The sequence below is a fragment of the Paraburkholderia sp. GAS42 genome, from assembly GCF_050436565.1.
Classification (GTDB): Bacteria; Pseudomonadota; Gammaproteobacteria; order Burkholderiales; family Burkholderiaceae; genus Paraburkholderia.
In genome coordinates this window covers 1-115,343 of record NZ_JBNDML010000006.1, presented here as the reverse complement: position 1 = coordinate 115,343, position 115,343 = coordinate 1, and the positions used below count along the sequence as shown (strand labels likewise).

Below are 115,343 nucleotides of genomic sequence, written 5' to 3'. Positions count from 1 at the left end.
AGCGATCGCGGCGTTGTAACTGCAACGGCCAGCGTCGGTCAGCTCGTAGAGGGGCGAGCGTTCGTGGCGTGGATTATCCTGCGCCGCAATCAATCCGTCTCGTTGCGCCTGGTTCAGTTGCTTCTGCGCGCCCTGCCTGGTCAATCCCATCGCGGCTGCAATCTGCGGGCATGAAAGTGCCCGGCCGGATAAAGCGATCGCGCCCATGACCTGCCAGCGCGCGCTCGTCATACCCAGGGGCGCCACGAGTTGATCGCCTTTGTCCAGGAGAAGCGAGTTGACCCGAAAAACCGTCGTCATGATCTGGGTCAGGACGTCGCCCGGCGCGATATGTTTGCGATCCAAATTTAGCCTCGACTAGTCGGTACAGAGGTTGGGTACGGCGACCCTGGTGAACAGGTGCGGCCTGGCCGTGACGCTCGACGGGTAAGCGCGAAGCTTGCTGGCAAACTCCGGATTCGTGAATGCAGCGCGAAAGTGCGCGACCGATTCCCAGACGGCGTAGTTCATGAAGACGCTGCTGCCGGCGATGCCGCGATGCAACTGCGTGGAGATATAGCCGGGCTGCTGCTTCATCCAGTTTGCGTCAGCTTCCCATGCGGCGAGCAACGCGTCGGCATCGGACGGATCGACAGTGAATACATTGACCAGGACGGCCGGCGAAACCGACTCGTCGAGTTGCTGGCTGAGCGGCATGCGGGGATCGAGTGGTTCAAACGCGGGCATGATTTTCCCCTGAAGAAAGTAATAGGCGGCAGGTCGTTGAGGACGCTTCACCGAATGACAACCAGTTTCCGTTGATGGTAACTGGTTGTCAATGGCGATTTTTTCCCGAGCTGTCGCTCTACGCGTCGGACCAATTCCGGCAATTGCATCAACCAAAACCGGCGAGCCAGCCAACTTACGAGTGGTGCGCCCGGCGGGGTAAGGTCAGCTCGCCGGAATTGCGAGGATAGGACCTTCGTCGCATGGGACGAACGCCTCAGTTGAAGCGGTCATTGCATAGGTCCAGCGATAAAAGTTGGCCGTGCAACTACTGAGCTACCAGTTTCGTGCTGCGTCGAGAAGAAGTTGACGACTCACATTGACCCGGTCGACTCCAGCGCTCCCTTTGCTGCGAGCTATGTAGAGGGATATTCGAGCCTTGGCTCTGGCATTTCGACCGATCAACTGACCCGTTTGCAGCATGTCGCTGCACAGGCACTCGGGAACGACTGACAGTCCGGTTCCTGCAGCGGCAGCGTCAAGCGCTGCCTGATAGTCCGGGACGGTGACCGAGGGGAGGTCCGGATTCCGCCCGAATGCCACGCGCCAATAGCTGGCGAGCGCAGGTAGCGGACCCTGGACTTCGATCAGCGGCACCCCGCCTGGCGCACCTGTCCGGAGCAATCGCTCACGCCAGCGTGGCGCACAAACCAGTATTAAGGCGCCTTCGTACAGGAGATCGTATTCGACTGCCTTGTGGGGAATTCGTGCCGGTGTCACGGCAAAATCCAGTTCCCCGTCGACTAGAGCCTTCATCAGGACAGGGGGCGGTGCCGAGCGCAAATCGAGACGGATTCCATACTGCGGCAGGGTCGCGAGACCAGAGAAGATCAGTTTTGCGAAGCCGCTGGTTGATCCTGCATGAATGATGCCCTCCAGCGATGCGTTCTTACTGCCTGCTGAATCTACGACTCTTTGCAACGCGTCCAGGTGGGATCCCACCTGGCGCTCCAGTTCGGTGGCAGCCGGTGTCGACGCCAGGCCGCGCGGCAGGCGCTCGAACAGCTTGCACGCCAGGTGATTTTCCAGAACCTTGATGTGTCGCGATACAGCGGGTTGAGTCAGATGGAGTGCGTCGGCAGCTTTCGAAATCGAGTTGTGCCGGTAGACGCTGAGAAAGCTTCGAAGGTAGAGCAGCTGAGACATAAAAATATTTATGCGTAGACCGAAAACACATGATTTGTTTTTAGTCTACATCCGCCTTAGAGTCCGATCAACACTACCAGCAGGCATGCCACCATGGCCACACCACCGTCAGTCATCCCCACGTTTCCCGATCTTCAGGGAAAGGTCGCCGTCGTTACCGGCGGCTCACGTGGAATCGGAGCCGCAACGTGCCTGGCACTTGCGAAGAACGGCGTGAAAGTTGCCGTCAACGGTCGCGACGAAACGGCGATTCTGTCAACCGTGCACGCCGTGCGCGCCGCGGGAGGGAAAGCGATTGCTGCGCCCGCGAACTGTGCCCAACTGTCTTCGGTTGAGGAGATGCGGGTACGCGTCGACGCTGAACTTGGCGCACCTGATTTCGTCGTGGCATTCGCCGGCGGCGGCACCGGTCGGCCGGTGCCGTTTGAGCAGATCACAGAACAAGACTGGCGCTCAAGCATTGACAACAATCTGACGTCCACATTTTTCACCTTGAAATGCTTCCTGCCCGCAATGATTGCGCGCGGTTCCGGATGCATTGTCAACATGGCGTCTGCAGGTGGCAGGATTGCCGCCGGTGCACCCGCCGGCTATGGCGCCGCCAAGGCCGGGGTCATCATGCTCACACGTCATCTGGCGCATGAGGTGGGCCGGCACGGCATCCGGGTCAACTGCGTTTCGCCATCGGCGGTCCTCACGGAGCGAACCCGGCAGGCCATCACGGACGAACAGGAGCGACAGATGATCCCCGCTTTCCCGCTGGGTCGGCTGGGTCGTCCAGAAGATGTCGTCGCTGCGACGCTCTTCCTGCTGTCCATGGCCTCATCCTGGATCACCGGCGTGACCCTGGATGTGGCCGGCGGCCGCGTCATGTCGTGAAAGATCACGTGGCGGCGGATGCCTCGGTGAAATGCTGCTGGCAGATTCAGACCTGGAACGCAATTCGAGGCATAGGTCATCAGGGCACATACGCCGCCCTAAAAACCTTGTGCGCTCCGCCATCGACGTCTTTGGGTCGACGTGCGAAATTCGCGAAGGTCTGTTATCGCGGAGGACGGCCGGCAGCCTCGAGTCCACTTCGGAAGTTCGCGTGGTACAGGTCCGGCCGTCACGTCGGTCGTAGTTGCATTTCACTTGAATGCGATCGGGCTTCGGCTATCTTGTATCCGTAGCGAGACAAGAGTCCTTTCCTGGCCAGAACAGACATTCGGTCACAACCAGTGAGGGTCGCGAAATGAGCGTACAGCTAAACCATACTATCGTCTGGTGCCGCGACAAGCAGAAATCGACACGGTTCCTCATGGACATCCTGCAGGTGCCGAGCCCTATCGAGTTTGGGCAGATGCTGGTCGTTCAGTTCGCAAATGGCGTCTCGCTCGACTTCTTCGAAAGCGACAGCGCGATTTCCATGCAGCACTACGCGTTTCTGGTCAGTGAAGAGGAATTCGACGAGGTCTTCTCTCGTATGCGTGACCGAGGTCTTCAGTACTGGGCAGACCCCGGCAAACAACGTGCCGGCGAAACCTATCAGCACAACGGTGGCCGGGGAGTGTATTTCGACGATCTTGACGGTCATTTGCTTGAAGTCATGACCCGCCCTTATCAAATTGGTGCCTAGCAGATCGGCGTTCAACTGGAATCGGCACCCGCACACGGGAAACGGAGTGTCGGAATTTTTGTGTGCAAGGCAGATAAAAGCCTGCCGTCTGGCAGGTCATCAATTGCATTCTACAAATGAGTCCTGGTGAAGCGGTCCTCGTAGAGGACCGCGAACTGGTTCATCGCGGCTTTCCAGCCTGCGTGACTACGATAGAGACCGTACATTGACGAACCCGTCACCAGCCATTTTGTCAAAGTAACGTGGCTGGAGTTCACCTCATGAAGTCCTTTCGCTCTACCGCCGCCCTTGTCGTGCTCGCTGCCGGCTGCTCCTCGACCTGGCCGCCCGCCAGCAAGCAGACGGCCCGGCATATTCCGGCCGACACGGATACATGCATCCCGTGCGCTAACCACGGTGTGACGCATGCTGACTCCACGTCAAAGCCACCGGTGCTCAGCGTCAGTGCCAGCGATCCCGATACGCAATTAATTTTGCCCTGGTTCCTCACTGACATCATCAACGCCGTTAACGAGCACGAATCTGTCGGCAACTTGCTGAATACGTTAAGAAGCGGCTTCTGACTACCCTCTTTAAGGCGGGCGGCGCGGATTCGAGAGTGTCACAGTGCGGCTGCGGGCATTCGAGCCGGATCTGAAAATGTCCGCCAGCTGGCAGCAGAGATCCACGCCGCGCCCGCTACGCTTCGCGCTCGCGAGCGAATTCACAAAGCCCATATCAGTGAATCTTCGTTTGCTCTCCTGAAGCCTCGAGCACATTTGGGTGGCCTTTGCGATGCCTTCCCGGCGCAAAAACAGCGTGAAGAGTCAGACCGATCGCCGCACCGACCAGTTCGGCAAATACAAAGCCCGGCGAGCTGGCCGGCGCGATGCCGGCAAAGCTGTTGCTGAACATGCGACCGAACACTGCGGCCGGGTTTGCGAACGACGTTGATGCTGTAAACCAGTAGGCCGCACCGATATAGCCCGCCACCATTGAGGATGCACGCCCGGCTGGCGCACGCAGAATGACCAGCAGCAGACCGGCGGTCGCTACTGCTTCGGCAATCCACTGACCGGTGCCGGCGCGCACCCTGGTCGATAGTTGCAGGATCGGCAGGTCGAACATCGCATGGGCGAGCCACGCACCGAGAATCGCACCGATCAGTTGGGCAGCCACGTACGGCACCAGTTCAGACGCGGGCAACTCGCCTCGAATTGCCATCGCGGCGCTGACGGCAGGGTTGAAGTGCGCGCCGCTCAGAGGGCCGAACACCTCGATCAGCACATACAACCCGCCGACCGTGGCCAGCGTATTGGCGAGCAAGGCGATCGCGACATTGCCTCCCGCCAGGCGCCCGGCCATGATGCCGGAACCGATCACGACAGCGAGCAGCAATGCTGTGCCCACGAGCTCTGCGAGAACCTTACGCCGCAGATCGACCATGGTGCTCAACTCCCTGAAATGACGGTCAGGGCTTGCTGAAGGTCCGCATCGCTCATCGTCTCAAAGGGCAGCGCGAGGAGTTGCAGCATGCGGTACCCGATCGCCTGACGGGTCAGTTCGAACGCGATGCGCTTACCGTCATCGCCACCCCGCGCGTCTGACGGATCGGCATACCCCCAATGCACCTTGACGGGACTGCCCGGCCAGTACGGACACGTCTCGGCGGCTGCGTTGTCGCAGACGGTAATGACGACACGCATCGATGGGGCGTCTTTGCCGGCAAACTCGTCCCAGCTCTTGCTGCGATAGCCGCTCACGTCGATGCCCACGTTGGTCAACACTTCAACTGCAAAGGGATTGAGGTCACCACCTGGTGCGCTGCCGGCGCTGAAGGCGCGAACGTTTTTTCCGAGCTTTGCTGCCCAGTGGTTCAGCATCGCCTCGCCGAGCACGCTACGCGCCGAATTGTGCGTGCAAAGGATTAACACATTGGACGTCATCTGTTCCTCGTCAATCAGGTCCGGCCTCAACAGCACGACGAAGAAGGCTTCACCGCGATCACAACTGGCGTGCCTCGCGCCGACGCACAGCATGCGGAAGCATCGTCAGCGGATTTGCTGCCCGGTTCATCGTGCGATTCGCCAAACACCGGGATATCGGTCAGCGTGTGGTACGACTCCCATGCGATGCCCTGCGGGTCGACTGTCCAGTACTTGTCGGAGCGGACGTAGCAACAGGCAGTGCCAATCTGCTCATCGACCGGCAATTGCGCGTCTTGAAGGCGCACGTGCATCTCGGCGAGTTCCGCTTCGCTCTCGACCTGCACACCCAGGTGATCAAGGCCCGGGGCTGCTCCCCGTTGCGAGATAGCGAAATTGATTCGCGGATTATCAAGCATCCACCTGGCGTAATCGCCCTTGACGACAGTCGGCTCAGCCGCGAACAGCGCCGTGTAAAAGCGAATGCTGTCGGCAAGATCGGTGACGGCAACGTGAACGTGAAAACGCTTCATGACTGATTCTCCCCGGCGGGCGAACACACCGATGCCGGCGAGCAGGGGTTGCCGCCGCAGCAGTTTTCGGTGAGGTAGGCCAGCAGGCCGTTCATGGTGGCAAAGTTCGCGCAATAGATAACGAACCGGCCTTCCTGGCGCCCCGTTACGAGCTGCGCGTGCGCCAGCTCCTTCAGGTGGAAGGAAAGGGACGATGGCGCTACGTCCAGCAGCGTGGCGATCTGGCCCGCAGCCATGCCTTGCGGGCCAGCCTGCACGAGGGCGCGAAAGACGGCGAGCCTTGATTCGTGCGCAAGCGCAGCCAGTGCGGTAATGGTTTGGCTTGTTTCCATATTTCAATGATAGTCGAAATGTAGAAATTTGCAAACTGATGTCTGGCTGTCGCGCGCAATGCGCACAATGCCAATCATAAAAGTCCCACAATTTCAAAGCCGGCGGCAACCTGACCCACGGCGCCCTCCGGCCACCCGATTCTCTATGGCTTAGCTCAATCTGGGTTCGATGAGATCCGGCCCGCCGTGATCGACGTGTCGGGACGCGGATTTTGCCGGTCCGCTGTCCTGCGAGGAGTGCCGATCCAGTGGATTGCGGAAGCGATAAGCCCGAGCGCGATACCAAAGGCGACGATGCCCGTCCAGCCGAAGCGGGTCATCAGCCAGCCGCTGACGATCGTACCGAGGGCGCCGCCAAAGAACGTGGCGGTCATATAGAGGCTGTTGATGCGGCCCTGCGCTTTAGGATCGACTGCGAACGCGCGAGTCTGGTTGGACACCAACCCGGCCTGCACGCCGATATCGAGCACGATGACGCCGATCACCAGGAACGTGAGCGAGGTCGCCGCGCCGGAGAGAAGCACGTAGGCAAGCGTGACGATGCCGATACTGGCCGCAATGACAGTGCGGAACCCCAGTTTGTCGGAGGCGCGGCCGCCGAGTGAAGCGGCAAACGCACCGGCTGCGCCGATGATGCCGAAGCCGCCTGCCCACGCGCTGCCGAGGTGCCATGGTCCGCTCGCAAGAAGCGCCGCCAGATTGACCCAGAACGCGTTGAAACAGGCCCACAACAGCGCCTGGATAATCATCGATTCACGGATCGGACGATTGTCCCGCGCCAGTGGCCACAGCGATGCAAGCAGGCGTCCGCAGGAAAGATTCGTGGACGGCACACCCCGCGGCAGGAGCGAAGCGGCGGCAATCCAGACCGGGACCATGAACACTGCTTCGAGCCCGTAGACCGCGCGCCATCCGTAAGCCGAGCCGACCACGCCGGCGATCGTTCGGCCGAGCAGGATACCGACCATGATGCCGCTGACGACCGTCCCGACGTTACGCCCTCGCTCGCTCGGCCGCGACATGACGGCCGCGAAGGGCACGAGTTGCTGGGGCACGCAACTGACGATGCCAAGACCAAAGGAAGCCGCGATCAGCGCCCAGATGCCGGGCGCGAACGCCGCCGCCAGGGCGAAAATGAAGGCGAGCGCGATCTGACCGAGCACGAGCTTGCGCCGATCGAAGCGGTCGCCAAGCGGCAACAGCAACGCCAGCCCGCTCGAGAAACCGAGCAGCGCCGAGCCGGCGACGAGATCGACCGTCGTCAGGTTGACCCGCAGGCCCGCCGCGATCAGCGGCAGGATCGGCTGGGTGCAATAGATGTTGGTGATCACCGCGCCGGCGATGATCGCCATCATTACGATCTTGCCGCGCGACGCTACCGCGGGCGTAGGTGGACTAACGGGTGTGGTGGGCAGGCCGCTCACGGCATTCTCCTTGATATTTCGATCTCTTCAGCATTTGCAGCGACATGCTGCGCTCCAGAGCCTGGTGTCGAACGTTACACACTTGCATTTACAAAGAGAATCCATCACGATTGGGAATCATCCTTCCACTTTTTGATAGGCTCCATGAACCGTCTTGAGTCCATGTCTACCCTCGTCGCTGTCGTTGATTCGGGCAGCCTGTCGGCTGCTGCGCGTCGCCTCGGCATGCCGCTGGCAACGGTCAGCCGCAAGGTTGGGGAACTGGAGTCGCATCTGAAGACGCGTCTGCTTCACCGCACGACGCGACAACTTTCGTTGACGGAAGCCGGGAGTTCATACGTGGCTGCGTGCCGGCGCATTCTTGAAGAAATTGGAGAGGCCGAGCGCGCGGCGACGGGTGAATACGCCTCGCCTAAAGGCGAGCTCGTGGTCACCGCGCCCGTCGTTTTCGGGCGCTTGCACGTCGTGCCGGTGGTTGCGGATTTTCTCGCGCACTATCCGGAGATCAACATTAGCCTCGTGCTCACGGATCGCGTCGTGCATCTGATGGACGAGCACGCCGACGTCGCGATCCGGATTGGCGAATTGCCCGATAGCACGCTGATGGCGACGCGAGTCGGAACGGTCCGCCGGGTCATATGTGCAAGTCCCGGCTATCTGGCAACGCATGGCGTGCCGGCCAGACCACGCGATCTCGCCGGGCATGAGTGCATTAGCTTCGAGGTCCTCGCGTCCATGCGCGCCTGGGTTTTCGGGTCCGGCAAGTCAGAGCTGTCCGTGCCCGTTCATTCACGGCTTGCAGTCAATACGGCGGAGGCAGCTATCGCAGCCGCGATTCGCGGCGTTGGACTGATACGTGTGCTGTCCTACCAGGTTGCAGACGCTATACGTGACAACGCGCTTTGCGTCGTGCTCGACACTTTTGAGTCGGCGCCATTGCCCATCAATCTCGTGCATAAAGGGCAAGCGCCCCTGCCGTTGAAGTTGCGTGCGTTCCTCGACTTCGTGACGCCGCGCCTACGCACTCATACATCGCGCGAACTCGCCGGCGTCACGACGGCTTGATTGCCGGGGAGGGTGCGCCGTCGCCTTGGCGCTCTCGTCTCTTCCACCAGCCGTACGGCCATCGTGTCGAGGCTGGAGCGAAATACTCGCGGCTGCCAGTGGATCAAGGGATTTCCCTGGGGGACGATTGCAAAGAAAATTCGAGGAATCGGGTCGCCGATCGGCCTGTTCGCGAGTGATCGATGTCCAGTTTGACGGCGGCAAGAACCTACAGGTGGAACCCTGTTTTCGATAACCGCTTCTACTACCTCGGCGCGAAGTACACGTTTCACGATTTCTCCGTGTCGACGTCATATGGCATTGGCAAGAACCCGGCGAACGCCAATCACGTCGACTATGAGATGGTTTCCGCAGGACTCGGCTACAGGTTCACACCGGCTTTCCGGGTCACCTCGGGCTTCTACTACCTGAAGGACCGGAACAATTCGGCCACTCACTCGGATGAATTTGCCGTGGGCGCCGAATACAGCCTGTCCAAGAGCACGCTCACCTACGCACAGGTCGGGTACGTCGACAACAAGGGCACCATGAACCAGACGATCGTGTACGGCCAGCCTGTTGCGCCTGGCACGTCGACCACCGCGGCCATGATCGGCATCCGCCACAGCTTCTGATCCCGTGACGCACGACAACTGGAGAACTCAATGAAAACAAGCACGGTACTCAGGATGGCCGGTGGCATATTGATCGCGCTCGCATCCGTTCACACATGGTCTCAGACCAGCGAACAGAGCGCTGCATCTAGCGGTTCCGCCATTGCGGCGTCCGCTGGCGTGACGGCAAACGAGACGCGGCAGGCCAATCGCGCGCTGCGCAGGAAGGTGTACGCCGCCACAAGGAGAAAGCCGCGGGAAACATCAGCGTCGTTGCAAGGGGAGGAGCGGTGACGCCTGACGGGACGGTGGTCGATGCCTCGCAGATCGACAAGGTCGCCGAGATCGCAAAAGGCGTTCCGGGGGTAACGTCCGTCACCAACAGGCTCACCGTCAAGAAGCCGTTTGGCCAGTAAGGGGGCTCGCGCGCCAGGTAGGGTCGCCGCAGCAATCAGACTTTCATTTCGATTGCGGTGAGCCCGGCGACGATACGCGGCTCGATGCCGCTCGAGGCGGCGTTATTCAATGAGGGAGACAGATGAGCATCGCAGAGACATCGTTGCGTAAGTTGATCAAAAAATGATTCGCGCCGAGCGCAACTTCGCAAGTTCGCCTTACGCGAAGCGCTCGGGCGCATCCGCACGGAAGCCGCTGCGTTCGAGTCGAGGCGCTGTACCCAGAAAGTTCAGTAGCGGTCTTCTTTTTTCCAGCACCGCGACGGCGTGTGGCGGGTATTCCCGCCGGAACTCGGGCACGTGTCGATGCGTTGAGCTCAAATGGAACCGACAGTCGTGTCTGATGTCGTCAAACCATGCTTGAGCATCAGGTCTCGAATCTGGTCCACAACGGCCTGGACCTTCTTCGCCGCCAGAGCCTCGGCTTGCGCCTGAAGCTTCTTCATCTTTGCCTGAATCTCTTCCAGTGTTGCCATTCAGACTCCCCTTGGTCGTTGATAAACTGAACGCGCTATGCCATGTGCGTGCATTCGGAGCTATGAGTGCATTGGCGCAGGAGGTCTACCGGACAACCCAATAGCAGAGTGTAAGGGTTATGCATCTCCAAAACCGACTTTGAGTGCAACTGCTCGGCCGGTCCATCTCGCGAGATTGCCCATCAGGCCGCGACCAGGTACCGTCTCGACAGAATCGCGATCGTGCTTGATTTCACGCACCTCAGTTTGCAACAGGCTGCGTGTTCTTCTCCGTCAACGTCTGGGTAACAGCGTAGAGGCTTTTCTTGAGGGAATGAGACACCAGGTCTCAGTTTTTTCTCTGGGAGCACGAAGATTTTCAGCAACCTGCCTACTTTCATAGTTGACGATCCGTCTGGGAAAAACGAAAACATATGCCAGCGGTTGAGCGATGTGCCGGGGCATCGGAGCCGGCGCCGGCGGCATCTATTGACCACCTGTGGGTACGGGCGGCGGCAGGCACTGATGCGCTCTGTTATCCCTTCATTCGCGATGAATATACGCGGTGTGCTGCAATTTCATGTTGCATTCAATGCGAGACGTATCATGGAACAATTCAGAGACTCATGGCAATCGTCTGGAAGCGAAGACTTTTCCATGCGCCCCGGTGCTTCAGCAACTCTGCTGCGACGGGTGCAGCGTGCCGAAGCAGAAATCTGTCGACTGACAAAATGTCTTGCGTCAAGGGAGCTGCAGGTAGCGGAATTGCGAGCGGTGCTGGCCCATTCGGTTGCCTTGCATTATTCCGTCGATGAACGTCTGGAGCGGGAGCTCGAGTCCGTTCGGTGGATGATGCCGGCTCAAGGCGAGAGTGGTCAGCCCCGCCACGACAGGCAGAACGTTTCAGGGAGCGGTGTCGTCATTCGCCTCCCTTACGTCACTTCTGTGCTCTCCGTGCTTTTCGATGCAATGTATGCTTTCTGGGCAGATTGCGATCAGAATATGCCGCCGAAATCGTCTACCGTTGCCAGGGCCATTGACGAGCGCCTCAACCTGAGCGCGCAACCTAATGGCGAGGCATCACGCAGCGGTCAGGCGTATGCGTCAGCGATTCGACCAGACTGGGTGAAAGATGCCGACAACCGGCATCATTCCCGATCCCGGACCAGCTGTTGACAGTCCCGTTTTGCTTGATCGGGTAATCCTTGAATTTGCGACCCGTTGGTGACCCTTCGCACGGGAGCACCTGGCGCGGGCGGTTGTCCGAACCAGGCAATTGAGCGCACCAGATCATCAGGATTGCAATGGAGATTTTCAAAGGTTGTGGGCGATAGTTCGACGGCGCAGGCGATAACACTCGCATCCCTGGGCGGACTGACCGGGAAGATGCGCTGCAGGTCGAGGCCAAAGCGCCTGTAGAGGCGTTCGACGGAGTGCGAAACAACACCGATTACCTGAGTCGCGCCGAACGCCAGGGCGACAGCCATCGCATAGGGAAACAGGTGCATGCCCGGCGCACGGTGATCTCGCGTCCGGCCAGTGCACGATGGGCTTCCTGATCCGGCGAAGCGGGAAAGTTCCCACACGCTCGGCGATGAAGGAAGCGGGTTTGGGCCAATGAGTTCCGGAAACACATCCCTGAGCAGGTAACGGCCAGTCGTTGGCATTAACCTGGCACAACCGCATATATGCTGCTCAGTGGAAAGGGCAACCAGGTGGACCGTGGCACCCTCATCGAACTGGTCCCATTCCGATGCATCGTTTTCCAATACGTCAGGTAACTCCCAACCAAGACGTTCGACGAAAATCCGGTAGCGGTAGGCACCCAGGCCGAGGCGAATATCCGATGGCAGATCATCCAGCCGGCCGGCAACGATGTGTGGCATTTCAGGTCTCCCGCGTTAGCCATTAACGCCGAAGCTACCAGGGCTCCGGCAGCCCCGGAACTGGTAAGTCATGGGGGTTGTATTTAGCGCCCGACGATGCACGGGCGGCAGCCGCCGTCACGGGCGGGCCGGTGAAAATGCAAACAGGATTGGGGAGAGGGCAGGGCCGGTTTTCAGAGCCGGATAAGCCCCTGCACCATGGCGTTGACCGCAGCAGCCGTGCGGCTGCTGACATTCAGGATTTTCATGGCCTCAGCGATATGGAAGTCAACCGTATGGTGAGAGATGCCAAGAATCTTGCCGATGGCCCATGATGATTTTCCGCGTGCTACCCATGTCAGGCATTCGCGCTGGCGCGGCGAAAGATGCTGCGAGGTGGAAAGAGATTGATACCGGGTGAGTCGCTCGAGTTCGAAGTGGAACTGTGTGCTGATCACGTAGGCCAGCCTCGGATTGACCGCGTCGCTTACGGCCGTCGAGGGGCCCGACAGGTTGACCAGGAGAATGCTTCCCCCCGGGTCATGGATCGGGATGCTGATTCCGCCGGGCAGCCCCGCTTCATGCGCTTCATCGAGAACGCGCCGCTCGATCTGGCTCAGATCAGGGATGTCGAGCCATCGATATGGGAGGGCATGTGTAAAAGCGGCGCGATGAACCGGATCAATAGCTGCGTAGCCGCGTTGCTGGTAGTGCTGCACCCAGGGATCGGGGTAGCGTGCGCAGATCATTTCCAGGGTTGTGCCGGGCGGCGAGGCGGAGCGCGTTCGTGAGGTTCTGCTGATCACGTAATGAGGAAACCCGAGCGCATCCGCGGCATCGCCGAACGAATCTACAAGGGAAGCTAGATCACCGGCGCATGCGAACGGCATGATGAGCGCGGACAATAGCGCCCGGACACCTGCGCCCCATTGCAATGTTCGGGGTTGGTTCCCATCGTGGCGGCATCGAAGGGCATGTTTCATCATCGCTTCCTTGGGCCGCCCTCCTGCAGGTCTGAGAGTTGGCGCTGGCAAGAGAGGTTTCCCGCGCCATGTCGCAGGAACCGTAAGCATGCCTGCAGGTATTTCCGGTGGCGAGAAGGCCAGGCAGAGGCCCGGTTTCGCCTGTCGAAAGCGACTTCCGGCAGGCCGGATCCGATTATGGATATTCGGGAACGCCCGGCGCGATGAAAATGCCCACCTGCGACAGCAGTTTGAAACGCATTATAGAATTTTCGAGTCCGCATTGCAGAAACAAAGATCATCGAGGACGAAGCTGTCCTGTCGATGGACATGCCATAGAGCCCCTCGTCATGTCCCCGTGGGGTGCGCGACGCGTCCGTGCGGAGGCCAGTTGATGCCTGCAGGCTGTGAGTATCGATGTGCTGCGATCCGGTATCCGGATCCGGGTTGGCGGCCCTCTCGTGGTGCGAGGCGATTCGCGATGGCGATGATCCTGGCACGGGTGACGCGAGGCATCCGGAGTCAACGGGATAAGGACATGCCGAGCCAGGCAGACCCGGTGCGCGTGTAATCGCCGGTAATGGGTGGTTAGCGCAGAAACAGCGCAGCTGCTGAAAATCCGCCGACGCCATGCGCAAACAGCAGGAATGGTTTGCCTGCCACGAGATCGGCGCAGTCGGTGAGGTTAATGATGGGGTCGCTGACCGTCACGTGCGCGATGCGGGCAAAGTTCTCGCTGAAGAGGCACTCGTGCGACAGACCAAGTGACTCCAGAACACGATGCCATGCGGGCAGGTCCAGGTGATGCGGCAGGACGCGCTGGAGCGCCGGCAGTGTGAAATGCGCGTCGACGACAACTTCTGTGATCAGTCGGCGGGCATCCAGGAAATACTGTGCAGCGAGCCGCGATTCCTCATTTCCCAGTGCACCTCTCCAGCCGTCTCCACTTGCGTGGGTGGCCAGGCCGAGGAACTGGTTAATCGGCGCGTCTCGCTCAATGAGCGCCGCGCAGGCGCCATCGCTCATCAGCCCTGCACTGTCCATCAGTCGCTCCGAGGGCAGCGGCATCACGTCGGCGCCTACCAGCAGCACGCGTTTGAGCGCGGGGCGCGCGATAAACATCGCGTGGATGATGCGCAGCGCGCCGAGTGTGGAGGCGCAATGCTGCTGTGCGAACGAGAATGCATCGGCATGAGCGAAGCCAAATATGTCGCACAGCATTCGCGGCAGCGACATCGGCGGTGGGGCGACGCTGCCCTGCAGGGTAGCGGCGCTGCACGACCTCACCGATGCGTGGCAGCTTGGCGGTTGGGGCATCCCGGAGGAGAGCCACCGTCGCGAAGTGTTCAATGTCCTGCTGTCGATGCCGCCGGGCACGGACCGGCAGGCCGTGCGTGATGCAGCACGCGAGTTCGCGGCGCTCGAGTTTGGCGATGGTCGAGGCTATGTCTTTGCGGCGCACAACGATGAGGCGCATCCGCACGTGCATCTGAGTGTCCAGGTGAGGGGCGTGGATGGCCGGCGTCTGAACCCACGCAAGAAGGATCTGCAGCGCTGGCGCGAGCGCTTCGCCGAACAGTTGCGTGCGCAGGGGGTCGATGCGAACGCGACGTCCAGGCGCACGCGTGGTGCCACACATCGCTATCCGAAGCAGGCGGTCGTGCATATGGTTGCTCGCGGTGAAATGCCCCGGTACTGGCGCGCGTCAGTGAACGGCGTGCAACGGCGTGAGGGTCTCGAGGCGCACGCGGGGGTATTTTCCGCATGGCGTGAACTGGCGCAGGCGATGGCGACCTCGTCTGCGCCGGCCGATCGCAGAATGGCAGTGGGCATAACGGATTTTGTGCGAACGATGCCCGTGCAGCAGGATGGCCGGGACGTCGGTCGCTCGCCGGAACTAGCGCGTGCGCCCGATGATGAGCGTATCCGCGATATCGGTCGCGACCGCGCAGCAGGTCGAGGCACGGCACCTGCCCGCGACCTTGGTGACGCGGGCAGGAAACCGGATGTGGAGCGCTGACGCGCGCAGACGACTGCCTGTCAGGTCCGGTCCAGGCCAATACACCTGATGCACGGTATCCGTTCGCCAGGTGATGTTCACATTTACGACCGGCCCAAACGCGCAGGCAAGCGATGCAAACACGAGATAGCTGTCGGCGAGCTTGTCATATCGAGTGGAGACACGGCGAAAATGCTTGATGCGATTGAAGAAGCGCTCGACCAGGTTGCGCGTACGGTACAGCCCACAGTAGTAGCGCTTTGTCTTGCGATTCGAACGCGGCGCGGTGACAACCTTCGCGCGGGTCGCCCGAATCTCTTGCACGAAGGCGTCGGAGTCGTAGCCCTTGTCAGCGATAACCGCTCCTGTGCGTCCTCACCAGCGCGCATTGGAAGTTTCCCCAAACTCACGTATCGCGATCGATATGGCCCGCTGGGGGTTGTGCATAAAAACATCTGCTGGGGTTCTGCCGTCGAGTAGCGCGTGAGGTGAGTAGAGCCAGAACGCCCGATGCCATCCGCCCGTAATATGCGCGGGTTTGGCTGGCGTTGTCGGGGCTGTCCTTGGCGACAACGCTCTGGTCCAATCTGGCAACCCTGCGGCCGCCTCCTGAAAGCATGAAGGCTGGCAAACACTTCTGGCCACCGATCGGATAGGGGTTTTCCCTGCCAGGACGGTCGCGCATCTTGTGGTGCGCTGATTCTCTGAATGGCCGTCCGCGCCTGCACCGATAACGCCGGGTGGACGTCGGCGCGAAGCGCGTAGGCATATGTTTTAAAAGGAAACTATCTATTGGAGTCGGGTTTTTGCTGCAACGCAAGGTTCAGACTTAAGTGAACAAGGTTCAAAGTTAAGTGAATCTCGACATCTCGACAGGTATTTCGGTGTCGAGATTCATTTAACTTTGAACTAGGCATGACGCCAGGATGAAGCTTTCCGGTCTCGTTGCTCATCCAACTTTGAATCCATGGTTCACTTAACTTTGAACTACCCGGGATTTGGTTCGTTTAACTTTGAACTTATTTTGTCCAGCGGTTTTCGCGTTGCGACAAATTCCAAGTGCCGTCTTCGGGCCCGCGGTCGCCGGCATCTAGATTAAGCCGTAAAGATCAACTCCTGCATAGCGGGCAAGTTCTTGTCAGGGAAGCGCCCGTGAACCTCCGAGAAGGCGTCGCAGAGGTGACTTGGCTCTTGCGCAAGCTCATACCCTTTGACGGGCAATTCCAGGCTTTCGGATTCGTACGCGGCGCGGCCGCGGAATTCGAACTGTACTCAATCCACAAGGATCGGCAGCTTGGAGGCGCACGTTAGGGAGCGCTGGCGGCGTTGGTGGGATCAGGGCGGTAGCTTCGTTATAGGTGCGCAGCGCATACGGTCGGTCCGAGGCGGGAAATCGGAGCAAGCTTGCAATCATCTATTTTGGGATCATATGATCCAGTTGTATGGCGTGCGCCGCAAACATGCGTTGACAAATGGTCATAAAAAATCATATGATTCCAAAATCGTGACAAAAACCGGGTGCTAACGGTGGATCCTGAAAGTTTTCGCCAACTGAGGGCGAACTGCCGTCGTAAAGGCGGTCATTTTGTTGGCTTCCCTTGTGACTGGAATCCGCGGGTCGTCCTGAACCCCCACATACCCGGCTACTATTTCACGGATGCGGGAGCGTGGGACTACATCGCGGACCTTCTCGATGCAGAGCATCCATATGAGGAAATTATTTTGGATTCGCCGAGAGGTGCGACGGCCATTGTGCTATTGGTCCCCCTTCCTGAGCATCCTCAGCCCCTTTACATAAAAGTCCAGCTTGGTGTTTCCAACAAAGCAATCGGACGTAGTTTCCACATCAGCCAACGTTATTGAGGACACTATGCGCGACTTCGACATAGCTAACGATACTCAACCATTGGGATTGGAATGTCCCGCATGCGGGCAACACCGCGTTCGATCGAATTTGGTGCAAGATCGATTTGAGTATGGAGTGGGTCAAGACCGGGTCGAGCTTACGGCTTGGATCACGGTTCATCAGTGCTTAGAATGCGACCTTACGTTCACGGGAGAGGACGCGGAGCAAGCTCGGCACGAAGTTGTGTGCCGTCATTTAGGCCTTCTAACTCCTCGAGAAATCCTTGCAGTTAGAGAGTCGTATGGACTCAGTCAATCCGAATTTGCGGAGCTTTCGAAAATTGGTAAAGCTTCGCTAGCGCGCTGGGAACGAGGTGCTCTTCTTCAAAATGCTTCGAATGACAATCTGGTCTATTTGCTTAGTTTTAAAGACAATATACAGAGAATTAGATCGAGAGTCTCTCTCGAGCAACAGGACGGATATACATATTTTCATCCAAAATTCAGAGAGCTTTCTGAATCTGACCAAAGTTCATTAAAGCCGAGAGCAAGCGAGTTTCGGCTTCATACGTCCATAACGGTGAATTAGATGTACGTTGTCACTTTCTACTCCTTTAAGGGTGGTGTTGGCCGCTCAATGGCGTTAGTGAACGTCGCTGTTCAATTGGCTGAAGCGGGAAAGAAAGTCCTGCTCGTTGATTTCGACTTGGAAGCCCCCGGCTTGGCCACATTCGATCTCACGCGACCGAAAAGCAGCGTTCCCGGCATTGTGGATTACGTCCATGAGTATGTTTCTACGGCAATGGCACCTGACTTTTCGTCGTATGTCTATAAAACTACTGAGCTTGCCGGGAAAGGTGAGATATGGGTGATGCCGGCAGGGTTGCACAGTGAAGATTACGCCCCGAGACTTAATTGTATCGATTGGGCGCATCTGTACGCGGAACAAGAAGGATACTTGATGTTTGAAGATCTTCGACGTCAATGGGAGTCGAAGCTTGATCCCGACTACGTTCTCATTGATTCGAGGACGGGGCACAGCGATATCGAGGGGATCTGTACGCGTCAACTTCCCGATGCTGTCTGTATGTTGTTTTTCCCTAACGAGCAAAACCTCCTAGGGCTAAGACGAGTCGCCGCCAATGTCAGGGCACAGAACGCAACGTCACCCGGTGGAAGGCCTATTGAGATCCATTTCGCCGCGTCGAACGTTCCTGACCTTGATGATGAGGACGGTATATTGGACGTATCATTGGAGCGATTTCGTAGAGAGCTACGTTACGACGACTTGTCCGCGAAAATTCGACATTATCCGAGCCTGTCCCTGCTGAATCAGGAGATTTTTTCACTGAATCGCCCCAAGAGTCGTCTTGCGCGTGAATACTGCGAATTGAAGGAAGCTATTGTTCGAAAGAATCTTAAGGACCGAGATGCCGCGATTTCCCTCCTCAGGCAAGCTCGTAGGGGCTTTTCAGATGCGATGACGCAAGATGGGCCTAGCGTTCTTATGGAGAAGGCACAAACAATAATTAAATATTTTCCTGATGATTTTGAAGTTCGATACGCCGCTGCACTTTTCTATGAAACTATGGGAAAACCTTCAGACGCTTTAGCCTTACTTTCGGTCAGAGACGGTGATTTAACCTCGTTAGACGCATCATCCTACGCGGTGCGCGCGCGTTTAAATTTTGGGTTGGATCGAAAGCCCGATGCCATGGTTGATCTTCAGGGTATGCTTCGTTCAGAAAATGCGGAGCTTAAGTCTTTTTTGCAAGCTGTCGCACTTTTTCCTCAAATTGACTCTGGCTTATATTTATCGCTGGATCGCTCTGTAGCTTTACGCTCTTTGTCGCCGCAGGACCAATTTGCTGTTGCCATTCAAATGGACGCTGATAGGAATCAACTGGCTGCAAAGGCGGAGATTCTCTCGCGACTTCTGAGTGAAAGCCACAGCGAGCTTGGCAAACAACGAGGTTTTATCCGGCACGAAATAGCTCTTGCGGCAATTGGGGTCGGTGATTTTTCAAGGGCAATTCAGATACTTGAAAATATGGATGGCGAATTATCTATTGCTGATAAATTTAATCTTGCCATGGCGACGTGGGGGCGAGACGGTGCTCCGTCGCACGAGCTATTTTCAGAGGTGTTGGACATGGATGGCGGGCACTCTTTTGGTTCAGGTGCTGGAGCGAACTATCTGCAATGCCTCGGCATCACGAATGCTATTTTGGGCAACAGTGATACGGCAGAGATATTGATTCGTAAGGCGCGGGACAAAATCAAAAGAAGCAATAGCCGGGAGTTTTCTGCTTGGGAATATCTTGCAGTGGGGGGCGATGATTTTCTTCGTCATCTAGGGGATATCGAGAGAATGAATAAGGGAGAGCATCGTATGCCGCTATTTATGGAAGGATTTGGCGGCGCTCCGGTTGTCGGATCCAAATTTCATTGATTATTTTATCTGAATAAAACGCAGTACCCGATAGGTTATTGTTAAGCCACAGAGTGCCGACGTGTGCTGGGCTCCACACGTCTCTCGTTTTGTATGTTTGAATTCCCGCGTCTTCGGCTACCGGAAGGCCATTTACATAGCGAGCAACCTGCGCAGTCTCGGGTAGATTCACTATGGCAGCAATGCGTCCCGCGTCTTCCGGTGTGGGACGCGCATCAATGGAATGGGGGGCGCAATTTCTGATGGCGCGAAGGTCGGCTACCCGCTGGCTTCCGTCGGTTGCTGTCCACCGCCGCCCGATTCGCAACGAAGATTTCAGGCGTACCCGGGCGCGATCTCTAGTGTTTCTACGCCGTACAGTGTCTCTCTATTTCTTAGCCACAGTTGATACTCGTTCCCCTCGAGCCGATGGTCGGGAGAGCAGTCAACGTTCCACCGGCGCAAGAAATAGCCCGCTACGGCCGCCCTGACACGCGACCGTAACACCCCATCTTCCATACCGTATTCAAAAGCTGTTGTCTCGGCATGGGGGCGCTTGGGATGCGGCACAAGTTCAAGTTCAACGATGCGGTTCCATTGAATGTCGTACTCCCAATGCTCTTGGGAAAGAGGAACGGAGTTCTCCAACTCTGGGTTGCTGATTCGTGCGATCACGAAATCGGAAAATCGGTTCCTACGGCGATCGAAGGCGCGTATGTGCCATCGAAGCCCGTTGTCCACTAATGCGAACGGAGCGATTTGTCGGCGTGTCTCCCCGCTGCTGTGAGACCTGTAGTCGATCGAGATGATGTGTCGGCGATTTATTGCTTTTGTGATGACGGCGACTACGCGCGGGTCCGGACGGTCCAACTGAATCGGCAGATCACATCTGAGCAGCGGCTTTTTTTCTTGGCGTGGAAGGGCTAAGTGGCCGTGCGCGATTGTCGCCAACGCATCTGCGCTTTCATGTGCGTACAAAGGCGAGAAGCTTTCACTGGGGAGATAGCTGCGTTCCGCGTGGCTGTATTCGAGATTCTCCGGGCGTTGCTCGCGATATTGGGTGAGATCCCGGGTCGCGGCGGGTTCAGAGATGCCAAAGCGATCGGTTAGGTCTTGTCTGCTGACGTCACCAAGAAACATCAGTCGAAAATCGATGAATCTTAGTCGCTCGTCTTGGGCGGTGGTCATTCAAATCTCCTCGGGTACTGGGCAAAGGATCGCGCATTTTGCGGTGATGCGCAACACGCACCACCGCGATCTGTTTACATCATCAAAATGATCTGTTACATTAATCTTGTCGATCAGGTGTCCCGTTCGATAGGCGATCGGCGGCCTTGGTCGATCTTGCGATTGAAATAAAATTGAAAGGTTTCGCTATGGGTACCCATGAAATGGAACACGCCGACGACCATCGCGCCGTCGAGGGAGCGGTGGCGGCTCACAACTTCTCTGTGCCCGTGAAGACTGGCCTCTCAGAGGAACGGATTGTTACGCTCTGCGAGGGCCAGAGCGTAACAACGATTCTTCAGATTATTTCTGTCGAACGTGGTTGCGCCATCGAAGAACTGGCTCTCGTCCGCGAGGGCGAAGACGAACAATTGGTAGAGGCAATCCTGGTTGATGCGGACTATCCGCGTCAACGCCGTCATCACGTCCATCATGCCGGTCAGGTTGCGGTGACGATCTATTACCAGGCTGGCGAACATCGTGGTGAATTCAAGCGACACGAACCTCTCGAAAAGCTTCTCGCTTGGGCTATTGAAGTGTTCAACATTGATCCGAGCATGGCGACTGAATTTGAACTCGCCCGCCACGGTCAGAAAGAAGAGTTGCCCTTGACTGAACATGTGGGCCATCTCGCCGGCCGTCAGCACGAGCTTGCGCTTGATCTTGTCCGCGGTGATATCGCCAACGGGAGCTGCCTGTGATTGCCGACCCGAGCGCGGTTCGCGTCGAGGCCGACTTTCAGGACGGTGACTTTGTGAGCGGATTAGAAACTGGTCGTTGGCGGGTCATCGCTTACACCTTTCCAACGCTCGACTTTGCGATCTCGGCGACCGAGCCGGACGGATCGCACAGCGAGTATGGGTTCAGGGCGGAGCTATCTAATTACCCCGGCCAGTCACCGACCGTCCGGATTTGGGACCATAAAGTCAACCAGCCGCTGGCAATCGAGCGACGTCCGAAAGGCGGTCAGCGTGTCCTTATTACGTTCCAGCAGTGGGGATCTGACACAGTCTATCGACCTTGGGAAAGGATGACGGGTCCACACAACAACAACGCTGCTAACTATCCCCACTTGGCATGGCGCCCTGAGCGGCGCCTGACGTTCATCTTCGAGGACCTGTATGGCATCCTTAATAGCAACGCTCGCGCGCGCTGCGTTCGGACCGCGGCCTGAAATCTTCTGTGACGCGGCGGTCTGGGATGCGGGTGTCGCAGAACTTCGTCGGCGCGCGGCGGGCCGTCGCGAGAGTGGCGCGTTCCTTTTGGGCACGAAGACAAAGGCGCGGCGCATTGAAGAATTCGTTTTCTATGACGACATCGATCCGAACGCGTTGCGAACTGGCATCGTCGAGATCGACGGCCGCCGGCTTGGGGACCTTTGGAATCATTGCCGGAAGACGGGCAAGAATGTCGTCGCCGATGTACACGTACATCCAGCCGGCTTTCAGCAAAGCCAATCTGATCAGGCGAATCCGATCGTGGCGGAAGTCGGCCACGTCGCTTTCATCCTTCCTCACTACGCGGCCAAGGAAACGCGCCCAGGCGCAATTGGTGTCCACGAATATCTGGGAGCACGGCATTGGCGCGATCGTAGCCACGAACGTCCGTCCCCGGTTCATATCGGATGGTGGCCAAAATGGCATTAGATCGTCATGTCTCGCGCCTTGCAAAGATTCTCGTCGATAGTGAACAGATAACGTTCGATGAAGCACAGAGAAGATTGCGAGGGCTAACCCTTGAGATAGTAGTTGGCCCCGATGCAGTGTCTCCTGCCGCCCATGCCGCTGTGCTGACCGCCGTATCGGTAGGCCGCCGAACTTTTGTCGGTGGTGTCCGGGTGATTGGCGCCGTTGACCAACTGCATAATTCTGCGTTTCCTTTGTCCTCGGCCACCCTTGGCGGCGCCGCGACGGAAGTCGGGGCTCATGACTTCGAAGGCGTGCCTTCGCGCAGAATCGTTATCGGAACTGCGCCGATGCCGGAGGACGACTGGTCTGTAGGGGTCTGGTGGAACGGATGGCGGGCCGGTACGGCGCACCCTCAGGCGTGCGTTTGCGAGCATAGTGGCAATCCGCTCGTGGGAATCGCTGCCGCCGCGCTGGCCGTTGGTATGGCCTTTCAGGCCGAACGAGGACAGTGCTTCGATTTGCGGTCGGAAGTCGAACTCTGGACGACGATCGAGGGAAAAGAGGATGCCCCAGGCTTTTCGGAGGTTTTTCTGCCCGGAGCCCTGTGGCTGATTGGGCTAGGAAACCTTGGTCAAGCATTCCTCTGGGCGCTGGCCGCGCTGCCATATGAAAATCCCAGCGAAATCTCTCTTGTCCTCCAGGACCGAGACAAGATCAGCGAAGAAAATTGGGCCACCTCCGTGCTTGTTGGAGACGATACCTACGGGGTTCTTAAGACGCGGATTGCGGAGCAATGGGCGTTGCGCAAAGGATTCGACGTAAGACGCATTGACAGGATGCTTGCCGCCACAGACCGACTCGATGACGCTGACCCACGCATTGCGCTTTGTGGTGTCGACAAAATCGAGGCGCGCAAGCGTTTGGCCGGTATCGGGTTCGACTGTATCGTCGATGCGGGGCTGGGCCGGAGTGCGAGCGACTTCGATCGCTACCGCGTAACCATATTCGACAGTGCGCGGCCAATCGACAAACACTTTGCGAACCAAACGGATGCGAAGACTGACGATGAAATTCCTCACGTGCACGCTTATCAACATCTTTTGGGGGAAATCGGTCGCTGTGGAACGGCGGAGGTGGTCGGGGCGAGCGTCGCTGCGCCATATGTGAGCGCGCTGGCCGCGGTAGTTGCTGTTTCTCGGCTGATCGCAATAACGTCTGGGTGCAAGTGCCCGTCAAGCGAGGTTGGCCGACTTTCTTCATTGAACATGCGTCGCGTTGCTCCGATCGTCGACGTCGATGCCAGAGGCGTGCGTCACGCCGGTAATCCGAAGGGATACGAGCGATAAAAGCGGGCCGTGTGGCGCGGTACGCGTACCTCAGCCCTTTGCCTTCACGAGCGGACGTTTAATCCGAGCGGCGTCGTTCAAAGAGCATCAACCGAAAATTCATCATCTCGCAGCGCACCTTGCTCCACGAATCAACATATAACGCTTTTACTCAAAACTATGAACGAGCGTACAAACAGACGCATCTTGGCAATTCGACTGTCAAGGAAGAAAAGAAACGAATCCGTAACTAAACGATTCGGTCTCGTCGACGTCGCAGCGATTGTGGCCGTCTTGGCGTTAGTTATGTGCGAATTCATGTTTCCACTTGCCGACAAGGACTTTACTGAGCAGGCTGCCCAACCTTTGGTCACCCTGAAATTGTTAGCAGCTCCTGCTGAAAATGCGATGGAGCGATTCGACAAGGCTCGCAACGATTTTTTTGAGAACACCATGGGACACACTCGAGATATTGGTGCCGTAGGTGCGGACGCGGACCAACTCCTCGGTTTGGAGCTTCAATATCTCTCCTACTATCGCGTCGCCAGCATAGTCCTACTCGATGAGCTAAGCCGTATGCAGATGCTGGAAAACGACATATCGAAAGTCGAGACGTCCGTTTCAGCAAAACAGCTGCCATCGAGTTTTAAGGCACTTATTGCACTCCAGCCGAAGCTTGACGAGTGTTTCAAAACGGCGTCCACTGCCCAACACACAATCGACGCGGCCTTGCAAGCCGGGCCGAATGAAACTACCAAGACGTCCTTGATGATATCGACGTTGAAGATCCTTCCAGACTTTATTCACGTCAAAAAAACGCATTGGCTGGATTGTCAGAATAGCCTTATCGAGTTCGACAGGCGGTTGGGCGACGTGGCTGCGGCTTACCCAGCCGTTATCGAACAGTTAGATGCTCGATCCGAATGGCAAAAGAAGATGCGCACTGTAATGCGTTGGCTTGCCACGTTGCTGCTCTTTTACTGCGGACAATTGTATCGGCGTCGATGGATGGAGGCAGCGTCCTCGACACTCGGTGGTTAAACGACGATGCTAGATCCGCAGCGGCCGTATATTGCGATTCTCCGACTCGCGCGCCCCGCGTCGCGAGTGCTAGCGCGGGGACGCACCTTTCTTTCGTACTCGTCGCGTCAGGGGCGTAATCAGTTATGAAAGTCGCAGTGAAAGCCGTTGTATTCGACGCATTTGGAACGTTGTGTGAACTGCGGTACAAGCAGCGACCATTTACCAAACTGGCGCGCCTTTGTTCGGACCACAGGCGAATGCTAGAAGCGGTAATGACGCGCCCGTTGGGACTCTCCGATGCAGCCAGAGAGTTTGCCTCAGCGGCGATAGACCTCGAGTCTCTGGAAGCCGATTTGAAACTCGAACTCGAGGGCATGCGTCTTTTTTCAGATGCAATGGAGGCTCTCGGAACACTTCGCGACGCGGGCATTAAAGTTGGGATCGCGTCGAATCTTGCAAAACCGTACGCAAAACAGTTGCTAGATATCTTGCCCGTCCCAGTGGAGTACGCGTGGTCATTCGAAGTCGGATACCTTAAACCCGACCCGCGCATCTTCTCAGCAATCTGTACAAAAATTCACGTTTCGCCGAGTGAAGCTGTCATGGTCGGAGATACCTTTTCTACCGACTACTTGGGAGCGACTGCATTCGGCATGCGGGCTATTCATCTCGATCGCGCCGGGGTCTCGTCTATCTCGGTGCCGACAATAAAAAATTTGGATGACCTTGTTGGCCAGCTACCGCTGTCGTCAAACATCGGCTAACAACTATGGGCGATCAACTATTTCGCGACGCATGTCAGCGCTTGTCGCGAATGCGAGTCCTCGCCGAGCGTCCGGGCCGGCCTTTGGTGCGGTGTGGGCGCATCAGAATCTTACCCGCCGACATGATGTTGGCCGCAGGCCGAACCAGGTGCACGACTGGAGTACCCGCTCGGCAGACAATGAATTCGCGTCCGGCCTTTACCCAGACCAAAATCCGGCTCACACCGGCTTTCGCCGCAGAAACGCTGATATGTCTTGCCGTCATCGCTCCAAGCTCCATCCTGTTTCGATAGCATTTCGTCGAGATTCAGCAACCTTGGCACGCCGCGGTCATACGATTGGATGGTCCACTTCGGCAGCAACGTTGACGTCAGGAAATGACTCTCCGCGCGTGCCCAGGAAATATAGAAACAAGAAAAACATCTGACCGTCGCGGCAAAGTAGACGAAATTGCGGCGCCAACGGGGTGTCTCGAATTCCAGTTCCATCGAGTTGCCGGGTCCTCAGCGCATGCATCAGGAAGTCTAGCGGCACCCGCTCAGGATGTCCTTCAATAAGGCAGTGTCCGAGCAACAATGTGTTCGCCAGAGCTACTTGAATCCGCAAACTGCCGCATATTTCTTCATGCGGCAGGCGATCGACCGATTGCAAGGTTAGATCACTAGCGCACATGGAGCAGCGACGAAGATCAGCTAGATAAAACTTCTGTGGAGGTCGCATCGCTAAAAGCGGTGCTTCGCACCCGTGACACCGATAGCACATACGGATACGGTGCGTGGGACAGATATCCCAATGAGTGAATCGCCACGCAATGCGTAGATAAGGCGTTTCGTCACTTGCGAGGCACTCGGGACAAAACGCATAAACGGGTCGACCTCGACCGTCGTGGCGCAGTAGGCGCCGATACTTTGACTGGCGTAACCGCTCGTAGATTGTTCCCAGGTGGGCGACCATTGATTCGCTTACGTTGGTTTCGCGTACCAAACTACCAAACTGTTGCGAGGTCAGAGCGGTGTCTGGATCCTTCATTTTTCGAATCCCCACCGAATGCAGGAGCGTCCGAGCCCCACGTCCATGTAGCAGACTTAGGCGATGGAGCCACGATGAAGGAGACTCGCCGGCGATCGGCGCTGGCGCGAGCATCAACGAGCTGTCAGTTGGCATACTATTCCTCAAACAGGGAAGGCTGTACGGGTCCATTTCGATTTATGCGCCGAGCCGACGGAGGGCGCGGCCTGATTCTTGCAAGAATCGACAAGATCAATCTTTGGTCCGGCAAAGTGACTGCTTCCTCTTCAATCGATATTAACTGGGGCCACCAAAGGCAGAGCGACGCAACGTCTCGTCCACTTAGCAGACGCCGGATGCGGTTGTGGGCTTGGTCGGCAGTCAGCATGGCTTCCAATGGCGTGGGGATTGCATGCAAGATGTGTTGCGTGCAGCCGCCTCTCTCGCATTTGGATGATCCAAGCGCCCACACGAGTCGAAGGAATGTATCGACCGAAATGTCGTCAAAGACCGCGAGCTCGCTATCCAATTGTGACTGGAGGCGGAAATGCGCCCTACCGAGTAGGTATTCGATCTGACGGCAAATAGCCAGTGCTCCCTTCGTCGCCGGATGAGTGGAATTCGAGCTGCCAAGGAGCATCCGACCACATTCGCAGACCAGCAAACTCCGTCTACGCCACGAGATGGGCCTTCCACACACACATTGGTCGATGAGGCAAACCTCGTGTTCCGTGCAGCAGCACATCATTGTGATAGACCACGACGCGCGTGCGTGTCCGTGTTCGAGCAGGCAAAACGGACAGAGTTGTGGCCGCAGCTGACGCAAATGTTTCGGTCGCAAAAATCGATGCTCGGCGAAATCGGCGACCGTGATACCGTCTTCAAAATGGCGTCGCACCAGCGCCCTTGCAATAAGTTCGGACGTGCCGCCGAACATAAACGCAATCTCTGGTGCAGAGCTATAAGGCAGGTAACAGTGTCCTGGCGACGCAAGATGCGTTGCAAGTTGATGGAAGGACAGAGCGTTCGCGTCTGCCATCCGTAGAGCGTATCCCACGCCGTCTTCGTCGGGAAAAATTTCGTCAACGAATGGATACGGAAGGGTGTCGTTGTGGGCGAAGTTCACAGAAACGGGTTCTCGCGCGTCGATGCTGGTCCGAAGGTTCGAAGAAACGCGGTGGACAGGTGTTTCCGATTCACCGCTTCGGCGCCGTCATCTATTGCAACCATCGACGATTCGAGAACCAAACCTTTGAGTGTCCTGAAAACACCTTGGCTCGCGAGATAGAGCTCCCGTGAATAGTCGTTGCGAAGCGGGCTGAGATCAAGCGCCTGGCAGTTGTCGCTATATGCCTTAAGAACGCCTTTCCATTCAGCGTCATGTCGAAACGGCATCAGACGAAATGTTGCAGAAATTCTTGTGCTCAGTTGAGGATCGCCGTTCGCCAGGGCGGAAAGCTCCTCTGTGCCGGTCAGGAGAACCGGTTTTTCTGTAAGTGTCATGAAGCGTTTCAGCCAATCGTTGACCGAGCGCCTCACACCGTCCTTTCCCGCAAGGAACACCTGCTGATATTCGTCTATGGCGGTTAGCTGAATCTTTCGCTGTGCGACAGCTTCTATTAAAACGTTATTGACCGCAGCGTTTGTGCTTGCGGAGCTTCTTATGGGGATCGGATATTTGAAGCACTTGAGCAATTCAGACTGGATATGAGCGACGGTCGGCGCTTCCTTCAGCGCGGCAACCAGAACGGACTGAGCGTTCAGGAATGGCCATCCATATGCGTTTCTCGTCAGCAGGTCGATCAGCAGTGATTTGCCGCAGCCGCTTGGCGCAATCAGACACATTCCGATCGGGTTCCCGAGATCGTTTCCGAGCTGAATTATCCGTCCGATGCCATCAAGCGCCTGGGTAAATGTCGAGTGATTAATCACCACTTGATGAAGCGCGCGGGCGGCGCTCAACGCCTTCTCACTGTAGGACATATCTGCTCCCGGGGCCTGTGCGTGCTCCGCTCCCATCATTGGTTGATACGCTCACGTTGGGAGCAGGAGCTTGAATGACCGATAGCGCGTCGCGCACGATCTCGAATCTACCGAAGCGGAAATCATTCACGTTTCACACAGCCGGAAGGTGCCAAAGTCTGGAACCGAACGCTCAGAAAAACTGAGCTCGCCATCAGGGATGAGCAGATCGGCCAAGTCCTGCGGCTTCGTATGTGTGCGCGGATGAAGGATATCGACGGAATTCTGGTTTTGTGAAAGGGCGAGGTGGTGTGCCCGTTTCAGTCGCTTCCCAGCGCTGATCGCGCTTGACCAATGGTCCTGTAATTCCAGTCGCGCGCGCCGCAAAACCTGCTCGGCGTTTGCGCGACTCAGCCGCTCTTTACATGCAGCCCTTATGAGGCGGTGCTGGGTCAATGTTAGGCCCGATGCGTATTCCTGATCTTTGGCGGGGACGTAAATCCAGGTGCCTTCCTTGGGATGCTGTACGAACATTGTGCCAAGATCATACGGATCGAACTTGTACTTCGTCTTGAAATTTGTCCCGATCTCGTTTCTTAGTCGACGCAGATCTTCTCCCGCATACTGAATCCAGTGGCTGACCACGCCACTTTGGTCGACCGTGGCGCTTGCCGTAACTCCAGCGAGTACATCGAGGCTGGCGTAGCTTTCGACGAACATTGGGGCCGGGCAGCTGTCGAGTCCATCGAGGAAAAGATCAATGGGTCGCGCGAGTTTCCGCTCGTTGATGGTGAATGGATGCACGTCGACTACCCATTTGAGGATGCCGGCGCACAGGTCGCTGAAGGTGACGCATGCGTTCTTGGTGGCATTGATAGGTTCCGGATGCCTTCCAGGTTTCTGAGGGCGGCCGGGCGCCGGGAGCTGGCGGCACGCCTCTCCGATGTATCTTTCGACCACAGGCTTGAACCACGGTTGACGAACAGGGCAATACTCAACGTCCATGCAAAGATCAAATCCGATCTGCTTGAACTGGTCTGAGTGGCAGGCACGGGCGTTGTCTATAACAAGCGTTTCCCACAATCCGTGTGCGTGCCACGGGTTTTCCAGGGAGGCGCCAGCAGTTAGCGGCTCCTTGGGTTCGATAGCGATTTTCAGGCTACGAACGATGCGCGCCAGAGATTCGCCTTCGAAGGAGATGAAGAATCCTGTGATATAGGCGCTATAGCCGCATATCAGCAGGGTCAGCGTTGGTCGGCCAAGGGGAATGCCAAGAGCATCATCGATCACCCATAGATCCAGGGGCGTATGGTCCATCTCAACACGCTCGAGAGGTCGTGTTGCATATTTCCCATGCGTCGAAAATCTCCACTTTGCTCGGGCGTTTGCCGGACCAAGGCGCGCGCGGTCCCTGTCGTATGGCGTGACCTCTCGCGCAATGCGGCGAATCGTGGAGAGGCTGATCTGTGCTTCAGGTTGCTCAATCACGCCGACATCAGCTGCTCGCTCCAATTCTGCCGTGATCCTGTCGTGTGCGGATGCCAGCGAGCATCCGTCGCGAACGAAGTAGCGTTGCCGAAGGATGTCCTTCGCTATCGCGCTGGCTTTGTCAGAAATCCCCGATCGGCGCCGTCGATGAACGTTTCCGGAAACCAGGCTCGTCGTGTTTCTGCCGCTGCTTTCATAGAGTCGCATCCAGCGCATTACGGTCGATGACTTGGGGGGATTTCGATCCCCGAGTTCACTGGCGACCGAAGTGATGGCGTTCGCGATACGGGTCCGCTGTCCCTTGGCAATGCCACGTTTGCGCATTGCGGTCACGTATTCGCTTGCGCGCAGATACGCGGTTTTGTGATGCTCCTTGAGTGAGTCCGCGCAGAATACGGATCCTTCGAAATCCGCGGTGTACTTCTTAATATCGAGCGCCGAGCCGTGTTCGATAGTTATTTTTCCGGATGCTATCTCGTGTGTAAGCTTCGAAAGTCGTTCGCGACGTATTCGTCCGGTAGTTAGGTGCTCCAGTTGAACGGAATTTCGATCTAGTACTCGTTGAACTTGCCAGCTCGCGTCGCCGACCTTCAGAACAAGGCCGCGTTCAAGCGCATAAATGGCCATTTTCATCTCCTACCGGGTACACAGTTTGGGATGCGTCGAAATTAAGTATTGAATTGAGGCGGAGCCGACGGCGGCCGACCAGGTGCAGTACTGTCGAAATAGGAACGCCAGCAGTCGAAGCTAACGCGCCAATGGAAATTCCATCGGTGGACAATGCAGCGACTCTGAGCGTTTCGACTACGACAGGATGGGGGAGATGCGCGCGAGCGTGTCGAAGGAGAATGGCGGCACGTTCGTGACGCTTGTTTGCTCGAATGAGCGTCTCGGTGGCTACGAGGAAATCGTAGCCTTGGAGATTGAGGATTTTTTTTGCCTGTCGTAGACCGTCGGCAGTTGTAGGTTTGTTAGCCCGCTCCTCTGGTTTTACCTCGACAACTAGTCGAAGATTTCTACCCGCGAGCAGGAAATCTGGTGTGTAGGAGTGCGACTCGTCGAGTTCAACCTGAAATGGCTGGTGCGTGATTGATGAAACCCTAAGGTCTAGAAGGGCAAGCCGTACGAAATCGCGCTCGAGCAGACTTTCATACTCGATCTGGTGTGGCTGGAACCACGGGCTTGAGATAAAGCCGACCCTTCGATGAGGGGACGTCGTTACGACGCGCCGGACACCGGACATGATTTTCTCCAAGCAAAAGGGAACCTGCTCCCCCGAGGGAGAGTGCTTGAAGAGGACTTGACATGGCTGAAAACGACACCGATACTGAGCTTGCTAGGGCGGGTACCGATAGGTATTCGCGACGCCGTCTTGTCCTCTGGGGCTAGGCGGCGTTTTTACTTGTGCATAACGATCTCCTCAGGCGGCTTTTTTCGCCGATTGGGTTTCTGGAAGGTCCGCGGGATGCGGCGCTTGGTCAAGGACGTTGAGGAACTCCTGCAGTGCTCTCACCTGTGCCTGGGTGAACCTGGGAGTCATGCGAGAAAAGTGAGCGCATAGCGCATAGGCAAACGCCGGCGTTCCCTGCTGTGGGAAATCGAGGGGACGGGAGAGTTGAAGCGCTTCGGTGAGAACCTGCGCGCTCGCGGTGTCCAGTTGAAGGGCAGCTATCGTGCGATCAACGAGCGTGCTGTCTTTTGGGAGCTTGGCTCCACATTCGATCGCCGAAATGTAGTTTTGGCGAAATCCAATACGTCTGGCGAATTCGCCTTGTGCCAAGCCAAAAGTTGTGCGGATTGCTCGGAGCTGCACAGCGAACGGGGTCATTCTGCCTCCGCCACAAGTTGCCTAAAACGATAGGAAAATTTCACTCCAAATGCAAGACAATCTCCGCCGTTTTTTTTCGTGTGTATAACAAGCGCTATACCTTCCCTAATTAAACCGGCTATACGCGAGAGATTCGTTCTCTCTGTGAAATTCGGGCTGCGCCAAGACTGGGGGGCGCCCGGCATGTCCGGCACAATCGACGTCGGCATTGCCGTCTCAGCGGTCGGTGTGATAAGCGGGGGAGTAAAGCACCGACGTTCGCTAGCCTTCCAGATGAACCTGCGGTGTCTGCGGGGGGACGTTTTGCACCGGCCCGCGATCTTTCCCAGATCTTGACATTGGGGCCGGATTCCTGGCGGCGGCCCGCGAAAATGCGTCGCCCGCTGTCGTGCTCAGGGGGCTGGATTCGGACATTCGAACGTCGGTTTCCCCACTGACGGACCTTCTTCGACGGTAGTGTTCGTCGTGTCCGCAGCCCAGTGCGGACATTCGCGTCGACCGCACCTTAAGCCCGTCTGAGTTTCTCCGGTCGGGAGGATTGCATGCATGTCTGTCGACCTGCACTATGCCAGCCAGATAGTCAGCGCGCCCAGCTTTTCGGGTTCCGTCGAGTGTCGAGCACCAGATCCACTGGGACAGAATGGTGAGCTATTATTACGGGATATGTGCGAATAATATGCGAACATTTCCGGGGCACCATGAAAGACCACAAGACATCGAAAACAGACGACAGGCTGGAACAACTGAAGGGCGTGGAGCAGTACGCCTCGCAGAGGGACATAAATGAAGCGGAAACGCGTCACAAAGTTATCGACTTCATCATTCATGATTTTCTCGCGTGGCCTAGAAATCGAGTCGTCGTCGAAGAATTTATCGCCCCGGGCTTCGCAGACTATGTGCTTAAGAAGACGAACGGGGATGATCTACTTTTCATCGAAGCAAAAAGAGCTGGCGTATTCTTCGAATTGCCGATTCCGCACGCGGCTGACGAGACTTCCTGCTACATCTCAATCGCTAAGCTACTAAGCAATTTAAATATTAAAGTGGCGATGCAGCAGGTTAGAACGTATTGTTTTGATAGTGGATGTGAATACGCATGCATTTCCAATGGATTTGAATGGATTTTTTTTAAAACATTCGAAAAAGGAAAGCGTTGGGAATCACTGCAAGCGTTTGTCGTGCGAAATCTCGGCTTCTTTGCCCAGGAGTACACCAAGGCGATAAACAACCTGTCTTTCGTTGCCATCACCGAGCGCTCCTCTCTGCCGACGCTGCTTAGCAGCGCTCCACCGAAGGACCGTAACGTCTACTACCCAAAGGAAAAAATCTCGTCTTATTCGCACACGATTACAGCAAACCGTCTCGCGATCAAGCTTCGCCCAATTGTGAATCGGTATTTCGGCGTAATCAAGGACGATGACACCGAGTTTATGGAGCGATGCTACGTATCGCAGCGAGAATACCTTGGCACGTCGGACGGGATGAGGTCACTCATCCACGATTCACTCTCTCCGTTTTTCGAGTCGTTTGGCGTCCAGCAACTCGAGGATACGGGAAAGGGTGGTCGTCTTGGCGGACGATTGACTAAAAATCTCAAACAAAACCGTAAGGGCGAGGTGCTGGTTTTGTTTGGGGGAAAGGGCGCAGGTAAATCGACGTTTATAAAACGACTTCTGCATCATAACGCACCGCGTTGGTTGAGGGACCATGCGGCAATAGCCATCGTTGATTTGCTTAAAGTGCCAGAAGATGTACCGGTTATTAGATCCGCTATTTGGGAGGGGTTGGTTAAGCAACTTGATAAGGAAGCCTTGCTGGATGCGGATCGAGATGCACTGACGCGCGATCTGTTTTCAGATCGTTTTGCCACTGCGCGCAAGCAGGATCTCGCTGGACTCCCGGTGACATCTGAGGCGTACAACTTGAAATTGAACTCGTTGATTGCCGCATGGAAGCAGGATAAGGCTTACTGCGCGGAGCGATTGGTTACTCACCTGTCTACAAAAGAACGGGGTGCAATCGTCGTCATCGATAACACTGACCAATATTCGTCCGAGATTCAGGATTTTTGCTTTTCATCCGCGCAAGAAATATCTGATCGACTGAAATGCGTGGCTTTGATATCGATGCGCGAAGAACGCTTTTTCGATTCCAAAATTCATGGTGTGTTAGATGCATTTCAAAATTCTGGCTTTCACATTAGTTCGCCTCGCCCAGCCGAAGTATTCAAGAAACGCCTCGACTATACAGTGACAGTACTAGAGAAGCGCGAACTCGATGAGGAAGATGAGCTTGGTCAAACCGCTCTCGATTTTATCAAGGATAGTGGGACGTACCTTAAAATTCTGAGCCGAGAATTTTCAAGCGACATTTCGCCGCTTAATAATTTTTTGACTGCGTGTGCGCATGGAGATATACGCCTTTCTCTGGATCTATTCCGGAGCTTCCTCTTGTCTGGCTACACGAACGTGGACGAGATGATCGCCAATGGCGCCTGGAATTTTCAAGTTCATCAGGTCATAAAGCCGGTGATGATTCCGAATCGCTATTTTTATGAGGAATCGCTGAGCGATATTCCAAATATTTACCAGCTCAGATCGGCGCGTCATGGCTCTCATTTTACCGCGCTGCGAATTTTGCGGAAGCTTGCAAAGGGAGTTGACCCAACGGCACCGTCATATTTCGCTACTGCGGAATTGCGGGCCTATTTTGCGGAAACTTTTAGCATGCAGGACGATTTCGAACAAAACCTTGACGTTCTATTACGTCACGGCTTCGTAGAGTCGGACAATAGACTGGACGCGTATTCGGAATCTGTCGATCGAATCAAGATAACCAACTATGGTCTCTATATGTTCGGTGAACTTGCCTACTATTTCACATATCTCGATTTGATATGCACCGATTGCGGTATTTTCAGCGAATCGACTAGCAACTACCTAACGGAGGCGGCGCGAAAGGAATATCAGTTTTTCACGCGAGGCGAGCGTGTGGAGCGGGTAAAGGTACGGCTAGAGCGCGTGGAGAAATTCATAGAGTATATGAAACAGGAGGAACTCCGCGAGCGGGAAATGTACTCATTGGGTATGCCGGAGGACGAGATGTTTTCAACTAAAGCTGAAACTAGCTTCACCGCAGAGAAGACTCGTGTGCTCAGAAGCGCAAAAAAGCAGAGTTTCAGGCAGCAACCCCGGCGGCCGAATGGCGGAGGGTAAGCTATTTTTGCGGTTCATGGTTTTTGTCACGTCACCAAGTGATGGCTTGCAGGGGCGAACAGGTGTGGCAGGGAGCAATCCTGCCAAGGCATCACATTTGAGTTACTCCGATCTTGAGGATGCTTAGGGGCGGCCAATAGTTGAGTGCGCTGCTGCAGAACGTGAATGGCCAAAAAGGCCGACCAATTTGCCGCCCGCCTTGGCCGTATCAACGGCCGTTGGAGCTCGGAACGCCGCCGTTGAGTCCACGTTGGGTTCGACGGCGGCAGGGGGGCGACATCGGATCCTCGTGGCAGATTCGACACGCCAACCAACCCGGCGTGAGCGATGAGCGGCCGCGATGGAGCTTCGGGCGCATCTAGTGTTTACCTGTTGCGTAACCGGCGAGCGTGAGATGTCGCAATCTTGACTCATCGGGTACGGCGGCTGGGCTCGTCGTCTGCTGCGCTGTAGGTATACGATTCAGTGGCCAGTCCCCGCATGACATGTCGTCCCTCAATCAGTCCAATAGAGTACTGTGCAACGCGTGACAAGTATTCTCGCGCTCCCGAGACGGTCACCAGAACTCGGGCACAAAGCCGACCGATGAATGAAGGAAGTTCGTTAATGTTGCAATATCGGCGGGAAGTCCGCTTGATCCGCCCTAAGCAGCGGCGCGCGCACTTGGCTCTGTATTGTCAATCTACGAGGCGACTGTGTGGTACTTAGTCCGACGATTGTTGAAGGCAGGCATCGTTCCTTCAAGCACATTCACCACATGCCCGTTGATCGCGGGATTCTCGATCGCTCCGGCTACATAGGATATGGTGGAACCCTTCTTGCGATCGAAGCTGGACCAGATGACTTGCTCTGCATCGCAGACGACGGCGAGATTTGGATTGTGAGTGACCATGATTATTTGCCGCCGTTTCTTGGCCTCGGTGAGGACGGGTACAAGTAGACTTACTACTGTCTCGTTGTCGAGATTCTCCTCGGGCTGGTCGAGAATGATCGGGTTGCGTCCCTTATCAACCAATAGATAAAAGATCAAGAGTAGCGCGCCGCGCTGTCCAGGCGACAGCTGTTCAATCTGCGTCTCCTGAAATAACAACGAGTAGCGCGGTTCTAGGAATGAGAGTCCGAAAAGAAGGTCGTAAACGTCCGTCGCAGTTTTGTCTTTCCGAAGCAGTGGCACGATGCCAATGGCTGACTTGCCCCCAGCAGCGGCCGCCGCGACTTTCGTATGCAGTTCGGAGACAAAGTCTTGCACATCGGCACGTTTGTTTAGGTCGTACTTGTCCGTCAGCGCGCGAACGACCGCGTAGCCTTCATCGGTTCCCCGGAACTCACCGGTGTTTTGCTTAATAAGGTCAAACAGCGCGGCGGCGATCACATCTGCCGATCCACCAAGCGTGGCCTGAAATTGAAGTTTGTATTCCTCGCGAATCAGGTTATTGCCTTGAATCAGGTCTTGGACAGGTTTGAAGAGGTCTTCACGAGCCTTGCGCTGCGCGTCAAGAACGCCAAAAATTTCTCCGGTCAGTTTGTGTCGTAATTCGCGGTGAGCGGCGAGGTGTGCTGGCAGCTCGTCAAGTTGCTTGATGCGTGCTTGTAAACCGAGTAGTGAGTCGGGAGCATCAGGTGCTCCGGTCAGTTCAGCAAGCTTTGCGTTCCAAGTTTCGAGGGCTTGGAGGTTTTGCTGGTAAACCAATTGGGGTGCATTCAGCTTTGCATTCAAGGCGATCTGATCAGTTGCCAGCTTGCCCCTTTGTTCCACACCTGCGTCGGTATCGGTCTTGAGCTTTGTTAGTCCATCTGGAATCGAACGCTCGATATCGTCCAACGCTTGTGCGCTTACCTTGAGGGTGACCAGTTGCTCCGGCGCCAATCCGAGGACGCCGAGATCCTTAGTGGTGTCTTCGACGAACTGCTTGTGTGCACGCTCTAAGACACGGAGTCGTTCGCGAACGTTTTGGATGGCCTTGAGTTTTCCGGCCAGCGCTAGCTCGCGAGCGCTGTTCGCTGCAGCGGCCTCTTCGAGTGCCTTCAACTTGACCGCAATGGATTCGAGTTGCGTCGCGGCGTCTTGCTGTTCGGACGTTAGTTCGGCTGCAGGCTTCGGCACAACGGTCGGTTTGAGTTTGTTGTGCTCATCGATCTGACGGGTCTTGACGAGGAGGATTTCTTGTAGCGCACTCTTGACGTTTGGTTGAAGCTGCTCTTCGAAGGCGGTGATCTCTTGGTTAATCCGGTGGAGGTCCTTCCGAAAGTCATTCAGCTGGATACGAAAGCCGCTCTCCTGCTGATCGATCAGTTGATCGAAGTCAAGTGCGCCAAGTCGAATGGCTTCGCCAGCGTGAGAGAAGATGACTGCGCGAAGCTCCCTTTCGAACGCATTCGAACTGCCGCTCACGTGAGCGTTGCAGAGATCTTCAAAGTGGCCCTGCGGGATATAGCGAACCATTTCCACCTTATCGGCCGGCGGATCGTCGTTCAGGTTGCGGGTTTCTTCAGTCGAGTCTAGCCACGTTAGCTTCCCCGCGAAGTTTTTCGCAGGGTCACCTGATTTTCCGCGAAAGCGGTTCTTCTGTAAAAACGAGAAGTGGAGCTTCTGGCGGGAGTTTCCGAGAAGGGCAATCACATCGGCGAGTGCGCTCTTGCCGCTTCCCTTGTTGCCGATGATGGCGACGAGATCAGGATTGAGCGGCAAGTTGGCGCCGTCGAGCCACGAACCGGGAGCCGTCAACACTTGTTTGCTGACCGACACTCGATCAATGAAGAACGTCTTGTTCGTCTCGATTTCGAGTTGTTTCGGTGGACGCAGACCAATGAAGGAACGTTTGGCCGGTTCCCAAATAGCCTGTTGGAGTCCCTGGAAGGTCGGGTCAGCTTTTATCCAGGTTATCTTACCGGACGGGTAGTCACCATAGCCGCGCCTGTCGTTGTCGCCTTTAACACCAACGAAACAATGTGCGTCACTGCCAGAAACAACGAGACGGGGAACATTATCGAGACCTTCCTGGAATTTCTCCAAAAAAGCCTTGTTCTTGTCGGTCTCCTCCCCGACGAAACAGCTACGAAGATGTGGGTCGCGAGACTCGAAGATCGGCGATGACTTAAAGAGTCCGATGAAGTAGGCGTAGTGGTCTTGCCATTTGACTTCGGCCAAGCCGTCGCTCGTGTCGTACGGCATGAAGCCAATCGCCAATCCGTCCTCTACTTGTTCAATTGCATCGCGGTAGCTCTCCGCAGTAATTTCTGCCATCGAGGCTCCAGCGTAGAGCGCCTTGGCGTCGTCTGCCATGTCGATCTTCTTGAAGGCGTGGACCTTCAGAATATCTTCTGACGAGTGGCGTGCCAGTGAGGCAAGTGCGTCGTTCGAGAGAGGGCGGTCAATGATGGCGACACGAAGAGCAGCCTTGAAATCGTGAAGCATTTGATCCGGAATTTCATCTGAAAACAGAACGTGCGCGTTAAGGCGTCCGTTTGGTGACCTCATCGGTGCCATGAGGCGCAGTTCGATCCCCGGAAAGACCTTCTTGTGCAGCTGCGGTGCTCCGGCCTCCTTGAGTCGACGCTTCAACGCGAACCAGCCGTCAAAGGTCCAGTAGTCCATCAACGCAAAAACCGCGGGCTCCGCAGCATTCATAGCGACAATCATTTCGTCGACGAGAGACCGATTGCTCGCAGAGTTTGAATCGGCGTCAAATTTGGCTCCTTGCCAGTGAAATGATGCCGGCGTGTGGACATGTAGATCCCATTGCCGCCATTCTGAGCCACGCTCAAATCCATTCGGGGATGCCATTGTGTGCCCTCTCATCCAGCTCTTTTGTTTTTGATAGTTGACGGCACGTTCGCTCTTCGCGCTGGGGGGCGCAGATATACCCACATGCCTTCGGGATCATTGTCCGGCATCTGGGATCCGGTCGAGCAGCATGGTAGTGCCTCCAGATGAAATTTGTCTGAGGGAAAAAGATTTCCGGAGATCTTTCAGTCTGAAAAGCTGGTCACGGAGAACGATAAGATGGCGGGGGCTGTGCTCGCGTGATCATTTCGAGATCCCCGAGCATGACGAGGAGTGTGATCTTCTCGGGGTTTGCCCTGGCGTGAACGTCAGCCATCAAGATTTGCGGGCGGATACCGCTAAGAACGACTCGGTGTCATGCCCCACGTACGACAAGGCAGAACAGAGCGTTTTATTCTAAGTGATTGTTTTTATATGGAAATAACGACATCTCGGCATCCGGGCGTAGGTCGCGAGTTCAAACTTAAGTGAACAAAGTTCAAAGTTAAGTGAATCTCGACATTCGGAAACCCGCCAAACCCCTTCTTGAATTTGTCACCACCCGTCCATATAATTAGCACTCGCTGCACGAGAGTGCTAACAACATTTCCGGTTGGCCCTGCCAGCCGGGTTTTCTCAGCGTTCTTCAGTCTCAATCAAGAGAGGAGTATGTATGAACCTTCGTCCTTTGCATGATCGCGTGATCGTCAAACGTCTGGATCAAGAAACCAAGACCGCGTCGGGCATCGTGATCCCCGAAGCCGCAGCGGAAAAGCCGGATCAAGGCGAAATCCTCGCAGTCGGCCCGGGCAAGCGTGACGACAAGGGTGCACAGATTGCGCTCGACGTGAAGGTGGGTGATCGCGTCCTGTTCGGCAAGTACGCTGGCCAGACCGTTAAGGTCGACGGCAACGAACTGCTGGTGATGCGCGAAGAAGACATTATGGCCGTGGTGCAGAAGTAAGCGAAAAATCGCTGAAATCCCGGTTATATCCCAAAGAATTCAAGGAGTTTGAAGATGGCAGCTAAAGACGTCGTATTCGGTGATTCCGCCCGTGCCAAGATGGTTGAAGGCGTGAACATCCTCGCGAACGCTGTGAAGGTCACGCTGGGTCCGAAGGGCCGCAATGTGGTCCTGGAACGCAGCTTCGGCGGCCCGACGGTCACGAAGGACGGTGTGTCGGTCGCGAAAGAGATCGAACTGAAAGACAAGCTCCAGAACATGGGCGCGCAAATGGTCAAGGAAGTTGCTTCCAAGACCAGCGATAACGCAGGCGACGGCACGACGACGGCAACCGTTCTCGCGCAATCGATCGTTCGCGAAGGCATGAAGTACGTTGCATCGGGCATGAACCCGATGGACCTGAAGCGCGGTATCGACAAGGCTGTGACGGCCGCGATCGAAGAACTGCGCAAGATCAGCAAGCCGTGCACGACGAACAAGGAAATCGCCCAGGTTGGCGCGATTTCGGCTAACAGCGATTCGTCGATCGGTGACCGCATCGCTGAAGCGATGGACAAGGTCGGCAAGGAAGGCGTCATCACCGTTGAAGACGGCAAGTCGCTGCAAGACGAACTCGACGTCGTCGAAGGTATGCAGTTCGACCGCGGCTACCTGTCGCCGTACTTCATCAACAACCCGGACAAGCAGGTTGCTGTGCTCGAAAACCCGTTCGTGCTGCTGCACGACAAGAAGGTTTCGAACATTCGTGACCTCCTCCCGGTGCTCGAGCAAGTTGCAAAGGCTGGCCGTCCGCTGCTGATCATCGCTGAAGACGTCGAAGGCGAAGCACTGGCAACGCTGGTGGTGAACAACATCCGTGGCATCCTGAAGACCGTTGCTGTGAAGGCGCCGGGCTTCGGCGACCGTCGCAAGGCGATGCTCGAAGACATCGCTATCCTGACGGGTGGCCAGGTCATCGCTGAAGAAACCGGCCTGACGCTCGAAAAGGCAACGCTGGCTGAACTGGGCCAGGCGAAGCGTATCGAAGTGGGCAAGGAAAACACGACGATCATCGACGGCGCTGGCGAAGCAGCAACGATCGAAGCACGCGTGAAGCAGGTGCGCACGCAGATCGAAGAAGCAACGTCGGACTACGACCGTGAAAAGCTGCAGGAGCGCGTGGCCAAGCTGGCTGGCGGCGTTGCAGTGATCAAGGTCGGTGCTGCGACCGAAGTCGAAATGAAGGAAAAGAAGGCACGTGTCGAAGACGCACTGCACGCAACGCGCGCAGCTGTGGAAGAAGGCATCGTGGCCGGTGGCGGTGTTGCGCTGATCCGCGCACGCTCGGCAATCGCTGGTCTGAAGGGCGCTAACGCCGATCAGGACGCAGGTATCAAGATCGTGCTGCGCGCGATGGAAGAACCGCTGCGCCAGATCGTCACGAACGGTGGCGAAGAAGCCAGCGTCGTGGTGGCAGCAGTTGCAGCAGGCAAGGGCAACTACGGCTACAACGCAGCAACCGGCGAGTACGTCGACCTGGTCGACGCAGGTGTTGTGGACCCGACGAAGGTGACGCGCACGGCGCTGCAAAACGCAGCTTCGGTCGCAGGTCTCCTGCTGACGACGGACGCAGCTGTCTGCGAACTGCCGAAGGAAGATGCTCCGATGGGCGGCGGTATGCCCGGCGGCATGGGCGGCATGGGCATGGACATGTAATTTCGCCTGGAGCCTGCAAAGGCTTCAGCTCGAAACACATGCGGGGCGCGCCTCGAAAGGAGCGCTCCCCGAAACGAAAAACTCGCAGAAATGCCCAGCCCTTCACTTAACGTGTTAATGAAGCGGCTGTGATTCCCTCGGATGCCCCTTACGTCATAGACTTCCGGGGCATTTTCTTGTTCGAAGAATTTTCTGCTGGCGACCAATCACAGTCTCCGCCCCGCCCAAAAAAAAGCCGCCGACAAATTCTTTGCGCGCGACGCCAATCCTATTGGCGACGGATCCGGTATTCTTCGACTGCCCGGCCAAGACCAAACCTCTTGGCCCAGCCTTCATTGGCGGCGGCCTTTATCCTGCATGCGGAAGAAGCTCTGCCACGCAGGTTTGCATTTTTTTCACTCCGAATCAATAACATATTCCCTCGATAAAAATAGCGTACCAAAAAGTACGCTATTTTTTAATATATCAGTCGTGAACTGAGTGCCGTGGCGCGATCGTGCCCTGTCGCCGTTGCAGCCCTTCCGATGGACACGAGTTGACTCATGTTTATCTTTTAAATTCAACGGTTTGCGACGATGTATAAATTTGCGTACAATTTAGTACGCAAATTTACGGGGGCGGTATGGCGGATTGGCGTTTTTACGGTCGGCGCGGCACGCTAGACCAGTTGCGCGGACTGCTCGAGCAGCCGCGATGGTTCTTCTGCCGGATTCAGGGCCGCCGTCGCATTGGCAAGACGACGCTTCTGCGGGAACTGGCGCGCGCCAACGAAACGCTTGCCGAGCGCCTCTTCTACGTCCAGATTCCCGACTCCGACCAGATAGATGTCGCCAGCCAGTTCCGGCGCGCGCTGCAGGACAGTCTCTCGAATACCGTTCAGGCACTGGCAAATGACGTGCACGACTTCGCGTCAATGGCGCGCGCAATCGCTACGATGAACCGCGCCGGCATCATCGTGGTTCTGGACGAATTCCAGTATTTCACTTCTCCACAGCTTGCCGCGTTCAACTCGTTCCTGCAGGCCGAGGTAGACGTCCTCCGTGAATCGAAGAGCGGCGGCCTCTTCGTGCTGGGCTCATTGCAATCCGAGATGAGCGCTCTGCTCGACGATAAGGCGGCTCCTCTGTACGGCAGACTGACCCACTCCTTTCGTCTCGACCACTGGGATTTCGAAGACCTGCTTGCCGTGTACAACGACCATGGCCTGGAAGACCCGTACCAGTGGCTCCTCTTGTGGACCTACTTTGAGGGCGTACCGAAGTTCTACAGAGATGCCTACGGACAAGGGCTTTTCGATGCTTCCTCCGACCGGCTGCGCAACGAGCTTCTTGTCCGCCTGTTCCTGAACGAAGGTAGCCCGCTCTCGGAAGAAGCGGACACCTCGTTCCTGCGCGAGATGAAAGGACAATTGCTCTCCATCCTGCACTTCGTGGCGGACCACCCGGGCACCGGCCACAACGAACTCGTAGCGAGCATGCAGTCTCCGACCGACACGGGCCGCTCATTGGGCGCACAGCTCAAGAAGCTGGTCGACAACTACGGGATGATTGACCGGCGCCATCCTGTGTTCTCGGACAGTCGCAGCCGCAACGCCAGATACTACGTGACGGATAACTTCTTGCAGGCGTGGATTGCTGTTGTCCGGCCCGCGCGAGACGCGGCGCGAATGCAGCTTCGCGAGCGGGTGCTGGAAAAAGCCAAACCTCGTAGCGAAACGCTTGAGGGTATTGCGTTCGAGAAGCTCATCCGGCAGCTGCACGTCGAGTGTTCGAGAAAGGGTAAGGGGGACTTTCCCATAACTTCTATAGAGGTCGGATTTTGGAACCGCGCTCGTTCAATCGACCGGCTTGTCGAGATTGACGTCGTGGCATTGAACAGCGAGGACAAACGTGTGCGTTTCGGCTCCTGCAAGCGAAGCGCGAGTGCACACGACAACGGCGCGCTGGCCGCCTTCGAGAGTCACATAGCGGGATTCATGTCGACCGTAGAGGGGCGTAAGCTCACCGGCTGGGAAGTCGAAAAGGTGCTATTTTCGCCGTCATTCTCTAGAAATGAGACATCCGGTCTTGAGAAGGACGGATACCGCTGCCTTGATTTGAACGCCTACGCGCAGCTCTTCTGAGCGCTCTCCCGAACGACATCTGTGCAACAAGTTGAAAACGGTATGACTGGCGCTTGACCAGCGCCAAAACTAGAAAGCCGCGCCGCGAATTCCTTAACTTGTCTCAGATTTTTACGCCGAAACGTATAAAAAAGGGCGCAGATTTCGGTCAGCGCCCTTCAATCAGCCTTGCCCCGCTTGGCGTCCCTTGACATCCTCCCCTACATAAATGCAGGGGATTCCTACGGCGCTACGCGATGAGTTGCGCAGTCGCTTCGGCGGGTTCCTGCTTCATCGGATGGCCTGACCGCGCCATGCCTCCACAGGCAAACAAGCGCTGTCCGCGCTCTAAAACATTGATCGCACCGACCACATCGGCGTGATTCTCGTAATCGCACGCAACGCACCTGAATTTCGCCTGCGTCGTGCGATTCTCCGCCGAGACGTGGCCACAACACGGGCAGGTACGGCTTGTATGCTGCGGCGGCACCGTAACGAGGTATCCACCTGTCCATGCCAGCTTGTACTCTAGTTGACGACGGAACTCGAACCATCCCTGATCGAGAATCGCCTTGTTCAGGCCGGACTTGGCCCGAACGTTTTTACCAGGCTGCTCGGTGCTGCCTGCTGCTGAGCGCGACATGTTGCTCACCTGCAAGTCCTCGATACACACCATCGCGTGGTTTTGACTGATCGTGTGTGTGACCTTGTGCAGGTAGTCGCGGCGGGCATTGCCGATACAGGCGTGGATACGCTGCACCCGGGCTTTTGCCTTCTTCCAGTTACTGCTGAAATTGATCTTGCGGCTCATCGCACGCCGATAGCGGCGCAGACGTGCCTCGTGCTTCTTGAAGCTGTTGAGCGGCGCGAGGTAGGCACCATCGCTGAACGTAGCAAAGCGGGCAATACCCACATCGATACCCACGGCGCTTGCTGCCTGCGGTATAGGCGCATCGACCTCGCGGGCTGTCTGGATCGAGACGAACCACTTGCCGCCCGAGAGGCTCACGGTCGCATTGCGCACCGCTCCAAGCACGTCGCGACTATTGCGGTAGCGCAGCCAGCCAAGCTTGGGTAGGAATATCCGGCTGTTGGCTTGATCGAGCTTAATCTGTTTCGGGTCGGGGTAGCGGAAGCTGTCGCCTTGCCCCTTCTTCTTGAAGCGGGGGAACGCCGCGCGTTTGGCGAAGAAGTTCCTGTACGCGCGCTCCAGGTCTTTGAGCGCATGCTGCAGCGGATGGGTCGGGGCATCCTTGAGCCAGGGCGTTTCACTCCCGTTGCGCCACGCAGTCAGATGCTTCGCCATCGGGACATAACCGATGAACTTGCCACCTGCCTCGTAATTCTCCTTCTGCATCGCCAGTGCCTTGTTGTACACGAAACGGCACGCCCCGGCGAAGCGGCGCATCTGGCGCTGCTGGCCACCGTCGGGCATGAGTTCGTATTTGAAGGATTGGAGGCGCTGCATGGCGCGATTATAGTTTGGCCTATGAGCAACGACAACGACATTCGGCACGGCAGACATTGCGTATTTCTGATGCACGTCCATTTGGTCTTTGTGACCAAGTATCGCCGCGAGGTGTTCACCAAGGCGATTCTGGATGATCTGCGCGCTATCTTCGCCAGCGTCTGTATCGACTTCGAGTCTGAACTGGTCGAGTTCGACGGCGAAGACGACCACGTTCACCTGCTGGTGAATTACCCGCCCAAGGTTTCCGTGTCATCGCTGGTGAACAGTCTCAAGGGCGTGTCCAGCCGCATGATCCGGCAGAAACAGTACCCCAGCATCCGCAAAAAACTGTGGGGGGGCGCACTCTGGTCGCCGTCCTACTTCGCCGGAAGCTGCGGCGGAGCGCCTATCGCTGTAATACGCCAGTACATCGAACAGCAGCAAACGCCGCATTAACCGCTGCAAAGGACGCCTATGGCGTCCGCGCTATCCTTCCTCGCCCCTGAAGGACGGGGCTTGTCGCGCTCTTGGTCAAACCGTCACGCGCTGGGCCCAGCAGAACAGCTCAGTGACGCGCTTCGTCCGACGGCGCGTCCTTGCCGCTTGCGCGCGGCGTCTCTTCGTCTTCGTTGCTGCGCGCCCAGAAGAAGCGATCGGGCATGTACGCGCCCATACCGGGACGAAACGCGGCGCGCGTGGCCTGATACAGATACTCCTGCGCCTCGCGCACGGCTTCGGCCGGATCCTGGCCATTGGCGAGCAGTGCAGCGATTGCCGCGCCGAGCGTGTCGGTGATGCCCATGATGCGATTGGCGCCACGATCCCACATGTCCTGACGCAACTGGCCGTCTTCGCTGAAAAGCGTATTGACCAGACGATGCGTGCCCGTTTCCGTCGACAGGATGTACTCGCACCCTTGCGACAGCAAATGGGAAATCGCTGCATCGAGACTCGGCGCTTCGGCGTCGCCGTCGGGCTGCGCGAGTGCGAGCAGCGTCGCGAAATCGGCGACGAGCAGCGTGGTTTGCGGTGCGAGCAGATCGGCGATGGCTTCGCGCAGTTCATCGGCGGCAAGCACGTGTTCGTCGTCGAGCGTGAAGTCGGGCGCGAGAATCAGCGGAATGTCGTCGTAGTCGGCGACTACTTCGGCGATCGCGCTCACTACTTCGGCGCGCGTCGCTGCACCGACCTTGAATGCCGCGATCGGCATGTCTTCGAGCAGCATCCGCGCCTGGGTGGCGACCACCTCAGGGTCGAGGCCGGTGACTTCGTCGCAACTCGCCGAATCACGCACGGTATAGCCCGTAAGCACGGAGACGCCATGGCATCCCATGCTGGCCAGCGTCATCAGATCCGCCTGGATGCCGGAGCCGCCGGTCGGATCGGAGAGGCCGAAGGTGAGGACGATCGGAGGAGTGTCGCTGGGCATGAAAATCTTGCTGGATTGATCAAAAAAGGGTGCCGGGCGCAAGGCCCGACGTTGCCCCAATTATGCGGCCTAATCTAATGCCAGGGCGTTTTTTTGCACGGCAGCACGGATTCGCGCCCCGATTGATCAGGATCACGCTCGCGCCGGACCTGGATTGCTAGGCAGTGGGGCGGCAACACGGTACCATCATGGTCCTGATTCAACCGACTTTTTTGACTTTTCGACGCGGCATAAGAATGGAATATCAAAGCTGGATGTGCCTGATCTGCGGCTGGATCTACGACGAAGAAGCCGGTTTGCCAGATGAAGGCATCGCGCCTGGAACCCGCTGGGAAGATGTGCCGATCAACTGGACCTGCCCGGAATGCGGTGCCCGCAAGGAAGACTTCGAGATGGTCCAGATCTGACTGGTTCGCCGGTCGGTTGCATTGCGTCTGATGCTTGACGCTTGAGATGCCCGGGGTGACGGCGCATGCCTGCAGTGGCCGCCGGCCTGGCATCGGACACGGAGCAACAGGAACGTCGCCCTATTCGCCGTGTCGCAAGGGTAGTGCTCATCGTACCGTCAGCGCGCCGATGCGTGACGCGCAGCATTTGCCGCGTGTCATTGTCGTGGGCGTGTTCGCAGACGGGTTCGCAGGTGTCTTCGTCGACCATCCATGGCCCTTCGCTACGCTACCACCGACCCCTTCGAAGCTTTGCCCAATTCCCGCGGCGGTGTGGTTCGCAGCGCGGAAGCTGCGCTCGCGGAAGCGCAACTCGCATTCGTCCAGCGCGTCGACGCGACTGCGCCACTGCTGCAGGCCGCGCGCGCGTTGCGTGAGGCGGGCTGGCTGGCGGCGCATCGTTTCGCGAATGCACTCGCGCTGGCGTCTTCGATGGCGCAGCAGGCCGATGTTCCGCATGTCGATGGCAGCCATACCGCGTTTGGCGAAGCGCTGGACGTTTTCCGCACGGCCGTCGGGCGACACAATCTACGCGAACTGTCGTGTTCGCCATCGCTTTTCGCGCACTATCAGGTGCTGAGCCAGCAGGTCGCGCAGCACACGCCCGGCTTCAGCGTTACGTTCGAAGATCTGGCGCTTGCCGCCCGGCCTGTGCCGCCCGTCACACTGCATGCCCAGCCGACGAACACGCTTGCGCATCTGCGTGCCCGCTATGAGCGCGCGCTGCTGCCCGTTCTGCGAGCACATCAGCGCGAGGGCGCGCCTCCCCCGGACATTCACGGCGCGCTCGATGAACTCGAGGCGTGTCTCGCCGAAGCCGCCGGCCCCGATCCCTACGATTTCTGGCGGCTTGCCACCGCGTGTGCCCGCGCGCTCCGCGCGAGCGGCCACACAACCGGCGACGCCGACGCCCGTCATTTCTACGCGCGCTGCAATCTCGTCTTCGCCGATCACGCCCGCGGCACGCCGCTCGCGCCGCGCTCGCTCGTGCGGGCGACGCTCGCCACGCTCTGGCGTGACTTCGCGCTGTTTGGCGCGTCAGCGGAAGATGCCGATCAGGTCGAGCTGCTGCATGACTATGGTCTGACGGTCGATTGGCACGTGGCGGGTACGCAGGCGTCGGAGGCGTTGTGGGAAGCCGAAGCCGCGCAGGCTGAAGCTGCCGCCGCGGCGCGCACCGCGCGGACGCGCGATCTCGGCGTCCTGACAGTCAACGCGCATGCGTATGAAGATTTCCTGCAGACCGCGGATGCGTCAATCGCGGCGCTTTCGGACCATGCCCGTCAGGCCGACAATCCCGAGAAAGCTGATCCCGGCGCCGCGCTGCAGGCGGGTGATGCTGCGTATCGTCTCGGCTCGGCCGCCTGCGCGCTGGGGCTGGGCCACGTCGCGTTGCTGGCGGATGCGCTTGGGCTGGCGTGGCGGCGTCGCGCGCACGCGGGTGTGACGACGCCGGCCGTCCGTTCGCACACGATCGTCGATGCGCCGGACGCCCGGTCGCTCGATCATGCCGCCGAGGCGTTGCGGGCGATGCTGCACAAAATAGCGGCAGGTGTTGCGCCCGCCGACAGCAGCGCCGCGCTTGCCGCGCTGACGCGTGCAATCGAGCAGGGTGGCGCGCCAGATGGGGCGCGGGCCGGCGCGGCCTGACCCTGAGAACCAGCAGCGGGCAGGCGCGAACCCTGCTAGATGACGGATACGTGCCGTTAACCACACAGAGCCTTACAGGCAGCCGCTGACCGCGTGATAAAGTGCAGTATGCACGCCGTCGACGGAGCCCTGCGAATCGTCTCGCCCACGCGCCTCATCCACGCGTTCCCGCGTACGCTGAAAGCCCGCCATCCCGCACCGTCTTTGCTAAAATCCGAACTATGTCCAAGAGTACCGATCGCATCAATCTGACCAACCAGTTCCTGATTGCCATGCCTAGCATGGCGGATCCCACATTTTCAGGCACGGTGGTCTACCTTTGCGATCACAGTGAGCGCGGCGCGCTCGGCCTCGTCATCAACCGGCCGACCGATATCGATCTGGAGGCGCTCTTCAATCGCATCGATCTGAAGCTCGAGATCGAACCTCTGCTGCATGTTCCCGTGTACTTCGGCGGCCCGGTGCAAACCGAGCGCGGCTTCGTGCTGCACGATCCGAAAGACGGCACGCCGTACACGTCGTCGATGTCGGTGCCGGGCGGGCTTGAGATGACCACGTCGAAAGATGTGCTCGAAGCCGTTGCCAGTGGCACGGGGCCGGAACGTTTTCTGCTCACGCTCGGCCATGCCGGCTGGGGCGCGGGCCAGCTCGAGGAAGAAATCTCGAAGAACGGCTGGCTGACCGTCGAAGCGGACCCGAAGATCATCTTCGACGTGCCCGCTGAAGAACGACTCGAAGCGGCGCTGTCGCTGCTCGGCATCAGCCTGTCGATGCTATCCGGCGAAGCAGGTCACGCATGAGCATTGCGGCCGGACGTGAGGCGACGCTCCTTGCGTTCGACTATGGCGAAAAACGCATTGGTGTCGCCGTCGGCAATTCGCTGACGCGTCACGCGCGTGCGCTCGTCGTCGTACAGAACCGCAGCCGCGAATATCGTTTCGAAGCCGTCGGCAAACTGATCGGCGAATGGAAGCCCGACGCGCTCGTCGTCGGTCTGCCGATGCATCCTGACGGCACGCCGCATGAAATGACGCAACTCGCGAAGCGCTTCGGCAACCAGCTGAATGGCCGCTTCAATCTGCCGGTGACGTGGGTCGACGAACGCTATTCGTCGGTCGAAGCGAAAGCGGGAATCCGCGCCGGCAAAGGCCGCGCCGACATGCTCGACGCCGAGGCCGCCAGCATCATCCTCCAGCAATATCTAGACGGACTTCCCGCCGATCATGAGTTCCATTGACGCCGAGGCGCTGTATCGCGCCGTCCTCGAACAGATTCGCGCGGCGTATGGCGCAGAGTTGGGCGCCGGGTTGGACGCAACGTCTGCCAGCGCTGACGGCGCAGTTGTGCTCGTCGGCATCTACAGCGGCGGCGCGTGGCTTGCGGAGCGGCTCGCGCGCGACCTGAACGTGGCGAGCTTCGGCGTCGTCAATGTGGCACTGCATCGCGACGACTACGCGAAGCGCGGCCTGCACGCGCAGGCGAGCCCGACGTCGCTGCCATTCGAAGTCGACGGCCGCAGGATCGTGCTCGTCGACGACGTGCTGGGCACCGGCCGCACCGTGCGCGCCGCGCTGAACGAACTGTACGATTACGGACGTCCGGCTTCGGTTGAACTGGCGGTGCTCGCCGATCGCGGCGGGCGCGAACTGCCGATAGCGGCGCGCTTTGTCGGCGGAACGGTCGAGTTGCCGGCCGATGCGACGCTCGTCCTTGCACGCAGCGAAGGCGACGATCCCAGGTTCACGTTTCACACGGAAGCGCGCGCCGATTGAGCGCGTGCATTGTGCATATCGCACACACCGGATGCCTGTCGCCGCGGCGGTCGTTTGCGGCAGAGCCAGTCAGTCCACGGCAAAGAACACGTTTTAAGTCAGGTACACGATGAACACCGCAACCCCAGGTTCCACCGACAGCAGCGCCGCCGCGGACCGATTCCGCTTCGGCTTCCTGAAGGGCAACCCGCAGCTCACGAAAAACGGCGAGCTCAAACATCTGCTGACGATCGAAGGTCTGCCGAAGTCGATCGTCAATCACATTCTCGATACGGCCGAGCAGTTCGTCAGCGTGACGGACCGCGAGGTGAAGAAGGTGCCGCTGCTGCGCGGCAAGTCGGTGTTCAATCTTTTCTTCGAGAACTCGACGCGCACGCGCACCACGTTCGAGATCGCCGCGAAGCGTCTGTCGGCGGATGTGATCAATCTGAACATCAACGCGTCTTCGGCGAGCAAGGGTGAGTCGCTGCTCGACACGATCAACAACCTCTCCGCGATGCATGCCGACATGTTCGTCGTGCGCCACGCGTCGAGCGGCGCGCCGTACCTGATCGCGGAGCACTGTGCGCCGCACGTGCACGTGATCAACGCCGGCGACGGACGTCACGCACACCCGACGCAGGGTCTGCTCGACATGTACACGATCCGTCACTACAAGAAGGATTTCACGAATCTTCGCGTGGCGATCGTCGGCGACATCCTGCATTCGCGGGTCGCGCGTTCGGACATTCATGCGTTGACGACGCTCGGTGTGCCTGAGGTGCGCGCGATCGGTCCGCGTACGTTGCTGCCGGGCGGGCTCGAACAGATGGGCGTGCGCGTCTTTCACAACCTTGACGAAGGGCTGAAGGACGTCGACGTGATCATCATGCTGCGTCTGCAGAACGAGCGGATGAGCGGCGCGCTGCTGCCTTCGGCGCAGGAATACTTCAAGAGCTGGGGCTTGACGCCCGAGCGTCTCGCGCTCGCGAAGCCCGATGCGATCGTGATGCACCCGGGCCCGATGAACCGTGGCGTCGAAATCGATTCGCAGGTGGCGGACGGCCCGCAGTCGGTGATCCTGAATCAGGTGACGTTCGGCATCGCGGTGCGGATGGCCGTGATGGGAATTGTTGCCGGCAATAACGATTGACTCCCGGCGCGCGATTGAATCAAGCGAATCAAGCGACAGGCAACGCAGAATAAGGCAGCGAATGGAGATTCATATTCAGGGTGGCACGCTGATCGATCCGGTAGCGGGCACCGAACAGCAGCAGGACGTATTCGTCGCGGCGGGCAAGATCGTCGCGCTCGGCCAGGCGCCGGCGGATTTCAACGCCACGAAGACGATCGATGCCCAGGGGTTATCGATTGCGCCGGGTCTTGTCGACCTGTCGGCGCGTCTGCGGGAGCCGGGCTTCGAACACAAGGCGACGCTCGAATCCGAAATGACCGCGGCGCTCGCGGGCGGCGTGACGAGCCTCGTGTGTCCGCCGGATACCGATCCGACGCTCGATGAGCCTGGTCTCGTCGAGATGCTCAAGTTTCGCGCGCTCAAGCTCAATCAGGCGCATGTGTATCCGCTGGGTGCGCTGACTGTAGGGCTGAAGGGCACGACGATCACGGAAATGGTCGAACTGACGGAAGCCGGTTGTATCGGCTTTTCGCAGGCTGATGTGCCCGTGGTCGATACGCAGGTGTTGCTGCGCGCGCTGCAGTACGCGAGCACGTACGGCTATACCGTGTGGCTGCGTCCGCAGGATGCGTATCTCGCGAAGGGCGGTGTGGCAGCGAGCGGCGCGCTGGCTTCGCGGCTCGGTTTGTCGGGCGTGCCGGTTTCGGCTGAGACGATCGCGCTGCATACGATTTTCGAACTTGTCCGCGTGACGGGTGCACGCGTGCATCTTTCGCATGTGTCGTCGGCGGCGGGTGTCGAACTGATGCGCGCGGCGAAGGCTGAAGGGCTACCCGTCACGTGCGATGTGACCGTGAATCACGTGCATCTGATCGACGTCGATATCGGCTACTTCGATGCGCAATACCGGCTCGATCCGCCGCTGCGTCAGCAGCGCGATCGCGAAGCGATCCGCGCGGGTCTCATCGACGGCACGATCGATGCGATCTGCTCTGACCACACGCCCGTCGATGACGACGAAAAGCTGCTGCCGTTCGCCGAAGCGACGCCGGGCGCGACCGGGCTCGAACTGTTTTTGTCGCTGACGGTGAAATGGGCGAGCGAAGCGAATGTGCCGCTCGCGAAGGCGTTGAACCGCATCACGGCATCGCCGGCCGATGTGCTAAAGCTGCCGGCGGGGCGCGTCGCCGTGGGCGCGGTTGCCGATCTGTGCGTGTTCGATGCGAACGGGCACTGGCGCGTCGAGCCGCGCGCGCTGAAGAGCCAGGGGCATAACACGCCGTTTCTCGGCTACGAACTGCCGGCGCGCGTGCGTACGACGATCGTCGCGGGTCACATCGCTTTCGAGCAGCGTTGATGCTGCTTGATGCCTGAATAACAGACATCGATACAGGAACGGAAAGCGTCGATCATGAAGCTCGCGTTTCGCAAGGCACGGCTTGTTGCGCATCTGTTGCATGGCATGTGGACGGTCGCGACGCGTTTCCCGCGCGCATCCGCCGACGTGCGGCTCGAACTCAATCGCGCGTGGTCGCTGAAGATGTTGCGGCTGTGCGGCATGCGCCTCGTCGTGCATAACGACGATGTGCGGCTCGACGAGGGCGCGCTGGTGGTCGCGAATCACATTTCGTGGATCGATATCTACGTGATCAACGCGTGGCGGCCGACGCCGTTTGTGTCGAAGGCCGAGATCCGCAAGTGGCCAGTGGTCGGCTGGCTCGCTGCCCAGCTTGGGACGGTGTTTATCCAGCGCGAGAAGCGCAGCGATGCGAAGCGGATCATGCATGAACTGGCCGACCGGCTGAACGCGGGCGAGTTGATGTGTGTGTTTCCCGAAGGGACGACTTCGGATGGCCTGTCGCTGCTACCGTTCCATGCGAATCTGTTTCAGGCTGCGGTGTCGGCTTCGCGGCCCGTGCAGCCGGTGTGTCTGATGTACGAAGACGCGCATGGGCGGCAGTCGACGGCGCCTGCTTATATTGATGACATGACGCTTCGGGATTCGCTGAATGCGTTGCTGCAAGGCGGCCCATTGACCGCGCATGTTTATGTCGGGGCGCCGCTTGCTTCCGGCGCTGACCGGCGGGTGCTCGCGGCGGAGGCGGAGGCGGTGGTGGGTGGGGCGTTGAGGGAGATGCAGGGCGGCAAGGCTTGGGCTAAAGAAGCCGCGACGCCCATTCAACACAATACGGCCGACGTCGCGTTGAGCCACGAAGCGAATGTCGATGCCAACGTCGACATCGATGCGACGCGAGCCAGCTAGTCTGGTTGCGCCATCCCGCGACACGCCGCGCAATCGACCTGTGTGACGATGCGACCGGCAGGATCGCCCGTCAGTCGTATCGCTGAGAGCTGATTGCCCCACACGCAACCCGAGTCGAGTCCGATCACGTTGTCCCGGACCATCAGGCCGAGCGCAGCCCAATGGCCGAAAACGACCGTCGTATCGACGGATTTTCGCGCCGGAACGTCGAACCACGGCATGTAACCCGGCGGCGCGGAATCCAGGCCGCCGCTCGATGTGAAATCCATCTCGCCTTCCGTATTGCAGAAGCGCATCCGCGTGAGCGCGGTGCACGTCAGGCGCAGGCGATCGATACCTTTCAGGTCCGGTTTCCAGCGATTCGGCTGGTTGCCGTACAGGCCCGCGAGCGTCTCCTTCCAGGTCGGCGCCCGCAGGGCACGTTGCAACTCTTCGGCCATTTCCATCGTGAATGCAGCGTCCCATTGCGGCGGCACGCCCGCGTGGACCAGCAGCATGTCGTTGTCGAAATGGGCAACTGGGCGGTGACGCACCCATTCGAGCAGGTCTTCAACATCCGGCGCGGCGAGAATGTCGTCGATCGTGTCGCCTTTTTTTGACCTGCGAATACCTGCTGATACCGACAGCAGATGCAGATCATGGTTGCCGAGGACGGTGATTGCGCGATCGCCCTTCTCGACGAGATCACGCAGCGTCTCAAGCGATTCGGGGCCGCGATTGATAATGTCGCCGGCAAACCACAGTGGCGTGTCGTCAGAGGGCGCGGCTTTTGCGAGGAGTTGCTGGAATTGTAAGCGGCAGCCCTGAAGGTCGCCGAAGGCAAGGGGTGTGGGCCGGGTGGTCATCTGAATGCGGACTGAATAATTCGTAACGTGGTTGTGACATGTGTGTCAGGGCATTGACGCCAAAAAAGCGATGCGGCATCAATAACGGTGGGAGCCGCCTATCAGCCGATGTGTCTGCGATAGCGACATACCGGTGCCCGGATCCGCACAGGGTCACGGAACGTACAACTTAGCGTGACATAATAGCCCGTTTGATGCCGCGGCACGACCAGTACGGTCGTACCGGCTGCCATGAACGCACCGCTTCCGCGACACGAAGCACGTCGCGAGGCGATTCTGAGGAAGAATATGATCCTGGTGACTGGAGGCGCAGGTTTTATTGGCGCCAACTTCGTTCTTGACTGGCTTCGCGACGGAGATGAACCCGTCGTCAACGTCGACAAACTCACTTATGCGGGCAACGCCGAGACGCTCGCGCCGCTCGAAAACGACACACGCCATATTTTTGCGCGTGTCGATATCTGCGACCGTGCAGCACTCGATACGCTCTTCGCCACGCACAGGCCGCGTGCGGTGCTGCACTTCGCCGCCGAGAGCCACGTCGATCGCTCGATCAGCGGGCCGGGCGAGTTCGTGCAGACGAACGTCGTCGGCACCTTTACGCTGCTCGAGGCGGCGCGGGCATACTGGAGCGGCCTCGCGGGCAGTGAGAAGGACGCGTTCCGCTTTCTGCATGTTTCGACCGACGAGGTGTTCGGCTCGCTTGAAGCAACCGACCCTGCGTTCAACGAACGCACGCCGTATGCGCCGAACAGTCCGTATTCGGCGAGCAAGGCCGCTTCCGACCATCTGGTGCGTGCTTATTTCCACACGTACGGCCTGCCGGTGCTGACCACCAACTGCTCGAACAACTACGGCCCGTACCAGTTTCCCGAGAAATTAATCCCGCTTACGATCATCAATGCGCTCGCCGGAAAAGCGTTGCCGATCTATGGCGATGGCAAGAACGTGCGCGACTGGCTGTACGTCGGCGATCACTGCGCGGCGATCCGCACGGTGCTGCAAAAAGGCGTACTGGGCGAGACGTACAACATTGGTGGATGGAACGAAAAGGCCAACATCGACGTCGTACATACGCTGTGCGCGACGCTCGATGAACTGCGGCCTTCGGCATCGGGTGCGTCGTATGCGAAGCAGATCGAGTTCGTGAAGGACCGGCCGGGCCACGACCGTCGCTATGCGATCGACGCGACGCGCATCGAGCGTGAGCTGGGCTGGCGTCCTGCGGAGACGTTCGAGACCGGCATGCGAAAGACGGTGCAGTGGTATCTCGATCATTCGGAGTGGATTGCTGGCGTGACGAGCGGCAACTATCGTCACTGGATGGAAACTCACTACGCCGGACAGGCCTGAGGGAACGTTAATGGCACGCAAGGGCATCATTCTCGCTGGCGGATCGGGCACGCGGCTGTATCCGATCACGCACGCCGTTTCGAAGCAGCTGTTGCCGGTGTATGACAAGCCGATGATCTACTATCCGCTGTCGACGTTGATGCTCGCGGGGATCCGCGACGTGCTGATCATCTCGACGCCTTCCGACACGCCGCGGTTCCAGTCGATGCTCGGCGACGGCTCGCGATGGGGGATGAATCTTCAGTACGCAGTGCAGCCTTCGCCGGATGGACTCGCACAGGCGTTCATCATCGGGCGCGACTTCATTGGTAACGATGACTGCGCGCTGATTCTGGGCGACAACATTTTTTACGGTCACGATCTGGCGCTTCAGCTGGAGAAGGCAAACGCGCGGACGGATTGCGCGACGGTGTTTGCGTATCACGTGAATGATCCGCAGCGTTATGGCGTGGTGGAGTTCGACGACCAGTTGCAGGCGCTTTCGATTGAAGAGAAGCCTGTCAGGCCGAGGTCGCCGTATGCGGTCACCGGGCTCTACTTCTACGACAATGATGTTTGCAACATTGCGATGGATATCAAGCCGTCGGCGCGTGGCGAGCTTGAAATTACCGATGTGAACCTGCGCTATCTGGAAGCGAAAAAACTGCGCGTCGAAATCATGGGACGCGGTTATGCGTGGCTCGATACCGGCACGCACGATTCGCTCATCGAAGCCGCGACGTTCATTGCAACGCTGCAGAAGCGGCAGGGCCTGGTTGTGGCGTGTCCGGAAGAGATCGCGTATCGGAGTGGCTGGATCGACGGCGCTCAATTGAGTGAACTCGCCGCCCCGCTCGCGAAGAACGAGTACGGGCAATATCTCAAGAATCTGTTGACGGACAAGGTCAAATGGCAATCACGGTAACCGCGACGGCACTAGCCGAGGTCAAACTGATCGAACCGAAAGTGTTCGGTGATGCGCGTGGATTTTTTTTCGAGAGTTTCAACGCGAAGGAGTTTGCGGAGAAGGTTGGGGTCGAGGCGGAGTTCGTGCAGGACAATCATTCGCGCTCCGCGAAGGGGGTGCTGCGGGGGCTGCATTATCAGATCCAGCACGCGCAGGGAAAGCTGGTACGGGTGGTGTCGGGGGAGGTGTTCGATGTGGCTGTCGATATTCGCCGCAGTTCGCCCAACTTCGGAAGGTGGACGGGGGTAAATCTGAGTGCGGAGAATGGACGGCAGATCTGGATTCCGGCAGGTTTTGCGCACGGTTTTGTTGTGCTGTCAGAGACGGCGGAGTTTCTGTACAAGACGACGGATTACTGGTTTCCGGAGTATGAGCGGTGTTTGATCTGGAATGATCCGGAAGTGGGGATCGAATGGCCGATTGACGGTGAGCCGACGCTGGCTGCGAAGGATGCGGCGGGGAAGGGGTTGAGGGAGGCGGAGAGTTATGCGTGATCTGTGCGTTTCACGACGTCAACCTGAAGTTTGATGTGAACGCAAGGTATTGAATTTAAAGAAAATCGGCACGTTTGTATCTGTTTGTTAGCTCGCTTCGGTCGTTCGACCGGCGATTCTATAATCGTGCGTCCGGTCTGTTGCCGTCGTCCGACGGCTGCCTCAGGTATGAGGATGCACTGATTTCAAGGACGTCCTCATGGCCGATCTGCACGAACCTACCATTCTTGTGACCGGCTCCACGGGCCAGGTTGGATTTGAACTTCTGCGAAGCCTCCAGGGCTTGGGCCGGATTGTCTCGCCTGACCGGCAGGCTTTCGATCTGGCGAATTTCGATCAGATGCGAAGCGTTGTGCGCGAGCTCAAGCCCGCGCTTATCGTCAATCCGGCAGCCTATACCGCGGTGGATCAGGCGGAGACGGACGTCGATGCCGCGATGCGGATGAATGGTGAGGCGCCGGGCGTTCTGGCGGAAGAGGCGCGGCGCGTTGGGGCGGCGCTTATCCACTTCTCCACTGACTACGTGTTTGATGGCGCCAAGGATGGTGCTTACGAGGAAGACGATCCGACCGGCCCGCTCAATGTATACGGCAAGAGCAAGCTGGCGGGCGAGCAGGCAATCGAGCAGGTTGGCGGCAATTACTTCGTGTTTCGGACAAGCTGGGTGTATGGAACGCGCGGGCGCAATTTTCTGCGGACGATGTTGCGGCTTGCCGCGGAGCGGTCTGAGCTGAGTATTGTTGCGGACCAGGTGGGGGCGCCGACGTGGTCGGGCACGATTGCCGCGTTGACCGCGCATATCGCGACGCAGGCGCTGGGTGAACATCGCGCGGATGACGGATGGTGGTCGGAGCGCTCGGGTGTCTATCACCTGACGGCGTCAGGAATGACCTCTTGGGCCGGGTTTGCAGAAGCGATTTTCGAAACAGCGGCGTTACCCAGTCGGCCGACCGTGAAACCCATTACGTCGAACGAATACCCGACTCCAGCGAGGCGCCCGGCTAACTCCCGTCTGTCAAACGAAAAGCTGGCATCGACGTTCGGAATCCAGGCACCGGACTGGCGCGAGGCGTTGAAGTTGTGCGTAGCCGTTCTCCCCGTGTGACGGCTCGGATCCCGATGCCGGCGGGTCGCGAATTGCGATGCAGCGATGACCCTCGAAGCCCGGGAAAGAGCGCGTCGCAGCGCGGGCTTCCCGATTGGGCCGACCAAGCCCTCGGATATAATCGACCAAGACATTTAGTACAGCACTCACGGCTTGCGGCGTGACCGTCAAGCGCGGTGTTTTCAAGGAGATGGAATTGACGAGCGCAGTTGTAACTGGCATCACGGGGCAGGACGGAGCGTATCTCACGCAGTTACTGCTTGAACACGGTTACGAGGTCTATGGTGCCTATCGGCGCACCAGTTCAGTCAACTTCTGGCGTCTGGAAGAGGTTGGTGTAGTCAACCATCCGAAGTTGCATCTGGTCGAGCACGATCTGACGGACCTCAGTTCCACGATGCGCCTGATCGAAAAGGCCCAGCCGCGCGAGGTCTACAACCTCGCGGCGCAAAGCTTCGTGGGCGTTTCGTTCGACCAGCCCGTCACGACAGCCGAAATTACGGGTGTGGGCGCGCTCCATTTGCTGGAAGCGATCCGCATCGTCAACCGTTCGATCCGTTTCTATCAGGCATCGACCTCCGAAATGTTCGGCAAGGTGCAGTCGATTCCGCAGAATGAGGAAACGCCGTTCTATCCCCGTAGCCCCTACGGTGTCGCCAAGCTGTACGCACACTGGATCACGGTAAACTACCGCGAGTCATACGACATCTTCGGTTCAAGCGGCATCCTTTTTAATCACGAGTCGCCACTCCGCGGCCGCGAGTTCGTCACGCGCAAGATCACCGATTCTGTCGCGAGGATTTCGCTCGGCAAGCAGGACACGCTTGAACTCGGCAATCTGGATGCCAAACGTGACTGGGGCTTTGCTAAGGAGTACGTTGACGGGATGTGGCGCATGCTGCAGGCCGACGAGCCGGACACCTTTGTGCTCGCGACCAACCGCACCGAAACGGTCCGCGATTTCGTGGCGATGGCTTTCAAGGCGGTCGGAATCGAACTGGACTGGCGCGGACAGGCCGAGCAGGAGCAGGGCGTCGATGCGTCGAACGGGAAGGTTCTCGTGAGAGTGAACCCGAAGTTCTATCGGCCCGCCGAGGTCGAACTGTTGATTGGCGACCCCGCCAAGGCAAAGACGAAGCTCAAGTGGGAAGCGACAACCTCGCTCGAAGGACTGTGCAAGATGATGGTGGAAGCCGACGTGCGGAGAAACGAAATTGGTTTTTCCTTCTGATCCGACTCGCCGGCGTGCCCTTGTCACCGGTGTGCGCGGCTTTACCGGCGCGTACGTCAAGGACGAACTGCAACTCGGCGGCTACGAGGTAGTGGGTACGCTTGCCCGGGGCGATATAGCGGGCGCGAACGAGCATGCGCTTGACATCACGTCGCTGGATGAATGCCGCCGCGTGATCGACGAGGTGCGCCCAACGCATATCGTGCACCTCGCCGCGATCAGTTTCGTCGCACACGACGATGCGCTCGAGATGTATCGGGTCAACGTCCTGGGAACGCTGAATCTGCTGCAGGCATGTTCCGACGTCGGCCACCGGCCGGACAAGATACTGATCGTGAGCAGCGCCAACGTGTACGGAAACGCCGCGGGCGTTGTGGACGAGACAGCGCCCCCTGCACCGGTCAATCACTACGCGGCTAGCAAGCTGGCGATGGAGCACCTGGTTCACACGTGGTTCGACCGCCTGCCCATCGTGATGATGCGGCCGTTCAATTACACCGGGCGCGGGCAGAGCGAGCGTTTCCTGGTTCCGAAGATCGTGTCGCATTTTGTGGAGCGACGGTCGTTGCTGGAACTGGGCAATCTTGACGTCGCGCGCGATTTTTCCGACGTGCGTACCGTGGCGGCGACCTATCGCGCGCTGCTCGAGTCGTCGGTTACCGGTGAAACAGTCAATGTGTGCAGCGAGCGCCCCCGTACGCTCGAGGAAATCGTGGCGATGGTGAGGGAAGCTTCCGGGCACGATCTGGAAATCCGCGTGAATCCCGCCTTCGTGCGTGCAAACGAAGTCAAGAGCCTCGTCGGTTCGGCGAGCAGATTGCGCCGTCTCGTTCCCGGCGTGCCTGCAATTGACTTCGCGGAGACGATCAAGTGGATGGTTCGGGCCAACGACGTTGAGTGAACGCGTTCAGCCCGGTGGCAATCCCCTAAAGTCGTCGATGGCAGGGGTGAGGGCATAAGGGCGTCATGTAAAATGCCCGCTCTTTTTCTGAGTCGAAGTTGGGTGAGGCGCGGACAAGCAGGCTTGCTGCAACGTGCAGCAAGCCTTTGCGCCTCTCCAGCATTTCCATGAACTGTGTCCTGTGCTTCGGTGAGCGCATGGCAGACGCAGGGCAATCACTTCTACCGACCGTGAGGAATCTGTGAGTCTGACACCCATTATTCTGTGTGGCGGCGCCGGTTCACGACTGTGGCCGGTGTCGCGCGAGCTTCATCCCAAACCGTTCATGCGTCTGGCGGACGGACAGAGTCTTCTGCAAAAGGCGTTTCTTCGGGCCATGGCGCTGCCCGGCGTCGAGCACATTCTGACGGTGACCAACCGCGAACTGTTCTTCAAGACAGAAGACGAATTTCGCGAGGTCAATCAGGGTAACTGTGCCACGTCGTTCATTCTTGAGCCGTTCGGTCGCAACACCGCGCCGGCCGTGGCGGCGGCAGCCCTGCGCGTCGCTCAGGTGCAAGGCCCGGATTCCGTGATGCTGGTGCTTGCAGCCGATCACCTGATTGCCGATCAAGTCGCCTTCGCCGATGCAGTGAATCAGGCCGAAGCCCTCGCGCGGACGGGGCAAATCGTAACGTTCGGCATCCGGCCGGAGGGCCCGGAAACAGGTTATGGCTACATCGAGGTCAATGGCAACAACGTGGTCCGCTTCGTCGAAAAGCCGTCGCTCGAAAAGGCCCGCGAATACGTGGAGTCGCAGCGGTTCATGTGGAATTCCGGCATGTTCTGCTTTACCGCGGGGGCGATCCTGCGCGAGTTCCGGCAACACGCGCCCGATATTCTCGCCGCGACGGAGGCCTGTCTTGCCGGCTCGCGCGTCGCCGAAGCCACGGGCTGGACTCAGGTCGAGCTGGAGGCGAACGCCTTCGCCAAGGTGCGAGAAGACTCGATCGACTACGCCATCATGGAGAAGTGTACTGAAGCAGCCGTCGTGACGTGCAGCATCGGATGGAGCGATGTGGGCTCGTGGGCCGCCGTGAGCGAGCTGTCCGTGCCCGACGCAAACGGCAATCGGGTCGAAGGCGAGGCGTTGCTTCACGATGTAGCGAACTGCTACCTGGTGAGCCATGACCGTTTGATTGGCGCGGTCGGTGTGGAAGATCTGATCGTGATCGACACCCCCGACGCGTTGCTCGTGGCCAATCGCCATAGAAGCCAGGACGTCAAGCACGTCTATGCCGCTCTCAAGGCACAAGGACATGAAGCGCACCGGTGGCACCGCACCATGCATCGTCCGTGGGGCACCTATACGGTTCTGGAAGAAGGTCCACGCTTCAAGATCAAGCGCATCGAAGTCAAACCTGGCGGCCGTTTGAGCCTGCAGATGCACCATCATCGCAGTGAGCACTGGATCGTCGTGAGCGGCATGGCGAAAGTCGTGAATGGAGAGAAGGAAATGTTCATATCCACGAACGAGTCGACATACATCCCGGCAGGTCATAAGCATCGACTGGAAAATCCGGGTGTCGTCGACCTCGTGATGATCGAAGTGCAGAGCGGCGAATATCTGGGAGAGGACGACATCGTCCGGTTCGAGGACGTTTACGGGCGCGCGTGATCCGGCCAGGCAGCGGCGGCCTGCGGGCCGTCCCCGATGTGCGCACAAGCGGACCAGTGCGCGCGACTAGTCCACGCACCAGGGTGCCCGCGGGCGCGAAGGAAGATTCCAGCATGCGCTGGCTGCGGAACGTAATTCTTATCGCGATCAGGCACTTCGATTGCTCATCGTTCGCTAACTTCGGTTCCACACTTCAGATGCCTGTGTCCGCCCGTCTCTGTCCGCCGCGAAACCGGCCTTCGCCGGGACGACGACTGGCCGGAATCGAAGTAATCGCTTCTCCCTCCTGAGTTACCGGAGATAAAGGTATGCACATCATGAAATTCAAGGCCCGATGGCTTGCACTTAGCGCGTTTGCGTTCGATCTGTGCGCCGTCACGTTGGTCTGGCTGCTTGCATACGTCATTCGCTTCAACGGGCCGGTGCCCGCGGAGTTCTGGCACGGCGCACTGAAGGCGCTGGGATGGGTGCTGGTTACCTACGCCGTCATGTTTCGGTACTACGGCCTGTATCGCGGGATGTGGCTGTTCGCGAGCCTCCCCGACCTGATGCGCATCGCGAAAGCGGTGATCGTCGGGGCGCTCGTCGTCATGACCGGATCCGCGTTGCTTCAACCGCATCCCGTGGTCCCTCGCTCGGTGCTCATTTTGTCGCCGCTGCTCCTGTTTCTGGCGATGGGCGGCTCACGCGCGATATATCGCGCCGCGAAAGAGTTTTACCGGTACGGCGCTCTGGTCGGGCAGGGGATGCCGGTCCTCGTGCTGGGAGCCGGAACGGTGGGCGCGGGTCTCGTGCGCGAACTCAAGCGTTCCAGCGAATGGCGGCTAGCCGGACTGCTCGACGATGATCCAGTGAAGCACGGTCGCGAAATCGACGGTTGTCGTGTGCTCGGCCCGATCGGCGATCTCCAGAGAATCGCGACCGATCTGAAGGTCGAGCACGTCATCATCGCCGTACCGTCTGCGTCGGTGGAGGCGCATCGTCGGATCTCCACGCTGTGCGTGCGCGCCGGCGTGCGCGCGATGGTGCTTCCGCCGTTGACGCCGCTGACGCAGGGGCAGCCATTCCTGTCCCGTGTCCGTCAGATCGATCTCGAAGATCTGCTGGGGCGCGAGGCCATCAGCATCGACACAGCCGATGTCGAACAGCTTCTCAGGAACCGGGTCGTCATGGTCACGGGCGCGGGCGGTTCGATTGGCTCGGAACTCTGCCGTCAGATCCTTACCTACGGACCGGCGCAGCTTGTCGCCTTCGATATCTCAGAGTTTTCGATTTATCGTCTGAATGAGGAACTGCGTGACAAATTCCCCGGCGTGTCCGTTCTGCCCGTGATCGGCGACGTGAAGGATTCGCTTCTGCTCGATCAGGTGATGGGACGTCATTGCCCGCATATCGTCTTTCACGCGGCGGCTTACAAGCATGTGCCGCTCATGGAGGAAGTGAATGCCTGGCAGGCGGTACGTAACAACGTGTTGGGCACTTACCGGGTTGGTCTCGCGGCGATCCGTCACGATGTCGCCAATTTCGTGCTGATCTCTACCGATAAGGCAGTCAACCCGACAAACGTAATGGGCGCGAGCAAGCGTCTCGCCGAAATGGCCTGCTCCGCGCTTCAGCAAGGCAGTCATCGCACGCGCTTCGAGACCGTGCGCTTCGGTAATGTGCTTGGCAGCGCGGGCAGTGTGATTCCGAAGTTCCAGGAGCAGATCGCACGTGGTGGCCCGGTGACGGTCACCCACCCTGAAATCACCCGCTTCTTCATGACGATTCCGGAAGCCTCACAACTGGTCCTGCAGGCGTCCAGCATGGGACATGGGGGTGAAATTTTCATCCTCGACATGGGTCGGCCGGTTCGCATCGCCGATCTCGCGTACGACCTGATTCGCCTCTATCGATTTACCGAAGAACAGATCAGGGTTGTTTTCACCGGGCTCCGGCCGGGTGAAAAGTTATATGAGGAGCTGCTGGCGGACGACGAAACCACGGAGCGCACGCCGCATCCCAAGTTGCGGATTGCGCGCGCACGCGAAGTGCCGGCCGGCCTGATCGGCGATCTGCTGCCGTGGCTGATGCAGCATCGCATCCTGCCGGACGACGAGGTGCGGCGCGATTTGCGTCGTTGGGTGCCGGAGTACCAGCCGACGGCGCATGCGCCCTTGCAGAGCGTTCCTCAACGGCATCCGCCTCTATCGGACAGCGCTTGAGCGAATCAACTTGTGGTCTGCGGCGCGCGGCGAAAGTTCAGATTTTCGAAAGGTTTGTATGATAATCTCTCCGGCTTATGTATTTTTGGTATGTCACGACGAAGTGATCGTGCGAACCACGACGAACAGGGTTGATGCGGGGATCGGGAGACCTGTCTTGCAACCTGCGCGGCCGAACGGAAATCGCACGCCAACCCGCGGCATGTCACAAACCTCTTCAATCTCGTTGCATCGGACAGGATCCTCCTCGGGCAGCCAGTTTTCGAGTCCGGCCGATATCGGATCAGTGCTGGAGGCGAACCGGTCGTACGCACCGCTAAGGAGTATGGCGGGGCATGCTCAAGCCCCGGCCGCGATGCGATCCTGAATTTTATTTGCGCACTACGGGTGATCGCGACACTGTCGCTCCTCTTCATCGTTACGAGTTGCCGCGGCAGAATCAATCGAAATGTCCGTGGGATCGTGTAAAACCATTCGCTTTTTTTGAGAGATCAAAGATGCAGGAAGATTTCAGACGCGTGGCCGGTAGCAAGGATGTCAATGTTGCGGCGTTCAGCGATACGCTCTTACCGGATGTGATCCGGTTCGTGCGAGCCCAAGCGATCTGGATCATTGCAGCGCTCGTGATCGGCGGCGTGGTGGGCGGCGTCATTGCGAAGACCAAGCCGAAGCAATGGCAGGCTTCCGCGACCGTGCAGGTGGGGCAGGTGGGCTATTTTGATCCGCCGGGACAGGTTTCCGCGATCGAGTCGATTCCAAATGCGGTGGAGCGTTTTACCAGCGTCGTTACTCAAGGGTCTGAAGCTGATACGCTCAAGTCGTTCGCGGTTTCGCCCGACGACCTCGCCTTGATGCGCTCCACTTTTTCAGCGCAGGCTGTGCCGAATACCGGCTTTATCCGGCTCTCGGTCCGGGGCAATTCTGCTGACACAGCGAAAATCCTGATGCAGGCTGTGGAAGATCAGGTGATCGGAGTCCACGCGAAAATGATCGAGCCTGCCGTCGCCCGGCTGAAGGCAGCGGCGGCCCGCGTCGCCGCCGATACGTCGGACGTCTACAAACGCCGCGCCGAATTGCAGGCGCAGGCACAGGCCGCCGCGGGTAAGCCTGCTTCGGCCCAGGACGTGATGCTCAACTCACTGATCGACAAGGTGGATTCCGAATGGCGTGATCTCGAGACGCGCCGGCTGCAACTCGCGGAACAGCTGAGCGACGAGCGCACATTCGCTACGCGGCCGATCGGTCAGGTCGTGGTAGTTGGGCCGGTTTCGCCCCACGTGTCCTACTATGTCGCGGCTGGCATCATCATCGGACTGGCGATTGGAATCGCGATCGGCCTTCTACGTCACGTCATCAGCGTCGGGCGTCGGACGTAAAGGCGGCGCTACAGCGGGCGCCGTGCAGGGGTTACAAAACACCGACGCTACTCTAAAATTGGCAGCTTTCGGTTCAATCGTATCTACCCTTGAGCCGCTGTCGGCGCAAGGTAACGCTGCGGCGCGCATAGAGAGCGGGTGCATGCCGTTGGACCGGGCCGCACTTTCCGTCTCGCGCACAACAGTTCGATGGGCATATAGCAATGAAAGTCCTGGTAGTTTTTGGTACACGCCCCGAAGCCATCAAGATGGCGCCAGTGGTCGAAGTCCTGAAAGCCGATCCCCGGTTCGACGCCAGGGTTTGTGTGACGGCGCAACATCGGCAGATGCTCGACCAGGTGCTCGCGCTGTTCGATATCGTCCCCGAGTTCGATCTCGATCTCATGCGGCCGGGTCAAGATCTCACCGATATCACCGCGCGCGTGCTGATGGGCCTGCGAACGATCTTCGATCAGTGGCGCCCCGACCTCGTGCTCGTGCACGGCGACACCACCACGACAATGGCGACGGCGCTGGCTGCCTTCTATCAGCGGATCGCTGTCGGTCACGTCGAGGCTGGCCTGCGGACGGGCAACATCTATTCGCCATGGCCGGAAGAAATGAATCGCAAGATTGCCGGTGCGATTGCCGTGACGCACTTCGCGCCGACCGAAAAAGCCCGGGAGAACCTGCTGGCCGAAGGCATCGCCTCCGACGCGATTCATGTGACCGGAAATACGGTGATCGACAGCCTGCTGGAAGTGCATGCACGCGTGCAGCACAGCACGACGCTGCATGACGAACTCAGCGCGCGCTTTTCCTTCCTGCGCGACGACCGCCGTCTGATTCTCGTGACGGGTCACCGGCGTGAGAACTTTGGCGAAGGCTTCGAAAACATGTGTGGCGCGCTGGCGGATCTCGCGGCGCGTCCGGACGTGCAGATTGTCTATCCGGTGCACCTCAACCCGAATGTGCAGGAACCGGTTTCCCGTATTCTTGGATCGTTGCCCAACGTACATTTGATCGAACCACAGGACTACCTGCCGTTCGTCTATCTAATGGGGCGGAGTTATCTGATACTGACCGATAGCGGTGGCGTGCAGGAGGAAGCGCCTTCGCTGGGCAAGCCTGTCCTGGTCATGCGAAATACCACTGAGCGGCCAGAGGCCGTCGCTGCCGGCACCGTCCGTCTCGTCGGCGCGGACCGTTCGAAAATTATCAGCGAGGCGCAAAGCCTGCTGGATGATGCAGACGCATACGAAAGAATGGCACATGCTCATAACCCCTATGGGGATGGGATGGCCGCCAGACGTATCGTCGAAATACTTGCGAGGGAGATTGAATAATGGCGAACATCCGTTCGGTCTCGATGATCGGTCTGGGCTATATTGGACTGCCCACGGCTACCGTGATTGCGAGCAGAGGGATCAAGGTTTTCGGTGTAGACGTGCGTCAGCACGTTGTCGATACGATCAATCGTGGCGAGATCCACATTATCGAGCCTGACCTCGATCAACTCGTACACCGGGTCGTCAATGACGGATTGCTGGTGGCGAGCACCACGCCGCAGTCGGCCGACGCTTTCATGATTGCAGTGCCTACGCCGTTCAAAGGCGATCACGAGCCCGATCTCGCTTATGTCGAGGCCGCGGCAAAATCGATTGCACCGGTGCTGGCCGCGGGCAATCTGGTGATTCTGGAATCCACGTCGCCAGTCGGCGCCACGGAGAAGATGGCCCGTTGGCTCGCCGAGGCCCGCCCGGATCTGACATTCCCGCATCAGGCCGGTGAGGACGCGCAGGTGCAACTGGCGTACTGTCCTGAGCGCGTGCTGCCAGGACACATCCTTCGCGAACTTGTCGCGAATGACCGCATCGTGGGCGGCATGACGGAGCGTGCCGCCGAAGCGGCCGCCGGACTCTACCGCACCTTCGTAGAAGGCGAATGCCTGAAGACGGACGCCCGCACGGCCGAAATGGCCAAGCTGACCGAGAACGCTTTCCGCGACGTGAACATTGCATTCGCGAACGAACTTTCCCTGATCTGCGACCGGTTGAAGATCAACGTGTGGGAACTGATCCGGCTTGCCAATCACCATCCGCGCGTCAACATCCTGCAGCCCGGCCCGGGCGTGGGCGGCCACTGCATCGCGGTGGACCCGTGGTTTATCGTCGATTCGGCACCCGCAGAAGCGCGCATCATCCGGACGGCCCGTGAAGTCAACGATGGCAAGCCCGGCTACGTGGTCGACAAGGTGCGAGAGGCTGCGCGCGGCAAAACGGACCCAGTGATCGCATGCCTCGGCCTGGCATTCAAGGCGAATATCGATGACCTGCGGGAGAGCCCGTCGGTCGAAATTACGCGCCGTCTTGCCGAAAGCGGAATGGGTCGTATCCTCGCGGTCGAGCCGCATGTCGACGCATTGCCGAAGGAGCTTCACGACGGCGTGGAACTCGTCGCCCTCGAAGCAGCGCTCGAGCAGGCCGATGTCATCGTGTTGCTGGTCGATCATGAACAGTTCAAGCGTGTATCCTGGTCGAGCATCACGGGTAAGGCGATCATCGATACGCGTGGGATCGTCAATTGAAAAAGGCACTCGTTACCGGCATTACCGGGCAGGATGGCGCGTACCTTGCCGAGCGTCTGCTTGCGCTCGGCTATCACGTGTACGGTACATATCGCCGCTCCAGCACTGTGAATTTCTGGCGTCTGGCGGAACTGGGTGTGGAACACCATCCCGAACTTGACCTGGTCGAATTCGATCTCAGTGATGCGTCCGGGGTGATCCGGCTGCTCGCGAAGTGCCAGCCCGACGAGGTGTACAACCTCGCGGCGCAGAGCTTTGTCGGCGTATCGTTTGATCAGCCTGTCACGACGGCACACATCACGGCGCTCGGCGTCGTGAATCTGCTCGAGGCTATTCGCATCGTCAATCCGGCCATTCGTTTCTATCAGGCTTCGACCTCTGAGATGTTCGGCAAGGTGCAGGCAACGCCTCAGCTCGAATCGACGCCCTTCTATCCGCGGAGTCCCTACGGCGTCGCCAAGCTGTACGCGCACTGGATGACCATCAACTACCGGGAGTCGTACGGCATCTTCTGTGCGAGTGGCATTCTGTTCAATCACGAATCTCCGTTGCGGGGTAAAGAGTTTGTGACGCGCAAGATCACCGATTCGGTGGCCAAAATCGCGCTTGGCAAGCAGGACTGCCTCGAACTCGGAAACCTGGATGCGAAACGCGACTGGGGATACGCCAAAGAGTATGTCGAGGGCATGCGCCTGATGTTGCAGGCCGACAAGCCCGACACTTACGTGCTGGCCACGAATCGTACGGAAACCGTACGGGACTTCGTCACCATGGCGTTCAAGGCCGCGGAGATCGAACTGACGTGGCAGCGCGAGGGCGAAAACAAAGTGGCGCACGATCGGCTAACGGGCAAACAGCGCGTGCGCGTGAACCCGAAGTTTTTCCGTCCGGCGGAAGTCGACCTGCTGATCGGCGACGCAGCAAAGGCACAAAGGGAACTGGGCTGGCGCGCTGATACTTCACTGGAAGAGCTATGCAGGCTGATGGTGGAAGCGGACATGCGCCGGAACCGAAATGGCTTCTCCTGCTGAGGCGCACCAGCGGGCATTCGTTACCCCAACATCCGCGGACAGGCTGCCTGCGAGGGTCGGCGCTCCTGAATTCGAGCACGGTGGCAGAGCGGCGTGCCGCGGAAACTATCCGGCGCCCGGTGCGGGCCTCCGGCTGGCGGTCAGCTATTCCAGCGCGAAGCCTCCGGCACGCACTGCGGTCGATATTTCGTCGAGGCGCATTAGTCTGCAGACGCATCGAACAACTACCTGGTTCTAAAAGCATGCGAATCTGTTTTTTCGCGAATATGACGAATCACGCCAACTGGCGTGAAATGTTCGAGACGGTCGAGTTTTACAAGGTCGATATCGAAATCCTTCGCAGCCTTGGACACGAGGTTGTGCTCGCCGGCGACTTCAAAAGTATCGACAAGACCGCAGATCTCTACTATTGCTGGTGGTGGACGTACGCGTTCTATCCGCTCGCGCAGTCGAAGCTCAGACGTCGCCCGGTGATCGTGACGGGCGCATTCGACTACGACACCTGCCACAAGGTCATTCCTGGCCTGAGCTATCTGGACCGGCCGTTGTGGCAAAAGGTGCTGATGAAGTTTGCGCTAAAATTTGCGTCGCGAAACCTGTTCATTTCGGATTGCGAGTACAAGCTCGTTACCCGTCATCTGGGTGTCAACAACCCGATTCTTTGCCCGCTGGCGATCAACACGTCCTACTACCGTCCCGAACCTGCGCCGCAGGGCGACTATTTCTTCACGGTGTGCTGGAGTAGCGAGACCAATGCGATCCGCAAGTGCCTGGATTCGATCGTGGCCGCGTTTGGGGAAGTGAGCAGGACGCGCCCGGAACTTCGGCTGGTGATGGCGGGCAAGAAGGGCGATCACTATGAGGCGTTGGTCGATCTCGCCCGCAAGGCAGGCGTGGAAGATCGCGTCGACTTCGTGGGCATGATCTCCGACGAAGAGAAACTGCGCCACTACCGGCAGTGCCTCGCGTATGTGCAACCCACGCTATTCGAGGGTTTTGGCCACGCAATCGGCGAGGCGATCGCGTGCGGCGCCAAGGTGATTACCAGCCCTTCGGGCGCGGTGCCCGAGGTGGCCGGCCCTTACGCGCGTTATGTGACACCGAATGACGTGGCGGAGCTGGCGCAGGCTATGCTGGAACAGGCTGCAATGCCCGCCGATCCTGCCCGGCAGCAAGCTCAGTTGCGACATATCGAGGACAACTTCTCGATTGCAAAGCGCCGCGAGCACCTCGCCGGCATTCTTGATTCCGTGCGGATCGCGTGCTGATCGTCACAAGGACGACGCCCGACTGCAATAACCGACGATCCTTCTGACGTGTTACAGATTCGACAACTTCTTGACAGATATAAGGCCGTGATTGGAGTGCTGATCCTGACCGCCTGTATTCAGGGCGGCGTGATGATCTCGCAGTTCTTGGCCGCCTTCTATCTGAGCCCGAACCAGGTCGGTGTGATCCGGACCGTGGAAAGTATCCTGTCGATCGTCGTTCTCGGCACGTCCGTCGGCGCGCCGACGCTAGCCATTCGCGAGATCGCGGCGTTGCGCGACGACGACGAACGCTCGGCACTGCTCAAGCGCCTGATCAGCATGGAACTGATTGTCGGGGTGCTGGCCATTCTGGGCATGCTCCTCGTGCGCGGCCTGATCCACGGCGCCATGCTGCGCTACGCGTCGATGATCGCGGGCGTGGCGCTGCTGAGCAATACCATCCGTGTGATTGCCGCCTTCGTGCAGGGCACCCAGACTGCCGCGTCGTTCTCGGTGCGGGTCGTCATACTGTCGATCGCAGCGGTCAGCGTCGTCTGTCTGGCTTCCTGGTACGGTGGCGTCGAAGGGTGGGTGGTGGGCCGTTACCTCGGTGAAGGCGCGGTGCTGATCGGGCTGCTGTACGGTGTACGTCAGTACTTTGTCGGTACGGGCGGCCTCGGACGGAACACGTTGCCCGACTGGCATATCATTTCGCTCGGCATCACGGCCAATCTTGCACTGTTCATCCGTCTGCTCTGCGACAACCTGCCGATCCTGGCGCTGGCTGCCGCCAAGATTCCGACTGACCAGATCGGGTTTTTCGGGCTTGCGACGCTGGTCATGATGGGCCCCAACCTGATTCTTGCGGTGACCATGCAGGTTGAACTGCCGCGTGTGGTGTCCGTGTTGCCGGACAGGCACCTGGTGAGCGAACGCTTTCGGAAGCTGCTGAGCAACATGCTGAGCATTGCGCTTCTGTTCTTCGGCCTGATCCTGTTCGCGTGGGCCGTCAATCGCGAGTTTCTGCATCTGAGGTACACGCCGACCGTCGACGCACTGTTCATCATGAGCTTCGCCTTGCCGCTTAGGGCGATTACGCTTTCAATCGGCACCATGTTCACCGCGATGGGGAAGTACCGTTTTTCCGTGTATGTGAACATCGTCGAGCTGATTATCGTCGGCGGTTTTGCTTACCCGCTTGCGCGACACTTCGGCGTGAATGGCGCGATTCTTCTGTTTGTGGCGGGCGCAGTGGTGTCGATCGGTCTGCACGTCGGTGCGCTCAGGCTCTCGGGATTGCTTGACCTGTCCTACTATCGATTCTGGCAAGGAAAGGACGCGACGAATTGATCGGCTTCCGTTGCCGCTTCGATGAAAAATGTCCCTCAGCAAAGGACTTCGCTGACGAGACATCGGTTGTTCTGCATGAAGGGCGGCGTTGCACCGTTCTGTCGCACGCCGTTCCGGATCAAGACGGAACGGCACTGATCATGGCGCCCGGCGGTACTTTTGCGGGCACACCAGTGTTCCCACTTTGCACTTTAAGGGTGACCTGATTTATGTGCGGAATTGTCGGCTATTCCGGTTTCGACCGAACCGCGGTGGACTTGAGCGCGCTTGCCGGCTATCTCGGGCATCGCGGGCCCGATGATCGCGGACAGATTGCTTTTGAGGCTGACCGCGTCGGTCTCGCGCATCTGCGTCTCGCGATCCAGGATCTGACGGAGGCCGGCCATCAACCGATGGCAACGCGAAGCGACTCCACCGTCATCGTCTACAACGGCGAGATCTACAACACGCCCGAACTGGCGGCGGAACTGCGTCGGGATGGCATCCAGTTCCGTGGCCACTCGGACACGGAAGTGCTGCTGTACCTGTACGAGAAGTACGGTGAGGACATGCTGTCGCGTCTGAACGGCATCTTCGCGTTCGCGATTTGGGACAAGCGCAAGTCGCATCTGTTTCTCGCGCGCGACCAGCTGGGCGTGAAGCCGTTCTATTACGTTGCCGACGAGGGGCGTTTTGCTTTTGCGAGCGAAATGAAGGCGCTGCTGCGCGGCGGCCTTGCCGGTCGCGCACTCGATCCTCACGCAGTGCTGAGCCATCTAGGCTATCTGTGGTCGCCGGGCGAAAATACGCTCGTCGCGTCAGTGAAGAAGCTGGAGCCCGGCCACGCGATGATCGTGAAGGACGGGCGCATTGCGCGCAAATGGCGCTACTACGATCTGCCGTTCGGTCAGCCGCTGCTCGATCTGTCCGAATCCGAAGCGGCTGAGATGGTTGCTCAGAAGGTCGAGACTGCAGTGCGTCGCCAGTTGCTGTCGGATGTACCGGTCGGTGCGTTTCTGTCTGGTGGTCTCGATTCGAGCGCCGTGGTGGCATGCGCGCGTCGCGCGTTGCCGGACACGCGCATTCAATGTTTCACGATCTCTGTGCGCGACGGCTCGGTCGCCGACGAAGGGTTCGCTTCGGACTTGCCTTATGCAAAGAGGGTCGCGGAGCATCTGGACGTGGATCTCCATACCGTCGAGGTCGGCCCTGAAATGATGGATCGCCTCGAGCAGATGATCTATTTCCTCGATGAGCCCACTGCCGACCCGGCGGCGCTTAACGCGCTGTTTATTTCTGAACTGGCTCGCCAGCACGGCATTACGGTCCTGCTATCGGGTTCGGGCGGCGATGACATCTTCACCGGCTACCGCCGTCACTATGCGTTGCAGCAGGAGCGTTACTGGTCATGGATGCCGCAGCCGGCGCGGCGCATGATCGCCGCGGCGAGCGGCGCGCTGCCCGTGTCGTCGTCGACATTGCGTCGCGTCGGCCGTGCCCTGCAGTACGTAGACAAGAGCCCGGCAGAACGCCTCGCCGGCTATTTCATGTGGCTTGGGCCGGCCGCCGCGCTGAACCTGCTCGATCGTGACTTTGCGGCGACGCTCAGCCCGGTCTCGCTGACCCAGCCGCTCCTGACATCGCTCACGCAGTTGCCGCAAGGCGTGTCGGGGCTCAACCAGATGCTTTATCTGGAGTGCAAGCACTTCCTCGCCGACCACAACCTCAACTACACCGACAAGATGGGGATGGCGGCGGGCATCGAAGTGCGCGTGCCGCTACTGGACCTCGAACTGGTCGATTTCGCCGCCCGGCTGCCGCTCAATTTCAAGCAGCGCGGTCGCGAGGGCAAGTGGATATTCAAACGGGCCATGGAGCGGCTCCTGCCGCGCGATGTCATCTATCGGCCGAAGACCGGCTTCGGCGTGCCGCTGCGCGCATGGCTGCAGACGCGGCTACGTCCGCTGGTGGACGAGGCATTGTCGCCGGAATCGATCCGTCGGCGTGGCATATTCAACACCGAGGCGGTGGAAGCGCTGCGCCGTGCCGATCGTGAAAGGCGCGTCGATGGAACGTATCCGATCTTCGCGCTTGTCTGTATGGAGCTCTGGTGCCGGCAGTATCTTGACGGACGCTACCCCGTATAACCGAATCGCAACCTGCAAGATCAATGAAACAAATTCTCCAAAACATGGGTAATGGCGAGACGTCTCTGGTTGAGGCGCCCGCACCTCGAGTGTTGCCCGGGACGCTTCTGATCGGCACCACGCACAGTCTGATTTCGGCAGGCACGGAACGGATGCTGGTGGACTTCGGCAAGGCGTCGATGATCGACAAGGCGCGCCAGCAGCCGGAGAAGGTCAAGATGGTGCTGGACAAGGTCAAGACCGAAGGCTTGATGACAACCATCGACGCCGTCAGGAGCAAGCTTGACCAGCCGTTGCCTCTGGGTTACTGCAACGTGGGCGTCGTGCTGGAAGTCGGTGCGGGCGTCAGCGGTTTTGCAGTCGGCGATCGCGTGGCGTCGAATGGTCCGCATGCGGACCTAGTCCGCGTGCCAAAGAATCTTTGCGCGAAGGTGCCCGCCGAGGTAGCCAGCGAAGCTGCTGCGTTCACCGTACTCGCCTCGATCGGGCTGCAAGGCATCCGTCTGATCCAGCCGACGCTGGGCGAATACGTGGTGGTGACTGGCCTCGGCCTGATTGGCCTCGCGACCGTGCAACTACTTCGCGCACACGGATGTCAGGTGCTCGGTATCGACTTCGACGAGAGCAAGCTCGCTCTGGCACGCCAGTTTGGCGCACAGACATGCAACCCGGCGAACGGCGAAGATCCAGTCGCGGTGGCGATGGCATTCTCGCAGGGGCGCGGTGTCGACGGCGTGTTGATCACCGCGTCGACCAAGTCGAGCGAGCCCGTCAGCCAGGCGGCACAGATGTGCCGCAAGCGCGGACGTATCGTGCTGGTCGGTGTGACCGGGCTGGAACTGAATCGCTCTGAGTTCTATGAGAAGGAACTGAGCTTCCAGGTGTCCTGTTCCTACGGCCCGGGTCGCTACGATTCTGTCTATGAGCAGGGCGGTCAGGACTATCCGCTGGGTTTTGTTCGCTGGACCGAGCAACGGAACTTCGAGGCCGTGCTGGCTATGATGCAGTCAGGGCGGCTCGATGTGGCGCCGCTGGTGTCGCATCGTTACGCGCTGGAGCAAGCGGTCGAAGCCTATCGCGTGCTCTCCGACGACCGCAGCGCGCTCGGTATCGTCCTGCAATATCCGCACACGCCGGAATCGACCTTGAGGGTCGGCAAGGTTGCACTCGGCGCGGCACCTCAAGTGCAGGCGGACCCGAAATCGCCAGTACTCGGCGTGATCGGTGCGGGCAACTACGCGTCGCGTGTGCTACTTCCCGCGTTTGCGCGGGGTGGTGCGGTGTTTGACACCATCGTGACGAGCGCCGGCGTAAGCGGCGTTCATCACGGCAAGAAGCTGGGTTTTCGCAGCGCGGCAACCGATCGCTCTGGCGTTCTGCAGGCCGCCGATATCAATACGGTCGTGATCGCGACCCGGCACGACACGCACAGCCGCTTTACCGTCGAAGCGCTGCGTGCGGGCAAACATGTGTTCGTCGAAAAGCCGCTTGCGCTGACGCACGCGGAGATCGACGACATCGAGCACGCCTACCGTGAGACGCGCGCCAACGGGGCGCCACTGCTGATGGTCGGATTCAACCGGCGCTTCTCGCCGCTTGTGCAGCGCATGAAGCAACTGCTAGACGCAGTTCATGTGCCGAAAGTGTTCATCTACACCGTCAATGCCGGCGCTATCCCGGCCGATCACTGGACGCAGGACACGGCAGTTGGCGGCGGCCGCATCATCGGCGAGGCCTGCCATTTCGTGGACCTGCTGCGATACCTGACCGGTGCGAAGATCGACGATGCGTCGATCCGTCATATCGGCGGCGGCGATGAAGCCGGGATCAAGAGCGACAAGGCCGTCATCAACCTGACGTTCGAGGATGGGTCGATCGGCACCGTTCACTATCTGGCGAACGGCGGCAAGGCGTTCCCGAAAGAGCGCCTGGAAGTCTTTGCAAACGACGGCGTGCTTCAGCTCGACAACTATCGTTCGCTGCAGGGCTTCGACTGGCCTATGCGGCGCATCAAGCTGTGGAAGCAGGACAAGGGCCAGGACGCGTGCGCCACGGCATTCCTGGGCGCGATCAAGGAGGGCAAGCCTGCTCCGATTCCGTTCGAAGAGTTGATCGAGGTAGCAAGGTTGTCGGTCGACCTGGCCACGCAGGCTGCCTGAGCGCGTGATTCGCTGTAGCCGCGAACGCCGCCGGTCTGTCTACTGGCGGCGGATTCGTTGATATCCTGACCTTTCCGAAATGACGTCAAAACTTCTGCTATTTCACACGTTGCGCTATTTGCGCTGGGAGCAGATCGTATTCCGTATCGCCGCACGGTTTCGCAAGGTCGATGCGACGCCTGTGGCAGCTCCCCCGGTGACGGCTTGGTCGCATCCGTGGACGGGCACGCGCTACAAGGCGGCCACGCTGGCAGCCGACGATACGTGGACGTTCCTTGGAGAGTCGCACCGCGTCGAGCGCGCATCGGACTGGAACCACACGGCGTGGTCGAAGCTGTGGCTGTACAACCTGCACTATTTCGACGACCTCGATGCCGTTGATGCAGAGACCCGCGCCGCGCAACATGAGCACTGGGTGACGCGTTGGGTAACCGACAATCCCGCGTCTTCGGGCAACGGGTGGGAGCCATACACGCTTTCGCTGCGCATCGTGAACTGGATCAAGTGGCTGTCGACACATCCGGACCCGCAACCGGGGTGGCTGGACAGCCTCGCGCTGCAGGTCAGCGTGCTGCAGCAACGACTGGAATATCACCTGCTCGGCAATCACCTGTTCGCGAATGCCAAGGCGCTCGTGTTCGCGGGAACGTATTTTTCCGGAGATCTTGCGAAGAGCTGGGTAGAGAAGGGCGTTGCCATTTTCGACCGGGAGATTCCCGAGCAGTTTCTGGCCGACGGCGCGCACTTCGAGCTCAGCCCGATGTATCACGCCACCTTGCTCTGGGACTTGATCGAGTTGCTGGAACTCGCCCGTTGCAGCGGCCACGGGGCGCTGAAAAGCCGGGAGCCGGTCTGGCGCGAGTACGTGGCGCGTGGCCTCGCGTGGCTCGCCACCATGTGCCATGCGGATGGTGAGATTAGTTTTTTCAACGACGCCGCCTTTGGTATCGCGCCTTCACCGGAACAGGTCTACGGCTACGCCGCGCGACTGGGTTTTGCGCCGCCTGCCGTGGCACGACCGGCCGGCGATTACGTCCGGCTCACCCGCATGGAAAGTAGCGGATACGCGCGGATCGACTGGCCCGACGCCGAAGCCTTTATCGATGTCGCGAGGGTGGGGCCGGACTATCTGCCCGGACACGCGCACGCGGACACGCTGAGTTTCGAATGGTCCCTGCGGGCACAGCGCGTGCTGGTGAACTCGGGCACATCGCAGTATGGCGACGATGCCGAGCGCCAGCGTCAGCGGGGTACGGCTGCGCATAACACGGTGGTGATCGGCGGGGAGAACTCGTCCGAGGTCTGGGCCGGATTTCGCGTCGCCCGACGCGCCTATCCCACCAGGTTGACGTTCGCCAATACGGTCTCGGAAGTTCGTCTCGGCTGTGCGCACACCGGCTACCGGCGTCTTGCCGGTCGTCCCGTCCATCGTCGCGAATGGCTCGCCGTGCCGCACGCGCTGCGGATCACCGACACGCTGAGCGAACCCTCAGGCGACGCCGTCGCGTACTTTCATCTGCATCCTGATGTACGCGCGACGCTTGTCGCTGGCACCGTTCAGCTTGAACTGATGGACGGCGGCACGGTTAGCTTTCGCTTCGAAGGGGGCGCACCAACGCTGTCGGCCAGTACCTGGCATCCGCGCTTTGGCGAGTCGGTGCCGTCCACCCGCATCGTTGTACCGTTCCAGGCTGCCACCCTCGTCACGGTCATGAACTGGTCATCGGACATACCTTGAAGATACTGATCCTCAGCTTTTACTTCACACCGGACCTGTCAGCCGGTTCATTCCGCACGGCCGCACTCGTCGACGCGCTGGTGAAGGTCTTGCCCTCCGACGCGACCATCGAGGTCCTGACGACGCAACCTAACCGGTACGCGTCGTTCAACCAGACCGTGCCCGCCGAGGAAGTCCACGGCAAAGTCAGCGTGCGGCGCATTCCGCTTCCGTCGCACAAGAGCGGCATGGTCGACCAGGCCAAGGCATTTTTCGCCTACTTCAAGGCGGTGCGCGCGATCGTGCGCGGGCAGGGATACGACGTGGTGTACGCGACTTCATCGCGTCTGTTCACCGCGTTCCTTGGCGCGACGATTGCACGCCGCACGCGCAGCATGCTGTATCTGGATATCCGCGACATTTTCGTGGACACGATCAAAGATGTACTGCCGGGCCGTATCAGCAGCTTCGGCCTGCCGGTGTTTCGCCTGATCGAGCGTTTCACATTCAATCGGGCTGACCGCATCAACCTAGTCTCGGCGGGCTTCCTGCCGTATTTCCGCGAGCGGTTTCCAGACAAGCCGTACGACTGCTTTACCAACGGTATCGACGACGCCTTCCTGCACACGACGCCCGCCGGGGATGCCCAGCCGGCGCGCAGGCGCAGGCAGGTACTGTATGCGGGCAATATCGGCGAAGGCCAGGGTTTGCACCGGATTTTGCCCGGGTTGGCGAAACGTTGCGCCGATCAGTTCGAATTTCTGGTGGTGGGCGACGGTGGCCGGCGCGCGGCGCTGGAGGCCGCGCTCGCAGAAAGTGGCGTCGACAACGTAACGATCTCCGCGCCGGTCTCGCGTGCGCAACTGATCGATCTCTATGAGTCCGCCGACGTCCTGTTCCTGCATCTGAACGCGTACGAGGCCTTTCTCAAGGTCCTGCCGTCCAAGGTCTTCGAGTATGCTGCGCTTGGCAAGCCAGTGCTCGCGGGCGTTGACGGTTACGCGCGCGAGTTCATTGAAACGGAAGTCAACGGTGCCGCCGTGTTTCCGCCTTGCGACGTCGATGCGGCAGAAATCGCGTTGCGGGGGTTATCACCTGGTCAGGTGGATCGCCGGTTGTTCACGGAGAAGTTCAAACGTGCGAACATTATGGAGGACTTTGCTCACGTGCTAAAACAGGTCGCAATGCGACAAGGGGACGTTTGATGATGACCGTGGTGACGGGCGCAAGTGGCTTCGTCGGCAGCGCGGTATGTCGCGAACTGTCGCGCCGGAACGTACCGGTGCGCGCGGCGTCACGGGGCCGTCCGGACGATATCGGGAACGCCGGCTGGATGTGCAGCCCCGACCTCGCGACAGGCGCCGACTGGGCAGACGTCCTGCGCGGCAGCGATGTCGTCGTTCACGCGGCGGCGCGCGTTCACATCATGCGCGATACGAGCGCGGATCCGCTCGAGGCATTTCGCCAGGCCAACACGGAAGGAACCCTGGAACTGGCGCGGCAGGCCGTTGCTGCTGGCGTGTCGCGCTTCGTGTTCGTGAGCTCGATCAAGGTCAACGGCGAACAGACCGCGCTCGGCCAGCCGTTCGAAGCGGATGCGATCCCGCAACCTACCGATCCCTACGGGATCTCCAAACTGGAAGCCGAAGTGGGGCTGCGAGCGCTGGCGGCGCGCACGGGGCTGGAAGTGGTGTTCGTCCGTCCACCGCTCGTTTACGGTCCGCGGGTGCAGGCGAATTTCCGCGGCATGATGCGGTGGCTTGTGCGCGGCGCGCCATTGCCGCTGGGTGCGGTGGCCAACCGTCGCAGTCTGGTGGCGCTGGATAATCTCGTCGATCTGCTATGTATGTGTTGCGTGCATCCCGATGCGGCCAACCAGGCCTTCCTCGTGTCGGACGACGAAGACGTTTCGACCACCGAGTTATTGCGCAAGCTCGCCCACGCGCTGGGTCGCCCGGCAAGGCTGGTGCCCGTTCCGCCACGGATGCTGGAAGTGGCGGGGGCGCTTGTTGGGCGGCGCGATCTCGGCCAGCGTTTGTGCGCATCGCTGCAGGTCGATATCAGCAAGACGCGCAGCAGGCTCGGCTGGAAGCCGGTCGTGACAATGGAGACGGCGCTGAAGGAAACAGCGGATCACTTCCTGGCGGAGACTGCCCAATGACCGGGACATCCGGTCGGCATGGGTCACAAGTTAAGACATATGAAACGGATTTTTGATTTTTCGCTCGCGCTCATCGCATCGGCGATCCTGCTGCTGCCTATCCTGATCGTTGCACTGATGGTGCGCATGACCTCGCGTGGCCCTGTCCTGTACTGGTCGGATCGTGTAGGCCGCGAGAACAGGATATTCAGAATGCCGAAATTTCGTTCGATGCTAGTGAACACGCCTGCCGTTGCCACGCACCTTCTTGCGGACGCGAACAGTTTTCTGACACCTATCGGTAGCATGCTGCGTAAAAGCAGTCTCGATGAGTTGCCGCAACTCTGGAGCATCCTGTCGGGTGACATGAGTTTCGTCGGGCCGAGGCCCGCGCTGTTCAACCAGGACGACCTGATCGAGTTGCGCACCGAGCGCGGTGTGCATCATTTGCGTCCCGGCCTGACCGGCTGGGCCCAGGTGAACGGCCGTGACGAGTTGCCGATTCCTGTCAAGGTCAATTTCGACGCGGAGTATATGCAGAAGCAGTCGTTTGCGTTCGACTTGAAGATTCTGGTGCTCACGTTCCTCAAGGTAGTTCGCCGAGACGGGGTTTCGCATTGAAACTGTTTAATCGCGCGATTCGCTATATCGCCAACCAGCCGCGGGCTGTCAAAAGCCTCGTGATGCTGGTCGCGGATGTGATCCTGTTGCCGCTGTCACTCTGGACGGCTATCGGGCTGCGGCTTGATATGTGGTCGTTTCCGCAGATCCACGCGTGGTGGGTGTACCTGTTGCCTCCGCTCGTCACCATTCCGATATTCCTTCGTCTCGGCATGTACCGCGCCGTCGTGCGATACATGGAAGATCGCGTGCTGCTGATGATCACCGCGGCGGTCGCAATGGCTGTAATGCTTTTCGAAGGGCTGCTCGCGCTGCTGGGGCAGCCTCTGGTGCCGCGCGGAGCCGTGCTCATTTACGCGATGCTTGCAGTCATCTACGTCGGTGCGAGCCGCTTTCTTGCGCGTGCCGTGCTGGGGCGTCTTTTGCGGCTACGATTTCCGTTGCGCCGTCCGGTTGCGATTTACGGCGCGGGCAGTGCAGGGCGCCAGCTAGCGGTAGCGCTGCGCGCGGGCATCGAATACCAGCCGGTCGCGTTCGTGGACGACAGCCCTGCGGTGCAGGGGTTGCAGATCCTCGGGCTCAAGGTTTATTCGCGCGAGCAGATGGCGCGTATCGTCGTGCGACGGGGCGTGCAGGTGATCCTACTGGCGCTGCCTTCCGTCAGCCGCGCCCGCCGCATCGAGATCATTCGGGAACTGGAGCCGCTGTGCATCGAGGTGCGCGTGATGCCGGGCATGTCCGACCTGGTCGGCGGCGACGTACAGACGTTGGAGGTACGTGAAGTCGAGGTCGACGAACTGTTGGGTCGCGACATCGTTCCGCCGGATCAGGCTCTGCTCGATGCGAATATCCGGAGCAAATGCGTCATGGTGACGGGCGGAGGAGGCTCGATTGGATCGGAACTATGCCGTCAGATCGTCCAGCAGCGCCCTCGCATTCTCGTTTTGTACGAACAGTCGGAATTCGGCCTGTATTCCATCGAGCAGGAACTCCTTCAACTGATTGCGCGCCGGGGCTTACCGATCGAACTGGTGCCGGTGCTAGGGTCGGTCCAGAATGAGACGCGCCTGCGCGATATCATGTCGCGTTACGCCGTGCAGACGGTGTACCACGCCGCGGCCTACAAGCATGTGCCGATCGTGGAATTTAATATGACCGAGGGTATCCGGAACAACACCTTCGGCACGCGGTCCGCGGCCATGGCGGCAATCGACGCCAACGTCGAAACGTTCGTCCTGATTTCCACCGACAAGGCGGTGCGGCCAACTAACCTGATGGGCGCGAGCAAGCGCTTCGCTGAACTGGTCCTGCAATCCTATGCGCACGACACAGAAGTGAAAACCCGCTTCTGCATGGTGCGTTTCGGCAATGTGCTGGGTTCTTCGGGTTCGGTGGTGCCGCTGTTTCGCAAGCAGATCGCGGCGGGTGGGCCGGTGACTGTCACGCATCCGGACATTGTCCGGTACTTCATGACGATTCCGGAGGCCGCGCAGTTGGTGATCCAAGCGGGTGCGATTGGCGCGACCGGCGAAGTCTTCGTGCTGGACATGGGCGAGCCGGTGAGGATTATCGACCTAGCGCGCAGGATGATCCATCTGAGCGGATTCTCGGTGCGTGATGAAAACGACCCTGCCGGCGATATCGAGATTCGTTTTGCCGGTCTTCGTCCTGGAGAGAAGCTTTACGAAGAACTCCTGATTGGCGAGGACGTGGCGGGCACCAGCCATCCGAAAATACTGATGGCGAACGAACACTACATTGAGCGAGCTCAGCTTGAACGGTATCTCGCGAAGCTGGATGTGGCATGCGAGCGCAACGACCATGATGCAATCATCGAGGTCATGCGCGAATGTGTCTCCGGGTTCAAGCCGGAGGCCGAGATTCGCGATCACCTGTATGTCGGGAATCGTGAGATTTCGGTTTGAGTTCCTGCTGAAATTTGGCTTTCAGGAAGTCGCGTATAGCCGGTTAGCTAAAAGGAACCAGCATTGTGCGTTAAGGCGATCAAATCATCGCGTCGCGGGCGACGCTGGACTGCTTGGGCTTACCTGCCACTATCTTTGACAGCGATTTCCCCAGTCGGTGCGTGGGAGCCTCAATGATCCGATGTATGCTCCACGACAGCGAAATAGTGACCGCGGTCTGAACGGAAAGGGCGATAAGGGCCGGGAATCCAATTTCGATCATCCAGCGCATTCCAACGTACCCGAACACCGCATGCGATACGTACATGGGGTAGCTGATATCGGCCAGGAAAGTGAAAACCCGCCCACCCGACCATCCGCTTTTGAAAAGGTACAACCCGAGAAATGCAAGAAAAGCCGCACAACAGGAGATGGTCATCTTCGATTCTGCAGACTCCTCGATGGAGCAATAGATGAAGATCAGTAGCATGGCGGCCGCATAGAAAAACATCTTCTTCAGGTTGAGCAAACCACGCAAATGGTAGTTGAAGGCGACTCCGATAAACATAAAAAGAATGAAACGTAACGCGAACAGAAAGTTCGCGGGCGCCTCCATGCCAACCATCTCAATCGGCTTGTAGGGTATCGCCAGTAGCGCTGCGACTGCGATCGCGGCGAAGACATATGCTCGACCATTTGCAATACCGCGCCAAAACAGCAGGGCGAACAGGTAGAACTTGATCTCTATTTCGAGTGTCCAGACAATTCCGTCCAGCATGGGCGTATTGAACCAGTCCCGGAATAACGTCGCGTGGATGAGGACATTTTCCAGCGTGATGTGCCAATACGGCATGTAAGCTAGCGCATTCGAGTGGACTGCCGCGATGCATAGCGCACACATGGAGACACAGAATCCGACGAGGTAGGTAGGCCAGATCCGGAAGATGCGAGCGACGACGAAACCTAGCCGCCCTCGGAACGAGTCGGGTAGGCTAGCGATGGAATTGGGGATAACGAAACCACTGACAAGGAAAAACAGCGCAACCCCGAATGCTCCGATTTCAAAGTCGGGGGCGACCATTGCCAGTTGAACAAGCCATCTCGGATACGTGTTGCCGGGTACGGGTGGAAATCCCTGGACGGCACCCTTTATTATGCTGAACATCACGACATAATGGGCCAGCAGAACAGACAAGCTGGCAATTCCACGTAGCGCGTTCGCAAAGGCGATTTTCTTGTTTGCCGAAGTCTGATTCATTCGTTTAGCGCTTGCAATATTTAAACGTCTCTATTCTGTGTTCCTGACTAAACGGGCGTCGCCCCTGGGCTCCGCTCGGAATCAGGCTCGGATTTCCGGGCCATTCCCATCGGTCGATAGACGATATCAAAGTATCGAATTGGAATAACAGCGCCCAGGATGACCACCCATGGGACCACGCGAATCCAGCCGATTGCGAAGTTGAAGAATTCCTGCTCGAAGAGCATGAAGTAGTAGGCCGCGATGATAACGGCCAGAAGTTTCCAGCCACGACCGCCGGTCATCAGGGCACGCGTAACCATCCCCATGACGATCCCATTTGCGAAGCCAGCCACGGCGAATCCGCCTGGGCCGAGATTTCCATAGGCATCTGTTAACCCGCAGCTTTGGTAGTCGATTGCGGCCATATCAGTGTAGTGGCTGATCATGTAGGCTTTCGACGTTGTCATTCCGGCGGCTTTCAGGGCCGACGCCTCCGGTGATCCAATTAACGGACCGAACAGGCTGATGAATGGGCTGTACCACGCTCCGCCCATCGGGAATCCTCGCTGCTCAAGGGCGGGACTCATGATCTGGATTAGGTCGAAGCAGTTCACGCGATCCACCCACTCGTGGCTAGTGGCTTGAGACGGGCCTGGACTAGCCATGAACGGGTTGAGCGCAGCGATGAAATCGGTCGATCCTACCAGGAAGCCGGAACGGAAATTGATCAGGACGATCATCAGATATATGAACAGCGGGGACACGATTACGAGTCGCATGAACAGTCTCATCGGTCGCAGGCCGGTCCACAGCATCATTATCCCAATGAACACGAAGATCGCTATCAGGGTGATTCGGGAATTTAGAATAGCGAATGTGAATACATCCGCGGCGAAAACGAGGCCCACAATCTTCATCCAACCCGGAGCATTACGTTCCCGAATGGCAACTACCGAGAGTAGCAGAATCGCGGGTGCAGCCATATCGTGGAACTTGATTAATAGCAAATCACCGAAGCCAAGGCTGGCGAACAGCTGTGCAGCCTCCTCAGACCCGATGCGCCGGAAGAAATAGCCGACTGACAGGGCGCGCGCGTAATACAGAGCAAGCAGAGATATGGAAACCACGCCGAACAACACCACACTCCGCCGGCTCTTATAGGCCAGCTGTATTCCTGCGATACCCGGCAGGCGCGCAACGAGCGCTCCGTAACTTGCGAACAGTAAGGGAAAGTAGAGAAGGAGTGTCCATGTCCAGAACCACGGATAGTTCCCAGTAACCTTGTCGCTCTCTAACAAGACGGTCAGGGCGGGAGACACGAGAAGGTAGGCGAAAGCCTGGAGAGCGAAAAACGCGAAGACCGCGTCGCGCTGGAGGTTCAACCGGAACACGAGCGCTGCGGCGCCGCACATCATGAAGGAAAGGATTCCAATTCCAACTACAGCTAACTCTTTCATGTACATTCCATCGTTTCATTCCTTCAGGCGGATGATACCTCGTGTTTGCGCCGCGATTTGTCGCAAAACGTGCCGAAAGGCGGAAATTCCTGCTGGCCCGATACCCGCTGGAACATGATGCGATGCCGTAAATCTTACCCGGTAACGTAGACGGCTCGCTCTGTCCTAATGGGCGTGAAGGTATCGGAATTGTGGGCTTAGCGTCGAGGGTCAATGATTGGCTTGGGCCTGCGACGTGGTATTTATACGGCGTCAGCACTCGCTACTGAACCCGAGACTTCGATAGCGCTGAACTCAATGGCTCGCGCTATCGATCGATCCGGTAGACCTACGGACGCGGGTGACATCGCTGCTGCGCTGTATTTTAACGCAGCCCGACCGAAGCGAACCAGGTTAAAGGGCGCCACATGAAGCAACTCGCGATTCCCGTGCGTGCTGAAACGGCTTCCGTCCGTTCACACATCACTCGCTCTATTCAGTCAGCGGCGAACCTGCATCTGGGCCAATCCTGTCACATTGTCGCGGGGGCGTTGCGACGGAAGAAAGGAAGCCGCTTAGGGAGCCACAGATAGTAATCGAAAGCCGGCCGGCTCGTAGCGTGTCGGTTGGCAATATTCTAGGTTTTTGTACGGTTGCGCCTTTGTGATGTCACTGAATTGACGTGCTAGCTCCCGCATATCGCTGAGACTTTTGAACGTAGCGCTTTGTATCCCTAACTGTGTCATTGCATAAGCCAGTGCACTGTCCTCCAGCATCCCATTAAGATCACACTGTCGCTCGACGAAAGGGTAGACATTCTGAAATGACAGCGGCGGAGCAATCATTTTTGCGGTTCCGTACGTAACGATGGATGAGATCATCCAATCAGTAACTACCGCGTGCTGAGGATCTTTTCGCGCTGGTTCGATGACCGGTGCCGCCTGTCGTGTCACATCAATCGAAAGACGGTACCAAGGCAACTGACTGGTCATCGTAAAGTACGCAACGACAGCGAGCACCATGATTGTTGCCACAGCATTTGCCACCTCACTCGCGATCACCTCCAAAATCAGTGCGATTGCCATGCCTCCCAGAATACTCACGCCATAGTCGTAGTAGTTTTTTTGAGAGATCATCGTGCCGGTGATCAGCTGGAGGTTGCCCGTCGCGAACGTCGCGGCACACACCCAAAGCATCCAGTGGGTCCAAGGAGCACGATTACGCGCGATACCCGTTGCGTTGACGAAGAAAAAAATGCCGCCGCAAGCAAGCGCCACAATTGGAATCTGAAACTTGTGACTCTCGAAATAGGTCGCTGCGCTTGTGTGGAGTACCGCCGCATATGGACCCATGTGATTCGAAAGAACGTCAGCAACAACGCCAGCTGAGATGAACGCGATCAATGAGCAAAGCGCGATTCTTGCGACAGGCTGCATCGGAATCGGTCTCGTCAGTACGCTGATTGCTCCTCCGGCGACGAGAAAGCAGAAAGGAATGGCGGTGTAGTAATAAAGCAGTGGAAGCGGGGTCAAAAGGATCCATGGCTTGCGATATCGGAGAAAACCGAACAAGGCCATCGCAATAAACAGATAAGATGTTTGGGGACTCGGAGTTCGGAGAATAGACGGGTAGTCTTCCCAGCCACCCATGAGCGTGGCCGCTGGATCGTGTTTAGAGAGGAATGTTGTGAGGAGAGGATTGGTCGCATTGAACAAGACCGATGCGAAACAAATGATGACCGAATAGCTACATGCGCGAAGCGCCTCTATGCCACACAATCGAAGAGAGCGATATATGAAATAGGCTGTCAGGGGCGGCAGCAGGGTGTCAAATGCAAGATTTTGGATCGATCCAGATATTCCAAGCTTTTGCAACTCCACGACAAGATAGAGTGGATAGTAGCCAGGAATATGTCGTGCACCCAAAGCGCCTTGCCATGACATGTACACATATTCATCCCATGCATTCTGGTAGAAATACGAGTGCACGTCAGAAAGTGCGCGCCACTCAGGCACAAGATAGGCAGCAAAGACGCAGATACAGAGCCCGAGTATCAGCACTCGTAGCGGGGTTCTTATCCGCGACCAGATCATCACGCACCCTCTGCAGCGATAGCCGACGAGAGTGCATCGACCACGCGGCCTTGCTGTTCGCTCGTGAGCCCGATCCACATGGGCAGTCGCACCAGACGACTTGCCAGATCATCCGTCACATTTAATTGTCCCTGCTGGCGACCAAGTTTCTGCGCGGCCGGTGCGGAGTGCAGCGGGACGTAGTGAAACACCGCATGTATACCGGCCGTCTTTAGTGAATGGAGTACGCGTTGTCGGCTGACTTTCCGATCCAGGATCACGTAGTACATGTGGCCGTTGTGTACGCAACCGGTCGGAATGATCGGGCGCCGCAAAAAGCCCGCCTCTTCGAGTCTTACCAGCAGCGCGTGATAGTTGTTCCAGAGATCAACGCGACGCGCTGTCAAGTTTGCGGCCTCTTCCAGTTGTGCGCAGAGAAACGCAGCAGTGAGTTCACTAGGCAGAAACGAAGATCCGATCGATTGCCATGTGTATTTGTCCACTTCACCTCTGAAAAACCGGCTCCTGTCAGTGCCTTTTTCCCGGATGATTTCGGCCTGAAGGCGGAAGTCGTCGCGGTTTACCAGCAATGCGCCTCCCTCACCGCTGATGATGTTCTTGGTCTCGTGGAAACTGTACGCGCCGAGTTGCCCCAATGCGCCCAGTGCGCGTCCTTTGTATGAGGACATCACGCCCTGAGCGGCGTCCTCGATCACAACAAGACCATACTGATTGGCCAAGGCGAGCAGGGTGTCCATCTCACATGCGACGCCGGCATAGTGGACAACGACGATCGCTCGAGTCCGCGCGGTAATCGCATCTTCGACCAGTTGCTCGTCTATATTCAGCGTGTCTGGCCTGATGTCAACGAAGACTGGGATTGCGCCGCGTAGTGCAAACGCGTTTGCCGTCGACACGAAAGTGTAGGACGGCATGATTACTTCGTCACCGGGCTGTAGTTCGAGCAGAAGGGCGGCCATCTCAAGTGCGGCGGTACAAGAGTGGGTGAGCAGCACTTGCATTACGCCGGTGTGTGAGCGGAGCAACGTTTGGCAGCGGTCAGTGAACGGGCCATCACCTGCGAGGTTGCCAAGCGCGTGCGCTTCGGCGATGTACGATATTTCCTTGCCCGTCATAAAGGGACGGTTGAATGGGATCGCGAACACGGCGCTGGGTGTCATAGTGATCAATCTCTCTTTTGGGCGACGACGAGCAGAGAACCGCCAAACGGAAAGCGAAGACCTTGCCGAATCAATGCGGCCTCGATCGCCATCGTGCGTTCCAGTACGCCATTGGTGAGTCGTCCAAGTCGTAGGTCGGCGGTCATGTCATAGTCGGCATCGCTTACGCGTTGGCGGAGGCGGGTCATATACATTAAAGGAAATAGCAGACTGACGAATGAAGTTGTCAACTTAACTGTGAACCCCGCCGCTTCTAATTTCTGACTAATTTCCTGTGCACGATAACGACGTACGTGGCAGGCATGTTCGTCCTGCTGGCTCCACATAAACGGATGCTGCGGGACGGTAATGATTAGCCGGCCTTGCGCTACGAGTGCACGATGAATTTCGAGAAGAACACGTTCGTCCTCTTCGATATGTTCTAGCACATCAAAAACGCCCACCACGTCGAACTCGTCAGCGAACGGAATTCGGCGCGCATCCATTTGATATAGCGACGCAGCGGGGACGCGGCTGGACGCAAAAGTCAGCGCATCGGCGTAAATCTCGGTGGCAGAAAACCGTGCCGTCGGAAATGTTCTCGCGAGCCCGGAAAGAACGAAACCCGTTCCGCAGCCGATTTCGCAGAAGTGTGTCCCTGGCCTCAAGTAAGGAGCGGCGGCCCACGCGATTAACCGATTGCGTGCGCGGAACCAGAAGTTGTGCTCTTCAACCTCGGCAAGCCGCTCAAAGTACTCGGGGCGAAAGCCACCCCTGTTGGCTGTCGTTTCAGCACAGAGAGACAGGAAGCTCCCGATTTTGGGAGCTGCTACGCCGCATGTGTGGCAGTGCCATCCATCATCCATGGTGGCGCTCCCGCAGGTTGGACAAAGTTTCATTCTTGTTCCGCAAACGATCGGCGAGACGCGGGGAAGACCCAGAACCGTAGCGCCGCAAATAAAAAAAGCGCTACGACAATGATCATCACCGCCTGCACTCCGCGATCTGGAAAATGATACCGATCTACCAGTACTAGCATTGCTACAAGGTTAATCCCATAGGCAGCGCTATATGCAATCATGTAGCGAACGAACGTGGAAGCCCGGGTGCTTCGATCCCTGAAGGACCAGTTCTTGTTAAAAAGAAACGTTTGCAATATTCCCAACGCAAACACGCCAGTCATTGCGCCTTTGTGCTCAACCCCGGCCTCCGTCGCTGCCAGATAGAGCATGTAAAGGACTGCGTTCGAAGCAACACCGACGATTGCGAAACGTACAAGCTGGTCAGCAGTGCGCATTTTGGAGTCGCTCAATCAAGTGAAGCGAGTACGGAACCGCTCGAGCGGTAGCAGCGACTCACGGGACTGGTCGTCGACGAGTCCGGTGATGCGTAACAGTCCATCGACGCAGACCACTACGGGATACCCGCCATCCGTCCACACCACCTTTCCGGACTGACGGTTTTCAATCCGGACGTCCGGAAGACACTGGGCGGCGACGATTCGGGCCGGCCTGCCGTTCACAAATGTAAGAGCCCCCTTATAAGGCGGCCCTACTGCATCAATAAAGCGTGCGAGCCAGTCAGCCGGTCGGTCCCACGGAACCCGATAGTCTTCCTCGTCTCGCCAGAGGCTGAAGCTTGCCTCCGTATCATCTTGAGGGACGCCGACAAGGGGGCGCCCGGTGGCGAGCTGCTCAAGCACAGAGATCGCAACTTCGCGATAGTTGTTAGCGGTGGCGTCGATTGCCTTGGCAATCGTGCACGGATATTCGATGCTCGTTGCCGACTGCGCGAGTATCGGACCTGAGTCGTAACGCTCGCCACCGAGAAGGGCGGTTACGCCTATTTGGGAGTCGCCATTAATCAAGCACGAAACCAGCGGGTTGAATCCCCGATAACGCGGCAGTAGAGAGTCGTGAAAAACAATCAGGCGATCCGGTGGGAAGTCTATCAGCCAGCGCCACGAGACTGCCATGGCAAACTCAGTTTGAATACTGAGGTCTGGTGAACGATCACACCACGCAATGCGGTGCTCATCGCAAAGCGCAACGATTTCATCCCGGTAGTCGTCGTCGAGTGCAGCATCGCGCCCAATGACAACGACTTCGAACAAGGAGTGATACCGGATGATCGTGTCGACTAGCAGGCTGTATCCCTTCTTCGTCATCAAAAACAAAGTGAGCTTTTTCACTTGTATGATGCCTGCCCGACGTCGACGGTGCCGTGCTCGTCGGGATCTCCGAGCACGTGGGCTATTGCGTATGCTGGTCGCCCCATACTCCGGAAATGCATACGCGCCAGATATTCTCCGATCATGCCAAGGGCAAACAATTGTGCGCCAGAGAAGATTGCGATGATCGACGCAAGAAAAGGGAAGCCCGGAACGCTAGTGCCATTGATGAAGTAGCGCGCGAGGACGTAACAGAATAAGCCGACCCCGAGCAATGTAAACCCGAAGCCGACGAGGCTGGCGATCTGTAAAGGTACCGTGCTGAACCCGGTCACCATGTTCATCGCATGGTTGAAGAGTTTCCGGAAGGTATAGTTAGATACGCCGATCTCGCGCGGATCGTGGCGAACGGTCACGTGCGTGAAGCGTGTTGTGCTCCATGTCAGCAGCACATCAATGGAGACGAAAGGGCTTCGATAAGCAGAGAATGCATCGCGGAGCGCGCTGCGAAACACGCGAAACGCGCTGACGTGGCGAGCGGTCTCGACACCCATCGTGCTTTGTAGCGCTATCTTGGTGATTACCGATGCCCGGTCGCGCCAGAAACTGTGCTGCTCACGTTCCGGTGCGCCGTAGACAACGTCGAATCCGGCATTGAGTCGTTCCAGCAGTTTCGGAATTTCCTCAGGCGGGTGTTGGAGATCGTCGTCCAGTGTCACTATCACGGAGTAGCGGGCCAAACGAATGCCGCATAGCAGCGCGTTATGTTGACCGTAGTTACGACCAAGTCGGATACCTCGCACATGCGCGTCATTTTCGGCAAGCATTTCGATAACTTGCCATGATCCGTCCAGGCCGCCATCTTCCACTAAAATCACTTCGTAGGGCTCTGCGGCGCTCTTGAGCACTGGCGTCAATCGTTCGATCAACGGCACGAGCGTTGGCGCGGAACGATACACCGGAACTACAACGGAAATTCCTTGGGTCGGATGCCCATCTACCTGTTTCTTTGGCGGCGATTCAGACATACAGTTTTCGCTCGATCGAGTATCTTCTGGCTGGGCGCAATATGAACTCAGGGTCAGCCGAGGCAGCGCCTGTCTCGCCTACGACGATAGAGGTGCCTAAATTAGGGGGCGAGCAGCTATTAGCTTGCGTCGCGGTGGCACCTACGCCCTGCGGCGATTTTTCGGTCAATAATTGTACACGCCAACCATGTCCTGGTTCAGTAAATCAGGATTGAAGTCCTCACTCGCTCAGCGGGGCGGCTTTTTTGACAACGCCCGGATCATCCTCAACTATCCCCAAGGTTGCCCGGTGGCTCCGTACGATACCTTCGAAGCACATCGCGCGCAGAGGGCTTTCCACTGCCGGGCCTAAGCAGCAGCACGAAACCAGGAGAGCTTTACGACCTATTTGCTCCGTCGCCATTGTTCTTGCGCTTCGATCTGCTGTCAGGCTGCCAGCGCCAGGGGTCGCCCAGAATGAGAGCGACTTTTGGCATTTTTCATTGGCTTAGTTACTTCTACTCAACTGTTACCGACTTCGCCAGATTCCTCGGCTTATCCACATCCGTCTCACGAGAACACGCCGTGTGATACGCCAGCAACTGCAGCGGCACCACATGCAGGATCGGCGAGAGCAACCCATAGTGCTCCGGCATGCGGATCACGTGAAGGCCATCTTCGCTGACGATGCGCGTATCGGCATCGGCGAACACATACAGCTCACCGCCACGCGCGCGCACTTCCTGCATGTTCGACTTGAGCTTCTCAAGCAACGCATCGTTCGGCGCGACCGTCACGACCGGCATCGCTTCAGTGACCAGTGCAAGCGGCCCGTGCTTGAGTTCACCCGCCGGATACGCTTCGGCGTGGATGTACGAGATCTCCTTGAGCTTCAGCGCGCCTTCCAGTGCGATCGGGTAATGCAGACCGCGCCCGAGGAACAACGCATTTTCCTTGCGCGAAAAATCTTCCGACCACGCGATGATCTGCGGTTCCAGCGCCAGCACGCTGTTAAGCGCAGCCGGCAGATGGCGCAACTGGCGCACGTATTCTGCTTCGAGCGAAGCGTCGACGTGCCCGCGCAATTTGCCGAGCGTCGCGGCCAGCACGAACAGCGCGACGAGCTGCGTCGTGAATGCCTTCGTCGATGCCACGCCAATCTCGGTTCCTGCATGCGTCAGGAATGACAGTTCGGTGAGCCGTACCATCGCGCTCGTGCCCACGTTGCACACGGAGAGCGTGTGCCTGTGCCCGAGCGACTGCGCATGCTTGAGCGCAGCCAATGTATCGGCCGTCTCACCCGACTGCGAGATCACCACCACCAGCGACTTCGGATTGGGCACCGAATCGCGATAGCGATATTCGCTCGCAATCTCGACCTGCGTCGGAATCTTCGCAATCGATTCGAGCCAGTACTTCGCGGTCAGCCCCGAGTAGTAGCTCGTGCCGCAGGCAAGAATCAGCAGGTTGTCGATCTCGCCAAACGCCCGGGCCGCGGCCTCGCCAAACAGGGATGCATCGAATGAATCGGCTTGCGGAATCGTGTCGCTGATCGCGCGCGGTTGCTCAAAAATTTCCTTCTGCATGAAGTGACGATACGGTCCGAGTTCGACCGCGCCGCCATATGCCGCGACCGTGCGCACTTCACGCTGCACGTCGTTGCCGTCGCGATCGGCGATCCGCACGCGTTCGAGCGTCAGTTCGCAGACATCGCCTTCTTCGAGGAAGATGAAGCGTTCGGTGCTGCCGGCAAGCGCGAGTGCATCGGAAGCGAGGAAGTTCTCGCCATCGCCGAGACCGACGACAAGCGGCGAGCCCTGACGCGCGCCGACCACCGTGTTCGGCTGGTCCTTGTGCTCGACCGCGATCGCGTAAGCGCCATGCAACTGCTGCACGGCTTCGCGCACCGCTGCGAACAGATCGCCGCGATACAGGCTGTGGATCAGATGCGCGATCACTTCGGTGTCGGTCTGCGAGACGAACTCATAGCCCTTGCCGCGCAGCGTTTCACGCAGCGACTCGTAGTTCTCGATGATGCCGTTGTGCACGAGCGCCAGCGCGTTGCGCGAGAAGATCGGATGCGCGTTGTTCGTGACGGGCGCGCCATGCGTCGCCCAGCGCGTGTGCGCGATGCCCGTGACGCCTTCAAGATGCGTCTCGCGCACCTGCGCGTCGAGATCGGCGACGCGCGCCACGCTGCGCGCGCGATGCGGCTCACCGCCCGCCAGCACGGCGACGCCACAGGAATCGTAGCCGCGATATTCGAGGCGTCGCAGTCCTTCGATCAGAACCGGGACGATGTTACGTTGCGCAACCGCGCCGACAATGCCGCACATATAAAACCTTTCTAGTTGAGATTGCGGGGTGCACTCTGACATCGCTGCACATCCTGTTCTTTTCATTGAACCGGGCAGAGCGATCCGCGATGACCCTGCGGCCTTCGAATGCGAGCGGCCGATCTGGATTTATGCAAACGACCGTATGTTTGCTGCGATCGCAATCGAACGCGAATTGTTGCTCGCCAAGCTAAATTTCAGCGAGTTTTCTTCCTCACCACCAACCACCGCGGCGACTTGAACCGCACGATGCTCACATAAAGCCACACATACGTCGCGGCAAACACAACAACAAAGCAAAACAGATGCACCGTATGCCGCCAGAATAGCGTAGCGGGGATCACAGCGACCAAACAGAGAAGCCACAAATAAGGCGACGTTAAAGAATTCCGCCTGGTCAACTCCCTCGCAGTCCTCACCCCCACAGCCCACCGCATCAACCGCTTATAAACGAGCATATGCAGGTGCACGCCATCGGGAATCCCAGGCGACATCCCGCGAATAAACTTCTTTCTATAGATCGAGAAACACGTCTCGAAGATCGGATACATAAACAGCAAAACCGGATACCAAGCCGACACATCGCGATTGCGCATGACCAACATGATAGAAAGCTCAGCCAGCATGAACCCAATAAAATAAGCCCCGCCATCGCCGAGAAAAATCAAACCCGCGGGAAAATTCCAGATAAAGAATCCCATCACCGCGCCCATCATGATGAGCGAGGCGGACAGCACCACCGGATCCGAAACCTGAAACGCGACATACGCCATCGAGGCGAACATCATGAACGCGACCATCGAAGCGAGTCCGTTGAAACCGTCGATGATATTGATCGCATTGGCCAGCGCTGCCACCGCGAGCACAGTGACAGCACACGAAATCACTGCGTAAGACAGCAGAAAATCGAGCGGCGGCACGCTGATCCGCGTCACGCCAATATCGAGCAGAAAAAACGCGAGCGCCGCGGCGGCCATCGTGCAAATCAGGCGAACCAGCGGCGACACGCGCTTGGTGACGTCCTCGACCATCCCTGAAACAAACGCCGGCATTCCACACGCCACAAGCCCCAGAATCCCGCCCGAAACGGCCGGATACGCGCGATGCAACTGCAACGCAGAAACAATCAGCCCAAGCAGAATCCCCGTCCCGCCAATACGCGGCACGGGGCGCGCGTGGAATTTCTGCACGCCGGCGAGATCGGTGTCCGTGGAGAATTTTTCATGCAGATGCGCGTAGCGCACGATCAACAGCGTGACCAGCAGTGAAACGAGAAAGCCGAGCGCGAAACTGAGCATGAAAGTGACCTGAGCGAAGACGCCGAATTATACAAACGAAACACACGACATCCAGCGAAAGCGGGATCGCACGCCGCCTGCTCAGGATAGTCCGTTACATCCCAAATAGTGATCTAAAGGGTCGGCAACTGCCCGAAAAGGCCATGTCTGTCATGGATTCCCCCAATCAAGCCTGCGCCGAAGCATGCCGTTAATGCACAGATGGCGCGGGTTTCGAACCATCCGACAACGCGCCAGCTGCCGCTCGACCCCGAAGTTCCGGAGAAACAATGCTAAACAACATCACCATCCGCGGTGGACTGACGCTGGTTATCAGCGTTTTCGTCGCTTTCCTGCTGACCGTGATCGGCGTCGGTTATGCCGCGCTCAAGCTCACGAACAGTGGGCTCGAGGAAGCCCAGCGCAGTGCGGCCGCACTGTCGCACCTGAAGGCGAGTTCGGAGAAGCTGCTGCAGGCGCGGCTGGCGCTCGGCAGCTACGAAACACTCTTCAGCGTCGGCAAGCAAACCGACGACCTGATCCCGGCCGCCCACAAGGTCCTCGAAGAATCGACGCGCGACTTCCGCAGCTACGCCAGCGGCCCGTTTGCCAGCGAAGACGAAAAGCAGCAGGCGCAGGCCGTCGACGCGGCGCGCAGCGCGCTCGTCGACAAGGCGATCGAACCGGAATTCAAGGCGCTCACCGATTACGACTTCAACACGTTCCGCACGATCCAGGGCGAAACGGCCAACACGTACTACGCGGCCTACGCGAAAGCGATCGCATCGCTCGAACGCGTGCAGGCCGTCGAGCAGGAGCGCGCAGCCGGCGCCTCCGCGCAGCGCGTCACGATGGCGACGTTTCTGTTCGGCGGCATCGGCGCGATTGCCATCGTGATTGCACTGCTGGCGCGCGTCGGTTTGTCGGTGGCGCTGATCCGCCCGGTCAATCAGACGATCGCGCATTTCCGCAGCATCGCGGCCGGCGATCTGACGATTTCGGTCGCTTCGAAGTCGCGCAATGAAATGGGCCAGTTGCTGTCGGCGCTGACGCAGATGCGCGACGGTCTCGTCGACACGGTATCGAAAGTGCGTGGCAGCACAAGCGCGATCACGCTGGGCGCGAACGAGATCGCGTCGGGCAATGCCGATCTGTCGGCCCGCACGGAGCAGCAGGCCGCGGCGCTTCAGCAGACGGCGGCGAGCATGGAAGAGCTGTCGGCGACGGTCAAGCAGAACACCGACAACGCAAAGCAGGCGAGCCGTCTCGCGCAGGGCGCGCTGGAAACGGTCACGCGCGGCGGCAACGTCGTCGCCCGCGTGACGCAAACGATGGACGGCATCTCCGATTCGTCGCGCAAGGTGACGGAGATCATCGGCATGATCGAAGGCATCGCATTCCAGACGAACATTCTCGCGCTCAACGCTGCAGTCGAAGCAGCGCGCGCGGGAGAGCAGGGACGTGGCTTCGCGGTCGTCGCGTCGGAAGTGCGTAGCCTCGCGCAGCGCTCGGGCACGGCGGCGAAGGAGATCAAGGAACTGATCGGCGATTCGGCGTCGAAAGTGCAGGAAGGCGCATCGCTGGTTGCCGAGGCGCGTCGCACGATGCAGGAAGCGATGGACTCGGTCGGCCGCGTGACGGGCATCATGAGCGAAATCGAAGCCGCTGCGCTCGAACAGAGCGACGGCATCGATCAGGTCAACAAGGCGATCACGCAGATCGACGAAGTCACGCAGCACAACGCAGCGCTGGTTGAAGAAGCGGCGGCTGCGGCGAAATCGCTTGAAGGGCAGGCGGATGTGCTGCGCGATGCGGTGGCGGTGTTTCGGCTTGATGGGGTGGCTGCAGCAATGTCAGGCCGGCAGCACAGTGCTGCCGCTTCGCGCATGCGTGGCGTTGCTTCAGAGCACGCATCGCGTGGTTCCGGCGCGCATGTTGCAGGCTCCGTCGCTGCATAACGGCAGGCTGTGTCAATCGTTCATCCGAGGCTAGTCCAGACCGGATGAACGAGTCGCCATTCAGCGTTGGATAGCGCATGCTTTGCGGAGACCCAGTTTGAGCTTTCACGCACAATACGCCCGGCGCTTCAGGTAGGCGACGACCTGCCGATCGCTCCGCAGCAACGGTGCCAGTGCCTTGCAGAGTTGGCGTCTTCAGTCGCTCTATCACTTTCCCGACGCAAACCCCCTCACGTATTCTCCCAGTACCCAAGGCCTTCCCCTTCACGCCCGATGAACATCAGCATGCCGGGCTGCCCGTCCGATCCAGACGGTCGTTCGGCCAGCACACCAAAGCTGCCCGCATCCGGGTACTCGGCAATCTCAGGTGACACCCGCGTGCTCACAGCGAGATAGCGCAGTTCGTCAGGGCCGGTATTGACGATCTGGTGCGCTGTGTCCTTTCCACCAGCAGGGCAGGCGATCACATCGCCCGGCGTGATGGGAAACGTGCGGTCCCCGATGCGAATCTCGCCCGTACCCGCGAGTACGAAGAACATCTCTTCGTTCGCAAGATGGTTGTGAAAAGGGAAGGCCCGCTTGCCCGGCGAGATCGCGGTGATGTTGTAGCCAAGTTGCTTCGCGCCGATGCGTGGTCCGATGAAGCCCACCTTCGCGTCATACCGTTCAGCGGCTGCGCCGGTCGGCGCGAACCCGGGTGGCCGAGGCAACAGTTCCACGTCGGCGATATTGACGACAGGGTGTGTCGGTGTGTCCATGATTTTCCTCATTGGCAATCACGAGTGAAACGAACGGGGCGCGCGGCACGTAGCTACCAGAGACTTTGCACGCCGATCCCAACAACAGGCATGCTGTCGAGGTCGAACGCATCGAAAGGGCGCGCAGTCAGAGAGGCTTTCGGATTGTCAAAATCCGGCCTCCCCGTCGACGAGTCGGGCGTCTCCATGAATGTGCCACAACGGCGCACCGCACAGAAGTGGTGCCTCACCGTGCTGGTATTTCACAGGGCACGGAGGGACCGTTTCCTTGCCGCCCGCGCGATGTCGAACCCAACACGGCCCGATTAGTCCAAAGTCCAATACCGCGAACACACGCCGTCGAATATTCTTTCGAAGGACTCCAATCCAGGGACTGAAATGCCGGGCGCGCGCACATTCCCGAAGCGATCCATCCACGACCCAGGTCCGGCTGTGGCGGGCAGGCCAGCCGTGATTGTCATCACGGGCGCTTCATCCGGGATCGGGCGCTCCGCCGCCGGCCTGTTCGCGCAACATGGCTGGCGGGTAGGCCTGATCGCGCGCGGTCACGCTGGATTACAGGCAGCATTCGACGATGTCGAACGTCATGGCAGCATGGCCGCGATGGCGCAGGCTGATGTCACCGACCTGGATGCACTGGAAGCCGCAGCTGCACACATTGAAGAGGCGCTCGGACCGATCGACGCGTGGGTGAACTGCGCGGGCAACGGCACCTACGGACGCTTTCTGGATACGCCCGCAGACGAGTTCCGGCGTGTCACCGACGTGACCTACCTCGGTACGGTGAACGGCACGCGTGTCGCGTTGCGACGCATGGTGCCGCGCGATCACGGCTCAATTGTCAACGTGTGCTCGGCGGTCGCATTTCACGGCATGCCACTGCTGTCCTCCTATTCCGGAGCAAAGCACGCCGTGCGCGGCTTCGGCCAGTCGATTCGTGCAGAGTTGTCCCAGGACGGTAGTCGTGTGCGGCTGACCACGATTTTCCCTCCAGCAGTGAACACGCCGTTCTTTGACCACGCCATATCGCATATGGGACAAGTGGGGCGGCCGATGTCACCGGTCTACCAGCCCGAAATCATGGCTGAGGCAATCCGTCTCGCGGTGATCTCTGGCCGCGCCGAGATGCCGGTGACCTTCACCACAATACTGTTCTCAAGTAGCGTCCGGTTCGTTCCGGGCCTCGTGAACCGGGCGATCTGCAAGCTGGGCTACGAAGGCCAGCTTACCAGTCAGGCGGCGTCGCTGGAGCGACACAACCCCACCTTGTTCGCCGCCTCTGACCACGCTTCTCCAGTGCGGGGCGCCTATGACGCACAGGCCCGACGCAGCAGCATCCACGTTCGTATCCTGCGCATGCTCATCCGGTCGAAAGGGGAAAAGCGCCAGGAATTGCCTGCTACATCGGCGGCTGCGCCGACCCTCCCCGTGGAAGATGCTTCCGTTCAGAGGACGTCGTGACCTGAGCGCTGGCGGACGTGTCCACTACAACTGCATTAGTCCCCCAGCCGCGCAGGGGCGGTCTGTGCCACCAACGCGAGCGTGGCCGCGTCGACCTTCGCCACAAGCACAGGATCGAGCGCACGCGCGTTCGGGCGGACGGCGGCGCGGTCTTTAGCATAGGCGCCTGTAGTCGTCGCCCACGCCGGCGACAATGCCACGTGTAGCGGTGTATCCGCGCCTTGCTCTTCGGTCCGCAGGAACGGGGCCATGAGTCGCCACGCGACTCCAATCGCCCCTTTTTCCCGAATGAGACCGGTCGCAACGGTGCCCGGATGTACAACGTTGGCGACAACGCCGGTACCGCGCAGACGCTCCGCTCGCGCAAACGTCGACATCATCATCGCGAGCTTCGATTGTCCGTAGGCTCGCACCATGCCCCAGTGCTGGCGAAGTTCCAGATCTTCGGAATCGATCCGGGCGTGGTCTGAGGTCGATGAGCCCACGTTCACGATCCGCGACGGGCTGCCTGCCCGCAACGCACCCTCAAGAGCGCCAGTGAGGACGAACGGAGCGAGATGGTTCACCGCCAATACCATTTCGAGACCCTCCGCCGTCAACTGCCGCCGGGCCGTGAAAATGCCCGCATTGTTGACGAGAAGCGAAAGCCGCGGATGGGTCGCGACGATCTCCTGGCCGAGGTCTCGTGTTGCGTACAGCGAACTCAGGTCGACCAGCCTCAGTTCGGTGCTGGAAGCAGGCGCATGCTGGGCAATCCACGCGGCGGTGGCTTCTCCTCGTGCTGCGTCCCGGCACACCAGAACCACGTGGTGACCAGCGCGCGCAAGTCCGAGCGCGATCCAGCGCCCGATCCCCCCTGATGCGCCCGTGACAACGGACACCTTTCGCTCTGACCGATCCATTCGACCCCATCCTTACTGATTGACCATGCTGGCCGGGGAACGCCTTCGCATTCGACTTCATTGAACCCGGGCCTGCCAACGCTCGACACGAGGCTTACCCAACTTTAGCAGGTGCGCAATAAGGCAATCGTTTATCGCAGGGTCTGGAATGCGAAAGAATCGATCGACAATGGCGAGCCCGAATCCGCGTATAGACAAGGTGCGCAGGCGGCTGCATCATCAAGCCTGGTATTCGACACTATCAGCGGGCCGGCAAGCCAGACGGTTCAGGTGACGAACTCCGCGGCGTCACCGGCGCTTCCACACAAACGCGTGGCCCCAGTCCACCCCGCGCTGGAGCGCCCCTGACGGGAGAGACCGAACAATGGCGAGGCACAACCCAGCGCTTTATCGCAGCCGGAAACCCCCGATGACACCGGGGCGCAGGCGGCTTCTCATCATCTGCGTGATATTGCTGCTGGCCGCATCAGGCTGGGGGCTGGCGACGGTACTCAAGCCCGCCATCCAGCGTACGATCGTCATCACAACGGGAGCGGACAAGGGTATCTATCGCGGCTTCGCGGATCGCTATGCCCCCGTCCTGAAACGCGAAGGCATCACGCTCGATATCCGCAGTTCTTCCGGATCGATCGAAAACTATCAGCGCCTGAAGGATGCTGACAGCGAATACGAAGTCGGCTTTATCCAGTCAGGCACCACCAGCCCGAAAGAAACAGACAATCTGCAGACGATCGCTGCGGTCTCGTACGAACCGATATGGGTGTTCTATCGTGGCGACGCCACCATTGACCGCCTGGCCCAGCTGCGCGGAAAAAGAATTTCCATCGGCGTGCCCGGCAGCGGCCTGCTCAACGTCGCGTCAGTGCTGCTCGCCTATAGCGGCATCACCCGCGACAATACCGCGCTGCTTGAAATGGATGCAGGCAAGGCGTATGAAGGCCTCGAAAATGGCCAGCTGGATGCTGCATTCTTTATCGGCAGGCCCGATGCATCGATGCAGAAAACGCTGCTGAACAGCAATTTGAGGCTGATGAGTTTTGCCCAGGCCGACGCCCTGGTGCAAAAATTCCCGTCGCTCTCGAAAGTTATTTTCCCGCGCGGCTCGACGAGCATCGTCAACGATCTTCCGCATGCCGATGTCACCCTGGTCGCCGCTACCGCGCTGCTCGTGTCCAAAGATACCCTGCATCCTGCTCTCGCTTATCTGCTGCTGGACGCGGCCAGAACGGTCCACGGCGGCGAAGATTACTTTACGCCGCTCGGCACGTTTCCCAACCTGAATACCGAAGAATTTCCCATTTCCGACGAAAGCACGCGTTATTTCAAATCCGGTCGTCCCTTCCTGCAGCGCTATCTTCCATTCTGGCTGGCCAGCTTTGTCGAAAGGCGCCTGCTGATCCTGGTCCCCTTCGCGGCCCTCCTGCTAGGCCTGCTACAGGCGTTGCCGCGCATGGCGGAGGCGCGGATGAAAAAACGGCTCGTGGTCTGGTACCGCGAAATCAAATCGCTGGAAGATGAAATCTGGAGAAACACGCAACCGACCCGCGACCAGATTGCGCAATGGCACGATGAAATCGAGAACATCGACGCGCATGCCAGCCAGATACGGATTCCGTATCGCTATTTCCAGGACGTGTACGTCCTCAAACAGGCGATTGGCGTGGTCCGCCACCGGATTGCCCAGGTGGCTGCGAAGGTGAAGGTATAGCTGCGCATACCCTCCGCGAAATCGGCGCTACGCTCAGCGCGCCAGAAAACTCGCCCGATAGTCCGCGGGCGAAACGCCGAGCCGCCGTGCGAACACGAGACGCATCCGGTCGGCGCTGCCAAAGCCGCATTCATACGCGATCGTTTTGAGCGGCGCATCGCTGCTCTCCAGCGCTCGACGCGCGGCATCCACCCGCGCGCGCTCGACGAACTCGTGAGGCGTGATCGCAGCCGATTCCGCGAACGCGCGCGCGAAGCTTCGCGTGCTCATGCCCGCGACCCGGGCGAGCTCTTCGACCGTCAGTGGTTTCGCGATGTTTTCCATCACGTAGTTCTGCACGGTGGCGACGGGTGAGCCGTCCACGGGCGCGCTGAGATAAGGGCTGAACTGTGACTGGCCGCCGCGCCGCTGCGCGTAGACGACGAGCCGCTTTGCGACCTGAAGCGCAAGCGCTGCGCCGTGATCCTCGGCGATGAGCGCGAGCGCGAGGTCGATGCCGGCGGTCACGCCGGCTGATGTCAGCAGACGCTCATCACGGATATAGATCCGGTCGAAGTCGACATGCGAGCGCGGGAACTGCTGCGCGAGTTGCCGGGCGTTCTGCCAGTGCGTCGTAACGTTCCGGTGGTCAAGCAGACCCGCATGACCCAGCGCGAACGCGCCGGTGCAAATCGAGCCGTAGCGTTCGCATTGAGCCGCGACTTCGACCAGCCACGCGGAAAGTCTTGCGTCGGCGGGCTGTGTCGGGAGTAACGGGCCCCCAGCGACAAGCGCCGTGTGATAGCGATCGGCCGATCCGTTCCACACGCGATCGGCAAAGAGACGCGTGCCATTCGACGCCCGAACGTTCGCTTGGCCGGTGCTGACCAGTTCGAGATGGTAGAGCGCGTCGCGCGGCAAGAACGTATTGGCTTCGGCGAATACATCAGCGGGTCCTGCCACGTCGAGTGCCTGCACGTCCTGAAAAATCGCGATGGCGACGGTTCGCATCGGCGGAAGCTCCTTGGGCTTTGAATCCGGCCAGGCGGACCTGGCGGTCGGGCTGGCAGAAGATCACGTGTGACTGGCAGGGTTCGACGGATGGATCGCGTTGATCGGAAATGCGTTGGCAGCGAGACTTGATTCCACGGTTACCCGCGCCTCTCCGCCGCATTCTAGCAACTCACATCGGTGGGCCGGGTCGAGAACGACCGGACCTGTCAATCAACGGAGAATCACGATGAGCAACGCAATTGCCGGAATCAGGATCCCCGACAGCAAGATGGCCCGCGACGCGACCCAACTGGTTCGCGACACGGAACCCGACCTGCTTTTCAATCACTCGACGCGCGTCTTTCTGTTCGGCGCGTTGACCGGCGAACGCAAAAATCTGAAGTACGACGCCGAACTGCTGTACATCGGCGCGATGTTCCATGACATGGGGCTCGTGCCCCGGTACAGCAGCAAGACTGAACGCTTCGAGGTGGATGGTGCGAACGCCGCGCGTGATTTTCTGAATCAATACGGCATTCCGGAACACGAAGTCGATCAGGTGTGGGACTCGATTGCACTTCATACGACGCCTGGTATCCCGCAGCACAAGAAACCTGTTGTCGCGCTGGTTACAGCAGGCGTGGAGATGGACGTGCTCGGTCTCGCTTACGACGCGTTTTCTGATGAGCAGCGCAAGCAGGTCGTGGCCGCGCATCCGCGCGAGACGAACTTCAAGGAAGGCATCATCGATGCCTTCGCGCAAGGGACGCGGCACAAACCGGAGACGACCTTCGGGAACGTCAAGGCGGATGTGCTGGCGTTGAAGGAGCCCGGTTATAAACGGGTGAATTTCTGCAGCCTGATCCTCGGATCATCATGGGTCGACGATGGACGGCAATGCCTGCATTGCGACGATCCTTCGCACGGGCATAAGTGATTGTGTGCTGTCGCGTCGCAGCGTCCAGACGCGTTGCGACGTCGATGGGCTTTGTCCGGATGGGGGGCTTGCGAAGAGGCTGCGAGTTGTGTAGAAGCGCAACATCAAAAAGCCAGTGCAGATAATGCCATACAAAGAGAGACAACCAGAGCCTGAGAAAGCGCGGCATGATCAGCCTGTATGTTCCCGATGGCGACCTGAAGACGCGGTCTATTAACGCAACAGTCCGTACACCGGGCGTGTCGGGGCGCGAGCCGACCTACACCACGGCGTACATCGAGCTGATCTATACGTTCTACCGGTTGTTCGGCTGGGGCATGCGGCAGATTACCGGCTACATGCAGGATTACTGGACGACCTGCGGACTGGACATTGCGGTACCCAGTTCCAGTCAGTTGAGCGATCGCTTTGCCGCGCTGGAGACAAGCGTCACGCAGCGCTGCGTGCAACTGGCCAGACGGATCGCGCGTGGCGAAGCGATCAACCTCATCGTCGACAGCACGGGCCTGAGCTTTGGACGCGCCAGTGAGTGGTACGAACAGAAGTATGGCCACACAGCCACGCGCACACCATGGCGCAAGATGCATCTGCCGATTGACACGGACATGAACGTTCACGCGATCCGCATCACGACCACAGAAGTATCGGATACCGAAGCAATGGACGCTGTGCTGCCCGCAGATCTACCGGCTGGCATGACCAGATCGTCAGATACATCGCCGAAAAAGACATCTATGCGTTCCACAAAAAATACGGCTACGGGGTGCGCTCGCTGATCGAAGCGCAGATCTCGCGCATAAGCGATGCATCGGCGCCACCACGCGGAAGATCGCGTCGCAGGAAAACGAAGGCGTGGTCATCGCCAACGTCATCAACCCGTGGAACACCTTCGGCAGGCCAGTTTGCGCCAAAAATGCATCATTGCGTCCGTAGCACGGGAACTCATACCCATCCGGACAAAGCCGTCCAGGACCGTCCCTTCGTTGGTGGTGTACGCCCAAACGTCTTTATTGAGTGTCGCGCCGAATCCGATCTCAAAGGCCGTTCCGGAATCCGCTTCCTTTGGTCCGCGAAAGTCGTCGACGTTGGCCATCAGGATGACGCATGCGCGAATCGCCTCGATAATTGAACGATAAATCCATGCCGCGCGATCGTACGGTGACATACCATGCGGCACGTTCGCGTCGATTGGGTAGATTCCGTCGAAACCAAACGACGCGCACAGGTCCGGCAGGTAGCGGGCCATCTCCGGCCATTTGCCAATCGACCCAGTTGGACACTCAGACGTCCGTTCTACACAGAGAGCGGACCATTACGATAGAGCACCCGCGATCTGGCAGACCTGCGATGTGCCCGTTTGCAGCATGGCTGGGCACACGCACTGAGCGGTCTTGCGTTCGCTTCCAGTGTCCGACGCCATTACTGTTGGTGGCGAAGTCGCTGGGGTGCTTTTTTAACGACCCGGAACCACAACGCCGTTGACGCCCCGCGTGTTTTCTACCGACTGCCGTTTCCCGTCGTCAAGATTCCGCCGCCGTCCGACTCCGTCTGTGTGTTCGCCGTGCTCTCTACACGTTCAATCCGTACTTGCATCGACCGTGCGTCTGTCAAACCCAAGGTCTTCGCCGCGGCATAAGAGAGATCGATAATTCGGTGTTTGATGTATGGTCCGCGATCGTTGATACGCACGACAACCGACTTTCCTGTTGCCAACGAACTGACGCGCACATAGCTACCGAGCGGCAATGTTCGATGGGCAGCCGTTAATGCGCCGCCATCATAGCGTTCTCCGTTTGCGGTCAGATGCCCCTGGAAGGTTGCCGAATACCATGACGCCTCGCCGGATTGCAACATCTCGTGTTGCATGCGACAGGAATCAACTCTGCACGCAGCATGTTCGGACGCAATCTGCCCGCAAGCCGCGAACAAAGCACAGATTCCCAAAACTCCCAAATAGCGGAGTGATAGCACCATGGATCACATGTCAGTTAATGAGGCGCGGTTTTAACGTTCTCAAAAAGCTCAAGCAAGCCGCGTGCCCGGGTTACACAACATCTTGACAATTTTTTTAGGTCTCATGCAGTGGGTCTGTCAGTCCGACCCTAATTTCATTGCAGTGTCGCCGATGCGATTGGTACTGGCCTTGACGAAAATACGTGAAATACGTGTTCATTTGCCGGGGTCACATGACTATCATAACGGCCACCGATCTCGCCCGGTGCGCGAAGGCAGCGTCAAGCTGCTGGACAAGCTCGGCCATACCAAGATCCCAGGCTATGCCATGCTGCCGATGACACAGCTGCTCGGCGCCGTGCCGGTGGTCGGTATCGCGCTGGGCGCCTGCGCGGGCCTCGGCGCGGTGCGGGTCGGTTCGTCCCATCTTTCCATCATGATTCGTGGCAAGAGTCAGGTCTTCGCCGGCGGCCCACCGGTGGTGAAGCAGGCGCTGGGCATCGACATCGACAAGGAAGGGCTCGGCGGCTACGACCCGATGCACCGCTTCAGCGGCGCGGTGAGCCTGGCGGTCGATACCGAAGACGAAGCACTTGCGGCCACGCGGCGCTTTCTGTCGTATCTCCCGCGCAACGTGTGGGAACAGCCACCGCGGGTGGCCTGCGAGGATCCGGTCGATCGCTGCGACGAATGGCTGAACCGCGCCATTCCGGGCGACAAGCGCAAGATTTTCCAGCCGCGCAAGATCCTGAAGGCGATCTTCGACGAGGGGTCGCTCTTCGAGATATCGCCCGACTTCGGCGGCTCGACCATCACCTGCCTCGCGCGCCTGAACGGCCATGCAGTGGGCGTAATGACAAACAACCCCATGGTGATGGGCGGCGCACTGACGCGCGCCGCAGCCTTGAAGATGGCGCGCTTCGTCGACCTGTGCGACACATTCCACCTGCCCATCGTCAACCTGGCCGACCAGCCAGGCGTGATGACCGGCCCCGACGCCGAACGCGAAGGCACGCTGTCGGCCGCATTGCAGGCCGTGCATGCAATCGAACAGTCGGGCGTGTCATGGCTCGCCATCGTGCTGCGCCGCTGCGTGGGCCTCGCCGGCGCCGTGCTGAGCCCGTGGCACGGCCCCTCGGGCACTGCGCTGCCGAACCGTTATGCGTGGCCGTCGGCGCGCTGGGGCTCGATTCCGGTGGAGGGCGGCGTCGCCGCCGCCTACAAGCAGGACATCGCCGCCGCTGCCGACCCGGTCGCGCACCGGCTGGACCTCGAGGCGCACTACCACGCGATCTCGTCGCCGATGCGCACCGCCGAACGCTTCGGCGTGCTCGACATCATCGAACCTGCGACAACGCGGCCGCTGCTGTGCGCCTGGATCGAAGACGCGTACCAGGCGACGAGCCGCCGCCTGGGCCCGGTTGGCCGCACGATGCGCTGAAGGAGCATTGCGATGAAAGCCTATCAAATGTTCAACTGGCAAACCCAGCCCCGCCTGGCGGATGTTGCTCAGCCGACGGCCGGTCCGAATCAGGTGCTGGTCAAGGTGGGCGGCAACGGCTTGTGTCATTCCGATTTGCACGCGGTCGATGATCTGACCTGCTGTCCGCCGCACCTGGATATCGAGCTGCCGATTACGCTGGGTCACGAGGTGGCGGGCTGGGTAGAAGCGCTCGGTCCGGGCGTGCGCGGTCCCGACATTGGTCAGCCCTGCGCAATCACGATCGCGGGTTGCGGGCAATGCACGCTGTGCGCCCAGGGCTGGAACAACTATTGCCGCCGCCGCGGCAAACAGGTTGGCATGGGGCTGGACGGCGGCCTGTCCGAGTATGTCGTCGCACCCATCGGCGCAATCGTGCCGCTACGCTCGCTGGCGCCGTGGCAGGCGGCACCGCTGACGGACGCCGGCTTGAGTTCGTATCACGCGGTCAAGCGCGTCCTTCCTTTGCTCACACCAGGCAGCAGCGTGGTAGTGATCGGCGTCGGTGGCCTCGGTCATCTGGCAGTCGCAGCTTTGAAGGTAACTTGCGCTGTGCGTGTGATCGCCATCGACCAGAAGCCGCAGGCGCTGGAACTCGCCACCAGCATGGGCGCCGACATCGGCACGCTGGCGGACGACACGACGGCGCGGCAGATTCTCGACGCCACCTCCGGAGCCGGCGTCCAGGCCGTGCTCGATTTCGTCGGCGTGAATCCGAGCATCCAGCTAGCACGTCAGCTGATTCGCCCGCTTGGCCATATCGTCGTGGTCGGCCGCGGCGGTGGCTCGATTGACTTCAGCCCTCACGGGCTACCGTACGGTGCTTGCATCAGTTCGACGTTCGGCGGCAGCAGGCTCGAACTGATGGAACTGCTTGCCTTGGCGGAGGGCGGCAGGATTGCCTGCCACGTTGAGCGTCACCCTTTGAGTCAGGTGGACGCGGTTTTCGACAAACTGCGACGCGACGAGATTATCGGCCGTGCCGTGATCGTGCCGGATGGTCATTGACCAGGCCGAGTAGCGATCAGCTGCACGAGACCCTGAAACCAGGAAGACCATCCACGTGAACGCCACACTCGTACCGGCAAGGCCGGCGGTCAACGCCGCGGATGCTGGCCTGTCCACCTACGAAGAACAACGCGCCCAGCTCGACGAGCGTGTCCGCGTTGCGCTCTCGCGGCCACGCTCGAGCTGTTGGTTGCGGGCGAGTGTCGTGCCCTCGATCGGTGCGAAATTCGGTTTGCCGCTGTATGCTTCGCTTTCCCGGTGTCCACTCGGGACCAAGGTCCAATATCGGCAAACCTGTCTGACTCGTAGGCTGACGTATGGGGGAATACGCTTGCGCGTACATTCCCGGACACCGGACTACTCACAATGGGAAAACTCAAACCATTCGTTGTCGTGGTTGATGACGACGAATCGGTGAGCCGCGCGATCGAGAGACTGTTGCGCTCAATCGGAATCGCCGCCGAAACGTTCGCAAGCGGCGACGCGTTTCTCGATGTCCTGTCGTCCATGCCGTCGTATCGCCCTGACTGCGTGATTCTCGATGTGCAGATGCCGGGGCTGAACGGTCTGGAAGTCCAGCGACGTCTATCCGGCAGCGGCATACCTGTCGTTTTCATCACCGCCCACGACGACATCGGCGTGCGCGAGCACGCGCTCGCAGCCGGCGCGGTTGCCTACTTGCGCAAGCCGTTCAACGACGAATTGTTCGTCAAGACGGTACGCGCTGCCCTTGAAGGCAATCAGCCGCCGTAGCGCAAGCCCGTGCGCTTGCGTATTCAGGCGATATGGGACCAAAGACCAATTGTTTTAACGAGACGCAAACGCCACTATTCATGTGGCCTGCGAAGAATTTGAGGCGGAAACGCGTTTCATACCGTGGTGTCAATTTCTGAATGGAGCACGCATCATGATCAAGTACCTTCGGCTTCTTCTCGCGATTCCGGTCTTTCTGTTTGTCGTGTCCTGCTCGACGAACCCGACCGTAGCTAATGGCGGAGACCCTGAGTTAGTTGCAAAATCGCAAGCGGCACTACAACAGCTATTCGACACCACTCCGAAGGCGAAGGAACTCCAATACCAAGCGAAGGCCGTGGTCGTGTTTCCTGACCTTGTCAAGGCCGCGGTCATCCTCGGTGCGGAAGGCGGAAAAGGGGTGATGTTTGGCCCAGACGGGAAAGTCCTTGGGTACTACAGAGCGCGCGCGGTTTCGTACGGTCTGCAGGCTGGCGCCAAATCGTTCTCGCAGGCCATGTTTCTCATGACCGACGCGGCGATCACTGCGCTCACCAGCGGCGCTGGATTGTCGGTTGGTGTGGGGCCGAGCGTTGTGGTGGTGGATGCAGGGATGGCTAAGTCTATGACCACTACCACGTTGAAATCCGATGTCTATGCGTTCATTTTTGGCCAGCAGGGCTTGATGGCCGGTCTGGGCGTTCAGGGGCAGAGAATTGTGAAGTTTGACCAGTGAAGTGCGCAATATCCCCGTGCGGGGCATTGTCAAGTTGCGGGATCGGTCGCGTAAGATGGCGCAATGAAGAAATCGAAATCGCTCTTCTATGGGGTATAGAAAGTCAAGCCCTGTTGAATGGAAAAATTCTGTTATGTGAAGGAAATCTCCTGGGACTGGTTGTCTAACGGCCGGCCTGCGGGGGCGCCTGCTACGACCAGACGCAAGGCCGGCCGGTAGACAACCCTGAAAGCGCAGATGTCGGGCCGATGGCATACACCCTTGCAACTTGGCATGTCGATGTCATGTCATTCAGGTCAGAGTATCTGGCGGACTCGGCCAGTGCCGGGTCGATCTTCTATTCGTGCCGGCCAACCAGGCCGGTCACCTCATGCCGCATGCGCAAAGCGCTTCGCAATATCCAGCGCCTGGCTTGCCAGGTGCGCACGCTGCATCAGGTCGGCACTGCCCCCGTTTGACGAGAGCCACAGTTTGGTGGATTCAACGACGTGCGCTACGGAAAGCCACTCACCGGTCATCTCGCGTGTCAGCAGGTGCGAGGCGACCAGATAGGTAAGCAGTTCCGCTCGGGCACGTAAATCCAGATTCGGCGGCCGGCTCATCGTGATAGTCCATCTGACGCAGGTTGTGTCCCCGCGTCAATTGTAGAAGAGCATCAAGGGAGAACCAAGCCATGGACGTCCCGTCGACCGGAGAGCCTGAAGGGCCGACCTCCAATTCGCAGAGGCAATCCGTGACTGTGTAGCGAACCTCCAGTGATTCTGCGACAAACGCACCGTATTCGTAGCATCGGCATCAATCTAGTCGTGTGCCGCCGATCGCCGACAGGCACAAGCCGGGCCAGCCAGAGACGTCCAACCAGACCTTCACGCGGACGTTCGAACGTCCGCTCCCCGCCAAGCAACTGACTCACGCTCGCAATCATATCGATCGACATCCCTGCGTCCCCGAAGAGAGAACGGTGTCCATTCCATCTCAGTCGTCCCTGCCGTTAGGATCGTGATTTCAAAAGTTCATTGCGGAAATGCCATCGGGGGCCGCCTATTCGCGCCACATAGCGCTGAAAAGCCCTCGCCATTTATCCGTGAGAGTCACAGCTTTCCGGACAAATCCGGCGGTGGCCATCAAACGGCGGGTTTGCGCCGAGTAATCGCAGTTGCAGGACCACCGTTGGAAGCGCTGGACAAACGGCACCGCGGCATTTCAGATGGTCGAGACGCCGCCTGAGGCTCAGGGAGCGCTGGATGCAAATAGGCTGCGGCGCGCCGCGTCGGCGGGCGCCGCACCAATTGCACGAAGAGGTTCAGCCCTTTGGTGCGGCGGCGGGCGGCGGGTCCGTGTCATCGTCGCCTGCCCGCCCTAGCGTAGGCAGGTACCTTCCGAAGTTCATTTCGAAGTCGCTCGGAACTCCGTAGGCCAGACTACGGAGCTTGGCGCGGCGTGCCTGCCCACTTGGCGAGGCCAGGGCCGGGAAGAACAGGTCGATGCTCGACTGGAGTTCGGCAGCCGTCGGCGTTCCAAATCGATTAACCTGGGCTTTCGCCGCGCCGAGTGTTTCACGGTCGAATGAGGCCAGACGTCGGACAAGCGTATCGACAAAGGAATCGAGGTCGTCATCGTCCAGCGTGCGGTTCACCCAGCCATAGCGTTCGGCGACGTCGGCATCGAAGTCGTCGGCGCTGAGGATAATCTCAAGTGCCCGCGAACGGCCGACCAGGCGCGGGAGCCATTCCAGCGCTCCGCCGCCCGGGACCAGGCCGACGCCGACCTCGGGGTTGCCGAATAGGGCACTCTGCCTGCTCGCGAAGCGCATGTCGCAGGCCAGCACGAACTCGTTACCGATGCCGCGCGTGCGGCCGCGAATCTTGGCGATGCTCACGACTGGCGTGGACGAAAGGCGCAGCACGAAGTCGCGCCAAAGGCCCAGCACCTCTGGCCGTTCGGCTGCTTTGGCTACGTCAAGATGGGCGACGAAAAAATCGGGATTCGCCGACTGGAACACTACGACCTTCACGAATGGGTCCGACTCAAGGTCGGTCATTAGCGCTCCCAATTCGACGATCGTTGTGGGGACAAACATGTTGATCGGCGGGTTGCTGAACGTGATTGTCCACCGGCCCGGATAGGTGCGGTCGACGTCGAACTGCGAAGAGTCGGGCATGATGCTTCTCCTAAGTCGATTGGTAGACAAATGTTGCGTTCAGGGTGATCTCGGTCCCTGGCAGCTTGCACGTCCGCAGACGCCTTTGGCGCAGGATCAGTGGAACGACGAGCTTTGATCTTCATGATGGGAATTCCCTGAAGGATGTTCAGTGAGAGGCTCGTGCCCAAACGGATCACGCCGTGACGATGTTCGTGCCGATCTCAATGTTGCCGCGCACAGATTTCGAGTACGGGCAGATCTGATGGGCCAGGTGCGCGATTTTCTCAACGACTTCCTTTTCCACCCCCGGCACACGGATGTCGAACTGGGCGCCGAGGAACCACGCGGTTCCGGTTTGCCCAACGCTTATCTGGATGTCCACGGAATAGTCGGGCGGCAGCGTGACCTTCTTCAGCTCGGCCGCCATCCCGAACACGGTGGTGTAACAGGCCGACCAGGCACCCGCAAACAACTGCTCGGCTCTCGGGTGGGGCTCGGTGCCGACGTAATCGAGGTTCTCAACACCGGGCGCTGTCAGCTTGAGGTCAAAGACGCCAAACTCGCCGCGCTGGAGACTGGGGTCGCGATTGACCGTGGCGTGGGAGTTGCCTGCGGCGAGGACTTTTTCGATCTTTTCCATGATGGATTCCTATGTGTATGAGGATATTAAGCGTATTTAAATCTTGTGCGATGTAATCGTATGCGTGGTATCGGTCACGCCGTGACGACGTTCAGGCCGACCTCGATGTTGCCGTGCACCGCCTTCGAGTACGGGCAGAGCTGATGGGCCTGGCGCGCAAGCGCCTCGACGACTTCCTTTTCCAGACCCGGCACGCGGATGGTGAACTGGGCGCCGAGGCAATGCCCGTTCCCGACCGACCCAATGCTTACCTGGATGTCCACGGAATAGTCGGACGGCAGCGTGACCTTCTTCAGCGTGGCTGCAATCTCGAACGCGCTGATGTAACAGGCCGACCACGCGCCCGAAAACAACTGCTCGGCTCTCGGGTGCAGCTCGGTGGCGATGAACTCGCGGCTGTCACCGTCGGGCGCTGACAGCTTGAGGTCGAGGACGCCGAGCTCACCGCGCTTGACATTGGGGTCCCGATTGATCGTGGCGTGGCTGTTGCCTGAGTGGAGGACTTGCTCGATCTTGCTCATGATGGATTCCTGTGTGAATAAAGGTGTTAGCTGACGTTAACTCGTAAGCGATGTCATCGCAGGCGTTGCCTCATGAAGGAGAGACTAGCAGATGTCAATCGCAAACGATTTACTCGCATGCGTGTTTTACGTGAGGCGAACGATGGTCCCACAGCGGCCAGCATGGTGTCGCCTGTCTCGCACGCTGTCGCACGGGCCGCGCGCTGTCTCGTCCGTCACCAGAGTGTAGGTCAATTCTGGCGGTACGCCGGGGTCGATTGACGCGCCTACCCGGCACGCCGCGCAGCCCGCTGGACGGCGGCGTTAAGAACTGTAAACTTCCAGGGGAGTCGTCAGGAAAACCGCGCTGCACTTGCATGTATGAATGTCATTCTTCGCTCATCATATGCGATGCGTGAGACGTCACGAATTGTCCGACAAGGCAATCCGGCGCCGAGTGTGGAATGCGATGCTTTCATTCGCTCACTTATTTGTTGGGGTACTGAAATGTCCAACCTTGCATACGACGCGGACCGCACCGGACTGTTGTTGGTCGACCCCTACAACGACTTTCTCTCGGACCGCGGCAAGCTCTTTCCGATGCTTCGCGACATCGCCGCAGAAGTCCGGTTGCTCGACAATCTCCGCGCCGCGGTCGATATCGCGCGAAAGCGGATATTCAGGTTCTCTATGTCCCGCATCGCCGCTGGCAGGCCGGCGATTACGACAACTGGGATCATCCGAATCCAGCTCAACGCCTTGTGCAGCAGCGCCACACGTTCGCCAAGGGTACGTGGGGCGGAGAATGGCATCCTGACTTTGTGCCGCAGGAAGGCGACATCATCGTTCATGAGCACTGGGGCCAAAGCGGCTTTGCAAACCCGACCTCGACTTTCAGCTCAAACAGCAAGGCATTACGCACGTGATCGCCGTCGGCCTGCTGGCGAATACATGTATTGAGTCCACGAGCCGCTTCGCAATGGAACTGGGTTATCACGTCACGCTCGTACGAGACGCTACAGCCGCTTTCACCAAGGAAATGATGCGCGCCGCACACGAGCTGAACGGCCCCACGTTCGCCCATGAAATCCTGACGGCGGCACAGTTGATTGCTGCACTTCCCGTCCGATCACAACGAACACCATGAAACTCACCGGTAATCTATTAAATGGTACGTAGGAACTCGCTGCAACGGCGGGCAGCATGAAGGCGCTTAAACCAGCGGCGAATGCTGAGATTGAACCAACGTTTGCATTTGGTGGAATTGACGACGTTGATCGCGCAGCACAACTCGCCAACGATGCGTTCGATAGCTACAGCCACACGAGCCTTCCGGACGGGCCGAGTTCCTTGAGCGCATCGCCGACGGTTTCGAATCATCACGCTGGAACTCGCCCAACGCGCGGCACTCGAAACCCCTTGCCGGTCGCTCAACTCGAAGGAGAAGCAGCGAAGTCCGCGCTCCAGTTTCGTCAGTTCTCAACAGTCATCCGTCAAGGGCGCTTCCGCCAGGCAACGATCGATCGCGTTCAGCCGGAACGTCAACCGCGTGCACGAATGGACCATCGGATGCAGAAAATCGCACTCGGTCCGGTCGCGATCGGGTGAACCGGAACAAGAGTCCAACCTAGACGCGACTAGCCGTCAATACGCATGCGAACAGAGGAATGCTCGCCCGATGAAATGGTCCTGCGTGAAGCGCCAACGGGTCCGTTGAATGTACGTAAACGGACGCCCCTGTAATACGACCGTTACGCGCTCATTCGCCGTTTTGGACTGACTTGATAAGATTGTTCCGCAGCGCCGCGATCGCCTTCTGCACTTTAGCAAACTCGTCTGGCGCGAGGCCAGTTGCCTCGCTGAGATCCATCTTCAGGGCCTTTTCGCGCAGCCGTCGACCGTTTTTCGTGAGCCCGATCCGCACCTGACGTTCGTCTTCGGGATCGCGCTGCCTCTCCAGATAACCCATCACCTCGAGCTTCTTCAGCATCGGCGTGAGCGTGTTGGATTCGAGAAACAGCTTCTCGCCCAGACCGCTGACGGTCTGGTGGTCTTCTTCCCACAGCGCAATGATGGTGATGTATTGCGTATAAGTGAGCCCAAGCTCTTCGAGGATCGGCTTGTATGCCCTACCGAACGCCAGGTTCGCGGAGTAGATCGCAAAGCACAGATAGTCTGACAGCGGCATGGCCGCAGCGGGCGCCTGGTTCGTAGTTTTCATCTGTATCCTCTTTGGCTAAAGCCTCATGTTCCGCAAGACATGTGAAGTGTGAT

102 protein-coding genes and 5 pseudogenes (1 of these 107 running past the window's edge) are annotated in these 115,343 nt (G+C 58.8%); 61 read left to right on the top strand and 46 right to left on the bottom strand.

Annotated elements, in window-relative coordinates; genetic code table 11:
* The 3 genes from P3T16_RS11495 to P3T16_RS11485 form a co-directional block, all read right to left on the bottom strand.
* A protein-coding gene (locus P3T16_RS11495; protein WP_429342380.1) for a MarR family winged helix-turn-helix transcriptional regulator crosses the window boundary here: on the bottom strand, positions 1–345 show its 5' portion. It extends 135 nt beyond the left edge of the window; 345 of the gene's 480 nt are visible here — the first part of the coding sequence; it begins with the start codon at positions 343–345; its stop codon lies beyond the left edge, outside the window.
* A gap of 12 nt (positions 346–357) precedes the next feature.
* Complete coding sequence (locus P3T16_RS11490; protein WP_429342379.1) at positions 358–726, bottom strand: antibiotic biosynthesis monooxygenase family protein; 369 nt, start codon at positions 724–726, stop codon at positions 358–360.
* A 315-nt stretch (positions 727–1,041) separates the two neighbouring features.
* Positions 1,042–1,911 (bottom strand): LysR family transcriptional regulator, encoded by an 870-nt coding sequence (locus tag P3T16_RS11485; protein ID WP_429342378.1) that lies wholly within the window; start codon positions 1,909–1,911, stop codon positions 1,042–1,044.
* Between the two features lie 93 nt (positions 1,912–2,004).
* On the opposite strand from P3T16_RS11485, the gene P3T16_RS11480 reads away from it, so the two are divergent.
* The 3 genes from P3T16_RS11480 (at position 2,005) to P3T16_RS11470 (ending at position 4,092) form a co-directional block, all read left to right on the top strand.
* Positions 2,005–2,790, top strand: coding sequence for an SDR family NAD(P)-dependent oxidoreductase (locus P3T16_RS11480; protein ID WP_429342377.1), 786 nt, complete (start codon positions 2,005–2,007; stop codon positions 2,788–2,790).
* 355 nt (positions 2,791–3,145) lie between these two features.
* Positions 3,146–3,529: a VOC family protein gene (locus tag P3T16_RS11475; protein WP_429342376.1), complete on the top strand. Its 384-nt coding sequence runs from the start codon at positions 3,146–3,148 to the stop codon at positions 3,527–3,529.
* Between the two features lie 260 nt (positions 3,530–3,789).
* Positions 3,790–4,092 carry a hypothetical protein gene (locus P3T16_RS11470; RefSeq protein WP_429342375.1) on the top strand — a complete coding sequence of 101 codons (303 nt, stop codon included), beginning with the start codon at positions 3,790–3,792 and terminating at the stop codon, positions 4,090–4,092.
* Between the two features lie 154 nt (positions 4,093–4,246).
* Here P3T16_RS11470 and P3T16_RS11465 read toward each other — a convergent pair whose 3' ends face one another.
* From P3T16_RS11465 to P3T16_RS11445, 5 genes are all read right to left on the bottom strand, one after another.
* The gene (locus P3T16_RS11465) at positions 4,247–4,954 is read right to left on the bottom strand and encodes an aquaporin (RefSeq protein WP_429342374.1); all 708 of its coding nucleotides are present in this window, start codon (positions 4,952–4,954) and stop codon (positions 4,247–4,249) included.
* 5 nt (positions 4,955–4,959) lie between these two features.
* Complete coding sequence (locus tag P3T16_RS11460) at positions 4,960–5,454, bottom strand: arsenate reductase ArsC (protein ID WP_429342524.1); 495 nt, start codon at positions 5,452–5,454, stop codon at positions 4,960–4,962.
* A 26-nt stretch (positions 5,455–5,480) separates the two neighbouring features.
* Complete coding sequence (locus P3T16_RS11455) at positions 5,481–5,966, bottom strand: ArsI/CadI family heavy metal resistance metalloenzyme (protein ID WP_429342373.1); 486 nt, start codon at positions 5,964–5,966, stop codon at positions 5,481–5,483.
* Complete coding sequence (locus tag P3T16_RS11450; protein WP_429342372.1) at positions 5,963–6,298, bottom strand: ArsR/SmtB family transcription factor; 336 nt, start codon at positions 6,296–6,298, stop codon at positions 5,963–5,965. The genes P3T16_RS11455 and P3T16_RS11450 overlap by 4 nt, the downstream gene beginning before the upstream one ends.
* A 155-nt stretch (positions 6,299–6,453) precedes the next feature.
* Positions 6,454–7,722: an MFS transporter gene (locus P3T16_RS11445; protein ID WP_429342371.1), complete on the bottom strand. Its 1,269-nt coding sequence runs from the start codon at positions 7,720–7,722 to the stop codon at positions 6,454–6,456.
* A gap of 144 nt (positions 7,723–7,866) precedes the next feature.
* On the opposite strand from P3T16_RS11445, the gene P3T16_RS11440 reads away from it, so the two are divergent.
* The 3 genes and pseudogenes from P3T16_RS11440 (at position 7,867) to P3T16_RS11430 (ending at position 9,796) form a co-directional block, all read left to right on the top strand.
* The gene (locus tag P3T16_RS11440) at positions 7,867–8,787 is read left to right on the top strand and encodes a LysR family transcriptional regulator (RefSeq protein ID WP_429342370.1); all 921 of its coding nucleotides are present in this window, start codon (positions 7,867–7,869) and stop codon (positions 8,785–8,787) included.
* Between the two features lie 191 nt (positions 8,788–8,978).
* Positions 8,979–9,401 carry a porin gene (locus tag P3T16_RS11435; RefSeq protein WP_429342523.1) on the top strand — a complete coding sequence of 141 codons (423 nt, stop codon included), beginning with the start codon at positions 8,979–8,981 and terminating at the stop codon, positions 9,399–9,401.
* A gap of 30 nt (positions 9,402–9,431) precedes the next feature.
* Positions 9,432–9,796 (top strand): annotated as a pseudogene (locus tag P3T16_RS11430) (BON domain-containing protein).
* Positions 9,797–10,173: 377 nt separating this feature from the next.
* On the opposite strand, the pseudogene P3T16_RS11425 reads toward P3T16_RS11430, so the two are convergent.
* A pseudogene (locus tag P3T16_RS11425) lies at positions 10,174–10,311 on the bottom strand (H-NS family nucleoid-associated regulatory protein); the annotation flags it as partial.
* Positions 10,312–10,815: 504 nt separating this feature from the next.
* On the opposite strand from P3T16_RS11425, the gene P3T16_RS11420 reads away from it, so the two are divergent.
* Positions 10,816–11,466: a hypothetical protein gene (locus P3T16_RS11420; RefSeq protein ID WP_429342369.1), complete on the top strand. Its 651-nt coding sequence runs from the start codon at positions 10,816–10,818 to the stop codon at positions 11,464–11,466.
* On the opposite strand, the gene P3T16_RS11415 is transcribed toward P3T16_RS11420, so the two are convergent.
* The 3 genes and pseudogenes from P3T16_RS11415 to P3T16_RS11405 form a co-directional block, all read right to left on the bottom strand.
* Positions 11,439–12,176: an acyl-homoserine-lactone synthase gene (locus P3T16_RS11415; protein WP_429342368.1), complete on the bottom strand. Its 738-nt coding sequence runs from the start codon at positions 12,174–12,176 to the stop codon at positions 11,439–11,441. The genes P3T16_RS11420 and P3T16_RS11415 overlap by 28 nt on opposite strands.
* Positions 12,177–12,349: 173 nt before the next feature.
* Positions 12,350–13,138 (bottom strand): LuxR family transcriptional regulator, encoded by a 789-nt coding sequence (locus tag P3T16_RS11410; RefSeq protein WP_429342367.1) that lies wholly within the window; start codon positions 13,136–13,138, stop codon positions 12,350–12,352.
* A 567-nt stretch (positions 13,139–13,705) separates the two neighbouring features.
* Positions 13,706–14,383: pseudogene (locus P3T16_RS11405) on the bottom strand (3-oxoacyl-ACP synthase); the annotation flags it as partial.
* Between P3T16_RS11405 and P3T16_RS11400 the strand changes: the two are divergent.
* Positions 14,325–15,137 carry a relaxase/mobilization nuclease domain-containing protein gene (locus P3T16_RS11400; RefSeq protein ID WP_429342366.1) on the top strand — a complete coding sequence of 271 codons (813 nt, stop codon included), beginning with the start codon at positions 14,325–14,327 and terminating at the stop codon, positions 15,135–15,137. The pseudogene P3T16_RS11405 and the gene P3T16_RS11400 sit on opposite strands and share 59 nt — an antisense overlap.
* Before the next feature lie 75 nt (positions 15,138–15,212).
* On the opposite strand, the pseudogene P3T16_RS11395 reads toward P3T16_RS11400, so the two are convergent.
* Positions 15,213–15,488 (bottom strand): annotated as a pseudogene (locus P3T16_RS11395) (transposase); the annotation flags it as partial.
* Between the two features lie 1,155 nt (positions 15,489–16,643).
* Here P3T16_RS11395 and P3T16_RS11390 point away from each other — a divergent pair.
* The 3 genes from P3T16_RS11390 to P3T16_RS11380 are packed head-to-tail and all read left to right on the top strand — an operon-like array spanning position 16,644 to position 19,413.
* On the top strand, positions 16,644–16,979 hold the full coding sequence (locus P3T16_RS11390) for a hypothetical protein (protein ID WP_429342365.1): 336 nt from the start codon (positions 16,644–16,646) through the stop codon (positions 16,977–16,979).
* Positions 16,980–16,986: 7 nt separating this feature from the next.
* The gene (locus tag P3T16_RS11385; protein ID WP_429342364.1) at positions 16,987–17,550 is read left to right on the top strand and encodes a type II TA system antitoxin MqsA family protein; all 564 of its coding nucleotides are present in this window, start codon (positions 16,987–16,989) and stop codon (positions 17,548–17,550) included.
* The gene (locus P3T16_RS11380; RefSeq protein WP_429342363.1) at positions 17,551–19,413 is read left to right on the top strand and encodes a tyrosine-protein kinase family protein; all 1,863 of its coding nucleotides are present in this window, start codon (positions 17,551–17,553) and stop codon (positions 19,411–19,413) included.
* Positions 19,414–19,728: 315 nt separating this feature from the next.
* Here the strand turns inward: P3T16_RS11380 and P3T16_RS11375 are convergent, their stop codons facing one another.
* On the bottom strand, positions 19,729–20,580 hold the full coding sequence (locus P3T16_RS11375) for a helix-turn-helix transcriptional regulator (protein WP_429342362.1): 852 nt from the start codon (positions 20,578–20,580) through the stop codon (positions 19,729–19,731).
* Positions 20,581–20,726: 146 nt separating this feature from the next.
* On the opposite strand from P3T16_RS11375, the gene P3T16_RS11370 reads away from it, so the two are divergent.
* The gene (locus P3T16_RS11370; protein WP_429342361.1) at positions 20,727–21,320 is read left to right on the top strand and encodes a hypothetical protein; all 594 of its coding nucleotides are present in this window, start codon (positions 20,727–20,729) and stop codon (positions 21,318–21,320) included.
* Positions 21,317–21,793: a DUF7665 family protein gene (locus P3T16_RS11365; protein WP_429342360.1), complete on the top strand. Its 477-nt coding sequence runs from the start codon at positions 21,317–21,319 to the stop codon at positions 21,791–21,793. Before P3T16_RS11370 ends, P3T16_RS11365 begins: the two co-directional genes overlap by 4 nt.
* On the opposite strand, the gene P3T16_RS11360 is transcribed toward P3T16_RS11365, so the two are convergent.
* Positions 21,750–22,115: a hypothetical protein gene (locus tag P3T16_RS11360; RefSeq protein WP_429342359.1), complete on the bottom strand. Its 366-nt coding sequence runs from the start codon at positions 22,113–22,115 to the stop codon at positions 21,750–21,752. The genes P3T16_RS11365 and P3T16_RS11360 overlap by 44 nt on opposite strands.
* Before the next feature lie 140 nt (positions 22,116–22,255).
* Here P3T16_RS11360 and P3T16_RS11355 point away from each other — a divergent pair, with 140 nt between their 5' ends.
* From P3T16_RS11355 to P3T16_RS11345, 3 genes are all read left to right on the top strand, one after another.
* Entirely contained in the window at positions 22,256–23,593 is a 1,338-nt protein-coding gene (locus tag P3T16_RS11355) for a hypothetical protein (RefSeq protein WP_429342358.1), read from the top strand.
* A 297-nt stretch (positions 23,594–23,890) separates the two neighbouring features.
* Complete coding sequence (locus P3T16_RS11350) at positions 23,891–24,613, top strand: hypothetical protein (RefSeq protein WP_429342357.1); 723 nt, start codon at positions 23,891–23,893, stop codon at positions 24,611–24,613.
* Between the two features lie 137 nt (positions 24,614–24,750).
* A complete protein-coding gene (locus P3T16_RS11345) occupies positions 24,751–25,359 on the top strand; it encodes an HAD family hydrolase (RefSeq protein ID WP_429342356.1) in 609 nt (202 codons plus the stop codon).
* Positions 25,360–25,469: 110 nt separating this feature from the next.
* Here P3T16_RS11345 and P3T16_RS11340 read toward each other — a convergent pair whose 3' ends face one another.
* From P3T16_RS11340 to P3T16_RS11310, 7 genes and pseudogenes are all read right to left on the bottom strand, one after another.
* The gene (locus P3T16_RS11340) at positions 25,470–25,847 is read right to left on the bottom strand and encodes a hypothetical protein (protein ID WP_429342532.1); all 378 of its coding nucleotides are present in this window, start codon (positions 25,845–25,847) and stop codon (positions 25,470–25,472) included.
* Between the two features lie 286 nt (positions 25,848–26,133).
* A pseudogene (locus P3T16_RS11335) lies at positions 26,134–26,502 on the bottom strand (TniQ family protein); the annotation flags it as partial.
* A gap of 22 nt (positions 26,503–26,524) precedes the next feature.
* Positions 26,525–27,493, bottom strand: coding sequence for a TniQ family protein (locus P3T16_RS11330; RefSeq protein ID WP_429342355.1), 969 nt, complete (start codon positions 27,491–27,493; stop codon positions 26,525–26,527).
* Positions 27,490–28,350, bottom strand: coding sequence for a TniB family NTP-binding protein (locus P3T16_RS11325; RefSeq protein WP_429342354.1), 861 nt, complete (start codon positions 28,348–28,350; stop codon positions 27,490–27,492). The genes P3T16_RS11330 and P3T16_RS11325 overlap by 4 nt, the downstream gene beginning before the upstream one ends.
* Positions 28,351–28,476: 126 nt before the next feature.
* A complete protein-coding gene (locus tag P3T16_RS11320; protein WP_429342353.1) occupies positions 28,477–30,444 on the bottom strand; it encodes a transposase in 1,968 nt (655 codons plus the stop codon).
* Positions 30,425–31,060 carry a TnsA endonuclease N-terminal domain-containing protein gene (locus tag P3T16_RS11315; RefSeq protein WP_429342352.1) on the bottom strand — a complete coding sequence of 212 codons (636 nt, stop codon included), beginning with the start codon at positions 31,058–31,060 and terminating at the stop codon, positions 30,425–30,427. The genes P3T16_RS11320 and P3T16_RS11315 overlap by 20 nt, the downstream gene beginning before the upstream one ends.
* Positions 31,061–31,237: 177 nt before the next feature.
* A complete protein-coding gene (locus tag P3T16_RS11310; protein ID WP_429342351.1) occupies positions 31,238–31,645 on the bottom strand; it encodes a helix-turn-helix domain-containing protein in 408 nt (135 codons plus the stop codon).
* A 698-nt stretch (positions 31,646–32,343) separates the two neighbouring features.
* On the opposite strand from P3T16_RS11310, the gene P3T16_RS11305 reads away from it, so the two are divergent.
* A complete protein-coding gene (locus tag P3T16_RS11305; protein WP_429342350.1) occupies positions 32,344–34,860 on the top strand; it encodes a hypothetical protein in 2,517 nt (838 codons plus the stop codon).
* Positions 34,861–35,542: 682 nt separating this feature from the next.
* On the opposite strand, the gene P3T16_RS11300 is transcribed toward P3T16_RS11305, so the two are convergent.
* Entirely contained in the window at positions 35,543–38,644 is a 3,102-nt protein-coding gene (locus tag P3T16_RS11300) for a TrlF family AAA-like ATPase (RefSeq protein ID WP_429342349.1), read from the bottom strand.
* A 652-nt stretch (positions 38,645–39,296) separates the two neighbouring features.
* Between P3T16_RS11300 and groES the strand changes: the two genes are divergently transcribed.
* From groES to P3T16_RS11285, 3 genes are all read left to right on the top strand, one after another.
* The gene (groES, locus tag P3T16_RS11295; protein ID WP_007178996.1) at positions 39,297–39,587 is read left to right on the top strand and encodes a co-chaperone GroES; all 291 of its coding nucleotides are present in this window, start codon (positions 39,297–39,299) and stop codon (positions 39,585–39,587) included.
* A 54-nt stretch (positions 39,588–39,641) separates the two neighbouring features.
* Positions 39,642–41,282 (top strand): chaperonin GroEL, encoded by a 1,641-nt coding sequence (gene groL, locus P3T16_RS11290; RefSeq protein WP_228874555.1) that lies wholly within the window; start codon positions 39,642–39,644, stop codon positions 41,280–41,282.
* Positions 41,283–41,904: 622 nt separating this feature from the next.
* Entirely contained in the window at positions 41,905–43,404 is a 1,500-nt protein-coding gene (locus P3T16_RS11285; RefSeq protein WP_429342348.1) for an ATP-binding protein, read from the top strand.
* A gap of 229 nt (positions 43,405–43,633) precedes the next feature.
* On the opposite strand, the gene P3T16_RS11280 is transcribed toward P3T16_RS11285, so the two are convergent.
* Positions 43,634–44,851 carry an RNA-guided endonuclease InsQ/TnpB family protein gene (locus tag P3T16_RS11280; protein ID WP_429342522.1) on the bottom strand — a complete coding sequence of 406 codons (1,218 nt, stop codon included), beginning with the start codon at positions 44,849–44,851 and terminating at the stop codon, positions 43,634–43,636.
* Positions 44,852–44,872: 21 nt separating this feature from the next.
* On the opposite strand from P3T16_RS11280, the gene tnpA reads away from it, so the two are divergent.
* Positions 44,873–45,289 carry an IS200/IS605 family transposase gene (gene tnpA / locus P3T16_RS11275; RefSeq protein ID WP_429342347.1) on the top strand — a complete coding sequence of 139 codons (417 nt, stop codon included), beginning with the start codon at positions 44,873–44,875 and terminating at the stop codon, positions 45,287–45,289.
* 109 nt (positions 45,290–45,398) lie between these two features.
* Here tnpA and P3T16_RS11270 read toward each other — a convergent pair whose 3' ends face one another.
* Positions 45,399–46,262 carry a hydroxymethylpyrimidine/phosphomethylpyrimidine kinase gene (locus P3T16_RS11270; RefSeq protein ID WP_429342346.1) on the bottom strand — a complete coding sequence of 288 codons (864 nt, stop codon included), beginning with the start codon at positions 46,260–46,262 and terminating at the stop codon, positions 45,399–45,401.
* Between the two features lie 188 nt (positions 46,263–46,450).
* Here P3T16_RS11270 and P3T16_RS11265 point away from each other — a divergent pair, with 188 nt between their 5' ends.
* From P3T16_RS11265 to P3T16_RS11230, 8 genes are all read left to right on the top strand, one after another.
* Positions 46,451–46,669: a rubredoxin gene (locus P3T16_RS11265; RefSeq protein ID WP_429259770.1), complete on the top strand. Its 219-nt coding sequence runs from the start codon at positions 46,451–46,453 to the stop codon at positions 46,667–46,669.
* Positions 46,670–46,921: 252 nt separating this feature from the next.
* The gene (locus P3T16_RS11260; protein WP_429342345.1) at positions 46,922–48,358 is read left to right on the top strand and encodes a hypothetical protein; all 1,437 of its coding nucleotides are present in this window, start codon (positions 46,922–46,924) and stop codon (positions 48,356–48,358) included.
* A gap of 221 nt (positions 48,359–48,579) precedes the next feature.
* Complete coding sequence (locus P3T16_RS11255; protein WP_429342344.1) at positions 48,580–49,158, top strand: YqgE/AlgH family protein; 579 nt, start codon at positions 48,580–48,582, stop codon at positions 49,156–49,158.
* Positions 49,155–49,595 (top strand): Holliday junction resolvase RuvX, encoded by a 441-nt coding sequence (gene ruvX, locus P3T16_RS11250; RefSeq protein ID WP_429342343.1) that lies wholly within the window; start codon positions 49,155–49,157, stop codon positions 49,593–49,595. The genes P3T16_RS11255 and ruvX overlap by 4 nt, the downstream gene beginning before the upstream one ends.
* Positions 49,582–50,130: a bifunctional pyr operon transcriptional regulator/uracil phosphoribosyltransferase PyrR gene (gene pyrR, locus P3T16_RS11245; protein ID WP_429342342.1), complete on the top strand. Its 549-nt coding sequence runs from the start codon at positions 49,582–49,584 to the stop codon at positions 50,128–50,130. Before ruvX ends, pyrR begins: the two co-directional genes overlap by 14 nt.
* A gap of 109 nt (positions 50,131–50,239) precedes the next feature.
* Complete coding sequence (locus P3T16_RS11240; protein WP_429342341.1) at positions 50,240–51,262, top strand: aspartate carbamoyltransferase catalytic subunit; 1,023 nt, start codon at positions 50,240–50,242, stop codon at positions 51,260–51,262.
* A 61-nt stretch (positions 51,263–51,323) separates the two neighbouring features.
* On the top strand, positions 51,324–52,601 hold the full coding sequence (locus P3T16_RS11235; RefSeq protein ID WP_429342340.1) for a dihydroorotase: 1,278 nt from the start codon (positions 51,324–51,326) through the stop codon (positions 52,599–52,601).
* A 54-nt stretch (positions 52,602–52,655) separates the two neighbouring features.
* The gene (locus P3T16_RS11230; protein ID WP_429342339.1) at positions 52,656–53,507 is read left to right on the top strand and encodes a lysophospholipid acyltransferase family protein; all 852 of its coding nucleotides are present in this window, start codon (positions 52,656–52,658) and stop codon (positions 53,505–53,507) included.
* Here the strand turns inward: P3T16_RS11230 and P3T16_RS11225 are convergent.
* Positions 53,504–54,352: a symmetrical bis(5'-nucleosyl)-tetraphosphatase gene (locus tag P3T16_RS11225; protein WP_429342338.1), complete on the bottom strand. Its 849-nt coding sequence runs from the start codon at positions 54,350–54,352 to the stop codon at positions 53,504–53,506. The two genes, P3T16_RS11230 and P3T16_RS11225, sit on opposite strands and share 4 nt — an antisense overlap.
* 288 nt (positions 54,353–54,640) lie before the next feature.
* Between P3T16_RS11225 and rfbB the strand changes: the two genes are divergently transcribed.
* From rfbB to P3T16_RS11120, 21 genes are all read left to right on the top strand, one after another.
* Positions 54,641–55,705: a dTDP-glucose 4,6-dehydratase gene (rfbB, locus tag P3T16_RS11220; RefSeq protein ID WP_429342337.1), complete on the top strand. Its 1,065-nt coding sequence runs from the start codon at positions 54,641–54,643 to the stop codon at positions 55,703–55,705.
* A gap of 10 nt (positions 55,706–55,715) precedes the next feature.
* Positions 55,716–56,609, top strand: a complete 894-nt coding sequence (rfbA, locus tag P3T16_RS11215; protein WP_429342336.1) for a glucose-1-phosphate thymidylyltransferase RfbA — start codon at positions 55,716–55,718, stop codon at positions 56,607–56,609.
* Positions 56,594–57,145: a dTDP-4-dehydrorhamnose 3,5-epimerase gene (rfbC, locus tag P3T16_RS11210; RefSeq protein ID WP_429342335.1), complete on the top strand. Its 552-nt coding sequence runs from the start codon at positions 56,594–56,596 to the stop codon at positions 57,143–57,145. The genes rfbA and rfbC overlap by 16 nt, the downstream gene beginning before the upstream one ends.
* 199 nt (positions 57,146–57,344) lie before the next feature.
* Positions 57,345–58,250 carry a dTDP-4-dehydrorhamnose reductase gene (gene rfbD, locus P3T16_RS11205; RefSeq protein ID WP_429342334.1) on the top strand — a complete coding sequence of 302 codons (906 nt, stop codon included), beginning with the start codon at positions 57,345–57,347 and terminating at the stop codon, positions 58,248–58,250.
* 196 nt (positions 58,251–58,446) lie between these two features.
* Complete coding sequence (gmd, locus tag P3T16_RS11200; RefSeq protein WP_429342333.1) at positions 58,447–59,481, top strand: GDP-mannose 4,6-dehydratase; 1,035 nt, start codon at positions 58,447–58,449, stop codon at positions 59,479–59,481.
* Positions 59,465–60,382 (top strand): GDP-mannose 4,6-dehydratase, encoded by a 918-nt coding sequence (locus tag P3T16_RS11195; protein ID WP_429342332.1) that lies wholly within the window; start codon positions 59,465–59,467, stop codon positions 60,380–60,382. Before gmd (P3T16_RS11200) ends, P3T16_RS11195 begins: the two co-directional genes overlap by 17 nt.
* Before the next feature lie 241 nt (positions 60,383–60,623).
* Positions 60,624–62,039 carry a mannose-1-phosphate guanylyltransferase/mannose-6-phosphate isomerase gene (locus P3T16_RS11190; RefSeq protein WP_429342331.1) on the top strand — a complete coding sequence of 472 codons (1,416 nt, stop codon included), beginning with the start codon at positions 60,624–60,626 and terminating at the stop codon, positions 62,037–62,039.
* Positions 62,040–62,353: 314 nt separating this feature from the next.
* Positions 62,354–64,243, top strand: coding sequence for a polysaccharide biosynthesis protein (locus tag P3T16_RS11185; RefSeq protein WP_429342521.1), 1,890 nt, complete (start codon positions 62,354–62,356; stop codon positions 64,241–64,243).
* A 497-nt stretch (positions 64,244–64,740) separates the two neighbouring features.
* A complete protein-coding gene (locus tag P3T16_RS11180; RefSeq protein ID WP_429342330.1) occupies positions 64,741–65,619 on the top strand; it encodes a Wzz/FepE/Etk N-terminal domain-containing protein in 879 nt (292 codons plus the stop codon).
* 203 nt (positions 65,620–65,822) lie between these two features.
* The gene (wecB, locus tag P3T16_RS11175) at positions 65,823–66,944 is read left to right on the top strand and encodes a non-hydrolyzing UDP-N-acetylglucosamine 2-epimerase (protein ID WP_429342329.1); all 1,122 of its coding nucleotides are present in this window, start codon (positions 65,823–65,825) and stop codon (positions 66,942–66,944) included.
* Complete coding sequence (gene wecC, locus P3T16_RS11170; RefSeq protein WP_429342328.1) at positions 66,944–68,185, top strand: UDP-N-acetyl-D-mannosamine dehydrogenase; 1,242 nt, start codon at positions 66,944–66,946, stop codon at positions 68,183–68,185. The genes wecB and wecC overlap by 1 nt, the downstream gene beginning before the upstream one ends.
* Complete coding sequence (gmd, locus tag P3T16_RS11165; protein ID WP_429342327.1) at positions 68,182–69,216, top strand: GDP-mannose 4,6-dehydratase; 1,035 nt, start codon at positions 68,182–68,184, stop codon at positions 69,214–69,216. Before wecC ends, gmd (P3T16_RS11165) begins: the two co-directional genes overlap by 4 nt.
* Positions 69,217–69,458: 242 nt before the next feature.
* A complete protein-coding gene (locus tag P3T16_RS11160; protein ID WP_429342326.1) occupies positions 69,459–70,484 on the top strand; it encodes a glycosyltransferase in 1,026 nt (341 codons plus the stop codon).
* A gap of 96 nt (positions 70,485–70,580) precedes the next feature.
* Complete coding sequence (locus P3T16_RS11155) at positions 70,581–71,816, top strand: oligosaccharide flippase family protein (RefSeq protein WP_429342325.1); 1,236 nt, start codon at positions 70,581–70,583, stop codon at positions 71,814–71,816.
* 209 nt (positions 71,817–72,025) lie between these two features.
* The gene (gene asnB, locus P3T16_RS11150) at positions 72,026–73,942 is read left to right on the top strand and encodes an asparagine synthase (glutamine-hydrolyzing) (protein WP_429342324.1); all 1,917 of its coding nucleotides are present in this window, start codon (positions 72,026–72,028) and stop codon (positions 73,940–73,942) included.
* A gap of 23 nt (positions 73,943–73,965) precedes the next feature.
* Complete coding sequence (locus tag P3T16_RS11145; RefSeq protein WP_429342323.1) at positions 73,966–76,101, top strand: bi-domain-containing oxidoreductase; 2,136 nt, start codon at positions 73,966–73,968, stop codon at positions 76,099–76,101.
* A gap of 79 nt (positions 76,102–76,180) precedes the next feature.
* On the top strand, positions 76,181–77,839 hold the full coding sequence (locus P3T16_RS11140) for a heparinase II/III family protein (protein WP_429342322.1): 1,659 nt from the start codon (positions 76,181–76,183) through the stop codon (positions 77,837–77,839).
* Positions 77,836–79,023, top strand: a complete 1,188-nt coding sequence (locus P3T16_RS11135) for a glycosyltransferase family 4 protein (protein ID WP_429342321.1) — start codon at positions 77,836–77,838, stop codon at positions 79,021–79,023. Before P3T16_RS11140 ends, P3T16_RS11135 begins: the two co-directional genes overlap by 4 nt.
* Entirely contained in the window at positions 79,023–79,979 is a 957-nt protein-coding gene (locus P3T16_RS11130; protein ID WP_429342320.1) for a UDP-glucose 4-epimerase family protein, read from the top strand. The genes P3T16_RS11135 and P3T16_RS11130 overlap by 1 nt, the downstream gene beginning before the upstream one ends.
* Positions 79,980–80,018: 39 nt before the next feature.
* Complete coding sequence (locus P3T16_RS11125; protein WP_429342319.1) at positions 80,019–80,579, top strand: sugar transferase; 561 nt, start codon at positions 80,019–80,021, stop codon at positions 80,577–80,579.
* Positions 80,576–82,504: a polysaccharide biosynthesis protein gene (locus P3T16_RS11120; protein WP_429342318.1), complete on the top strand. Its 1,929-nt coding sequence runs from the start codon at positions 80,576–80,578 to the stop codon at positions 82,502–82,504. Before P3T16_RS11125 ends, P3T16_RS11120 begins: the two co-directional genes overlap by 4 nt.
* Before the next feature lie 79 nt (positions 82,505–82,583).
* Here the strand turns inward: P3T16_RS11120 and P3T16_RS11115 are convergent, their stop codons facing one another.
* The 10 genes from P3T16_RS11115 to P3T16_RS11070 all read right to left on the bottom strand — a co-directional run bounded on the left by P3T16_RS11115 (position 82,584) and on the right by P3T16_RS11070 (position 95,202).
* A complete protein-coding gene (locus tag P3T16_RS11115; protein ID WP_429342317.1) occupies positions 82,584–83,741 on the bottom strand; it encodes an acyltransferase family protein in 1,158 nt (385 codons plus the stop codon).
* 47 nt (positions 83,742–83,788) lie between these two features.
* Positions 83,789–85,180: a hypothetical protein gene (locus P3T16_RS11110; RefSeq protein ID WP_429342316.1), complete on the bottom strand. Its 1,392-nt coding sequence runs from the start codon at positions 85,178–85,180 to the stop codon at positions 83,789–83,791.
* Positions 85,181–85,734: 554 nt separating this feature from the next.
* On the bottom strand, positions 85,735–87,255 hold the full coding sequence (locus P3T16_RS11105) for a hypothetical protein (protein ID WP_429342315.1): 1,521 nt from the start codon (positions 87,253–87,255) through the stop codon (positions 85,735–85,737).
* The gene (rffA, locus tag P3T16_RS11100; RefSeq protein ID WP_429342314.1) at positions 87,252–88,412 is read right to left on the bottom strand and encodes a dTDP-4-amino-4,6-dideoxygalactose transaminase; all 1,161 of its coding nucleotides are present in this window, start codon (positions 88,410–88,412) and stop codon (positions 87,252–87,254) included. Before rffA ends, P3T16_RS11105 begins: the two co-directional genes overlap by 4 nt.
* A gap of 5 nt (positions 88,413–88,417) precedes the next feature.
* Entirely contained in the window at positions 88,418–89,257 is an 840-nt protein-coding gene (locus P3T16_RS11095; RefSeq protein WP_429342313.1) for a class I SAM-dependent methyltransferase, read from the bottom strand.
* A gap of 29 nt (positions 89,258–89,286) precedes the next feature.
* Positions 89,287–89,688 carry a GtrA family protein gene (locus P3T16_RS11090; protein WP_429342312.1) on the bottom strand — a complete coding sequence of 134 codons (402 nt, stop codon included), beginning with the start codon at positions 89,686–89,688 and terminating at the stop codon, positions 89,287–89,289.
* A 15-nt stretch (positions 89,689–89,703) separates the two neighbouring features.
* Positions 89,704–90,582, bottom strand: a complete 879-nt coding sequence (locus P3T16_RS11085) for a methionyl-tRNA formyltransferase (RefSeq protein WP_429342311.1) — start codon at positions 90,580–90,582, stop codon at positions 89,704–89,706.
* Positions 90,579–91,589 carry a glycosyltransferase family 2 protein gene (locus tag P3T16_RS11080; protein ID WP_429342310.1) on the bottom strand — a complete coding sequence of 337 codons (1,011 nt, stop codon included), beginning with the start codon at positions 91,587–91,589 and terminating at the stop codon, positions 90,579–90,581. Before P3T16_RS11080 ends, P3T16_RS11085 begins: the two co-directional genes overlap by 4 nt.
* A 497-nt stretch (positions 91,590–92,086) precedes the next feature.
* Complete coding sequence (glmS, locus tag P3T16_RS11075; protein ID WP_429342309.1) at positions 92,087–93,904, bottom strand: glutamine--fructose-6-phosphate transaminase (isomerizing); 1,818 nt, start codon at positions 93,902–93,904, stop codon at positions 92,087–92,089.
* A gap of 197 nt (positions 93,905–94,101) precedes the next feature.
* Positions 94,102–95,202, bottom strand: a complete 1,101-nt coding sequence (locus tag P3T16_RS11070) for an MraY family glycosyltransferase (RefSeq protein WP_429342308.1) — start codon at positions 95,200–95,202, stop codon at positions 94,102–94,104.
* Positions 95,203–95,471: 269 nt separating this feature from the next.
* Here P3T16_RS11070 and P3T16_RS11065 point away from each other — a divergent pair, with 269 nt between their 5' ends.
* The gene (locus P3T16_RS11065; protein WP_429342307.1) at positions 95,472–97,139 is read left to right on the top strand and encodes a methyl-accepting chemotaxis protein; all 1,668 of its coding nucleotides are present in this window, start codon (positions 95,472–95,474) and stop codon (positions 97,137–97,139) included.
* A 230-nt stretch (positions 97,140–97,369) separates the two neighbouring features.
* On the opposite strand, the gene P3T16_RS11060 is transcribed toward P3T16_RS11065, so the two are convergent.
* Positions 97,370–97,897 (bottom strand): cupin domain-containing protein, encoded by a 528-nt coding sequence (locus tag P3T16_RS11060; protein WP_429342306.1) that lies wholly within the window; start codon positions 97,895–97,897, stop codon positions 97,370–97,372.
* Between the two features lie 450 nt (positions 97,898–98,347).
* On the opposite strand from P3T16_RS11060, the gene P3T16_RS11055 reads away from it, so the two are divergent.
* Positions 98,348–99,358 (top strand): SDR family oxidoreductase, encoded by a 1,011-nt coding sequence (locus tag P3T16_RS11055; protein WP_429342305.1) that lies wholly within the window; start codon positions 98,348–98,350, stop codon positions 99,356–99,358.
* Positions 99,359–99,393: 35 nt separating this feature from the next.
* Here P3T16_RS11055 and P3T16_RS11050 read toward each other — a convergent pair whose 3' ends face one another.
* Positions 99,394–100,260, bottom strand: coding sequence for an SDR family oxidoreductase (locus P3T16_RS11050; protein WP_429342304.1), 867 nt, complete (start codon positions 100,258–100,260; stop codon positions 99,394–99,396).
* A gap of 409 nt (positions 100,261–100,669) precedes the next feature.
* On the opposite strand from P3T16_RS11050, the gene P3T16_RS11045 reads away from it, so the two are divergent.
* The gene (locus P3T16_RS11045; protein WP_429342303.1) at positions 100,670–101,968 is read left to right on the top strand and encodes a TAXI family TRAP transporter solute-binding subunit; all 1,299 of its coding nucleotides are present in this window, start codon (positions 100,670–100,672) and stop codon (positions 101,966–101,968) included.
* Between the two features lie 33 nt (positions 101,969–102,001).
* On the opposite strand, the gene P3T16_RS11040 is transcribed toward P3T16_RS11045, so the two are convergent.
* Entirely contained in the window at positions 102,002–102,958 is a 957-nt protein-coding gene (locus P3T16_RS11040) for a GlxA family transcriptional regulator (protein ID WP_429342302.1), read from the bottom strand.
* 229 nt (positions 102,959–103,187) lie between these two features.
* On the opposite strand from P3T16_RS11040, the gene P3T16_RS11035 reads away from it, so the two are divergent.
* Entirely contained in the window at positions 103,188–103,877 is a 690-nt protein-coding gene (locus tag P3T16_RS11035) for an HD domain-containing protein (RefSeq protein ID WP_429342301.1), read from the top strand.
* Positions 103,878–104,044: 167 nt separating this feature from the next.
* Positions 104,045–104,653 (top strand): transposase, encoded by a 609-nt coding sequence (locus tag P3T16_RS11030; RefSeq protein ID WP_429342300.1) that lies wholly within the window; start codon positions 104,045–104,047, stop codon positions 104,651–104,653.
* A 95-nt stretch (positions 104,654–104,748) separates the two neighbouring features.
* Here the strand turns inward: P3T16_RS11030 and P3T16_RS11025 are convergent, their stop codons facing one another.
* On the bottom strand, positions 104,749–105,123 hold the full coding sequence (locus tag P3T16_RS11025) for a nucleoside 2-deoxyribosyltransferase (RefSeq protein ID WP_429342299.1): 375 nt from the start codon (positions 105,121–105,123) through the stop codon (positions 104,749–104,751).
* A gap of 251 nt (positions 105,124–105,374) precedes the next feature.
* Positions 105,375–105,743 (bottom strand): septal ring lytic transglycosylase RlpA family protein, encoded by a 369-nt coding sequence (locus P3T16_RS11020; protein WP_429259849.1) that lies wholly within the window; start codon positions 105,741–105,743, stop codon positions 105,375–105,377.
* 259 nt (positions 105,744–106,002) lie between these two features.
* Between P3T16_RS11020 and P3T16_RS11015 the strand changes: the two genes are divergently transcribed.
* From P3T16_RS11015 to P3T16_RS11000, 4 genes are all read left to right on the top strand, one after another.
* A complete protein-coding gene (locus P3T16_RS11015; RefSeq protein WP_429342298.1) occupies positions 106,003–107,271 on the top strand; it encodes a carboxyl transferase domain-containing protein in 1,269 nt (422 codons plus the stop codon).
* A gap of 12 nt (positions 107,272–107,283) precedes the next feature.
* Positions 107,284–108,318 (top strand): alcohol dehydrogenase catalytic domain-containing protein, encoded by a 1,035-nt coding sequence (locus P3T16_RS11010; protein ID WP_429342297.1) that lies wholly within the window; start codon positions 107,284–107,286, stop codon positions 108,316–108,318.
* A gap of 366 nt (positions 108,319–108,684) precedes the next feature.
* A complete protein-coding gene (locus tag P3T16_RS11005) occupies positions 108,685–109,071 on the top strand; it encodes a response regulator transcription factor (RefSeq protein ID WP_429342296.1) in 387 nt (128 codons plus the stop codon).
* A gap of 154 nt (positions 109,072–109,225) precedes the next feature.
* A complete protein-coding gene (locus P3T16_RS11000; protein ID WP_429342295.1) occupies positions 109,226–109,786 on the top strand; it encodes a YSC84-related protein in 561 nt (186 codons plus the stop codon).
* 368 nt (positions 109,787–110,154) lie between these two features.
* Here P3T16_RS11000 and P3T16_RS10995 read toward each other — a convergent pair whose 3' ends face one another.
* From P3T16_RS10995 to P3T16_RS10980, 4 genes are all read right to left on the bottom strand, one after another.
* A complete protein-coding gene (locus P3T16_RS10995; RefSeq protein WP_429342294.1) occupies positions 110,155–110,388 on the bottom strand; it encodes a hypothetical protein in 234 nt (77 codons plus the stop codon).
* 701 nt (positions 110,389–111,089) lie between these two features.
* A complete protein-coding gene (locus tag P3T16_RS10990; RefSeq protein ID WP_429342293.1) occupies positions 111,090–111,947 on the bottom strand; it encodes an enoyl-CoA hydratase/isomerase family protein in 858 nt (285 codons plus the stop codon).
* 175 nt (positions 111,948–112,122) lie between these two features.
* Complete coding sequence (locus tag P3T16_RS10985; RefSeq protein WP_429342292.1) at positions 112,123–112,569, bottom strand: OsmC family protein; 447 nt, start codon at positions 112,567–112,569, stop codon at positions 112,123–112,125.
* 74 nt (positions 112,570–112,643) lie between these two features.
* Positions 112,644–113,090, bottom strand: a complete 447-nt coding sequence (locus P3T16_RS10980; protein WP_429342291.1) for an Ohr family peroxiredoxin — start codon at positions 113,088–113,090, stop codon at positions 112,644–112,646.
* A gap of 486 nt (positions 113,091–113,576) precedes the next feature.
* Between P3T16_RS10980 and P3T16_RS10975 the strand changes: the two genes are divergently transcribed.
* Positions 113,577–114,029: a hypothetical protein gene (locus tag P3T16_RS10975; protein WP_429342531.1), complete on the top strand. Its 453-nt coding sequence runs from the start codon at positions 113,577–113,579 to the stop codon at positions 114,027–114,029.
* Positions 113,992–114,216, top strand: a complete 225-nt coding sequence (locus tag P3T16_RS10970) for an isochorismatase family protein (protein ID WP_429342290.1) — start codon at positions 113,992–113,994, stop codon at positions 114,214–114,216. The genes P3T16_RS10975 and P3T16_RS10970 overlap by 38 nt, the downstream gene beginning before the upstream one ends.
* A 612-nt stretch (positions 114,217–114,828) precedes the next feature.
* Here P3T16_RS10970 and P3T16_RS10965 read toward each other — a convergent pair.
* Positions 114,829–115,290: a MarR family winged helix-turn-helix transcriptional regulator gene (locus P3T16_RS10965; RefSeq protein ID WP_429342289.1), complete on the bottom strand. Its 462-nt coding sequence runs from the start codon at positions 115,288–115,290 to the stop codon at positions 114,829–114,831.
* Between the last annotated feature and the right edge of the window lie 53 nt (positions 115,291–115,343).

What these genes read in the sequence shown, in the direction of transcription:
- P3T16_RS11490 (WP_429342379.1), bottom strand. Translation starts at nt 726, where the DNA reads ATGCCCGCGTTTGAACCACTCGATCCCCGCATGCCGCTCAGCCAGCAA.
- P3T16_RS11485 (WP_429342378.1), bottom strand. Translation starts at nt 1,911, where the DNA reads ATGTCTCAGCTGCTCTACCTTCGAAGCTTTCTCAGCGTCTACCGGCAC.
- P3T16_RS11480 (WP_429342377.1), top strand. Translation starts at nt 2,005, where the DNA reads ATGGCCACACCACCGTCAGTCATCCCCACGTTTCCCGATCTTCAGGGA.
- P3T16_RS11475 (WP_429342376.1), top strand. Translation starts at nt 3,146, where the DNA reads ATGAGCGTACAGCTAAACCATACTATCGTCTGGTGCCGCGACAAGCAG.
- P3T16_RS11470 (WP_429342375.1), top strand. Translation starts at nt 3,790, where the DNA reads ATGAAGTCCTTTCGCTCTACCGCCGCCCTTGTCGTGCTCGCTGCCGGC.
- P3T16_RS11465 (WP_429342374.1), bottom strand. Translation starts at nt 4,954, where the DNA reads ATGGTCGATCTGCGGCGTAAGGTTCTCGCAGAGCTCGTGGGCACAGCA.
- P3T16_RS11460 (WP_429342524.1), bottom strand. Translation starts at nt 5,454, where the DNA reads ATGACGTCCAATGTGTTAATCCTTTGCACGCACAATTCGGCGCGTAGC.
- P3T16_RS11455 (WP_429342373.1), bottom strand. Translation starts at nt 5,966, where the DNA reads ATGAAGCGTTTTCACGTTCACGTTGCCGTCACCGATCTTGCCGACAGC.
- P3T16_RS11450 (WP_429342372.1), bottom strand. Translation starts at nt 6,298, where the DNA reads ATGGAAACAAGCCAAACCATTACCGCACTGGCTGCGCTTGCGCACGAA.
- P3T16_RS11440 (WP_429342370.1), top strand. Translation starts at nt 7,867, where the DNA reads ATGAACCGTCTTGAGTCCATGTCTACCCTCGTCGCTGTCGTTGATTCG.
- P3T16_RS11420 (WP_429342369.1), top strand. Translation starts at nt 10,816, where the DNA reads ATGCGCTCTGTTATCCCTTCATTCGCGATGAATATACGCGGTGTGCTG.
- P3T16_RS11415 (WP_429342368.1), bottom strand. Translation starts at nt 12,176, where the DNA reads ATGCCACACATCGTTGCCGGCCGGCTGGATGATCTGCCATCGGATATT.
- P3T16_RS11410 (WP_429342367.1), bottom strand. Translation starts at nt 13,138, where the DNA reads ATGAAACATGCCCTTCGATGCCGCCACGATGGGAACCAACCCCGAACA.
- P3T16_RS11400 (WP_429342366.1), top strand. Translation starts at nt 14,325, where the DNA reads ATGTCGCACAGCATTCGCGGCAGCGACATCGGCGGTGGGGCGACGCTG.
- P3T16_RS11385 (WP_429342364.1), top strand. Translation starts at nt 16,987, where the DNA reads ATGCGCGACTTCGACATAGCTAACGATACTCAACCATTGGGATTGGAA.
- P3T16_RS11380 (WP_429342363.1), top strand. Translation starts at nt 17,551, where the DNA reads ATGTACGTTGTCACTTTCTACTCCTTTAAGGGTGGTGTTGGCCGCTCA.
- P3T16_RS11375 (WP_429342362.1), bottom strand. Translation starts at nt 20,580, where the DNA reads ATGACCACCGCCCAAGACGAGCGACTAAGATTCATCGATTTTCGACTG.
- P3T16_RS11355 (WP_429342358.1), top strand. Translation starts at nt 22,256, where the DNA reads ATGGCATTAGATCGTCATGTCTCGCGCCTTGCAAAGATTCTCGTCGAT.
- P3T16_RS11350 (WP_429342357.1), top strand. Translation starts at nt 23,891, where the DNA reads ATGTTTCCACTTGCCGACAAGGACTTTACTGAGCAGGCTGCCCAACCT.
- P3T16_RS11340 (WP_429342532.1), bottom strand. Translation starts at nt 25,847, where the DNA reads ATGGAACTGGAATTCGAGACACCCCGTTGGCGCCGCAATTTCGTCTAC.
- P3T16_RS11325 (WP_429342354.1), bottom strand. Translation starts at nt 28,350, where the DNA reads ATGTCCTACAGTGAGAAGGCGTTGAGCGCCGCCCGCGCGCTTCATCAA.
- P3T16_RS11320 (WP_429342353.1), bottom strand. Translation starts at nt 30,444, where the DNA reads ATGGCCATTTATGCGCTTGAACGCGGCCTTGTTCTGAAGGTCGGCGAC.
- P3T16_RS11315 (WP_429342352.1), bottom strand. Translation starts at nt 31,060, where the DNA reads ATGTCCGGTGTCCGGCGCGTCGTAACGACGTCCCCTCATCGAAGGGTC.
- P3T16_RS11310 (WP_429342351.1), bottom strand. Translation starts at nt 31,645, where the DNA reads ATGACCCCGTTCGCTGTGCAGCTCCGAGCAATCCGCACAACTTTTGGC.
- P3T16_RS11305 (WP_429342350.1), top strand. Translation starts at nt 32,344, where the DNA reads ATGAAAGACCACAAGACATCGAAAACAGACGACAGGCTGGAACAACTG.
- P3T16_RS11300 (WP_429342349.1), bottom strand. Translation starts at nt 38,644, where the DNA reads ATGGCATCCCCGAATGGATTTGAGCGTGGCTCAGAATGGCGGCAATGG.
- groES (WP_007178996.1), top strand. Translation starts at nt 39,297, where the DNA reads ATGAACCTTCGTCCTTTGCATGATCGCGTGATCGTCAAACGTCTGGAT.
- groL (WP_228874555.1), top strand. Translation starts at nt 39,642, where the DNA reads ATGGCAGCTAAAGACGTCGTATTCGGTGATTCCGCCCGTGCCAAGATG.
- P3T16_RS11285 (WP_429342348.1), top strand. Translation starts at nt 41,905, where the DNA reads ATGGCGGATTGGCGTTTTTACGGTCGGCGCGGCACGCTAGACCAGTTG.
- P3T16_RS11280 (WP_429342522.1), bottom strand. Translation starts at nt 44,851, where the DNA reads ATGCAGCGCCTCCAATCCTTCAAATACGAACTCATGCCCGACGGTGGC.
- tnpA (WP_429342347.1), top strand. Translation starts at nt 44,873, where the DNA reads ATGAGCAACGACAACGACATTCGGCACGGCAGACATTGCGTATTTCTG.
- P3T16_RS11270 (WP_429342346.1), bottom strand. Translation starts at nt 46,262, where the DNA reads ATGCCCAGCGACACTCCTCCGATCGTCCTCACCTTCGGCCTCTCCGAT.
- P3T16_RS11265 (WP_429259770.1), top strand. Translation starts at nt 46,451, where the DNA reads ATGGTCCTGATTCAACCGACTTTTTTGACTTTTCGACGCGGCATAAGA.
- P3T16_RS11260 (WP_429342345.1), top strand. Translation starts at nt 46,922, where the DNA reads ATGGCCCTTCGCTACGCTACCACCGACCCCTTCGAAGCTTTGCCCAAT.
- P3T16_RS11255 (WP_429342344.1), top strand. Translation starts at nt 48,580, where the DNA reads ATGTCCAAGAGTACCGATCGCATCAATCTGACCAACCAGTTCCTGATT.
- ruvX (WP_429342343.1), top strand. Translation starts at nt 49,155, where the DNA reads ATGAGCATTGCGGCCGGACGTGAGGCGACGCTCCTTGCGTTCGACTAT.
- pyrR (WP_429342342.1), top strand. Translation starts at nt 49,582, where the DNA reads ATGAGTTCCATTGACGCCGAGGCGCTGTATCGCGCCGTCCTCGAACAG.
- P3T16_RS11240 (WP_429342341.1), top strand. Translation starts at nt 50,240, where the DNA reads ATGAACACCGCAACCCCAGGTTCCACCGACAGCAGCGCCGCCGCGGAC.
- P3T16_RS11235 (WP_429342340.1), top strand. Translation starts at nt 51,324, where the DNA reads ATGGAGATTCATATTCAGGGTGGCACGCTGATCGATCCGGTAGCGGGC.
- P3T16_RS11230 (WP_429342339.1), top strand. Translation starts at nt 52,656, where the DNA reads ATGAAGCTCGCGTTTCGCAAGGCACGGCTTGTTGCGCATCTGTTGCAT.
- P3T16_RS11225 (WP_429342338.1), bottom strand. Translation starts at nt 54,352, where the DNA reads ATGACCACCCGGCCCACACCCCTTGCCTTCGGCGACCTTCAGGGCTGC.
- rfbB (WP_429342337.1), top strand. Translation starts at nt 54,641, where the DNA reads ATGATCCTGGTGACTGGAGGCGCAGGTTTTATTGGCGCCAACTTCGTT.
- rfbA (WP_429342336.1), top strand. Translation starts at nt 55,716, where the DNA reads ATGGCACGCAAGGGCATCATTCTCGCTGGCGGATCGGGCACGCGGCTG.
- rfbC (WP_429342335.1), top strand. Translation starts at nt 56,594, where the DNA reads ATGGCAATCACGGTAACCGCGACGGCACTAGCCGAGGTCAAACTGATC.
- rfbD (WP_429342334.1), top strand. Translation starts at nt 57,345, where the DNA reads ATGGCCGATCTGCACGAACCTACCATTCTTGTGACCGGCTCCACGGGC.
- P3T16_RS11180 (WP_429342330.1), top strand. Translation starts at nt 64,741, where the DNA reads ATGCAGGAAGATTTCAGACGCGTGGCCGGTAGCAAGGATGTCAATGTT.
- wecB (WP_429342329.1), top strand. Translation starts at nt 65,823, where the DNA reads ATGAAAGTCCTGGTAGTTTTTGGTACACGCCCCGAAGCCATCAAGATG.
- wecC (WP_429342328.1), top strand. Translation starts at nt 66,944, where the DNA reads ATGGCGAACATCCGTTCGGTCTCGATGATCGGTCTGGGCTATATTGGA.
- P3T16_RS11160 (WP_429342326.1), top strand. Translation starts at nt 69,459, where the DNA reads ATGCGAATCTGTTTTTTCGCGAATATGACGAATCACGCCAACTGGCGT.
- asnB (WP_429342324.1), top strand. Translation starts at nt 72,026, where the DNA reads ATGTGCGGAATTGTCGGCTATTCCGGTTTCGACCGAACCGCGGTGGAC.
- P3T16_RS11145 (WP_429342323.1), top strand. Translation starts at nt 73,966, where the DNA reads ATGAAACAAATTCTCCAAAACATGGGTAATGGCGAGACGTCTCTGGTT.
- P3T16_RS11140 (WP_429342322.1), top strand. Translation starts at nt 76,181, where the DNA reads ATGACGTCAAAACTTCTGCTATTTCACACGTTGCGCTATTTGCGCTGG.
- P3T16_RS11130 (WP_429342320.1), top strand. Translation starts at nt 79,023, where the DNA reads ATGATGACCGTGGTGACGGGCGCAAGTGGCTTCGTCGGCAGCGCGGTA.
- P3T16_RS11125 (WP_429342319.1), top strand. Translation starts at nt 80,019, where the DNA reads ATGAAACGGATTTTTGATTTTTCGCTCGCGCTCATCGCATCGGCGATC.
- P3T16_RS11115 (WP_429342317.1), bottom strand. Translation starts at nt 83,741, where the DNA reads ATGAATCAGACTTCGGCAAACAAGAAAATCGCCTTTGCGAACGCGCTA.
- P3T16_RS11110 (WP_429342316.1), bottom strand. Translation starts at nt 85,180, where the DNA reads ATGAAAGAGTTAGCTGTAGTTGGAATTGGAATCCTTTCCTTCATGATG.
- rffA (WP_429342314.1), bottom strand. Translation starts at nt 88,412, where the DNA reads ATGACACCCAGCGCCGTGTTCGCGATCCCATTCAACCGTCCCTTTATG.
- P3T16_RS11095 (WP_429342313.1), bottom strand. Translation starts at nt 89,257, where the DNA reads ATGGATGATGGATGGCACTGCCACACATGCGGCGTAGCAGCTCCCAAA.
- P3T16_RS11090 (WP_429342312.1), bottom strand. Translation starts at nt 89,688, where the DNA reads ATGCGCACTGCTGACCAGCTTGTACGTTTCGCAATCGTCGGTGTTGCT.
- P3T16_RS11080 (WP_429342310.1), bottom strand. Translation starts at nt 91,589, where the DNA reads ATGTCTGAATCGCCGCCAAAGAAACAGGTAGATGGGCATCCGACCCAA.
- glmS (WP_429342309.1), bottom strand. Translation starts at nt 93,904, where the DNA reads ATGTGCGGCATTGTCGGCGCGGTTGCGCAACGTAACATCGTCCCGGTT.
- P3T16_RS11070 (WP_429342308.1), bottom strand. Translation starts at nt 95,202, where the DNA reads ATGCTCAGTTTCGCGCTCGGCTTTCTCGTTTCACTGCTGGTCACGCTG.
- P3T16_RS11065 (WP_429342307.1), top strand. Translation starts at nt 95,472, where the DNA reads ATGCTAAACAACATCACCATCCGCGGTGGACTGACGCTGGTTATCAGC.
- P3T16_RS11060 (WP_429342306.1), bottom strand. Translation starts at nt 97,897, where the DNA reads ATGGACACACCGACACACCCTGTCGTCAATATCGCCGACGTGGAACTG.
- P3T16_RS11050 (WP_429342304.1), bottom strand. Translation starts at nt 100,260, where the DNA reads ATGGATCGGTCAGAGCGAAAGGTGTCCGTTGTCACGGGCGCATCAGGG.
- P3T16_RS11045 (WP_429342303.1), top strand. Translation starts at nt 100,670, where the DNA reads ATGACACCGGGGCGCAGGCGGCTTCTCATCATCTGCGTGATATTGCTG.
- P3T16_RS11040 (WP_429342302.1), bottom strand. Translation starts at nt 102,958, where the DNA reads ATGCGAACCGTCGCCATCGCGATTTTTCAGGACGTGCAGGCACTCGAC.
- P3T16_RS11035 (WP_429342301.1), top strand. Translation starts at nt 103,188, where the DNA reads ATGAGCAACGCAATTGCCGGAATCAGGATCCCCGACAGCAAGATGGCC.
- P3T16_RS11030 (WP_429342300.1), top strand. Translation starts at nt 104,045, where the DNA reads ATGATCAGCCTGTATGTTCCCGATGGCGACCTGAAGACGCGGTCTATT.
- P3T16_RS11025 (WP_429342299.1), bottom strand. Translation starts at nt 105,123, where the DNA reads ATGGCCCGCTACCTGCCGGACCTGTGCGCGTCGTTTGGTTTCGACGGA.
- P3T16_RS11020 (WP_429259849.1), bottom strand. Translation starts at nt 105,743, where the DNA reads ATGCAACACGAGATGTTGCAATCCGGCGAGGCGTCATGGTATTCGGCA.
- P3T16_RS11015 (WP_429342298.1), top strand. Translation starts at nt 106,003, where the DNA reads ATGCGATTGGTACTGGCCTTGACGAAAATACGTGAAATACGTGTTCAT.
- P3T16_RS11010 (WP_429342297.1), top strand. Translation starts at nt 107,284, where the DNA reads ATGAAAGCCTATCAAATGTTCAACTGGCAAACCCAGCCCCGCCTGGCG.
- P3T16_RS11005 (WP_429342296.1), top strand. Translation starts at nt 108,685, where the DNA reads ATGGGAAAACTCAAACCATTCGTTGTCGTGGTTGATGACGACGAATCG.
- P3T16_RS11000 (WP_429342295.1), top strand. Translation starts at nt 109,226, where the DNA reads ATGATCAAGTACCTTCGGCTTCTTCTCGCGATTCCGGTCTTTCTGTTT.
- P3T16_RS10995 (WP_429342294.1), bottom strand. Translation starts at nt 110,388, where the DNA reads ATGAGCCGGCCGCCGAATCTGGATTTACGTGCCCGAGCGGAACTGCTT.
- P3T16_RS10990 (WP_429342293.1), bottom strand. Translation starts at nt 111,947, where the DNA reads ATGCCCGACTCTTCGCAGTTCGACGTCGACCGCACCTATCCGGGCCGG.
- P3T16_RS10985 (WP_429342292.1), bottom strand. Translation starts at nt 112,569, where the DNA reads ATGGAAAAGATCGAAAAAGTCCTCGCCGCAGGCAACTCCCACGCCACG.
- P3T16_RS10980 (WP_429342291.1), bottom strand. Translation starts at nt 113,090, where the DNA reads ATGAGCAAGATCGAGCAAGTCCTCCACTCAGGCAACAGCCACGCCACG.
- P3T16_RS10975 (WP_429342531.1), top strand. Translation starts at nt 113,577, where the DNA reads ATGTCCAACCTTGCATACGACGCGGACCGCACCGGACTGTTGTTGGTC.
- P3T16_RS10965 (WP_429342289.1), bottom strand. Translation starts at nt 115,290, where the DNA reads ATGAAAACTACGAACCAGGCGCCCGCTGCGGCCATGCCGCTGTCAGAC.